This window comes from Curtobacterium sp. MCPF17_001, from assembly GCF_003234615.1.
GTDB lineage: Bacteria > Actinomycetota > Actinomycetes > Actinomycetales > Microbacteriaceae > Curtobacterium.
Genome location: NZ_QKSL01000007.1, coordinates 57042 through 169097, shown reverse-complemented (window position 1 = coordinate 169097; position 112056 = coordinate 57042). Strand labels below are relative to the sequence as shown.

The following is a 112056-nucleotide window of genomic DNA, read 5'->3' as shown; positions in this document are numbered from 1 at the left end:
CGGGGTCCAGGTCGCCGTCGGCGCGGACGACCTCGTAGCCGCTGTCGGCGACGATCGTCCGGGCCTCGGCCAGGGTGACGCGGGGGAACGGCGTCGACGGGACCTGCAGCTCGAAGCCGAAGACCTCCTGGATGGCGTCGCCGTACTTCTCCTTGACGGCGGTGATGCCGGCCACCAGGACCTCTTCGTGCATCGCCATGACGTCCTCGTGGGACTCGATCCACGAGAACTCGGCGTCGACGCTGGTGAACTCGGTCGCGTGCCGGGAGGTGAAGGACGGGTCCGCGCGGAAGGCGTCCGCGATCTCGAACACGGCACCGAAGCCGGCGGGCTGTGCCATCTGCTTGAAGTTCTGCGGCGACTGCGCCAGGTACGCGGTGGTCTCGAAGTACTCGAGCTGGAAGAGCTCGGCACGGGACTCCGACGCCGACGCCATCAGCTTCGGCGTGTGGATCTCGATGTAGTCGCGCTCGACCCAGTACGTGCGGAACGCGTGCTCCAGCGTGGTCTGGATGCGGAAGATCAGGTTCTGCTTGCGGTTGCGCAGGTCGAGGAAGCGCCAGTCGAGGCGCTTGTCGAGCGAGGAGTCGTCGGCGATCGGCGTCTCCGGGATCGCGGCGCTCACCACGGTCAGGGTGCCGACCTTGACCTCGAGCCCGCCGAGCTTGACGCGCTCGTCGTGCTTGAGGGTGCCGGTCACGTAGATGAACGACCCGTGCGCCAGGCCCGAGACGGACTCGGTGGTGGCGAGGGCCGCGGCGGAGGTGTCGTCCCCCTCGACGGCTTCACGGGTGGCGGGGTTGACCAGCTGGACGGCGCCGCTCTCGTCGCGGAGGACGACGAACTGCACCTTCTTCTGATCGCGGACGGTCTCGACCCATCCGGCCACGGAGACGGGGCCGTCGGGGAGGCTTGCGAGGTCGGCGATGCGGGTGCGTTCGATCACGGTCGTCGAGTCTACCGGCCGGGCGCGCCCGTGGGGTGACGGGGAGTGCTGCGGTTCGTCGGTGCCCTCTCCTGCACGGCAGGACGGGTCGCAGCACTCATCCACAAGGACGGACGGGAGGCCCGTCCCGGCTCTGCCAGCCTCCTACCGTCGTCGTCGTGGCCAGGTCGCGGAACGACACGGGGAGGGACCCATGACGGAGGGTCCCGGGTGCTGCGGCCTGGCCACCTCGCACCGGCAGCGGTCGCCGACGGGACGGATCAGCCCGAGGAGCGCTGGCCAGCCCGAGGAGCGCAGGTCAGACCGAGGAGCGCAGGTCAGACCGAGGAGCGCAGTCGTCCGAGGGTGCCGATGAACTCCTCGGCCATCGCGGCCCGCTCCAGCAACCTGGCGTGCCGGGCTCGGGCGTCGGCCAGGAACTCGTCGAGCCGTGCTGCCAGTGCCGGTGCCTCGGTGGGGTCCGCCGTGGCCAGTCCGTCGACGACCCTGAGCAGTCCGGCCATCTCCTCGAGCGTGAACCCGAGGGGCTTCATGCGGCGGATGACGAGCAGGCGCTCGAGGTCCCCGGCGGTGTACACCCGGAACCCGCCGGACGTCCGACCGCTCGGCACCAGGAGCCCGACCTCGTCGTAGTGCCGGATCGACCGGAGCGACATCCCGGTGCGTTCGGCGAGTTCGCCGATGTGCATGGTGGCGGGGGCGTCGGGGGCGGTCATGTCGACATCGTGGCAGAGCCGGTGGAGTGCGTGCCCGGGTCGCGGCAACCCTCACGTGGCGGTAGAGTCGCCGCCGATGTCGATGACCAGCACCGTCCCCGGCGCGACGAGCGTCCTGTCCGCCCTGCGTTCGCCGCGCCTCCTGACCCGCGAGGTCCTGGCCGGGATCGTCACCGCGCTCGCCCTCATCCCCGAGGCGATCTCGTTCTCGGTCGTCGCGGGTGTCGATCCGGCCGTCGGGCTCTTCTCGAGCGTGGTCTTCGCGATCGTCATCTCGATCGTGGGTGGGCGTCCGGCGATGATCTCCGCCGCCGCGGGGTCCGTCGCGCTGGTCATCGCCCCGCTCGTGCGCGACCACGGCGTCGCCTACCTGGTCCCGACGATCGTGCTCGGCGGCGTCTTCCAGCTCGTGCTCGGGTTCCTCGGGGTCGCCCGGCTGATGCGCTTCATCCCGCGGAGCGTGAACGTCGCCTTCGTGAACGCGCTCGCGATCCTGATCTTCACCGCGCAGCTGCCCAACCTGTTCGGTGACGACGTCCCGTTCGTCGTCTGGCCGCTGACCGCGCTCGGCATCGGGCTCATCATCGGTGTCCCGTTCCTCACCAGGGCGGTCCCGGCACCGCTCATCGCCGTGATCGTGATCACCGGCATCACGATCCTGTTCGGTGTCGCGGTCCCGACCGTCGGTGACGAGGGCGCGCTGCCGACCGCGCTGCCCGGGTTCAACGGTGTGACGGTGCCGTTCACGCTCGACACCCTGCGGCTCATCGCGCCGTACGCGTTCGGCGTCGCGATCGTCGGGCTCATCGAGACCCTGCTCACCGCCCAGCTCGTCGACGCCGTCACCGAGACCCGGTCGAGCGCCTGGCGGGAGTCGTGGGGCCAGGGCATCGCGAACATCGCCTCGGCCTTCTTCGGCGGCACCGGCGGGTGCGCGATGATCGGCCAGACCGTCGTCAACGTGAAGACCGCCGGCGCCCGGACGCGGGTGTCGACCTTCACCGCGGGGGCCGCGATCCTGGTGCTCACGATCGTGCTGCACGACGTGGTCGCCGAGATCCCGATGGCCGCGCTGACCGCCGTCATGCTCATGGTCTGCGTCGCGACCTTCGACTGGCACAGCGTCCGCCCCCGCACGCTCCGCCGGATGCCCCTGGGGGAGACCGCCGTGATGGTCATCACCGTGCTGGTGGTCCTGGCGACGAACAACCTGGCGACCGGGGTCCTGGCCGGTGTGGTCGTCGCGGCGCTCGTCTTCGCACGCCGGGTCGCGCACGTGGTCGAGGTCGTCCGCGAGCCGGTCGACGAGCACACGGTCCGCTACCGGGTCCGCGGTGCCCTGTTCTTCGCGTCGTCGAACGACCTGGTCACGCGGTTCTCGTACGCCGAGGACCCGGAACACGTGGTCATCGACATGACCGACGCGCACGTCTTCGACGCCAGCACCGTGGCCGCCCTCGACGGGGTCGAGCAGCGGTTCGCCAAGCACGGTTCGAGCGTCGAGGTCGTCAACCTGGACACCGCGTCGATCGCCCTGCACGGACGGCTCTCCGGCCACCTCGGGTGACGGCCCGCTGAACGGTCGTGCAGCCGTGGATCTGCTGTGCGGCGGGTGGGTGAGCCGGACCGACCTACACTGGAACCCATGCCCGCGAACACGATCCACCTCGTGCGCCACGGCGAGGTCCACAACCCCGACCGTGTGCTCTACGGGCGGCTCCCGGGCTTCGGTCTGAGCGAGCTCGGCACCCGGATGGCCGGGGCGTCCGCCGCCGCCTGGAAGGACGCCGGGGTCGACGTCCGCGCGATCGTCGCCTCGCCGCTGCAGCGCACGCAGGAGTCCGCCGCTCCCTGGGCAGCCGCGTACGGACTGGACGTCCGTCTCGACGAACGCCTGATCGAGCCGACGAACCGGTACGAGGGTCAGCCCCCCGGGTTCACCAAGCGCTCCGTCCGCCGCCCGGCGGAGTGGCCGTGGATCGCGAACCCCTGGCGACCGAGCTGGGGGGAGGCGTACGAGTCGATCGCGAACCGCATGCTCGCCGCCGTCGCCACCGCGTGGGAGAGCGTCGACGGCGGGGACGTCGTCCTCGTCAGCCACCAACTGCCGATCTGGATGGTGCACCGACGCCTGGCGGGGGAGCCGCTCTGGCACGACCCGCGCAAGCGCCGCTGCGACCTGTCCAGCATCACGAGCCTCCAGCGGGTACCCGACACCGCCGCCGGTCGCTTCACCGAGGTCGGGTACGCGGACCCGGCGGCCGACCTCCGCGGGTCAGCCGTCGACGAAGGAGCAGTGTGACCCGCACAACCCGATCGAGCCGTGTCCGCACCACACGTCTCCGGACCACCGGGGCCGCCGCGATCGCCCTCGCCGCCGCACTCGTGCTGGTCGGGTGCACCTCGGCCGACGGTTCACTCGCCCAGCAGTACGGCAAGGGCAGCACCCAGAACTACATCTCCGGCACCGGAGCGGTGACCGAGGTCGCGGTCGACAAGCGGACCGACCCGATCGACTTCACCGCGAAGTCGATGGACGGTGACGAACTCTCGGCGAAGGCCATGCGCGGCGACGTCGTGGTCATCAACTTCTGGTACGCCGGCTGCCCGCCCTGCCGCGCCGAAGCCGGGCACCTCAACACGGTCCAGGACGAGTTCGCCGACGACGACGTCCACTTCATCGGCGTCAACGTCCGCGACGAGGCCGGCACCGCGAAGGCGTTCGAGCGGAAGTTCGGCGTCCACTACCCGACCGTGCTCGACGCCCGCACCGGCACCATGCAGCTCGCGCTCTCCGGCGAGATCGCCCCGAACGCCGTGCCGACCACGATCGTCCTCGACAAGCGGGGCCGGGTCGCGGCCCGCGTGCTCGGAGCCGTCGACGGGCCGAGCATCCTGAAGACCCTGGTGGACGACGAGCTCACCGGCAAGGCGTCCTGACCCGTGTCCAGCGGGAACCCCTTCGCCGACGCGATCTTCAGCGGGCAGCTCCTCGTCGGCCTGCCGGTGGCGGCGCTCGCCGGGCTGGTGTCCTTCCTGTCGCCGTGCGTCCTTCCCCTCGTGCCGGGCTACCTCGGTTACGTCAGCGGCATCGCGGACGGCAGCCGCCACTCCCGCGGACGGGTGCTGCTCGGTGTGCTCCTCTTCGTGCTCGGCTTCACGGTCATCTTCGTCCTCGGGTCCGCGGCCGCCGGCGCCGTCGGCTTCTGGCTGGTGCGCTGGCGTGACCTCATCGTCCAGCTCATGGGCATCGTCGTGATCGCGATGGGGCTGGTGTTCATCGGCCGGTTCACGTTCCTGCAGCGGACCGTCAAGACGAACTTCACCCCCCGCACCGGTCTGCTCGGCGCACCGCTGCTCGGCATCGTCTTCGCACTCGGGTGGACGCCCTGCATCGGTCCGACCCTGGCGGCCATCAACCTCATCAGCTTCCAGTCCGGCAGCGCGTGGCAGGGCGTCGTGCTCGGCATCGCGTACTGCATCGGACTCGGCGTCCCGTTCCTGCTCGTCGCCCTCGGCGCCGGCTGGGCCTCGGGCGCGATCGGTGTCGTCAAGCGGCACATGCGCACCGTCAACATCATCGGAGGAGCGATCCTGATCGTCATCGGTCTGCTCATGGTCACCGGCATCTGGTCGGCCGTCATGTCGAGCGTCGGGGCGGTGATCCAGAGCTATGTCCCCGCGGTCTGACATCGACGAAGACGGCCGGACGGACGCCGGCACCACCGGCGCCGACAGCTCGTCCGACCCGCAGCGCCCGTCCGACCACGTCGACGGCACGCCCGTCGTGGTCGACGAGTCCGACGGCGTCACGCAGCCGAAGCTCGGTCTGGTCGGCTCCCTCCGGTTCGCCTGGCGGCAGCTGACGAGCATGCGGACGGCGCTCTTCCTGCTCATGCTCCTCGCCCTCGCGGCGATCCCGGGTTCCCTCGTGCCGCAGACCCAGGCGGACCCCAACGGCGTCGTGCAGTACAAGAACAGCCACCCGCAACTGTCCCCGGTGCTCGAGAAACTGCAGGTCTTCGACACCTACACCTCGGTGTGGTTCTCGGCGATCTACCTGCTCCTCTTCATCTCGCTCATCGGCTGCATCGTGCCGCGCACCCGGCACCACTGGCAGGCGCTCCGCACCCGGCCGCCGAGGACCCCGGCGCGACTCGGCCGCCTGGCCGGCTACCGGTCCGTGACGATCAGTCCCGAGACCGTCGACGGCGATGCGGGCGCGACCACGGGCCTCCCGACCGTCGACCACGCGGTCACGACGGCCATGACGCAGCTGCGGAAGTCGGGCTACCGCGTCGAGCGGTTCGGTGACTCGGTCAGCGCCGAACGCGGGTACCTGCGCGAGACCGGCAACCTGGTGTTCCACGCGGCGCTCGTCGGCGTGCTGCTCGCGGTCGGCCTGGGCGGCGGGTTCAGCTACACCGGGCAGCGGCTGCTGGTCGAGGGGCAGACGTTCACCAACGTCCTCGGCTCGTACGACTCGTTCAACCCCGGACGCTGGTTCTCGCAGTCGGACCTCAAGGGCTACAACCTGACCCTCGACCGGTTCACGACGAAGTACGAGGAGACGAACCTCGACGCCCTCGGCCAGGCGACCGACTACTCGGCCACCGTCACGGCACGCACGAAGGACGGCACCGCGAAGACGAGCCGCCTCGGCGTGAACGAGCCGCTGGCGATCGGCGGGACGAACGTCTACCTGCTCGGCAACGGGTACGCGATGCAGGTCACCGTCCGCGACGGCAAGGGCAACGTGGCGTTCCAGGACGTCGTGCCGTTCCTGCCCGAGGACGGGAACTACACCTCCACCGGTGTCATCAAGGTGCCGGACGCGTCGCCCGACCAGCTCGGCATGATCGGGTTCTTCTACCCGACCGCCGTGCAGCAGACCAGCGGCACCAACGCCGGCGCCTTCACCTCGAACTACCCGGACGTCAAGAACCCGATGCTGTCGTTGCAGGTGTACACCGGCGACCTCGGCCTCGACGACGGCGTGCCGCAGAGCGTCTACCAGCTCTCGACCAAGGGCCTGCAGCAGATCGCGGGCCGGCAGTCCGACACGGCGAGCATCGCGATGAAGCCCGGTCAGACGAAGCAGCTGCCGGACGGCGCCGGTTCGATCACGTTCGACGGGGTCAAGCGGTACGTGTCCCTCGACGTGCACCACGACCCGTCACAGCTCTGGGTCGCCTTCTTCGCGATCCTGTCGGTCCTCGGCCTGCTCACCTCGCTGTTCGTCCCGCGCCGTCGCGTGTGGGTCAAGGCGGTGCGCCGGACCGGGGCCGAGGACGGCGGGTTCGACCTCGAGTACGCCGGGCTCGCCCGCGGCGAGGACCCCAACCTCGAACGCGCGGTCGCGGACATCGCCCAGAAGCACATGTCGGACCTCGGCGTTAGGATCAGCAAGTGAACACGACGACCCTTGCGACCTACTCGGTCGTGCTGACGTACTCCGCGATGGCGGTCTACGTCATCGCGTTCATCTCCTTCGCGCTCGACATGGCGAAGCGTGCCGGCGACGTCGGGCTCGAGACCACCCGCGGTGGTTCGTCCTCGGACCGTGACGACGCGACCGCCACCACGGTCGCGACCGTCCAGGGCGGCACCGTCGTCCTCGAACGTGTCCAGCAGAAGCGTGACGGTGACGACGTCGGCGGCGGTGGCCAGCGTGGCTCGAAGTTCGAGCGCGTCGGCATGGCGATGACGATCCTGGCCCTCGTCGTCCACATCGGCGCGATCGTGCTCCGCGGCATCGCGGCCGACCGTGTGCCGTGGGGCAACATGTTCGAGTTCTCGCTGACGGGCACGGGCCTGATCATCGCCGTGTTCCTGCTCGTGCAGTTCTGGCAGGACCTCAAGTTCCTCGGGGTGTTCATCACCGGCCTGGTGATCATCCTGCTCGGCATCGCGACCGTGAACTACTACGTGCCGGTGCGCCCGCTGGTGCCCGCGCTCGAGTCCTACTGGCTCGTCATCCACGTCTTCGTCGCCATCGCCGGCACCGGGTTCTTCGCCCTCGGCGCCGGCCTGGCGGTGTCCCAGCTGGTCCAGACGTATCGCCAGGGCCGTCCGGTCTCGCGCGGTCTCCGTTTCATGGAGACGCTGCCCGACGCCGACCGGCTCGAGGTGCTCAGCTACCGCGTGATCCTCGTCGGCTTCGTGCTCTGGACCTTCACGCTCATCGCCGGTGCCATCTGGGCCGAGCGGGCCTGGGGTCGCTACTGGGGGTGGGACACGAAGGAGGTCTGGACGTTCATCATCTGGGTCCTCTACGCCGGCTACATCCACGCGCGGGCGACCCGCGGCTGGCGTGGCGCCCGGTCGTCGTGGCTCGCGCTCATCGGCTTCGCCGCTGTGATGTTCAACTTCTCGGTCGTCAACGTCTTCTTCAAGGGGCTGCACAGCTACTCCGGTCTGTGACCGGACGGCCCGGCTCCCCAGACGGGTCGCAGGCGGACGGGAGGCCCGACACCAGCTGGTGTCGGGCCTCCCGTCCGTCCGTGCGGCGGGCCTACGGACGAGCCACGAGCAGCGCGTGCACGCGCCGGAGCCGCGCCAGCCACCACCCGGTCCGCTCGGGGGAGGCTGCCCACTGGTCGAGGAGGTCGGGATCCGGCTCGACCCGACGCACGGCGACGCGGCCCCCGACCGGCAGCAGCGGCTCGGCGGTGAGGTCTCCCGTGAACATCGCCGCGGTGCCCAGTCCGGCCGCGTAGCCGGGGGCCATCGCCCGCGACGCCAGGAACGCCCCCATGCCCAGGCCGACCGAGGTGTCGATCGCGCTGGAGACCACGCAGGGCAGTCCGGCCTCGGCCATCACGGCCTGCGCCGCGGTGATCCCGCCGAGGGGCTGCGCCTTGACGATCAGTACGTCCGCGGCGCCGGCACGGGCGACGGCGAGCGGGTCGGACGCCTTCCGGACGCTCTCGTCCGCGGCGATCCGGACTCCGAGACCGGCGACCCGGGTGCGCAGCGCGGCGAGGTCCGCGACGGCGGCGACGGGCTGCTCGGCGTACTGCAGTCGGAACGGTGCCAGCTGCTCGAGGGCGGTGGTCGCCTGGTCGAGGGACCACAGGCCGTTCGCGTCGATCCGCACGTCGGCGTCGTCGCCCATCACGCGGCGGACCGCGGCGACCCGGGCGACGTCGTCCTCGATCGTCGTGCCGGGTTCGGCGACCTTCACCTTCGCGGTGGTGCAGCCGGGGTAGCGACGGAGCAGGTCCGCGACGTCCGCGGCGGCGATCGCGGGCACCGTGGCGTTGACGGGGACGCTGTCGGCGCCGGGCTCGTGCCGGGTCCAACCGAAGTCGACCGCGGCGCGGAGCCAGGCGGCCGACTCGGTGTCGTCGTACTCGACGAAGGGGGAGAACTCGGTCCAGCCCTCGGGACCGCGGAACACGAGCGCCTCGCGGACGGTGATGCCGCGGAACCGGACCCGCATCGGCAGGGCGACGACCCGGGCGGTCGGAAGCAGGTCGCGGAGCTCGGGCACGTCGGCGGGGACGAACGGGTCCTGCGGGGTCACATCGGGCACCCGGCCATCTTCGCAGGGGCGTCCAGGGCGCCTCACGGTTCCTCCGAGGGGACCGCCAGGGCAGCGCACTAGCATCGCTGCGGTCGACCACCGGTCGGCGGTGCCGGTGCCGATCAGGATCGCCGGCCAGGACGGACGAGGAGGCTCGGTGGCGACGGACGAGTTCGCGCGACTGATGCGTCAGGGCACCGTCGACGTCACCCGGCAGCCTGCAGCTCGTCGTCGGAAGAACCCGATCACCGGCAAGATCGCCCTCGGCCTCGCGGTGGTCGCCGCCGCGGTGGACGCCAGCGCCTTCGCGGTGTTCGTGGGCGGTGACACGACCTTCGCGTTCGGCATCTGCTTCGTCGTGGTGTTCCTCACCCTGGTCGCCGCGGTCCTGGGCTTCATCGCCGCGGTCGGGTCGTTCGGCCGCTGGTACGGCGTCATCGGCGTGGTCCTGGCGTTCTTCGCCAACCCGGTGATCCTCATCGTCCTGCTCGTCATCGTCGCTCCCGAGATGCTCTCCGGCATGGGCGGCGACTAGACAGCCGGCACGCGACGGCCCGGGCAGGAGCCCAGCGGTAGGTTCGGAGCATGCCCTCTGCCGTCTCCGACCTGTTCGACCCCGACGTCTGGACCACCGCTCCGATCGCCGAGCGGTTCACCGACATCACGTACCACAAGCACGTCTCCGGCGGCATGGTGCGCGTCGCCTTCGACCGCCCCGAGGTGCGCAACGCCTTCCGCCCGCGGACCGTCGACGAGCTGTACCGCGCCCTCGACGACGCCCGCCAGGACCCGCGCGTCGGGGTCGTGCTGCTGACCGGCAACGGACCGAGCCCGAAGGACGGCGGGTGGGCGTTCTGCTCCGGGGGCGACCAGCGCATCCGGGGACGGAGCGGCTACCAGTACGTCGGCGACGAGGGTGCTCCGCCCGAGGGCGTCGATCCCGCTGCCGCGCAGGCCTCGATGGGCCGCTTGCACATCCTCGAGGTCCAGCGGCTGATCCGGATGATGCCGAAGGTCGTCATCGCGGTCGTGCCCGGGTGGGCCGCCGGCGGTGGACACTCCCTCCACGCGATCTGCGACCTGACGATCGCCAGCGCCGAGCACGGCAGGTTCAAGCAGACGGACGCCGACGTCGGGTCGTTCGACGGCGGCTACGGCAGCGCCTACTACGCGAAGCAGATCGGCCAGAAGCTCGCGCGCGAGGTCTTCTTCCTCGCCGAGGAGTACTCCGCCCAGCGTGCGTACGAGATGGGTGCCGTCAACAGGGTGGTGCCGCACGAGGACCTGGAGCGCGAGGCGATCCGCTGGGGCGACACGATCCTCGGCAAGTCCCCGACGGCGATCCGGATGCTCAAGTACGCCTTCAACGCGGTGGACGACGGCATGGTCGGCCAGCAGGTCTTCGCCGGTGAGGCCACACGCCTCGCCTACGGCACCGACGAGGCCGTCGAGGGCCGCGACTCGTTCCTCGAGAAGCGCTCGCCCGACTGGACCGCGTTCCCCTGGCACTACTGATGGCCCGTCCGCTCGTCGCGCTGGGTGCGTCCGACCCGATGGCGGTGCTGCGCGGACTGGAGGCGGCACTCGCCGGCGGCCCCGCGCTGGCCCCGGTCGCCGAGGGGGCTCCGGCGCTGCCGACACCGCCACCGGCCGCCGTCCCGCAGCGGGTCGCCCTGGTCGTCGAGACGAGCGGCTCCACCGGGACCGGCAAGCGTGTCGCCCTCTCCGCGGACGCGCTGCTCGCCGGGGCCGCTGCCGCGGACGCCGCCCTCGGCGGACCGGGCGTCTGGGTCCTCGCGCTGCCGACGCACTACATCGCCGGGCTCAACGTCCTGACGCGGTCGATCGCCGCGGGGACGACCCCCGTCGTGCTGCCGTCCGGGCACTTCGACGCGGGCGCGTTCACGGACGCGGCCGACCGGCTCGTGGTCGGACCCGCGGCACCTCGGCGGTACACGTCGCTGGTGCCGGTGCAGCTCGCCCGGGTCCTCGACGACCCGCGGGCGACGGCGGCGCTCGGCCGGTTCGACGCGGTCCTGGTGGGCGGTCAGGCGACGCCGACGGCCCTGCGGGAGCGTGCCCGTGCCGCCGGTATCCGCGTGGTGACGACCTACGGCGCGAGCGAGACCAGCGGCGGCTGTGTGTACGACGGTGCGCCGCTGGGCACGGTCCACGCCGAGCTCGTCGACGGGGAACTGCAGCTGACCGGTCCGATGCTCGCCGAGGGGTACCTCGACGACCCGGCGCGGACGGCAGCGACCTTCACCGAACGCGACGGGCACCGCTGGTACCGCACCGGTGACGCCGCGACGATCGTCGACGGTCGGGTCCGGGTCACCGGCCGTCTCGACGACGTCGTCATCTCCGGGGGCGAGAAGGTGCCGCTCGGCGCGGTCGAGCGGATCGTGCGGGAGCTCCCCGGGCAGCACGGTGCCGTCGTCACCAGGCGGACGTCGGGGGAGTGGGGCGAAGTGCCGGTCGTCGTGACCGAGCAGCCCGTCGACCTCCAGCTCGTCCGCTCCCGCGTCGGAGACACCCTCGGACGGGCGGCCCGACCGGTCGAGGTGATCCTCGTGGACCGGATGCCGATGCTGGCGTCCGGCAAACCCGACCGGCGCGCGGTGCGGACGCTGGCCGACCCGCGAGGCTGAACCGGGCCTCCCGGCCCTGACACCCACCCGGCGGCCGGTCCGCACGGGCGGCACGTCACTCGCCGGTACGATTGGCGGTCGTGGCACGAGCGAAGAACACGACACGTCCGAAGGGCCGGTCCGGCAACCCGGCGAAGGCCGCTGCCCCGCAGCGCACCGTCCGGCGGGCGACCGCACGCGACTGGATCGGCGGGGCGCGTCTGCGGACCCTGACCCTCGGCGTCGTGCCCGTGGTGCTCGGCACCGCAGTGGCCTACGTCGACAGCAAGGCGACCGGTGACTTCGGCGCCTTCCTCGGTACGGACGCACACCTGGCGATCGCCCTGCTCGCGCTCGCCGTCGCGCTGTTCCTGCAGATCGGTGTGAACTACAGCAACGACTACTCCGACGGGGTGCGCGGCACGGACGAGTTCCGCGTCGGCCCCGCCCGGCTGACCGGAGCGGGCCTCGCGAAGCCCCGCACCGTGCTCACCGTCGCGCTGACGTTCTTCGGGCTGGCCGCCGTCGCCGGCATCATCATCGTGGCGCTCACCCAGCTCTGGTGGCTCCTGCTCGTGGGCGCGGCCGCGATCGTCGCCGCCTGGTTCTACACCGGCGGCAAGAAGCCCTACGGGTACAACGCCCTGGGCGAGGTCTTCGTCTTCGTGTTCTTCGGACTCGTCGCGGTCCTCGGCACCCAGCACGTGCTGATCGGGCAGGCGACCCTCAGCGGGTGGGCAGCGGCCGTGGCTGCCGGCCTGTTCGCGTGCGCGGTGCTCATGGTGAACAACATCCGCGACATCGACGAGGACACCGCGGCTGGCAAGCGCACGCTCGCCGTCGTGGTCGGCGGGCCGGTGGCGCGGGTGCTCTTCGCGCTCTTCCTGCTGCTGCCCTACGTCGTGCTGGTCTGGTTCGTGCTGCTGTACTTCCGGTCCGGCTTCACGTACTTCTCGCTGCTGCTCGCGCTGCCGGCGCTGCTGATCGGGGTGACGTCGCGGAAGCCGCGCGAGCTCATCACGGCCCTGCAGCTGTCGTCGTTCTCGGCGCTGGCGTACGGCGTGGTGCTCGGCGTCACGCTCGCCGTCCAGCCGTAGCTGCGGGCGGGCGCCGTCCGACGGGAACCGTCGGCCGGGTGCTGTCGGCCGGTCGCTGTCGGTCAGGCCTCGTCGGGGTGCTTCCGGAGCGTGACGTCGGTGTCGGTCGCGTCGGCGGTGTCGACGAAATCGTCCTCGAAGTCGCTGTCCGCATCGCGCTCGGGACGGGCACGGCGCTCGGCGATGGTGGTCGTCACGGCGCCGCGCAACCCCGGGAGTGCGATGTACGAGACGAGCAGGCCGATGAGTGCCGCCCCGATCGCCGCCCAGTACCAGGGCAGCCCGATCACGAGCAGCACGACGAGTGCGACGACGAAGATGCCGAGCCGAGCCAGGGTGTAGACGAGCCACGCTTTCACCCTGCAAGTGTACGGACGCCGGTCTCCACGGCGACCGGACGAAGGCCAGGGCGGTCACAGCCTCCCGACCTAGACTTCGAGGATGGTCAGGTTGTGGCTCGTCATCGTCGTCGCCGCCGTGGCGTTCACGGTGTTCGCCCTGATCGACTGCGCCACCATGCCGCGGACCCGCGTCCGCTCCCTGCGCAAGGGCATCTGGGTCCTGTTGGTCGTCGTCCTGCCCGTCCTCGGCGGCGTGCTGTGGTTCCTGCTCGGCCGGACCCCCGCCGCGGGACAGCGAGGCAACGGTGGCGGTGGTGCCGGGTACCGTGGTCCCGAAGACGACCCTGACTTCCTCGGTGGCACGACGCCTCCCGGGCGGAAGAGCGATGACAAGGACCAGGACGACGCGACCCTCCGATCCCTCGAAGAACAGTTCCACGACGGCGACGACGACGGCCGCCCCGATCGCTGACGGCGCTGCCGCTGATGGCGCTGTCGCTGACGGCGCTGCCGCTGACGGCGCTGCCGCTGACGGGCAGCCGGGCTCGGGCAGTTCCGGCAGCCCCGCGACGGACTTCGCCCTCGCCTTCCTGCAGGAACTCGCCCGCGCCGGTGTGACCGACGTCGTGGTCAGTCCGGGGTCGCGGTCGCAGGCCCTGGCCCTCGCCGCGGTCGCCCTCGAGCGCGCCGGTGGCATCACGGTGCACGTGCGCCTCGACGAGCGGACCGCCGGGTTCTTCGCGCTCGGTCTGGCCGTCGAGTCCGGTCGCCCCGCCGCGGTCGTCACGACCTCGGGGACAGCGGTCGTGAACCTCCACCCCGCCGTGCTCGAGGCGCACCACTCGGGTGTGCCGATGATCGTCGTCTCCGCCGACCGCCCGGCCGAACTGCGCGGCATCGGCAGCAACCAGACCACCGTGCAGCCCGGGGTCTTCGGGCCGGCCGTGTCGTTCGTCCGCGACGTCCAGGCACCGAGCGCGCACGGTGTCGACGACGACGTCCGCGCCACCGTCCGCGGTCTGGTGCGCGAAGCCGTCGCCGCCGCTGCGGGGCACACCGGGCAACCCGGTCCGGTGCAGCTCGACCTCGCCTTCCGCGAGCCCCTCAGCGCCGGTCTCGACCGGGTCGACGGCGTGCCCGACGACCAGGTGGACCGCGCGTACGCGACCCGGCGGACGACCACCCCGCTGCCGGTCGCGGAGCTCGCCCCCGACGACGACCCCGCGACCGTGGTGATCGCCGGACACGACGCCGGCGCAGACGCCGAGCGGATCGCGTGGGAACTCGGTGCGCCGCTCCTGGCCGAGGTGTCGAGCGGTGCCCGGTTCGGCCGGAACCTGGCGGCCGCCTACCGCGAGTTGCTCCGGGACGACGACTTCGGCGGCCGGGTGCGGCGCGCGGTCGTCCTCGGCCACCCGACCCTCAGTCGCGAGGTCCCGGCGCTCCTGCAGCGCGCCGACGTCGAGACGGTCGTGGTCCGCGGTGCCGGAGCCGACGTGTACGACCCGGCACGGGCCTCCCGGCCGGACGCCGCGACGCAGGTCGTCTCGGACGTCCGCGTCACCGGGCGGACCGGGCCGGCGCACCGGGCGTGGGTCGGCCGCTGGGTCGCGGCGAGCCGCTCGCTGCTCGGCGAGGGCGACGCCGGACCGGACCTCGACGCGAAGCGGTCCGAGGACCGCGCCGAGCGGAACCGGTTCCTGAAGGACGAGGTCGCGCTCCGCCGTCGGCCCGTCGACCGTGCGATGCTCGCCGAGGCGGTGTGGGGTGCCACCTGGCCGCACGACCGTCTGGTGTTCGGTGCCTCGCAGATCATCCGGGTCGCGGACACGACCGTCGCGGGCAAGAAGATCCGCGTGCACGCCAACCGCGGGCTGGCGGGCATCGACGGCACGATCTCGACCGCCCTCGGCATCGCGACGGCGCTCGAGGCCGGGTCCGGCGCCGTCGGTACGACCCGGGTGGTGGTGGGGGACCTCACCTTCCTGCACGACCTCGGCGGACTCGTCACCGGGACCGAGGAGGCGCGCCCGCGGCTGCAGGTCGTCGTCGGCAACGACGGTGGCGGTGCGATCTTCCGCGGACTCGAGGTGGCGGCGACGACCGCACCCGAGGACATGCGGCGGATGATGACGACGCCGCAGCACGTCGACGTCGAACGCGTCGTGACCGGCCTCGGCTGGGAGTACCGCCGCGCCGAGACCTGGGGCGACCTGGAACGGGTCCTCACCGACCCCGCCGAGCGCGTGGTCATCGAGGTGCCGCTGGCCGATTGACCGGCGACGGCTCCGGCCGGTGCCGGTACCGGTGCCGCTGTCAGGCCAGGGCGTCGACGATCGGTCGGAACTTCAGCCGCGTCTCCGCGACCTCCCGAGCCGGCTCAGAGCCCGCGACGATCCCGGCGCCGGCCCACGCGCGGACCGTGCCGTCGTCCTCGATCTGTGCGCTGCGGAGTGCGAGCATCCACTCACCGTCCCCGGAGGCGCCGAGCCAGCCGACGGGACCGGCGTAGCGTCCGCGGTCCACACCCTCCAGCTCGGCGACGAGCCGCACCGCGACGTCGGTGGGGGTCCCGGCGACGGCCGCGGTCGGGTGCAGCACGTCGGCGACGTCGAGTGCGGTCACACCGGCGGGCAGGACGGCCTCGACGTCGCTGGCGAGGTGCCAGACGTTCGGCAGCTGCAGGCGGAACGGCTCGGGGTCCACCCGGAGGTCGGCTGCGATCGGCCGCAGCGAGGCGACCAGGCTCGAGATCGCGAACGCGTGCTCCTCGAGGTCCTTCGTGCTCGCGGCGAGGGTCTCGGCGGCGACCCGGTCGCTCTCGGCGTCCGTCCCCCGGGCGGCACTGCCGGCGAGGACCCGGGCGGTGAGGGTGCGTCCCTCGGTGCGGGCGAGTGTCTCCGGGGTCGCCCCGATGAGCCCGTCGACGGCGAAGGTCACGCACGTCGGGTAGGCGGCGGCCAGGTCGAGCAGCAGGGCACGGCGGTCGGCGCCGGGCGGCAGGGTGCCGACCAGGTCGCGGGCCAGGACGACCTTCTGCGCGCGTCCGGCCGTGATCGCGGTGACCGCGGCGGCGACCGACGCGGCGTAGGCGTCCTCGTCGACCGCACCGGGCCGGAGTGCGACGGAGACGTGCGGGCCGACGCGGGGGACCGGGACCGAGGTGCTCGTGAACGGCAGGGGAGCCGGGGCGTCGGTGGTGTCGACCGCGGTGATCCACGCCCGACCACGCCGCCGGCCGACCACGACCCGCGGCACGATGAGGACACTCGTCGCGCTCGAGTCGTCGGCGAACGCGAACGTCCCGAACGCCACCAGTCCGCTGCCACGGAGCCGCACCGGGTCGTCGACCACCGCGGCGGCGACGATCTGCCGCCACCGGGCGGAGGCGTCGCGCATCCGGGTCGGGCCGGAGAACTCGAAGCGCATGGCCTCGCCGATCCCGACGATCCCGTCACCGCCCCGCACGAAGGCCAACGGCGCTCCGGCGAGGGTGTGGCGGAGCACGGCGCCCGGGTCGTCGAGGATGCGGGTCGAGACCGTGAGCGGCCGGACCGCTGTGGTGGGACGGGTCACGGACCGATGTTACGCGTCAGGGCGCGCCCGGGGTGTCGCGCTCCTGCACGCCTACCGGGAAGCGTCGGGCCGCGGCCTCTAGGATGACCGGGTGAGCAGAGCGGACATGCAGAAGCGGCCGGACGAAGTGGCGGCCATGTTCGACGACGTCGCAGCGAAGTACGACCTGACCAACGACATCCTGTCGGCGGGCAACGCACCGCTGTGGCGCGTCGCGACGGTCAAGGCCGTCGACCCCCAGCCGGGCGAGCGTGTGCTCGACCTCGCTGCCGGCACCGGGACCAGTTCCGCGGCCCTGGCGAAGAAGGGCGCGGAGGTCACCGCCCTCGACCTGTCGTCCGGCATGATCGCGGTCGGCCGCGAACGCCACCCCGAGATCACCTTCGTCGAGGGCGACGCCGAGCACCTGCCCTTCTCGGACGAGTCGTTCGACGCGGTCACGATCTCGTTCGGACTGCGCAACGTCAACGACCCGATGCAGGCCCTGACCGAGATGCTGCGGGTCCTCAAGCCCGGCGGTCGTCTGGTCATCTGCGAGTTCTCCACGCCGCCGTTCGCCGCACTGCGCTTCGGCTACAACACGTACCTCAAGCGCGTCCTGCCGGGCATCGCCAGGCTCTCGAGCAGCAACCCGGCCGCCTACCGCTACCTCGCCGAGTCCATCGAGGCCTGGCCGGACCAGCAGGTCCTCAGCCAGTGGCTCCGCGGCGTCGGCTTCACGATGGTCGCGCACCGCAACCTGACCGCCGGCATCGTCGCCCTGCACCGCGGTCGCAAGCCCGTCGAGGGCAGCGTGCGCGAGTCCGCCGCCCGCCGTGCGAAGGCACGCCGCGAGCACCAGCCCACGGGTGAGCAGCCCCGCGTGGAGCCCGAGGCCTAGGCCCGCGGCCCAGGTCCCCACCGCCACCCCGCGAGTACGGAGCAGCAGTTGAACCCGAGTGTCCCGGTCGCCCGACGCGCACCGAGTCTCCGAGCGTCCCTGGGCATCGGCGAGCGTCTGTTCGCCACCCCGGCCGACCGTCGTTTCATCGCCGCCGTCGACGACGGGCTCGAACACGTCGAGCAGGGGCTCGAGGACGCCATGCGCTCCGCCGACACCCTGGCCGACACCACCAGCCGGTACCTGCTCGCCGCGGGTGGCAAGCGCATCCGTCCGACCCTGACGCTGCTCATCGCGCAGCTCGGCGACGGCGTGACCGACCACGTGGTCAAGGCCGCGGTCAGCGTCGAGATGACGCACCTGGCGTCGCTGTACCACGACGACGTGATGGACGAGGCGCCGGTTCGCCGCGGTGTCCCGGCCGCCCACGTCACCTACGGCAACAACCTCGCGATCCTCACGGGGGACCTGCTCTTCGCCCGTGCCTCGCTCATCACCGCGGACCTGGGGCCCGAGGGCATCCGGATGCAGGCGGAGACCTTCCAGCGCCTCTGCATGGGCCAGCTCCACGAGACGACCGGCCCGCAGCCGGAGGACGACCCGGTCGAGCACTACATCCAGGTGCTCAGCGACAAGACCGGGTCCCTCATCGCGACCGCCGCCCGCGCCGGCGTCTTGTTCTCCGGCGCCGACCGGTCCCTGCTCGAGGCCGTCGGCACCTTCGGTGAGAAGGTCGGCGTCGCCTTCCAGCTCGTCGACGACGTCATCGACCTGGCACCGGCGAAGGACAAGACCGGCAAGATCGCCGGCAACGACCTCCGTGCCGGCGTGGACACGCTGCCCCTGCTGCAGCTCCGTCGTCGTGCCGCCACCGACGAGGGTGCCGCGGCCCTCCTCGCCCGCATCGAGCGCAACGTCCGGGACGCACCCGACGACGCCGTCCACTCGGACGCGTACCAGAGCGCCGTCGCCGAGCTCCGCGCGCACGATGCGACCCTGGCGACCCGTGCCCTCGCCGCGAGCTGGGCCGACGAAGCGGTCGCCGCCCTGGCGCCCCTGCCGGACGGCACCGTCAAACGAGCCCTCACCCGGTTCGCGGAGACGGTCGTCGACCGCAGCCGCTGACCCGAACGAAACTGGAGACCGATCAGTGCCCACCCTCCGACTCGCCATCGTCGGCGCCGGTCCGGCCGGCATCTACGCCGCGGACATCCTCCTGCGGGAGGCGCGCGGCTTCGACGTCTCGATCGACCTGTTCGAGCAGCTCCCGGCCCCGTACGGTCTGGTGCGCTACGGCGTCGCGCCCGACCACCCCCGCATCAAGGGGATCATCAACGCCCTCCGCGACGTCCTGGACCGCGGCGACATCCGGATCTTCGGCAACGTCCGCTTCGGCGAGGACATCACGCTCGAGGACCTGAAGCGTCACTACAACGCGGTCGTCTTCTCGACCGGCGCGATCAAGGACGCCGACCTGGACATCCCCGGCATCGACCTCGACGGGTCCTACGGCGCCGCCGACTTCGTCAGCTGGTTCGACGGGCACCCCGACGTCCCCCGCACCTGGCCGCTCACGGCCGAGAGCGTCGCGGTCATCGGCAACGGCAACGTCGCGCTCGACGTGTCCCGCATCCTGGCGAAGCACGCCGACGACCTGCTGCCGACCGAGATCCCGGCCAACGTGTACGAGGGCCTCAAGGCTTCGCCGGTCACCGACGTCCACGTCTTCGGACGTCGTGGACCGGCGCAGGTGAAGTTCACGCCGCTGGAGCTGCGTGAACTCGGCGAACTGCGCGACGTCGACATGGTCGTGTACGACGAGGACTTCGACCACGACGAGGCCTCGAAGCTCGCGATCGCGACGAACAAGCAGGTCACCGTCATCGACCGCGTGCTGCAGCAGTGGCGCACGCGCGAGGTCGGCACCGCCAGCCGTCGCCTGCACCTGCACTTCTACGCCAAGCCGCTCGAACTGCTCGGCGACGACGACGGTGCGCTCCGCGCCATCCGGTACGAGCGCACCCGTCCGGACGGCCAGGGCGGCGTCGAGGGAACGGGCGAGATCCGCGAGATCCCGATCCAGGCCCTCTACCGCGCGGTCGGTTACGTCGGGTCACCCCTGCCCGGCGTGCCGTTCGACGAGCGCTACGGGGTCATCCCGAACCACGAGGGTCAGGTCCTCGACACCGACGGCAACCGCCTCCCGGGCGTCTACGCCACCGGGTGGATCAAGCGCGGACCGGTCGGCCTGATCGGGCACACCAAGTCCGACGCGATGGAGACCGTGCAGCACGTGGTCACCGACCAGGGCACCTGGTGGAGCCCGGAGGACCCCTCGGAAGAGGCGATCCCGGCACTGCTCCGCGAACGCGGCGTCGACTTCACCGACCTGGACGGGTGGCATGCCCTCGACCAGCACGAGATCGCACTCGGCGAGCCCGAGGGCCGTGCGCGCGTCAAGGTCGTGCCCCGCGACGAGATGATCGACGTCTCGCTGCGCCGCTCCCGCGCCGACTCGCAAGCCTGAGCGCCTCGCAGGTCCGAGCATGACGACGCTGCGCCCGGTACCCCGACGTGGGGTGCCGGGCGTTGCGTCGTCCGGCCGGCTCGTCGGGGTCGACGTGGCCCGGTCCCTCGCCCTCTTCGGGATGATGGCCGCGCACGTCGGTGACGTCGCCGAGAACGTCGACTGGGCGGACCCGACGAGCTTCGGCGCCGTCGTGAACGGCCGGTCCGCCGCGCTCTTCGCGGTGCTCGCCGGGGTGTCGATCGGACTCGTCAGCGGCCGGGACCGACCGCCCGGGCCGCCCGACATCGGTCGGGTCCGGGCCCGCCTGGCACTCCGCGCGGTCGTGGTGGTCGTCGTCGGGCTGCTGCTGATGGCCCTGCAGACGCCGGTCTACGTGGTGCTGCCCACCTACGGCGCCCTGTTCCTGTTGGCCCTGCCCGTGCTCCGCTGGCGGCCGTGGGCACTGTTCCTGCTCGCCGTGGCCTGCGCGGTCGCAGCGGCACCGGTCGCGCTGGCGATCCTGCCGCTCTACGCCGAGGCGGGCATGTTCGGCGTCCAGCTCGGGCTGGTCTACCCCGTCGTCACCTTCGCCGCGTACGTGCTGGTCGGGCTCGCCGTCGCGCGGTCCCGACCCGGGTCCACACCGCCGGCTCCCGGGCGACACGCCGGCGGCGCCTGGGTTGTGCTGGTGGGGGGAGGCTCGATGCGGCAGGTCCTGCTCCTCGTGTCCGGCATCGTGGTCGCGGCCGCTGCGTACGTCGTCGGGAACGCCGCTGCGCCGATCCCGTTCGACACGACGTACGCCTTCCCCGGCGTGCCGTTCGTGCCGTCCGGCTCCGACGCCGGTCAGACGTTCGCGCAGGTGTTCCTCTCACCGCGTGACCATTCGTCGTCGATCGTGGACGTGGCCGGCACCGCTGCCGTCGCCGTCGCCGTGATCGCCCTGTGCCGGCTGCTCGTCGACGGACACGGGCCGCTCGTCACCCGGATCGCGTTCCCCCTGGCGGCGGTGGGGTCGATGCCGCTGACCGTCTACGCGCTGCACCTGGTCGTCATCGCCCTGTGGCCCGACATGCCGCAGGGACCCTCCACCTGGTGGGGGTTCGTGGTCGGCGCGGTGCTGTTCGCGATGGTGTGGCGACGGTTCCTCGGACGCGGGCCGCTCGAACGACTGACCGCGAGGATCGCCGCGGCGGTGCCCGCGCCCACCACCTGACCCGTGGCGACGGGGCGAGCGTGGGGCGGGCCTCCCGGCCGACCGCTACTGCAACGCTGCCGTCAACCGCGCCACGTTGTCGAACACCCGCGACCGACGCGGTCGGGTGAGCCACTCGTCGAGCGTCAGCTCGCGGCTGGCGGCGCGGTAGTCGTCCTGGACGTCCCGCAGCGCGTCCACGAAGGACTTCCCGCGCACCATCACCGAGATCTCGAGGTTCAGGGTGAACGAGCGCATGTCCATGTTGCTCGACCCGATCACCGCGACGTCGTCGTCGATCGTGAAGTGCTTGGCGTGCAGCACGGTCGGCGCACGGTACAGCCAGATCCGCACGCCCGCCCGGAGCAGCCCCTCGTAGTAGGAGCGCTGGGCGTGCCACGTCATCGCGTGGTCGCCGATCTCGCCGACGAACAGCTCGACCTCGACCCCGCGCTGCGCGGTCGTCGTGATCGCGTAGAGCATCGAGTCGTCGGGAACGAAGTACGGCGACGTGATCGACACCCGCTTCTGCGCCGAGTACAGCAGGGCGTTGAACAGCCGCAGGTTGTTCTCACCGTCGAAGCCCGGCCCGGACGGCACGACCTGGCAGTCCAGGGAGTCCTGCCGGTCCGCCCGGTGCACGGGGTCGCTCTCGCGGAGCAGCAGCTCGTCGGTCTCGCTGTACCAGTCGGTGACGAACAGGGCGTTGATGCCCGCGACGACGGGGCCCTCGAACCGGGCGAACAGGTCGCGCCACCGCAGCCCGCGCTCGATGTTGGCCTTGGTGTCGTACGAACGGTCGATGAGGTTCTGCGACCCCGTGAACGCCACCGACCCGTCGACCACCAGGATCTTCCGGTGGTTCCGGAGGTCCGGACGCTGGAACTTCCCCTCCAGCGGCAGCAGCGGCAGCATCAGGTGCCACTCGATGCCCGCCGCGTCGAGGAACGCCAGGGTGTCCTTGAAGTACGGGTAGCTCTTGCTCGCCCAGTGGTCCATGAGGAACCGGACCGTCACGCCACGTGCCTGCGCACGTGCCAGCGACTCGAAGAACGGCCGTGTGGTGTCGTCGAGGGACGCGATGTAGAACTCCACGTGCACGAACCGGCGCGCGGCGTCGACGGCGTGCGTCATCTCCGCGAAGGCGTCGTCGTAGTGGGGGTACAGCTCGGCCTGGTTGCCGCCGACCAGCGGCATCGACCCGAGCTGCCGGTTCAACTTCGTGATGCTCTCGAGCCACGTCGGCCACGGGTGGTCGCGGCGCACCCGCTCGATGCCCTCGGTCTGCTCGAGGATGTAACGGTTGATCTCGGTCTGCTTCTCGCGGCGGGCCCGGGGGAGCTTCGTGGACCCGAGCAGGAGGAACAGGACGAACCCGATGTAGGGGATGAGGAAGATCGCCAGCAACCAGCCCGTCGCCGTCTGCGGCTTCCGGTTGATCGGGACGATGACGAGTGAGAAGGCGCGGATCGCCAGGTCCAACAGGACCAGGACGATGATCAGCGCAACGACGAGCCAGTGCTCCACGGTGTCGGGCCTGTCTCTGCGCGGGGGAGCGCGGTCAGCGGAAGTTGATGAACTGCAGGGGGACGTCGAACTCCTGGCCCTTGAGCAGCTGGATGGTCTGTTGCAGGTCGTCGCGGCTCTTCGAGGAGACGCGCAGCTCGTCGCCCTGCACCTGGCTCTTCACGGTCTTCGGCGCCTCGGCACGGATCACCGCACCGATCTTCTTCGCGATGTCCTGCTCGATGCCGTTCTTGAACTTCACCTCGATGCGGAACTCCTTGCCCGAGGGGAACGGCTCGCCGGCGTCCAGGCTCTTCAGGCTGATGCCGCGCTTGATTGCCTTCGTCTGCAGCACGTCGAGGACGGCCAGGGCACGCTCCTCGGTCGAGGCCTTGATGAGGACGTCCTCGCCACTGAACGCGACGGACGCACCGACACCCTTGAAGTCGTACCGCTGCTCGATCTCCTTCGCCGCCTGGTTGAGGGCGTTCTCCGCCTCCATCTTGTCGACCTTGCTGACCACGTCGAAGGAGCTGTCTGCCATACCGGCCAGCCTATCGGGCGCCACGCCGCCCCGTACCGGAGGCCCGACCCGGCCCGGTGCGAGGACCTCCCGTCCGGCCGTGGTCGCGACCACCTCCGAACATCGGCTATGCTCTTCACCGCGCCTTCGGTCGGTGACGACACGGGCCGGGTGCGCACATGGCGAGTTACCCAAGCGGCCAAAGGGATCTGACTGTAAATCAGCCGGCGTATGCCTCCGGGGGTTCGAATCCCTCACTCGCCACGTGTCAGCCGCAGTCCTCTGTCGGCTCGTCGGAATGGCCCCGTCTCCGGACGGGGCCATTCGCGTTGCTGCCGGTGCTCCCGCGGAGCCGGGGCTGCGGCAGAGCTGCGGTGGGGCAGGATCGGGGTATGTCGAACCCCTCGGTCGTGTCCGCTGCTCCTGATGCCCTCGCCGACCTGGCGGAGGCGATCGCCCGCGAAGCCGCCACGCTCGCCGCGCAGCGCCGCGCCGAAGGGGTCGAGGTCGCGGACCGCAAGTCGAGCATCGCGGACGTCGTGACCGCTGCCGACCGCGAGGTCGAGGCGCTGATCCGCCGACGCATCGTCGAAGCACGCCCCGACGACGCCTTCTTCGGCGAGGAGTCCGGCGCCGCCTCCGGCACCTCCGGCCTCACCTGGGTGGTCGACCCCATCGACGGCACCGTCAACTACCTCTACGGCAGCCCCGTCTACGCGGTGAGCATCGGCGTCGTCCGCGGCGTGCCCGACCCGGCGATGTGGGAGCCCGTCGCCGGTGTCGTCATCGCCCCGGCCACCGGGCAGGTGTACCGCGCGGTCGCCGGGGGAGCGGCGAGCCTGGACGGGCGGCCGATCGCGGTCGCCACGCCGGAGTCCCTGGCCGAGACGCTCGTCGCCACGGGCTTCGGCTACACGGCCGAGCGTCGGTGGGAGCAGGCGGCCGTCCTCGCCGGACTCATCACCGAGGTGCGGGACGTGCGCCGCGCCGGAGCAGCCGCGCTGGACTGCTGCGCCGTGGCGTCCGGCACGGTCGACGCCTACTACGAGCGGGGCATCAACCCGTGGGACATGGCAGCCGGTTCGATCGTGGCGGCCGCTGCCGGGGCGGACGTCCGAACGTGGGAGGTCGGCGACACGCGGTCCTTCCTCTTCGCCGCGCCGAGCATCGTCGAGGACCTCGCCACCCTCGTCCGCACGCTCGAGGACGACGTCCTGGGGTCCTGAGTCCGGCCACGCGCTGACGCTCCCGCGGACGTCCCCGTGCTCGACACCCGCTCTGGGGGGCGTGCACAGGCGTGCAGGCGACTGGCGAGGACCGGGGTCCTTTGCTAGCGTTCATGAGTCCCGTTACCTGCTCGTTACCGACGAGCGCCCGTGCCTCGAACTCAGGATCATCACCGAACGCATGCTCGACTCCTCGCAGACGCCCACGACCATCGACCGCACCGCCCCCGGGGCGGTGCCGTCCGTGCACCTGACGAGACGAGCTCGGATCGAAGCCGAACGTGCCGCCGCGAAGACGTCCCGCCGTCGGTCCGCCGTGGACCGCTCGGCTGCCGGGACCTCCCGTGACGCGGCTCGTCCGGCGCCCGTCGGCTCCGGCCCCGCGACGCCGCCGGCCCCCTCGTCGCCGGTCCTCCCCGCCTCGAGCGCCGCACCGCTGACGCCGCCGGCACCGTCGTCGCCGGTCGTCGCGCCGCTCGCCGAGACCACTCCGGCGCCGGCTGCCACTCGTCCCGCCGCTGCACGACGGGCCCCTTCGACGAAGCGGGCCACACGCACCGCGACCCCGAAGGCCGCCCGCGCCGCCGCCCCGACCGTTCCGATGATCGCCGACGGCCCTCGGGTGGACCGTGCCACGCGGCACATCGCGCGCACCGTTCCCGCTCCCGGTCGTGCGACCCGGGCCTCCGGGGCGTCCTTCCGTCGGACGGCGTCCCGCGTCACGGTCGTCGGCGCGCTGCTCTTCACCGCTGGTCTCGTGGTCTCGACCTCGCTGCCGGCACAGGCCCTCTACGTCCCACAGCCGGGCGCCGCGACCGTCCGTGCCTCGGTGCAGGACGCGCAGTCGCTGTCCGTCGGTGACGCCGTCGAGGGTCCCGTGGACCGCGACGCGTACACCGTGTCCGAAGCACAGCGGAGCGTCACCCCGGCCGCCGGTACGGCGACCGATTCCTCGACGTTCACGAATGACGCGAACGGCACGATCCAGTGGCCGTTCCCGGTCGGCGTGCCGATCTCCTCGGGCTTCGGTGGACGGCAGGTCGCCGGGTGCTCGTTCTGCTCGACGTTCCACCAGGGCGTCGACTTCGCCCCCGGCGCCGGCACCGCGATCGGAGCCGTGGCCGACGGGACCGTCATCAAGGTGCAGGCGAACGACGGCGGCTTCGGCAACGACGTCTGGATCGAGCACGACGTCGACGGCAAGCAGTTCGTCAGCGTCTACGGGCACATGCTCGACAACTCGTTCCAGGTCGTGCAGGGCGAGCAGGTGAAGGTCGGCCAGACCCTCGGCCTGGTCGGCAGCACTGGCAACTCGACCGGCCCGCACCTGCACCTCGAGATCCGCATCGACGGCGTCCCGGTGGACCCGCTGGCGTGGCTCCAGGCCAACGCGAACTAGCCCGCACGGACGGCACGCCCGGGCGTCACGGTCGGTTCCGGACCACCGTCGCGGGTCTGCTATCCTCGTGTGGTGCCGCTCGCGGTACTCGCCCCGATAGCTCAGTGGTAGAGCACTTCCATGGTAAGGAAGGGGTCGTCAGTTCAATCCTGACTCGGGGCTCTGACTCGCAGTGTCGTCACTTCGCGGTGATCACTGCGGATCCATGGCGGGGTAGCTCAGTTGGTTAGAGCACACGGCTCATAATCGTGGTGTCGCGGGTTCAAGTCCCGCCCTCGCTACCGTGCTGGTCGAACAGTTTCGCCAGCGGGAACGACGTGAAGACGGCAAGGCCCGGCGCATCAGCGCCGGGCCTTCGTCGTTCCCGGCCGGTCCTGCGGGGTCGGTCGCTCCCCGAACACCCGTCCCGCGCCTCCCGTCCGGCCGCTGTCTGCTGAGCCGACGCCGAACCCGGGCCGGCGCCGGGGGCGACCGGGACCGGCGCCGGGGAACGACCGTAACCGGGACGCGAAACCGACAGGTACGCGCCGTCCGGCCCCGCACATCTGTCGCTCTTGCGCCCGCGTCCGCGTGCGCGTCTGGGCGGCGCCGCCACCGGCCATCGGCGGGGAGCCCGGCCACGGTCGGGTGGGATCGGGGCGCCAAACCGACAGATCTGCCCCGGACGACCGCGCACATCTGTCGCTTTCGCGTCTGCGCACAGCGCCGAGCGGCTCCGTACGGCTCGGCGCGGCTCGAGGCGCGGCTCGCCTCAGCGCAGCGAGGTGCCCGGCACGTCGACGCGGTCCGTCCGGTGCAGCAGGACCCCTCCGCCGTGCAGGGTCGTCTCGACGAGGGCCGTGACGTGGTGCCAGGCCTCCCGACGCCGCTTCGCGCCGATCATGCCGCCCGCGACGGCGGCTCCGTGGCCCGCGTGGCGCAGCGTGAGCACCGCGTGGCCCGGCGTCGCGGACAGGGCGACCTCGTACCGCCGGTACTGCCGTGCGGGACGGACGAACGCGCCGAACAACGCCGTCGCGATCCGGTCGCCGGCGACGACGACGAGGCGTCCGCTCTCGGTGACGACGTGGTGCCCGTGCGCGCGCAGGGCGGCGTCGACCAGTTCCACCGCGGTGCACCGGTGGTGTTCGAGCACCGTGTACTCGGTCGTCGTCTCCATCGCCACTCCCCGCGGGCCCGCTCGGTCGTCCCCCGACCAACGCCTCGTCAGCCTAACCGATGCAAACTCATGTATGTCCGGGCGTCCGAGGGCCTCGGTAGACTGCTGCGGTGTCAGTGAACCCCGAGCTCGTCGGCAGGACGTTCCCGCCGGCCCCGCCGTACCTGGTCGGTCGCGAGAAGGTGCGCGAGTTCTCCCGCGCCGTGTTCGCGACGAACCCGATCCACTCCGACCCCGCGGCCGCCCGAGCCGCCGGGCACGCCGACGTCGTCGCACCGGCGACCTTCGCGGTCGTCGTGCAGGAAGCCACGCTCGCGCAGCTCCTCGCCGAGCCGGACGCCGGCATCGACTTCTCCCGCGTCGTGCACGGCGAGCAGCGGTTCGCCTACGCGCGCCCGATCGTCGCCGGTGACGAGCTGATCGCCACCCTGGCCGTGACGAGCGTCAAGACCCTCGGCGGCAACGCGATGGTCACCGCCGAGTCGACGGTCGTCGACGCCGACGGTGAGCACGTCGTCACCGCCACGTCCACCCTCGTCGTCCGAGGAGATGACGCATGACCGACACCGCCTCCGACCTGCAGGTCGGCACCGTCGTCGCGGAGCGACAGGTGCACCTCACGCGCGACTCGCTCGTCCGGTACGCCGGCGCCTCCGGCGACTTCAACCCGATCCACTACCGAGACGACGTCGCCGCGTCGGTCGGCCTGCCCGGTGTCCTGGCGCACGGCATGCTCACGATGGGTCTGGCTGTCCAGCCGGTCGCCGAGTGGCTCGGCGACCGCGGCTGGGTCGCATCGTACGGCGTCCGCTTCACCCGTCCCGTCGTCGTCGACCCGATCGACGGGGCCGACGTCGGTGTCGTCGCCAAGGTCGGCACACTCGACGAGCAGGGCCGACCGCTGCGCATCGACCTCACCGTGACCGCCGCCGGGCAGACCGTGCTCGGCAAGGCACAGGTCACGGTGGCGTTCCACTGACCGTGACGGACACGACGCTCGCCGAGCTCACCACCCTCCGCGTCGGCGGCCCGGCCGGCCGCCTCCTGGTCGCGGACACGACCGACGACCTCGTCGCCCACGTCGTCGAGGCGTGGTCGGACGAGGACGACTGGCTGGTCCTCGGCGGCGGCAGCAACCTGCTGGTCGCCGACCAGGGCTTCCCCGGCACCGTCGTCGTGGTCCGCACCCGCGGGGTCAGCGCCGAGTCCGACGACGACGGGGTCACCGTCCGCGTCGCGGCGGGAGAGCCGTGGGACGCGTTCATCGCGACGACCGTCGAGCGCGGGTGGACCGGCCTGGAGGCCCTCAGCGGCATCCCGGGCACGGTCGGCGCCGCCCCCGTGCAGAACATCGGCGCCTACGGGGTCGAGCTGTCCGACGTGCTCACCGCGGTCGACTTCCTGGACGCCGAGACCGGGGAGCGTTCCTGGGTCCCTGCGTCCGAGCTGGCGCTCGGCTACCGCACGAGCACGTTGAAGCACGGGCGCCGCGGCGTCGTCCTGACGGTCGAGTTCCGGCTCGGCACGGCGACCGACGACGGCGTGCCCGTGCGGTACGCCCAGCTCGCCGGGTCCCTGGGCGTCGAGCTCGGCACCCGCGTCGCCCCCGCCGAGGTCCGCGCCGAGGTGTTGCGGCTCCGCGGGTCGAAGGGCATGGTGCTCGACGACGCCGACCCGGACACCTGGAGCGCCGGGTCCTTCTTCACCAACCCGATCGTGTCGGCCGGGTTCGCCGAGACGATGCCCGCCGACGCACCGCGCTGGCCGGCCGGCGACGACGTGAAGCTCAGCGCAGCGTGGCTCATCGAGCACGCCGGGATCCACCGTGGGTACGGCGTGCCGGGGTCACGAGCGGCGATCTCCTCGAAGCACACCCTGGCGCTGACGAACCGTGGGGGAGCGACGGCCGCCCAGGTCGCCGAGCTCGCGCGGTACGTGCAGCTGACCGTGGCGAACCGCTTCGGGGTGACGCTCGTCCCGGAGCCGGTCGTGGTCGGCGACCTGTCCGGCTGACGTCCGGCGCGCCGAGGTCGCACCGCGTCCGGTGATCGCGCCCCGTCGTACCCGACGACCGCGCACCACGCTCGGTGGTCTCGTTCCGTGGACGACACCGCGCCCCGCTCCGTGCATCGCGCCCCGTCTCGACGGGGAGCGATGCGCGGAGCGGGGCGCGGTGTGCGGGGTGTGATCGCGCCGAGGTCAGCCGAAGAAGCGACCCAGCCGCGCGACGCCCTCGGCGATGTCGTCGTCGCCCAGTGCGTAGGACAGCCGCAGGTAGCCGGAGGGTCCGAACGCCTCACCGGGGACGACCGCGACCTCGGCGTGCTCGAGGATCAGGTCGGCGAGTTCGAGGGTCGTGGTCGGCGTGCTGCCGGCCCACTCGCGACCGAGGAGCGCGGTGACGTCGGGGTAGACGTAGAAGGCGCCCTGCGGTTCCGGCGTCACGAAGCCCGGGATCGCGTTGAGACCCGCGACGATCGCCTTCCGCCGTCGGTCGAAGGCGTCGCGCATCGCGATGACGGGCTCCTGCGGGCCGTTCAACGCCGCGATCGCGGCCCGCTGCGAGACGTTCGAGACGTTCGACGACAGGTGGGACTGGAGGTTCGACGCGGCCTTGATCGCGTCAGCCGGGCCGATCATCCACCCGACCCGCCAGCCGGTCATGGCGTACGTCTTGGCGACGCCGTTGACCAGGATGGTCGTGTCCGCGAGGGCCGGGACCTCCTCGAGCACCCCGGAGAACGTGATGCCGTCGTAGACGAGGTCCTGGTAGATCTCGTCGCTGATCACCCAGATGCCGTGCTCCAGCGCCCACTCGCCGATGGCGCGGGTCTGCTCGGCCGAGTAGACGGCGCCGGTCGGGTTCGAGGGGGAGCAGAAGAGCAGCGCCTTGGTGCGCGGGGTCCGCGCCGCCTCGAGCTGCTCGACGGTCACCAGGTAGCCCTGCTCGCTGCCGGCGAAGACGTCGACCGGGACACCGCCGGCGAGCCGCACGGCCTCGGGGTAGGTGGTCCAGTACGGCGCCGGCAGCAGGACCTCGTCGCCGGCGTCGACCACGGTCTGGAACGCCTGGTAGACGGCCTGCTTGCCGCCGTTCGTCACGATGACCTGCGACGGTTCGACGGCGATGCCGGACTCCCGCGCGGTCTTGTCGGCGACGGCGCGCTTGAGGTCCGGGAGGCCCGTGGCCGGCGTGTACCGGTGGTTCGCCGGGTCCTGCGCCGCCACGACGGCCGCGTCGACGACGTGTGCCGGGGTGGCGAAGTCGGGCTCGCCGGCGGCGAAGGAGATCACCGGACGACCGGAGGCCTTCAGTGCCTTGGCCTTGGCATCGACCTTGAGGGTGGCGGACTCGGCGATGGCGGCGATCCGGGAGGCGATGCGGGGCCGTGTACTGGTGTCGGGGCTGTCGGTGGGCTGAGGGCTGGCGGCGTCGGTGCTCACGGGGTCAGCCTACCGACGCGCCGCGCCGGAGCATCCGTCAAGTGGACACCGCCGTCGGGACTCCCGTACACTGTTCTGCGGCGGTTGAAGTCTGTCGGAATCAGACTTCTTCTCCCTGGAACGACCGGATCCCGTACGGGTGGACGTTCCGAAGGGCGGTGGCTCAATTGGTAGAGCAGCGGTCTCCAAAACCGCAGGTTGCAGGTTCAAGTCCTGTCCGCCCTGCACATCGGGAAGGGTTGAAGTGGCGAGCAAAGACGTGGAGACGACTGACGACGTCGTCGCCCAGGCAAAGGTCGACCGCGCACAGCGCCGCGGCCCGTTCGCCGCGATCGCACTGTTCATCCGCCAGGTCTTCGGCGAACTGCGCAAGGTCGTCACACCGACCCGCAAGGAACTCTTCAGCTACACGGGCGTCGTGCTCGTGTTCGTCGTCGTGATGATGATCCTCGTGTCGGTCCTCGACTTCGTGTTCGGTCTCGGCGTCGGCTACGTGTTCGGCAACGGCCCCACGGCCTGACCCAGCCGGCATGAACCCCGGCGCGCTGCACTCCTGGCGCGCCCGGCCTGACCGCAGGTCCGACCGCTCCGGTCCTCCTCGGGGTACGGTCTCCCGGAGACGGCGACCCGTTCCCCGCCCGGGACGCGAGCGCCAACCCGATCCGCACCATCGAACGGAAAGAACCGACTGTGTCTGACTACTCCCGCGACGACATCGACCTCGCGACCGCTGCCGAGCAGTCTTCCGAGGTCGAGGAGAACCAGGAAGGCGACGTCGAGACGAGCGAACTCCGTTCGACCGACTCCGCCGAGGAGCGCGCGATCTCCGTCGAGGACGAGGACGACGAGTCCCTCGGTCTGAGTGACGAGCCGGACGACGGCACGGTAGCCGCCGAGCTCGACGAGACGCTCGCCGCCCTCGCCGAGTCGCGTGACCCCGAGGCCGACGCGGTCGTCGACGACGCGCTCGAGATCGACACCGCCGACGAGGCCGAAGCCGCCGTCGAGGCCGTCGAGGACGAAGAAGAGTCCGAGCTCGAGGACGAGACCGCCGCCGAGGCGAACGAGACCATCGCTGCCGAGGAGTCCGCGGACGCCCTCGGAGCGATCGCCCCGGAGTCCGAGGTCGACCTCGCCCCCGACACCGAGGTCACGATCACGGCCGAGGACGACGAAGAAGAGTCCGAGGTCGACCCGTACGAGGCGTTCAAGGCCGAACTGCGGATGAAGCCGGGCAAGTGGTACGTCATCCACTCCTACGCGGGCTTCGAGCGCCGCGTGAAGGCGAACATCGAGAACCGCATGGTCTCGATGTCCATGGAGGACTACATCTACCAGGCCGAGGTCCCGATGGAGGACGTCGTCGAGATCAAGAACGGGCAGCGCAAGCTGGTCACCCGCGTCCGGATCCCCGGCTACGTGCTGGTCCGCATGGACCTCGACGAGGACTCGTGGTCGGTCGTCCGTCACACCCCCGGTGTGACCGGCTTCGTGGGCAACGCGCACAACCCGACCCCGCTCCGCTTCGACGAGGCCTTCGGCATGCTGAAGTCCCTCGTCCAGGTCGCGGAGACCGCCCCGACCAAGGGTGGCGCGAAGGGTGGCGGCGCCGCACAGGCGCAGCCCCAGGCCGAGGTCGACTTCGAGGTCGGCGAGACGATCACCATCAAGGAGGGCTCGTTCGCGGGTCTGCCGGGGTCGATCTCCGAGATCAAGCCGGAGAGCGGCAAGCTCACCGTGCTCGTCTCGCTCTTCGAGCGCGAGACGCCGGTCGAGCTCAGCTTCGACCAGGTGACCAAGCTCTAGAGCTGGACGCCATCCACTAGACTGTTCGAGTTTGGGTCCGCGCGCCTCGTGCGCTGCGGGTCCGTCACCGCGATCCGGAACCGCCGGAGACGCGGGAGAGTGCACGGATCCCCGTGCGTTCGATCCCAGGAGGAAAGCGAAACATGGCACCGAAGAAGAAGGTCACGGGCCTGATCAAGCTGCAGATCAACGCGGGCGCCGCCAACCCGGCACCGCCGATCGGTCCGGCGCTCGGTCAGCACGGCGTGAACATCATGGAGTTCTGCAAGGCGTACAACGCCCAGACCGAGTCGCAGCGCGGCAACGTCATCCCGGTGGAGATCACCGTCTACGAGGACCGTTCGTTCACGTTCATCCTCAAGACCCCGCCGGCCGCCGAGCTCATCAAGAAGGCTGCGGGTGTGAACAAGGGTTCCGCGACGCCGCACACGGTGAAGGCCGGACGCATCACGGCGGACCAGATCCGTCAGATCGCCGAGACCAAGCAGGCCGACCTGAACGCCAACGACATCGAGCAGGCGACGAAGATCATCGCCGGTACCGCTCGTTCGATGGGCATCACGGTCGAGGCCTGAGCCTCACCCTCCACACCCCAGTACTCACCGTGGGAGAGCCGCGCCGGCTCGCCAACCACGTATCTCGCAAGGAGACCACCATGGCGAAGAAGTCCAAGGCGTACCGCGCCGCGGCCGCGAAGATCGAGGCCGACAAGTTCTACACCCCGACCGAGGCAGTCGCCCTGGCGAAGGAGACCGGCTCTGCGAAGACCGACTCCACCGTCGAGGTCGCACTGAAGCTCGGCGTGGACCCCCGCAAGGCGGACCAGATGGTGCGTGGCACCGTCATCCTCCCGCACGGCACCGGCAAGACCGCCCGCGTCATCGTCTTCGCGACGGGTGCAGCCGCTGAGGCTGCCATCGCCGCCGGCGCCGACGAGGTCGGTGGCGACGAGCTCATCGCGAAGGTCGCCGAGGGCTACACCTCGTTCGACTCCGCGGTCTCCACCCCGGAGCTCATGGGCAAGGTCGGTCGTCTCGGCAAGGTGCTCGGCCCGCGTGGTCTCATGCCGAACCCGAAGACCGGTACCGTGACGCCGAACGTGGCCCAGGCCGTGAACGACATCAAGGGCGGCAAGATCGAGTTCCGCGTCGACAAGCACTCCAACGTGCACTTCGTCGTCGGCAAGGCCTCGTTCACGCCGGAGCAGCTCGACGAGAACATCAGCACCGCGCTCGACGAGATCGTCCGTCTCAAGCCGAGCGCCGCGAAGGGCCGTTACATCATGAAGGGCGCCGTCTCGACGACCTTCGGCCCGGGCATCCCGCTGGACGTCAACGTCTTCTGATCCTGATCAGCGGCGGATCGTCCTGATCCGCAGCAGAACAGCAGAACAGCACCACACGAACGGCCCGCACTCCGGTGCGGGCCGTTCCTCGTTCCCGGACGAGTCGGCGGACCAGTACCGTGGGCCCGTGCGGATCCTCGTGAACACCCTGCGGCTCGCTGCGGCGATCGCCATCGTCGCCGCCGTCGTGGACGACCTGCAGCGGGCGCTCCAGAACGGGTTCGTGTTCTGGAACTTCTTCGGGTACTTCACGAACCAGTCGAACATCCTGGTCGCCGTCGTCCTGGTCCTCACCGTCGTCGCAGCGTTGCGCCGCCGCGAGTCAGGCCGCCGCCTGGACCTCTTCCGGGGTGCGGCCACGGTGTACATCGCGACGACGGGCCTGGTCTACAACACCCTGCTGGTGCAGGTCGGACAGGCCGTGGGGGAGTCCTGGTCGAACGACGTCCTGCACCGGTGGATCCCGCTGTACGTCGTGCTGGACTGGCTGCTGTTCTCCGACCGCAGCCGCCTGGCCTTCCGCGACGTCTGGTGGTTCCTGGTCTACCCGGCGGTCTGGCTGGTCGTGGTCGTCGTCCGCGGTGCGACCGACGGCTGGGTGCCGTACCCGTTCCTCGACCCGGAGTCCGGCTACGGCGTGGTCGCGCTGTACTGCCTGGGTGTCGCGGTGTTCATCGGCCTGATGGGACTGATCGTCGTCGCGCTGTCCCGACTGCGGCTGATCCCGGTCAGCGAGCGTCCCGCAGTCGGTCGAGCACCAGGTCCGCGAGGGCGATGAGACCCCGGATCGCGTCGTCGTCGCGGTCGATCCACCGGCACTCGGGCTCGTCGGCGACGGGCACGAAGTCGTCGTGCTTCTCCCACACGAACAGCGTCCGGTCCGCGCCGAGCACGTACTGCTGCCACCAGACCTGCCGCATGTAGTGCCGGGGGACCCGGGTGAACCCGTTCGCGGTCGTCTTGATCTCGGCGAGGAGCAGGCGTCCGTCGCGGTCCAGACCGACGCCGTCCGGCGTCGCCAGGTGTGCTCGGTTCGTCGCCGCGTGGAACAGGTGTGCGGAGGGCTGGATGCCGTGCGTCGCGGCCACCCACGAGGCGATCACGGGTTCGCGTTCCTTGCCGTGCTCGGTGTAGACGTTGCCGGCGAACCGGGAGCCGTACCGCTTGTCGGCGACGACCGCGTCGACGGCACGGAGCGAGGCGAGGCGGGCGACGTCGGTCGCCGTGATGCCCATCGCGCGGGCGCGGAGCCAGGCGACCCGGTCCGAGGAGTGCGCGACGATCCGCTCGGTGTGTCCGCGGAGGGCCGTGAAGGTGTCGTGCGCGCGGGCGGCTCGAACAGCGCCGGTGGACCGCCCGCCGGTCGACGTGCCGGGGCCGGACGACGTGCCGGACGCTGCCGACGTGCCGGACGCTGCCGACGTGCCGGAGCCGGGCTGGGCCTCCCACCCGTCATCCAGGTCGCCCCAGAGAGTGGGCTGCACGATCGTCACCCCACGATTGTCCACCCGACCACCGGCAGGGACGAAACCGGCACGCGGCCGGACGGTGCCGGTCAGGAGACCAGCTGCCGCCCCTCGGTGAGGTGCCGACCTTCGGTCAGTTGCTGTCGCCCCTCGGCCAGGGTGACCAACTCGTCGACGCCCGCGGGGGAGAGCGCGTACGCGATGGCGAGGGCGGCGGCGCCCTGCAGCGCGGCGATCGACCCGGCGCGGGACTGTGCGATCACGAGGTGTTCGGTGGCGAGCGGCATCGAGCGGGAGTAGACGACCTCCCGGACGCCGGCGAGCAGGTGCTCCCCGGCCTGGGTGATCGAGCCGCCGAGGGCGATGACGGACGGGTTGATCAGCGAGACGCAGGTGGCGAGGACCTCGCCGATGTCACGGCCGGCCTGGCGGACCGCCCCGATCGCGTCGAGGTCGGACCGCGCGACGAGGTCGACGACGTCCGCGCTGGTGTGGACGTCGTGCCCCTTCGCGCGGAGTGACCGGGCGATCGCCGGGCCGGAGGCGACGGCCTCCAGGCAACCGGTGTTGCCGCAGTGGCACGGGACGTCACCCGCACGGGAGACACGGACGTGCCCGATGTCACCTGCGGTGCCCTGTGCGCCACGCTGGAGCCGACCCTCCGACACGATGCCGGAGCCGATGCCGGTGGCGACCTTGACGAAGAGCAGGTGGTCGAGGTCCGGCCAGCCGTGCGCGCGTTCCCCGAGCGCGGCGATGTTCACGTCGTTGTCGACGAGCACGTGGGCACGGACGTGCTGACGGAGCCATCCGGGGACGTCGAACCCGTCCCAGCCGGGCATGATCGGCGGGTTCGCGGGACGTCCGGTGGAGAACTCGACGGGGCCGGGCAGGCCGATGCCGAACGCGATGACGTCGTCGCGGACGCGGCCGACCGAGTCGAGGAGCTCGTCCACGACGCCGACCAGCCACTCGAGGGTGGGGACGGGACCGGCGGCGATGTCGATCCGAGCGTCACGGCTGGCGAGCTGCGTGCCGACGAGGTCGGTCACGGCGACGCGACCGTGCGAGGCGCCGAGGTCCGCGGCCACGACGAGCCGGGCGGCGGGGCGCAGGGCGATCTGTGCGGGGGGACGTCCGCCGGTGGAGGCGGCGGTGTCGACGGCGCCGACGAGTCCGACGTCGACGAGGGCGTCGATGCGCACGCCGATGGTCGAGCGCGCCATCCCGGTGAGGGCAGCGAGTTCACCGCGGGTCCGCGGGACGCCGTCTCGCAGGATCTGGAAGAGCTCACTGGCCCCGACCGGCGGCGTCGTTGCCGTCCGAGTCAAGTCGACCATGCTCGGAGTGAACCACACATCCTCCGAGCCACGCAACGAAGGTCGTCGAACTTCTCCGAACTTTTGCTTGACCGCCGACAAAAGCGCCCATAGTGTGACGAGCGGTCAGCGAAGACCACATCTCGATGAGGAGAACACCTGGTGCCCCAACCGCTCTCGGTCCAGCTCTACACGGTGCGCGACGCACTGACGACGGACCTCCCCGGAACCCTGGCGACGATCGCCGACATCGGTTTCACGAACGTCGAACTCTTCGGCTTCGTCGACCGTGCCGACGAGTACGCGGCCGCTCTGCAGCAGGCCGGTCTGACCGCGCCCAGCGGGCACGCACGTCTGGTGGACGCAGACGAGCAGGAACTCGAGCGCATCCTCGGCGCGAGTGTCACCGTCGGGCTCGGCACCCTGATCGACCCGCACGTCGACGAAGCCCGCTGGACCACCCGCGAGGACGTCGAAGCCATCGCTCGACAGTTCAACGACCTCGCCCCGCGCGCCGCCGACCACGGCCTGGCGCTCGGGTACCACAACCACGCGTTCGAGTTCTCGAACCGCATCGACGGCACGAGCGCCTTCGAGGTATTCGCCGGGGCACTCTCCGACGCCGTCGTCCTCGAGCTCGACACCTACTGGGCGAAGGTCGGCGGTGACGACCCCGTGGCCGTCCTCGGCCGGCTCGGCGACCAGGTCCGCTTCCTGCACGTCAAGGACGGCGACGGCTCGCACGACGACAAGCAGCAGGTGGCGGTCGGCAAGGGGATCATGCCGGTGCGCGACATCGTCGCCGCCGCACCCGACGCCCAGCAGGTCATCGAGCTCGACGACCACGACGGCGACGTCGTGCAGGCCGTCCGCGACTCGTACGCCTTCCTCGCCGGAGCACACGCATGAGCGCCGCGGGACGCGTCGGCGTCGGCGTGATCGGTGCCGGCGTCATCTCGGACCAGTACCTGTCCAACCTGACGGTCTTCCCCGACGTCGAGGTCCTCTTCATCGCCGACATCGACTTGCCCCGCGCAGCGTCGCAGGCCGAGAAGTGGGGCGTGGCGGGCTCCGGCACGGTCGACGAGTTGCTGGCGATCGACGACATCGAGATCGTCGTGAACCTCACGATCCCGGCCGCGCACGTCGAGGTCGCCCTGCAGGCCCTGGCAGCCGGCAAGCACGTGTGGGGCGAGAAGCCCTACGCGCTCGACCGACAGAGCGCGGCGCAGCTCCGCGACGCCGCGGTCGCCGCCGGCAAGACGGTGAGCGTCGCCCCCGACACGTTCCTCGGTGCCGGACTGCAGACCGCGCTCCGGACCATCCGGGACGGTCGCATCGGGAAGCCGCTGAACGGGCTCACCCTCTTCCAGAGCCCCGGCCCGGAGTCCTGGCACCCGAGCCCCGAGTTCCTCTTCGCCTACGGCGCCGGCCCGCTGTTCGACATCGGCCCGTACTACATCACGACCCTCGTGCAGGCGTTCGGACCCGTCGCGAAGGTCACCGCCACCGCGTCGAAATCCCGCGCGACCCGCACGATCGGCTCGGGCCCGAAGGCCGGCACCGAGTTCCCGGTCGACGTCCCGACGAACCACTCGGCACTGATCCAGTTCGAGAACGGCGGCAGCGCCCAGAGCGTCTTCTCGTTCGAGTCCGACCGCGGCCGCACCGGCTTCGTCGAGATCGCGGGCGAGACCGGCACGGTCGTGTTCCCCGACCCGAACAACTTCGACGGCGACACCGAGCTGTACGCGCTCGGCGCCGACGAGCCCGAGACGATCCCCGCCGTCGGGTCCACCTACTCGCGGGGGACGGGCGTGGTCGACCTGGCCCGCTCCCTCCGCGCGGGTGAGGAGAACCGGGTCCCCGGTGCCCTCGCCTTCCACGTCCTCGACGTGATGGTCTCCATCGCCGAGGCCGCCGAACGTGGTGAGACCGTGCTCGTCGAGAGCACGGTCGCACCCTCCCCGACCCTCCCCGAGGGTTGGGACCCCGCGGAGCAGACCCTGGCCTGACCAGGTCCAGCCGACCGGACCCTGGTCCGACCCGGCCCTGCCCCGTCCCACACAGCAGCACCCAGCACCACCACCGAGCACCACCCTCCTGCACCATCTCAACGACGAGAAAGTAGAGAGTCATGCGCACTGCCATCCGCGCACTGGCCATCACCGCGGCCGCGGCACTCACCGTGTCCGGCCTCGCAGCCTGCTCCTCCGGGTCGTCCGGTTCCGCCGGCGACTCGAAGACGCTCACCTACTGGGCGTCGAACCAGGGCACCTCCCTGCAGAACGACAAGGAGGTGCTGACCCCCGTCCTGAAGAAGTTCACCAAGGAGACCGGGATCAAGGTCGACCTCCAGGTCATCGGCTGGAACGACCTCCAGACGAAGATCCAGACCGCCGTCACCTCGGGCCAGGGCCCGGACGTGGTGAACATCGGCAACACCTGGGCGACCTCGCTCCAGGCCACCGGCGCCTTCCAGGAGTTCGGTGACTCGGAGATGAAGTCGATCGGCGGTGCCGACAAGTTCGGCAAGGTCGCGCTCTCCACGGGTGGTGCCCCCGGCAAGACCGTCACGAGCGTCCCGCTCTACGGCCTCGCCTACGGCCTGTTCTACAACAAGCAGATGCTCGCCGACGCCGGCGTCGAAGCCCCCACCACCTGGGAGGAGCTGACCGCCGCGGCGAAGAAGCTCACCACCGGTGGCAAGTACGGCTTCAGCCTCGCCGGTGGCTCCTACACCGAGAACGCGCACTTCGCGTTCATCAACTCGGCGCAGAACGGCGGCGAGTGGTTCGACAAGGACGGCAAGCCGACCTTCGCGTCGGCCGAGAACGTCGACGGCATCAAGCGCTACATCGACCTGATGCAGGAGACCAAGGCGGCGAACCCGTCGAACGCGCAGTACGACAACGCGAACCAGTCGGTCGCGGACTTCGCGAACAAGAAGGCCGCGATGATCCTCAACCAGAACAACGCGAACACCACGATCGAATCGCTCGGCATGAAGTCCGACGAGTTCGGTGTGGTGCCGCTGCCGGCACCGAGCGGCGGCGAGCAGATCGCCAGCTTCCCGGCCGGCATCAACCTCTCGATCTTCAAGAACACGAAGAACAAGGAGGGCGCGCTGAAGTTTGTCAAGTACATGACGAGCCCCGACACGCAGACCACGCTCGACAAGCCGTACGCGGCGCTGCCGGTGCTCGCTGCCGCGGCCGACTCCGTCACGGACGAGCAGACGAAGACGTTCCTCGACATCTACAACAACAAGGCGAAGCCGCTCCCGCTGGTGCCCGCCGAGGACCAGTTCGAGTCCACGGTCGGCAAGGCGATGAACGACATGTTCGCCAAGATCGCAACGGGTTCGAAGGTGTCCGACAAGGACATCAAGGAAGCGCTGCAGACGGCCCAGGACCAGGTCTCCCAGGCCGCAGGTTGATCTGACGGGAGGCCCGGATCGCGTCCGCAAGGTCGCCTTCCGGGCCTCCCGCCCCACCTCTCGAACCACCTCCACCCCAGCCGGAAGGCCTGCCCATGTCCACGACGGTCCTGCCAGACTCCGAGGCCATCGACCTGACGCACACGAAGGCGCCGACCCTGTCGGGTCCGCCCCGTGGGAAGCGCCGCGTCCCGTGGCTCCCGTACGCGCTCGTCGGTCCCGCGATCCTCTTCGAACTGCTCATCCACATCGTGCCGATGCTCGTCGGCATCTGGATCAGCTTCGTCCAGCTCACCAAGTACTTCATCGCGAACTGGGGCGCCGCCCCGTTCGCCGGGCTGCGCAACTACTCCGTCGCGGTTGACTTCGACCAGGCCATCGGTCGTGGGTTGCTCAACTCGTTCCTCATCACCTGCGCGTTCACGATCCTCGTGGTCGGGCTCTCCTGGGGCTTCGGCATGGCCGCCGCCGTCGCGCTGCAGAAGCCGTTCCTCGGCCGAGGCCTGTTCCGCACGCTCTTCCTGATCCCCTACGCGCTGCCGATGTACGCCGGTGTCATCACCTGGAAGTTCATGTTCCAGCGTGACTCCGGAGCCCTGAACCACATCCTCGTGGACCAGTTGCACCTGTTCGGTGCCAACCCGCCGTTCTGGCTGATCGGCAACAACGCCTTCGTGGCCGTCGTGGTCGTCGCCATCTGGAAGACCTGGCCGTTCGCGTTCCTCATGCTCATGGCGGGTCTGCAGTCCGTGCCGGCCGACGTGTACGAGGCGGCGTCGGTCGACGGCGCCAAGCCCTTCCGCCAGTGGCGCTCCATCACCCTGCCGATGGTCCGCCCGGTGAACGTCACCCTGGTGCTCGTGATGTTCCTCTGGACGTTCAACGACTTCAACACACCGTTCGTGTTGTTCGGTTCGACCGCACAGCCCCCGGCCGCCGACCTGTTGAGCTTCCACATCTACAACGCGTCGTTCATCACCTGGAACTTCGGCTCCGGGGCCGCGATGAGCGTGCTGCTCCTCCTCTTCCTGCTCGTCGTCACCGGCATCTACCTGGCCGTCACCAACCGGAGGTCCGTCCGTGCGTGAAACAGTGGGCGCAAAGTCCTTCAAGGTCATCGTCCTCGTCCTGCTCACCGTCTTCACAGTGGTACCGCTCTACGTGATGGTCACCACGGCGATCAAGCCGCTCGGTGACGTGCAGAACGACTTCACGTGGATCCCGTCGAACATCACCTTCCAGCCGTTCATCGACATGTGGTCGACGGTCCCGCTGGCGCGGTACTTCGTCAACTCGCTCGTGGTCTGCACGGTCGCGACGGTGTTCTCGCTGATCATCGCCACGTTCGCCGCCTACGCGGTGTCGCGGTGGAACTTCAAGGGCAAGAGCGCCTTCACCACGACGGTGCTCTCGACCCAGATGTTCCCCGGCGTGCTGTTCCTGCTGCCGCTCTTCCTGATCTTCACGAACCTCGGCAACTCGCTCGGCATCCAGCTCGTCGGCAGCTGGCTCGGTCTGATCATCACGTACCTGACGTTCACGCTGCCGTTCTCGATCTGGATGCTCGCGGGCTACTTCGAGACGATCCCGCGGGAGCTCGACGAGGCCGCGATGGTCGACGGGTCCGGCCCGATGGGCGCGCTGTTCCGCATCATCCTGCCGTCGGCCCGCCCGGGTCTCGTGGCGGTCGGCATCTACTCGTTCATGACGGCCTGGGGTGAGGTGCTCTTCGCCTCCGTCATGACGAACGGTCTCGGCTCCACGCTCGCGGTCGGTCTGCAGCAGTACTCGACGCAGACGAACGTGTACTGGAACCAGATCATGGCCGCGTCGCTGGTCGTGTCGATCCCGGTCGTCATCGCGTTCCTCGTGGTGCAGCGCCAGTTCGTCGCCGGTCTGACCGCCGGTGCGGTGAAGTAGCCGTACCCCACTGACGGGAGGCGCGGTGCGGGTCCGTCCCACACCGCGCCTCCCGTCCGTCATGCGGCCCCAGCCGCCGCTCGACCGACGACGCACGACAGGATGGACCCATGACCGAGACCCGTGGGCGGCAGCTGCTGCCCGGCCAGACCAGCCGCGTGCACGTGTACGACGTCGAGACGCGGACCGCGCGGCTGGTGTTCGCCTCGGACACGGTGCTCGTCGAGGCGCCGAACGTCCTGGACGCCGACACGCTCGTCCTGAACGGCGACGGGGACCTCTGGCTGCTGCCGCTGCCGGAGGCCGGGATCGTCCTCGACGAGACCGCCCTCGTGCCGGTGCCGATGGACGGCGTGCCCGAGATCAACAACGACCACGTGCTCGACCCGTCGGGGGAGTCCGTCGTCGTGAGCGCCCGCGACGGCGAGCTGTACCGTGTGCCGATGCCCGCCGGGGGAGCGGGCGTCCGGATCACGGACACCGCGCGCGCCCTGCCCGTGGTGCGGAAGTACTACCTGCACGGCATCGCCCCGGACGGATCGGCGCTGGCCGCCATCGTCGGCGACCTGTCCGAGGACGGCGTCTGGACGACCGACGTCGCGCTCGTCGACCCCGTCACCGGGGAGCCGACGTTCCTCACCCGGGACGAGCACCCGACGGACGGATGCTCGTACGCCGGGAACGTGCTGCTGTTCAACACCGAGCGGTTCACCCCCGGCACCGCACAGCTCGCCGCGCTGCGGGACGGGTCGACCGAGCCCGTGCAGATCACCGGCGACGAGCGGGTGAACTGGTTCCCGCACGTCTCCCCGGACGGCACACACCTGCTGTACCTGTCGTACGAGCCGGGCGTGCAGGGGCACCCGGCCGACCAGCGCGTGGAGCTCCGGCTGCTGCCCGGGGTCCTGGCACGCGGTGCGCGGATCGCGGTGGTGCCCGAGACCCTGGTCACCCTCGACGGCGGGCAGGGGACCGTGAACGTCCCGCCGTGGGCGCCGGACTCGTCGTGGTTCGCGTACTGCGACTACCCGGTCGCGACGGCGGGCTGACTCGGGAGCGCCGGCGTTCGTGCGCCGCGCCGCGGCATTCCGCGGTGTGACGCACGAACGCCGGTGTCCCGCCGCTGATCGGTCCTCCCCGGCCGATCAGCCGTGATCACACGTCGCGCACCTGCCCCTGCTTGATGTGCAGCCGGCGCTCCGCCCGCCGCGCAACCCACGAGTCGTGCGTCACGATGACGACCGTCAGCCCGCGGTCCTGCCACTGCCGTTCGATGAGGCCCATGATCTCGTCACGGGTGCCCTCGTCCAGCGCACCGGTCGGCTCGTCCGCCAGCAGGACGGTCGGGTCCTTCACCAGTGCGCGGGCGATCGCGACGCGCTGCTGCTGGCCGCCGGAGAGCTCGGCGGGCAGGTGGTCGAGGCGTTCCTCGAGGCCGACCTCACGCAGCGCGGTCGTGGCACGTCCCCGGACCTCGGCACGGGACCGGTTGGCCAGGCTGCCCGCGAACGCCGTCTCGACGTTCTCCAGCGCGGTCAGGGTCGGGATGAGGTTGAAGCTCTGGAACACGAAGCCGATCTCGGTGGCCCGGACGTCGGTGAGGGCACGGTCGCCGAGGGAGGCGACGTCCCGGTCGCCCAGGTGCACCGAGCCACTGCTCGGCCGGTCGAGCGCACCGAGCATCTGCAGCAGCGTCGACTTGCCGCCGCCGGTCGGCCCCTGGACGGCGACGAGCTGCCCCTGCGGGATCTCGAGGTCCACCCCGGCCAGCGCGGTGACGGTGCGGTTCTTCTGCCGGTACGTCTTCGTCACGCCCGACAGTCGGTACGCGGGCCGGGAGGCGGTGGGCACGCCACCGGTTACGGCTGCGGTCTCGGTGGTGGTCACGATGGCTCCTGGATCGGTCGTCTGGGTGGTGGGTACTGTCGGGTGTTCGCGGTTCGTCGCCCGCATCACGCCACGCTCCGCAGCGCTTCCGCGGGGCGGAGACGGGAGGCCCGCCACCCGCCGAGCGCACCGGCGAGCAGTCCGCCGAGGACCGCGAGCCCGATCGCGAGCAGGATCACCTCGACCGTGACCGGGGCGTGCAGGACGACGTCCGTGGTCGCCGCCGTCTGCCCGCCGCCGCCGAAGCCGCCAGCGGGGGCGCCGCCGGTCGTGCCGCTGCCGGCCGCTGCCGTCGCGGCCGCTCCGGGCACGGCACCGCCCGCGCCGGGCCCGGTCCGGGTGCTGGTGGCGGCGCTCGCCGAGACCGTGGGGGCGATCACGTTCACGACGAGGATGCCGACGAGTCCGGCCGCGGCGCCGATCACGCCGCCGATCAGGCCCTGCACGAGTGACTCGCCCGCGACCTGCCGGGTGATGCGGCCGTTCGACCAGCCGATGGCCTTCAGCGTGCCGAACTCACGGGTCCGTCGGGTGACGCCCGAGATGGTGAACAGGATCGCGATGAGGAACGCCGCCGCCAGGACGACGATCGACAGCCACCGGCCGAGGTTCGACACGAGCGTCGAGGCCGTCGCGAGGGAGCCGGACACGCTCGAGGCGAGGTCGGACTCGGTGGAGACGGTCGCGCTCGACAACGCCTTCTGCAGCGCGGTCTTGATCGTCGCGACGTCCGAGGACGACTCCGCGGACACGTAGATCGAGGTCACCTTCCCGGACAGGTCGGCGAGCGTCTGCGCGGTGTCGAGCGGGATGTACGTGTTCGATCCGGTGGTGGACGCGGACCCGGTCGAGGCGACGATCCCGATCACGTCGAACGTCTTCCCGCCGACCGAGACGGTGTCGCCGACGGCCTTCGACTCGCTCTTCGCGTACGCGGAGTCGAGCACGACGACGTCCTTGCCGGCGTCCGCCGTGGTGAAGGTCCGGCCCTTCGTGGTCTCGGTGCTGGTGAGCGGGCCGACCGTGTCGCCGGACACCGGGATGCCGGTCACGGTGAACGAGTCGACGCTGAACGAGCCGCCGCCGAAGCCGCCGCCGCCCTGGTCGGTGCCGCTCGGCGGCCCGCCCTGTGCTGCGCTGTCGCTGCTGCTGCTGCTGCTGCCGTCGCTCTGCTCGACCTGCCCCGAGAACGTGCTGTTCTCGAGCGTCAGGACCCCGGTCGCGGCCTTGACCCCGTCCGTGCCGGTGACCGTCGCCACGTCCGCCGCGCTCAGGGTGCTCGACCCGCGGGACACCGCGAGGCGGGACTGGGACAGGTCCGTCGACCCGCTGCTGCTGTCCGACGAGCCCTGGTCGCCGAAGTCGAACGACGGACGACCGGTGCTGCTCGACGACGGGGTCTCGGTCTTCGTGACCGTGATGTCGGTGCCGACGCCGTACACGGACTGCAGGACGCTGGACTGGGCGGACTGCACGCCGCTCGCGATCGACGACACGATGACGACGAGCGCGATGGCCAGTGCCATCCCGACGGCGATGATCACCGTCTGCTTCTTGCGGTTCGTCAGTTCGCGCCTGAGGTAGGTCAGGAACATGGTTCTCCTCGGTGGGGGCCGGCTCGGGGAGCACCGGTCGCGCGGATCGCGCGGCGGGGGCCGACGAGGAGAACCTAGGAAGCGCCGCCAAGGGCACCCCTTCGGTCCGCTATGAGGACGCCATGGAGGTCAGGACGCGTCGCCGTAGGTCCGCCGGAGGTGCTCCGCGTACCCGCCGGGCGTCCGGCCGTCGAACCGACCGCTCGTGCTCGCGCCGTGCGCTGGCTGATCACGACCCCTCTCACTGCGAGTTCGATGCACAGGGCGCACTGGGGCCGGCCACAGACCGCTCATAGGAATCTTTCGATACTCGAAGACGTGACCATCTCCCAGCCCTCCGCACCCCCGCGTCTCACGCGTGCCGACGGTTCCCCGTTGCGCATCCTGGTCGTCGACGACGAAGCCAGCCTGACCGACCTGCTCTCGATGGCGCTCCGCTACGAGGGCTGGGACGTCCGCAGTGCGAACGGTGGTCAGGACGCCCTCGCCAAGGCCCGGGAGTTCCACCCCGACGCGATGGTGCTCGACGTGATGATGCCGGACCTCGACGGGCTGCAGGTCCTCAGCCGACTCCGGCAGAACAACGACGACACCCCGGTGCTGTTCCTCACCGCCAAGGACTCCGTCGAGGACCGCGTCACCGGGCTCACCGCCGGCGGCGACGACTACGTCACCAAGCCCTTCTCCCTCGAAGAGGTCGTCGCGCGCCTCCGAGGGCTCATCCGTCGCTCGCAGATCTCCGTCAGCGAGGCCGGGGACTCGCGTATCGTCGTCGGCGACCTGGTGCTCGACGAGGAGTCGTACGAGGTGACCCGCGCCGGCCGCGCCGTCGAGCTGACCGCCACCGAGTTCGAGCTGCTCCGCTTCCTCATGCGGAACCCTCGCCGCGTCCTGTCGAAGGCGCAGATCCTCGACCGGGTGTGGTCGTACGACTTCGGTGGCAAGTCCTCCGTCGTCGAGATCTACATCTCGTACCTGCGCAAGAAGATCGACGTCGGCGAGGAGCCGATGATCCACACCGTGCGTGGCGTCGGCTACGTCATCAAGCCCACCGCCTGACGCCGGGCGCCCTCATGACCCTCCGTCGCCGGCTCGTCCTGAGCATCGTCGCCCTGGTCGTCGCCGTCAGTGCGGTGATCGGGGGCGGCAGCATCGTCGCGCTGTTCTCCATCCAACGCTCGGCGATCGACGAGCAGCTGCAGTACGCGACGAACCGAGCGCAGCGGTCGGTCGAGCAGCAGGGGCCGAACGGGCCGGAGTTCGGCCGTCCGTCCGCGCAGTCGGCCGGCACCCTGACCGTGTACGTCCTCGACGGGAACGCCGTCGTCGGCAGCCTGCTCGACAACTCGGGGCAGGCCGAACGCCTGTCGTCCGCCGTGGTGCGGCCCCTCAGCGGACTGGCCGTGGACGGTGCGCCGCACACCGTCGACCTCGGTTCCGACCTCGGGCGCTACCGGGTCACGGCCGCGAACGTCGGACCCGCGGTGCTCGTCGTCGGGTTGCCGCTCGCCCCGGTCTACGAGAGCGTGTGGAAGCTGCTCGGAGTCGTGCTCGTGGTCACCGTCCTCGCACTCCTCGTCGCCTCGGCAGTCGCCACCGCCGCCGTCCGACGCGCCCTGCGGCCACTCGACCGCGTCGCCGAGACCGCCTCGACCGTCGCTCGGATGCCGCTCGACCGCAGCGACGCCCTGGACGGCGTCCGTGTCCCCGACGCCGACCCCGCGACCGAGGTCGGCCGGGTCGGCACCGCGTTCAACCGGATGCTCGGGCACATCGGCAACGCCATGCAGGCCCGGGAGCGCTCCGAGCAGAAGGTCCGGCAGTTCGTCGCGGATGCCTCCCACGAGCTCCGGACGCCCCTGGCATCGATCCGCGGGTACGCCGAACTCACCCGACGGATGGGTGCCGACCTGCCGCCGGACGTCGTCTACGCGATGAGCCGGGTCGAGTCGGAGTCCGTGCGGATGACCTCGATGGTCGAGGACCTGCTGCTGCTCGCCCGCCTCGACGAGGGTCGCGAGATCCAGTTCGCGGACGTCGACCTGACCGGTCTCGTGCTCGACGCCGTGAACGACGCGCACGCTGCCTCACCGGACCACCCGATCGAGGTCGACCTGCCGTCCGAGCCCGTCGAGGTCGTCGGCGACGCCGCACGCCTGCACCAGGTGATCGTCAACCTCGTCACCAACGCCCGGACCCACACGCCCGACGGCACGCGCATCACGGTGGGCATCGCGGCGGCGCCGGACGGCGGTGTCGACCTCACCGTCCGCGACGACGGGCAGGGGATCGACCCCGGGTTCCTGCCGAAGCTCTTCGAGCGGTTCGCCCGCGCCGACAGTTCGCGCTCGCGGACCGCGGGGTCGACGGGACTCGGACTCGCGATCGTCGACGCCGTCGTGCAGGCGCACGGCGGGCGGGTCAGTGTGGCGAGCGAGCCGGGGGAGACGGTGTTCACGGTGCACCTGCCGGAGCGCGGCGGGGAGACGGCTGGTGCTGGTGCTGGTGCTGGCGCGGGTGTGGCCGATGCGGGTACGGCCGGTGCAGCGGTCGACTCCGCGACGTCGGACGGATCGGACTCCGCGGCGTCGGGGGCGCCGGGCGCGTCGGACGCGTCGGGCGCGTCGGACGCGTGGGCCGAGGTGCCGGGGCGTTCCTGACCGGACCGGCGGGGCGGAGGGGGGTCGGGCCTCCAGGCCGGATCCGAGGTTCCGGAACGCGCCCGGGCTGTGGTACCGTTCTGTTCAGCCAAAGACCGCTGGTCGTCGCTGCCGTGTTCACGCATGGACAGTGACCGAAGGTCCTCGTCACGAGGCAACCCGCGCAGGTGTTCAGAACCACTCCCACACATCGTGTTGGAGCAGCTCCGAGCCTCTGCGCCGGAGCTTTTTTCGTGTGCGGGTTGTGTTCACCACAGCCATGGGACCCGGGGCTGCCAGCAAGAACCCCAAGGAGAACCATGGCGAACAAGGAAGCTGCGGTCGCCGAGCTCACGGAGTCCTTCCGTAGCTCGAACGCCGTTCTGCTCACCGAGTACCGCGGTCTCACGGTCGCGCAGCTCAAGGAGCTCCGCAACTCGATCCGTGAGCACGCCACGTACGCCGTGGTGAAGAACACGCTGACCAAGATCGCGGCCAACGAGGCAGGCATCACGTCGTTCGACGACGAGCTCGCCGGTCCGTCCGCTCTCGCCTTCGTCCACGGTGACACCGTCGCCGTCGCGAAGTCGCTGCGTGCATTCGCCAAGGCGAACCCCGAGCTCGTGGTGAAGGGTGGTTACTTCGACGGTAACCCGCTCTCCGCGACCGAGGTGGACAAGCTCGCCGACCTCGAGTCCCGCGAAGTGCTGCTCGGCAAGCTCGCCGGCGCCTTCAAGGCCTCGCTGTTCGGTGCTGCGTACCTGTTCAACGCACCCCTCTCGCAGGCCGTCCGCACGGTGGACGCCCTCCGCGAGAAGCAGGAGTCCGCGGCCTGACCAGGCACGCGTTCCACAACCACATCACGTACTGAGTAGTAGGAGAAAATCATGGCGAAGCTTTCGCAGGACGAGCTCATCGAGGCCTTCAAGGAGCTCACGCTCATCGAGCTCTCGGACTTCGTGAAGAAGTTCGAAGAGGTCTTCGAGGTCACCGCTGCTGCCCCCGTCGCGGTCGCCGCGGCCGGTGGCGCTGCTGCCCCCGCCGAGGAGGTCGAGGAGAAGACCGAGTTCGACGTCGTGCTCAAGTCGGCCGGTGACAAGAAGATCCAGGTCATCAAGGAGGTCCGTGGCCTCACGTCGCTCGGCCTGGGCGAGGCCAAGGCGCTCGTCGAGACCGCTGACGCGAAGATCCTCGAAGGTGCGAACAAGGAAGCTGCCGACAAGGCGAAGGCTGCCCTCGAGGCCGTCGGCGCCACCGTCGAGCTCGTCTGAGTCTGACCTTCTGGTCACGAAGGCCGCTGCCCCTCGGGGCGGCGGCCTTCGTCGTGTGCGGGCGCGGTGCGGCCGGGGGCGGCGGCTTTTCGCGCTGAGCGACACGATTCGCGGCCGGACCCGCGAACCGTGTCGCTGAGCGCGAAACGTCCCACCGCTCACAGCCGGACACCGTGCGCCCGGAAGAGTGCTCGCAGGCGGTCTGGCTCGACGAGATGCCACCAGGTCACGCGGATGACCGCTCGGACCTCCGGCCGAGACCGGATCCGGTCTTCCCGGACTTTCTCGCGCCAGAGCACCTCCGCCGGGTCCGACGTGCCGATCATCGTCGGATCGCGGTACTTCTGCTTCCCGTCGAACTCGACCACGACTCCCCGGCTCGGGAGCCAGAAGTCAACGCGATCACGTCGCCCGTCAGGCAGGACGAACTCGTGCTGCGGGATCGTCTCCGGCGCTCCGATCTCGACCAGACGGATCGCCGTGAACGACTCCCCGGGTGACTCGTGTCGCTCGTCGAGCGCGGACAGGACGAGCTGAGCACGGGCTGAGCCGCGGGCCGGACCGAGGGGGAGCTCCTCGGCGAGACGGGATGGCTCGATCAGCCGTGCTCGGACCGCGGCGTCGACGGCGACTGCTGCGACGTGCACCGGCGCACTGACGATGAGCGCGACAGCCGTGGGGACCGGAGCCGTCACCGGCACGCCGTCGAGTCGCACGGGGTCCACTGCGGGGAGCGGACCCGCGTGCCGCACCAGGCCGGCTCGGTGCACGGTCGTGGTGCGGCGGTCATCGATGACGTGCACGCGTTCTGGCGCTGGCCCGATCAACGGCCAGCCAAGAGCGAGGGCAGCCGTGACGTGCGAGAAACCCGTTCCCTCCTCCAGCTCGGGAGCCACCGCACGAGCCCGGGCGAGGTGCCGTCCGGTCTCCTCGAGCGCCTCCCACTCTCCGCGAGGCATGTACACGCCCTGCCGGATCAGGACGAGGTCGCCAGACCGGTGCGCGCTCGCTGCGTTGCTCTCGCGGCACTGCGATCGGCCATGTCGGTTCGGAGGAGGTGCGGTCGCTTCCGGTGGTGCTCCATGGCCCATCGTGTGGCTCCGGATCGCTCCGTCGGTCTCGCCATGCTCGCGCTGTGGACGGCGGCCCGTGGTGACGCCACTGTGGAGGACGAGTACGTTTCGCGCCCAGCGACACCGTTCGGGCTCCTGAGCGCGAGTGGTGTCGCTGGGCGCGAAACTCGGGCCAGGGCGGCCGCGGGCCAGGGCCGGCCTACGCGAGCGTGCTGTGGCGGCGGCCGTAGGCCAGGTAGAGCACGGCGCCGGCGACCATCCAGATGCCGAACGCGATCCACGTCCCCGCGCCGAGCGTCACCGCCAGGAACAGGCAGAACAGGACGCCGAGCACCGGCACCACGGGGAAGAACGGCACGCGGTACGACCGTTCCAGATCCGGTTGGGTCCCGCGGAGCACGATCACCGAGACGTTCACGAGGGCGAACGCGACGAGGGTGCCGATGCTCGTCGCGTCGGCGAGCTCCCCGAGGGGGACGAGTGCCGACACGATCGTCACCACGATGCCGACGATGAGCGTGTTCGCGATCGGGGTCCCGGTGCGCGGGGACACCCGGCCGAACACCTTCGGCACGAGACCGTCACGCGCCATCGTGAGCAGGATGCGGGTCTGGCCGTAGAGCACGGTGAGGACGACACTGGCGATCGCGATGACGGCACCGACCGAGAACACGAGCGCGACGACAGGCAGCCCGGTGACGTCGACGACGATGCGGACGAGCGAGGCCTCGTCGGCCGAGAACGACGTCCACGACCGCGCGCCGATCGCCGCGACGGCCACCAGGATGTACAGCGTGGTGATGAGCGCGATCGACCCGATGATGGCGCGCGGCAGGTCGCGGCGGGGGTCCTTCGCCTCTTCGCCGGCGGTCGAGGCGGCGTCGAACCCGATGTACGAGAAGAACAGCCGAGAGGCCGCCGCGCTCACGCCCGCCGCGCCCATCGGGGCGAGCGGTTCGAAGTTCCCGACCCGGAACGCCGAGAACGCCACGATGACGAAGAACACCAGCAGCGCGATCTTCACGAGCACCATCAGCGTGTTCACCCAGGCGCTCTCCTTCGCCCCGGGCAGCAGGATCAGCATCGCGACGAGAACGAGCGCGGCCGCCGGCAGGTTGACCACCCCACCGTCACCCGGAGGCGCGGACAGCGCGGTCGGCAGGTGCAGGCCGAAGACGCGCAGGGTCTCGTCGACGTACTCGCTGGCACCGACGGCGACGGCGGCGACGGACACCGCGTACTCGAGGACCAGGCACCACCCGCAGACCCAGGCGATGCCCTCGCCCATCGTCGCGTACGTGTAGGAGTAGCTCGACCCGGAGGTGGGGACGGCACCGGCCATCTCCGCGTAGGACAGTGCCGAGAGCAGCGCAGCGACGCCGGCGAGGACGAAGGAGATCCAGACGGCGGGCCCGGCGAGTGGCACGGCGGTGCCGAGGACGACCAGGATGCCGGTGCCGAGGGTCGCACCGACGCTGATCATGGTCAGGTGCCACACCCCCAGGGTCCGGCGGAGTGGCTGTCCGTCGACCCCCTCTGCCGCCTCTGCGCGGAGCTGGTCCACGGGCTTCCGCCGGAGGAGCTGACGGGCGAGTGACGGCGCGGACGACATGGGACCTCACGGGAGCGCTGGCGGGGGACGGGTCATCGTCCCACGGCCCCCGGACGGGGTCCAAACCGGACGCGTCCGGTCCTCCACACGGGAGGCCCGGATCACCTCCGTCCACAGCCCTCGGCGAACGCGTCGGGCCGGGTCGGTGCGCGGGCGTACATTCATGCGAGGACGACGCCGCGAGGCGTGGAGAGGGTGTCGATGAGTCAGATGGGCTCCGTCGCCGGTGGCGGCGGGATGCGTGGTGGTGGGCCGGGCGGCGGGCACGGTCGCAGCCGGATCTCCAGTGGGGACCCGGACGCGCAGCGTGCCGCGAACGCGGAAGCGCCCCAGATCCCGCACCTGCTTCGACGCATCGCGGGGCTCTTCGTCCCGCACCGTCGCTCGATCAGCCTGACCGTCGTCCTCGTCCTCGTCGGGGCCGCGGTCTCGGTGATCCCGCCCCTCCTGACCCAGCAGGCCTTCGACCGGGGGCTGTTCCCGCCCGGCGGACGTCCGGACGTGCCGGTCCTCGCCGAACTGGTCGGCGGCATGATCGGGCTGTGGATCCTCAGCGCCGGCATCGGCGTCTGGCAGACCTACCTGACCGCGACGGTCGGCAACAAGGTCATGGGCGCCATGCGGATGCGGCTGTTCGGGCACCTGCAGCGTATGGAGCTGGCGTTCTTCACCCGGACCAAGACCGGCGTGATCCAGAGCCGGTTGCAGAACGACGTCGGCGGCGTCGCGAGCGTGCTGAACAACACGATCTCGTCGGTGCTCGGCAACACCGTCACGGTCATCGCGGCCGTCGTCGCGATGCTGCTTCTGAGCTGGCAGATGACCCTCGTGGCCGTCGTGCTCCTCCCGCTGCTCGTGATCGCGCAGCGCAAGGTGGGCAAGGTCCGTGCACGCATCGCCGCGCAGACCCAGGAGTCGCTGTCGGACATGACGGCGATCACGCAGGAGACCCTGAGCGTGTCGGGGATGCTGCTCGCGAAGAGCTTCAACCAGCAGCGCAGCGAGATCCACCGCTACGGCGACGAGAACCGCAACCAGATCGGGCTGCAGGTCCGCCAGCAGATGTCCGGTCAGTGGTTCTTCGCGATCGTGCAGATCTTCCTGTCCATCATCCCCGCGGTGATCTACCTCGTGGCCGCGTACCTCATCGAGGGCGGCATCCCGATCACCGCCGGCACGATCGTGGCGTTCACGACCGTGCAGTCCCGGCTGCTGTTCCCGACGGTCGGCCTGCTCCGGGTCGTCCTCGACCTGCAGACATCCGGCGCGCTGTTCGCCCGCATCTTCGAGTACTTCGACCTCGAGCCCGCGATCACGGACGCCCCCACGGCGAAGCCCGTCGACGAGCGTCGGGTCGGGCACGTGGCCTTCGACGACGTCTCGTTCGCCTACCCGGACGGCGAGCCGGACAAGCCGACCCTGCGCGGCGTCTCGTTCGAGTTGCAGCCGGGCCAGTTCGCGGCCTTCGTCGGACCCTCAGGCGCGGGCAAGACCACGATCTCGTACCTGGTCCCGCGGCTGTACGAGGCGACGGCGGGCTCCGTCCGGTTCGCCGGGCAGGACGTGCGGGACATCGTGCACGAGGACCTCATGGCGCACATCGGCATCGTCAGCCAGGAGACCTACCTGTTCCACTCCTCGATCGGCGACAACCTGCGGTACGCCAAGCCCGACGCGACGGACGCCGAGCTGGAGCGTGCGGCACGGGCGGCGAACATCCACGAGACGATCGCGTCGTTCCCGGACGGCTACGACACGATCGTCGGGGAGCGGGGGTACCGGCTCTCCGGCGGCGAGAAGCAGCGGATCGCGATCGCCCGTGTGCTGCTCAAGGACCCGCCGGTCCTCGTGCTCGACGAGGCGACGAGTGCGCTCGACTCGATCTCGGAGCGTGTCGTACAGGCGGCGCTGGACACCGCGGCCCGCGGGCGGACGACCATCTCGATCGCGCACCGGCTGTCGACCATCCGTGACGCCGACGTCGTCTTCGTCCTCGACCACGGCCAGATCATCGAGCAGGGGACGCACGACGAACTCCTCGCGCTCGGCGGCACGTACTCCACGCTGCACGAGCAGCAGAGCGACCCGGTCGTGACCGCCCGGAGCTGACGCGGCGGCCGACCGGCGACGGACCTGGCGTGCAGACCGCGTGCAGCCCGCGGGCAGACCTCGGGCGGACCGCCGGCAGACCACCGGTGCCCGGTCGAAGCGGCACCAGGTGTGCCCTGGCTGAGCATCCGTCGCCGGAGGACGCACAGCGGAACCGGCCGCCTAGACTCGTCGGGTGCGTTACGCGAACTCCGTCGTCGACCTCGTCGGCGACACCCCGCTGGTCAAGCTGAACCGGGTCACCGCCGGGCTCCGGGCGACCGTCCTGGTCAAGGTCGAGTACTTCAACCCGGGCGGCTCCGCGAAGGACCGCATCGCGACGCGGATCATCGACGCTGCCGAAGCGTCGGGTGACCTGCGCCCCGGCGGCACGATCGTCGAACCGACCTCGGGCAACACCGGTGTCGGCCTCGCCCTGGTCGCCCAGCAGCGCGGGTACCGCTGCGTGTTCGTGCTCCCCGACAAGGTCGGCGAGGACAAGCGGAACGTCCTGACCGCCTACGGCGCCGAGATCGTCGTCACCCCGACCGCCGTCGCTCCCGAGGACCCGGAGTCCTACTACTCCGTGTCCGATCGCCTGGTGCGTGAGATCCCCGGCGCCTACAAGCCGAACCAGTACGCCAACCCGAACGGCCCCCGCAGCCACTACGAGACCACGGGTCCGGAGATCTGGCGCGACACCGAGGGGCAGCTCACCCACTTCGTCGCGGGTGTCGGTACCGGTGGCACGATCTCCGGCACCGGTCGGTTCCTCAAGGAAGCCTCCGACGGTCGGGTCCGGATCGTCGGCGCCGACCCCGAGGGCTCCGTCTACTCCGGGGGCACCGGCCGTCCGTACCTCGTCGAGGGCGTCGGCGAGGACTTCTGGCCGCCCGCGTACGACGCCGGTGTGCCGGACGAGATCATCGCCGTCTCGGACGCAGACTCGTTCGCCATGACGCGGCGCCTCGCCCGTGAAGAGGGCCTGCTCGTCGGCGGGTCGAGCGGCATGGCCGTGGTCGCCGCGCTCCGTGCCGCCGAGTCGCTGTCCGAGGACGACGTGGTCGTGGTCCTGCTGCCCGACGGGGGACGCGGCTACCTCGGCAAGATCTTCAACGACCGGTGGATGCGCTCCTACGGCTTCGCCGAGACCGACGACGAACGCTCCGTCGGGGACCTCATCGCCGGCAAGGACGGCCGCCTGCCCGACCTGGTGCACGCGCACCCGTCAGACACCATCCGCGACGTGGTCGACATCATGACGAAGTACGGCGTCTCGCAGATGCCGGTCCTCAACGCCGAACCGCCCGTCGTGATGGGCGAGGTCGTCGGCGCGATCGAGGAGAAGGCCCTGCTCGAGCAGGTCTTCACCGGAGCCGCGGCCATGGCCGACGCCCTGTCCCCGTTCGTCGGCGACCCGCTGCCCCTGATCGGCATCGGCGAGTCCTTGTCCGCAGCCCGTCGCGCCCTCGAAGGGGCCGACGCCCTGCTCGTCGTCGGCGACGGCAAGCCGGTCACGGTCCTCACCCGCCACGACCTCCTCACCTACCTGTCCGAGTGACGGCCGCCGCCGCGAACGCCGCCCAGACGGCGACGGCATGACGGCAGCAAGGACGACGGCAGCCCGCGCGACAGCAGCAAGCACGACCGCAGCAAGCACGACCGCAGCCCGCACGACAGCCGCCCGCAGGGCCGCAGCACCGCACCACGCTGCCCACCCGCACCGCCCCACCCAGACCGCACCGAGCCTCCAGGAAGGGGCACCCACGACATGACCGAGTTCAGCACCCGCGCCATCCACGCCGGCCAGGAGCCCGACGGCCCCACCGGCGCCGTCATCCCGCCCCTGTACCTGACGTCGACCTACGTGCAGGACGGCATCGGCGGGCTGCGGGGCGGCTACGAGTACTCCCGCTCCGGCAACCCGACGCGGGACTCGCTGCAGACCCTGCTCGCCGACCTGGACGGCGGCGTCGCGGCGTACTCGTTCTCGTCCGGCCTGGCGGGGGAGGACGCCCTGCTCCGCGCCTACCTGGAGCCGGGCGCCCGGATCGTGATGGGCAACGACGTCTACGGCGGCACCCACCGTCTGGCGAACCGCCTGCACGTGCCGTGGGGCATCGACCTCGTCACGGTGGAGATGAGCGAGCCGGGCCGTGTCCGTGCCGCGCTCGCCGACAGCCCGGCGAAGACCGTGCTGTGGGTGGAGACCCCGACGAACCCGCTGATGAAGATCGCGGACATCGAGGTCCTCGCCGCCATCGGACACGAGGCCGGTGCACTCGTCGTCGTCGACAACACCTTCGCGTCGCCGGCCCTGCAGCAGCCGCTGTCGCTCGGCGCCGACGTCGTCGTGTACTCGACGACGAAGTACCTCGGCGGGCACTCCGACGTCGTCGGCGGGGCTGTCGTGCTGCGTGACCAGGAGCTCGCGGACAAGGTGCAGTTCGTGCAGTTCGGCGGCGGCGCGATCTCGTCCCCGTTCGACGCCTGGCTGACGATCCGGGGCATCAAGACCCTCAGCGTCCGCATGGACCGGCACTCCCAGAACGCCCAGACCGTGGCCGAGGCGCTGCTCGCCCACCCGGCCGTCGAGCACGTCTACTACCCGGGCCTGCCGGAGCACCCGGGACACGACGTCGCGGCCAAGCAGATGCGCGGCTTCGGCGGCATGCTGTCGGTGGCACTCGCCGGCGGTCCCGAGGCGGCGAAGCGGTTCGCCGAGTCGACCGAGCTGTTCGCGCTGGCGGAGTCGCTCGGCGGCGTGGAGTCGCTCATCGGGTACCCGAGCGAGATGACGCACGCCTCGGTCAAGGGCACCGAGCTCGCCGTCCCGGAGAACGTCGTCCGCCTGTCGGTCGGCATCGAGGACGCCGGCGACCTGGTCGCCGACGTGCAGCAGGCACTCGAGCGCTGACCCCGTCCTACGATGAACGGGTGACCTCCACGACGGCGACGCGGCCGAGCCTCTTCGAGCGCCGGCACCTCGTCGCCACCGTGGGCATGGTCGCGATCGTGGCGGTCTCGGCGTTCCAGAACCTGGCGATGACGACGATCATGCCGGTGATCGCCGCCGACCTGGACGGCGAGGCGCTGTACTCGCTGAGCTTCGCCGCACCGCTCGCGGCCGGCGTGCCGGGCATGGTCCTGGCGGGCAACTGGACCGACCGGGCCGGCGGCCGGGTCGTCGCATGGGTGTCCGCCGCGCTGTTCGCGCTCGGCACCGCGATCGTGATGCTCGCCCCGACGATGCCGGTGTTCCTCGCCGGACGTCTGGTCGAGGGCTTCGGTGCAGGCGCGATCGACGTCGTCCTCTACGTGCTGGTCGCGCGGGTCTTCCCCGCGGAACTGCACGGGGCGGTGTTCGCCGGGTTCGCGGCAGCGTGGGTCGTGCCGGCACTGATCGGTCCGGCGCTCGCGGGCATCGTCACCGACGCGTTCGGCTGGCACTGGGTCTTCGCGGGTGCCCTCGGCATCGCGGTGGTCGCGTTCGCGTGCCTGGTCCCGACGCTCCGGCGCCTGCACCCACCCGTCCTGGAGGCCCGCCCTCCTCGGCACCGCGGGCGCATCGGGTGGTCGGTCGCCGCCGCTGCCGCGGTGCTGCTGCTCAACCTGGCCCCGGACCTGCCCGTCCCGGTCCGGGTCGCGGCGGTGCTGGTCGGGCTCGTCGGCGCCTGGTCGGCGCTCCGCCCGCTGCTGCCCAGGGGCACCTTCACCGGTGGGCCCGGCCTGCCGTCGGTGGTCCTGCTCCGCGGGGTCCTGGCCGCCGGGTTCTTCGGCAGCGAGGCGTACGTCCCGTTCCTGCTCCAGGCGCAGCACGGGCTGCGCGCCTCGGCCGCCGGACTCGCCCTCACCGTGGCGGCACTGAGCTGGGCGTCGGCGAGTTGGGCGCACGGCCGTCTCGGCGAGGGCCGGCTGCCCGCCGCCCGTGCATTCGGCGCCGGTCTCGGGCTGGTCCTGGTCAGCCTGCTGTCGGCGCTCGCGGTGGCGCTGTTCGACCTGCCCACATGGGTGCTCGTCGCCGGGTGGTTCGTCGGCGGCGCGGGGATGGGCGTCGCCTATCCGCGGACCTCGATGCTCACGCTCCGGTTCTCGCGCGAGGGCGATGACGGTTTCGCGAGTTCCGCCCTGACGATCGCGGATGCCTCGGGGAGTGTCGTCGGACTCGCGGTGGCCGGGCTGCTGTTCACGGGCGCCGGCGGTCGGGACGAGCCCCTCGCGTTCACGCTGGTGTTCGTGGCGATGACCCTGATCGCCCTCGTGGGGCTCGTCGCCGTCCGACGACTCGGAGCGGTCCCGCCGCCGCCGGGGTCGGGCGGGTAGCGTGGCAGACCCGGAACGAGGAGGAACCGTGCGCCGCACCGCCGCTGCCGTCCTGACCGCCGCACTCGCGGCGACGACGGTCGTGCTCGCCGGCTGCACGGGCACGACCACTGCTGCACCGACCCCGGTCCGGAGCACCGACCTGACGAGTTCCGACGGCGGTTTCGCGAAGAACGCGGTGATCGGTGTGGTGCTGACCGCCGACGCGGCGACGCCCGGTGACTCGGAGGACGGTCGCTCGCTCGCGACCCGCTTCCGCGAGGAACTGACCGAGGCCGGGTTCCGGCCGGACGTCCGCGTCGCGGGAGCTGACCAGGCGGCGCGCCAACGTTCGGCCGTCCGTGACCTGGTGCGGACCGGGGCGAAGGCGCTGCTCGTCCGCGCCGCGGACCCGTCCTCGCTCCGGACCGAGCTCCGCACCGCGCACGACGCGGGCGTGGTCGTGGTCGCGCTGGACGGAGCGCTGCCGTCCTCCGGTGGCGGCAACGACGGACTGTCCTCGGACTACCGCGTCGACGGCGGCGACTCGGACGCGCAGCTGGTCAGCCGGACAGTGGACATGGTGACGTCACTGCAGCGCGGCGAGGAACCGACGACGAAGTAGGGGTCGTCAGCTCCACCAGGCCGGGAACGACCGGGTGATCGTCTCGACCAGCGCCTTCCGGGACCGCCGCGGGCCGCCGAGCCACGCTTCGATGGCGCCGACGAAGCCCTGCGCCACGAAGCCAGCGGCGACCTCGTCGATGATCTCCGGCTTCGCACGCGGGTCGAGCTCTCGGATGTGCATCGTGCTCGACACCGTGAAGTGGTCGACGAGCAGGCGGTGCAGCGAGGCGTCCGCGGGGTCGGGGAGCGCGAGCGCGTAGATGTCGCGATGTGCCGTCACGTGGTCGACGACGGCGTCGATGCCGCGACGGGTGATGGCGGCGAGGTCGTCCGGTCCGGCACCGTGCTCGACGGCGGCCCGACGGGCGGCGGCGTCGTCCGCGCGGATCCGGTCGAGTTCCGGGGTCAGGACGTCGGCGAGCAACGAGCCGGGGGAGACGGCGTGCGAGTAGAACGTCGCGCGGTTGATGCCGGCGGCGCGGGTGACGTCGGCGACCGTGATCTGCGAGACCGGACGGTCGGCGGCGAGGCGCAGGACGGCTTCGCGGAGCGCGGCCGTGGTGTGCAGGATCCGAGCGTCGACCATGACGCTCCTCCCATCTCGATCTGTCCCGCGACGGTGCGCGGTCGGGAGTCCGACGGTACCGCACCGTCCGGCCCGAGCACGCGTCCGCCGCACCGGCGTCGGGACGGAGGGCGGGCCTCCCGGCGGTGTCGGTGGGACCACGCGGAGCCGGTACGAGGAGCGCGGAGTGTCCGGCCGACGGTTGTCCGCCCTCCGCACCAACCCGTACCATGGTGGAACGGACCGAATCGATTCGAGCGGCCGATCCCACTCTCTCGTCCCCCTCGGAGGATCCCCTCGTGTCCGCGCCCGCGACCACCGGTTCCCACAAGACCATCCTGCATCCCGGCGATTCCCTGACCCGTGCCCAGCGCCTGGTCTACGTCTTCGTGCTCGGCGCGCTCACCGCGCTCGGGCCGTTCACCATCGACCTGTACCTGCCGGCGTTCCCGTCGCTCGAGCGTGACCTCGGCATCTCCGAGGGGGCCGTCCAACTCACCCTGACGGCGACGACCATCGGCTTCGCGATCGGGCAGCTGCTCGTCGGGCCCTGGAGTGACAAGGTCGGCCGCCGACTGCCGCTCATCATCGCGACCAGCGTGCACGTCGCCGCCTCGATCTGCGCCGCCCTCGCGCCGAACGTCGAGGTCCTCGCCGTGTTCCGCGTCCTGCAGGGCATGGGGGCCGCGGCCGGCGGTGTCGTCGCGATGGCGACCGTCCGCGACCTGTTCGGCGGCAAGCCGCTCGTCCGGATGCTCTCGCGCCTGGCGATGGTGAACGGTCTGGCCCCGATCCTGGCGCCGCTCATCGGGTCGCAGATGCTGCGGTTCGTCTCCTGGCGTGGCATCTTCGTGTTCCTCGCCTGCTACGGCACCGCCGTCGTGATCGCGTCGATCCTGCTCATCGTCGAGACCCTGCCGAAGGAGCGTCGCCAGGAGGCCGGGCACTCCACCATCGGGCAGCGGTACCGAGCGCTCTTCTCGGACCGGATCTTCGTCGGCGTCGCCCTGATCGGCGCCATGGTGTTCAGCGGGTTGTTCTCGTACCTCAGTGCGTCCCCGTTCCTGTTCCAGGGGGTGTTCGGGCTCGATCCGCAGCAGTACGGGCTGCTGTTCGCGGTGAACTCGGTCGGCGTCGTCTTGGGCGTGCAGATCTCGTCGCGGTTGGCGCAGCGGGTCGGCCCGCAGTGGATCCTGGCCTGCTCGACGGCGACGCTGTTCCTGGCTGCCGTGGCCATCGTCGTCCTGGACCAGCTCGGGGCCGGGCTCATCGGCGTCCTCATCCCGCTGTGGTTCTACATCGCCGCCTGCGGGTTCTCGTTCCCGCTCGTGCAGGTGATCGGTCTCGCGTCCCACGGGAAGGAGGCGGGGACCGCCGCCTCGCTGCTCGGCGCCCTGAACTTCGGCGTGGCCGGCATCATCTCCCCGGTCGTGGGGCTGCTCGGCATCGCGACCGCCACGCCGATGGCGCTGGTGATGGGGTGCACCGCGGCCGTCGCGATCCTGGTGCTGTGGTTCGTGGTGCGGCCGAGGACCGTGCCGGCGCTGACGCACTGACCCGGTCGTCCGCCGGGTCCGCGGTGGGTGGCGCGGAGACGCGGGCGCTCACGGCAGTGCTTCGCCCGGACGGGAGGCTCCGCCCGCCTCCGACGCGCCGCGTGCGGTCTCCGACAACCGTTCGTCCGACACCGGTTCGTCCGACACCGGTTCGTCCGACACCGGTTCTTCTGACGCCGTGCTGTTCAGCGGCGCGCGAGGCCCACGGCTTCGGCCACCAGCAGACCGCCGACCGCGAGCGCGGTCACACCCCCGACGAACACGTACGCGCGGGGCTGCTCGTACCAGGCGCGGATGCCGGGCCAGCGCCGGGTGAACTCCCGCGTCGACATCGGTCGGGCGAGCTGGGTCGTGCGGACGTCGAGGGTGTCGACCAGGCGGTCGATGCCGTCGTCGCCCCAGACCTCACCGCGCATCCGGAAGAGGGTGTCGCCGTTCGCGTCGAAGGCGACGAGTTCCCGGCTGGTGCGGTCGACCGCGGGTCCGTGGGTGGCGGCCAGCACCACCTCGTGCACCTGCGAGCGGAACCAGGAGCGCCGCGGGCTGAGGACGCCCCGGATCGCGACCCGCTCCGGGTCGACGGCCACGAACGACGACCGGAGGCGCAGGAACACGGTGAGGACGGCGACGGTGAAGATGCCGACCACCGCGCTGACGACGAGCCAGGGACCGTTCGGCACGGCCACCCAGACGACGGCGACGGCGATCGGGACGGCCGAGAACCCCATGCTCAGCGCCGTCGAGCGCACCAGCGCGGCGCGCGGTCGTATGACCACGTCTGCGGTGCTGGTGCCGAGCGGTGTCGCTCGCGCCGTCGTTGCCCCCACGGCAGGCCTCCTCGTCCCCGAACTGCGCCGGATCGCCCGGCGGCCGACCCCGGATGCCGGGGCTCGACTGCGCGAGCGACGATCGCGCCGGGCACGACTGGTCGCCGGTCCCGTGACGGCGCCTGTGCCGTCCGATGCTGGTGAGCCGACCGGGTCCCTCCGGCGTGCTCGGTCCGGTCAGCATAGGGGAGAGGCGGCCCTCGGAACAGGCCGGATGCCGCTTTGCGGACGGTGCCCAGCGGACGGGGTGCGTGGCGGTCCGTCGCCTGGGGGACCGGCGGTGGGCGCGCCTCCCGGCCGGACGGACGCGAGCGGATCAACGACGCGAGCGGATCGGTGCCGCGGCCCGGACGACGGCACTGCCCGGACGACAACACGGCCCGGACGACGGCACTGCCGGACGACGGCACGGCCCGGACGACGGAACCCCCACAGCTGATGCTGCGGGGGTTCCGGTATCGCTCTGCGGAGGATGGGGGATTCGAACCCCCGAGGGCTTGCACCCAACACGCTTTCCAAGCGTGCGCCATAGGCCACTAGGCGAATCCTCCGTGCCACCACCTCGCGGTGACGACACCCCATGGTACAGGTCCGAGGGGGTGCTCACGACCACCCGTCCGACCGCCCGTCGAGATCACGCGCCCGACCACTCGTCCGACCGCCCGTCCGACCACCCGCCGCGAGCGCCGCCGCTCACGGGCGCCCCGGAGGTCCGAGTCGACGCGAGGTCTACCCTGGGGAGGGTGTCGACCCGCATCTACATCACGTCAGCAGAAGGACACACCGGGAAGAGCACCGTCGCCCTCGGGGTGCTCGAGACGCTCGCCCGCACCGTCGGACGCGTCGGCGTCTTCCGACCGGTCGCGCGGTCCGTCGCCGAACCCGACTACGTCCTCGAGCTCCTGCTCCAGCACACCGCCGTCGAGATCCCGTACGACGACGCCGTCGGGGTGACCTACGACGACGTGCACGCCGACCCGGACGCGGCCCTGGCGACCATCATCACGCGCTTCGGCCAGGTCGAGCGACGCTGCGACGCTGTCGTCGTCCTCGGCTCGGACTACACCGACGTCGGCAGCCCGACCGAGCTGTCCTTCAACGCGAAGGTCGCCGCGAACCTCGGGGCCCCGGTGCTCCTGGTGCTCGGCGGCCGTGACTCGGCCGAGCGCGCGCCCCGCACCGCGGACGACATGGCCCAGGTCGCCGACGTCACCACGAGCGAACTCCGCGCCGAGCACGCCCAGCTCCTCGGTGTCGTGGTGAACCGAGCCGACCCGGATGCGCTCGGCCCGATCGTCGCGAGCGTCACCGCAGCGGTGCACGACCACCACCCCGACGCCCCGGTCTGGGCGATCCCGGAGGACGCGGTCCTCGTCGCCCCGACCGTCCGAGCACTCCTCGCGGCGACCGGGGCCACCCTGGTCCGCGGTGACGACGCGCTGTTGGACCGGGAGGCCCTGGGCACCGTGGTCGCCGGCATGAGCATGGAGAACGTCCTGCCGCGCCTCATCGAGGGCGGCATCGTCGTCGTCCCCGGCGACCGCAACGACGTCCTCATCGCCACGCTGCTCGCCAACGAGTCGGAGACGTTCCCGAGCATCGCCGGTGTCATCCTCAACGGCGGTTTCGAGACGGCGCCGCAGATCTCCCGCCTGCTCGAGGGGCTGTCGAGTTCCCTGCCGATCGCGCAGAGCGACCTCGGCACGTACGACACGGCGCTCCGCATCACCCAGACGCGCGGCCGCCTCGCCGCGGACTCGCCACGGAAGGCCGAGCTGGCGCTGGCACTGTTCGAACGGAACGTGGACGCCGAGGCGCTGCTCGCCCGACTCCAGCTGACGCCGTCCGGAGTGGTGACGCCGCTGATGTTCGAGCACGGCCTGATCGACCGGGCGCGTGAGCACCGGAAGCACATCGTCCTGCCCGAAGGTGACGACGACCGCATCCTCCGGGCAGCCGCCACGCTGCTGCAGCGGCAGGTGTGCGACCTGACGATCCTCGGGGACCCGGCCGCCATCCGGGCACGGGCGACCGAGCTCGGGCTCGACCTCGACGCGGCGCAGCTGCTCTCCCCGTTCGACCCCGACCTCCGGGAGCGCTTCGCGCAGGAGTACACGGCCCTCCGTGCCCACAAGGGCATGAGCGTCGAGCTCGCCCGCGACACCGTGACCGACGTGTCGTACTTCGGCACGCTCATGGTGCAGCTCGGCCTGGCCGACGGCATGGTGTCCGGGGCGAAGCACACCACCGCGCACACCATCCGGCCGTCGTTCGAGATCATCAAGACGCGGCCGGACACCTCCATCGTGTCGAGCGTGTTCTTGATGGCACTGGCCGACCGGGTCCTGGTCTACGGCGACTGCGCCGTGATCCCGGACCCCACCAGTGAGCAGCTCGCCGACATCGCGATCTCGTCCGCCGAGACCGCGACGCAGTTCGGCATCGAACCGCGGGTCGCGATGCTCAGTTACTCGACCGGCGACAGCGGCTCGGGTGCGGACGTCGAGAAGGTCCGCGCCGGCACCGCGTTCGTCCGCGAGCGCCGGCCGGACCTGCCCGTCGAGGGGCCGATCCAGTACGACGCCGCCGCCGACCCGACGGTCGCGAGCACGAAGATGCCGGGGTCCCCGGTGGCCGGGCAGGCGACCGTGTTCATTTTCCCCGACCTCAACACCGGCAACAACACGTACAAGGCCGTGCAGCGATCGGCGGGTGCGGTCGCGATCGGGCCGGTCCTGCAGGGGCTGCGCAAGCCGATCAACGACCTGTCCCGCGGTGCCCTGGTCAGCGACATCGTGAACACCGTCGCCATCACCGCGATCCAGGCGGGCACGGCAGCGCCGACCGCCGCAGCGCCGACCGCTGCCGCCCCGACCGCCCGAACAGAAAGCGACCCCTCGTGAGTGCAGCACTCGTCGTCAACTCCGGCTCGAGCTCGTTCAAGTACCAGCTCATCGAACTCGACGACGAGAGCACCCTCGCGTCCGGGCTCGTCGAACGGATCGGCGAGTCCAAGGGGTCCTGGAAGCACACGAACGCGCTGACGGGGGAGACGTCGTCGAACGACAGCGCCGAGGTCCCGGACCACGCCGCGGGTTTCCAGGCGATGATCGACGCGTTCGGCAAGGTCGGGCCGTCCTTCGACGAGCACCCCCCGGCGGTCGTCGGACACCGCGTCGTGCACGGCGGCACCCGCTTCGACGCCGCCACGGTCGTCACCGACGAGGTCGAGCAGCAGATCGACGACCTGTCCAGCCTGGCCCCGCTGCACAACCCGGCCAACCTCGAGGGCATCCGGGCCGCGAAGCAGGTGTTCTCGGACGTCCCGCACGTCGCCGTCTTCGACACTGCCTTCCACCAGACGATGCCGCCGCACGCGTACACGTACGCGATCCCCGCCGACCTGGCCGAGCGGTACCAGATCCGCCGGTACGGCATGCACGGCACGAGCCACAAGTACGTGTCCGAGCAGGCCGCGGTCTTCCTCGACCGTCCGCTGTCCGAGCTGAAGACGATCGTCCTGCACCTCGGCAACGGCGCGTCCGCCGCAGCCGTCGACGGCGGGAGGTCGATCGAGACGTCGATGGGGCTCACGCCGCTCGAGGGGCTCGTGATGGGCACCCGCTCCGGCGACCTCGACCCGGCCGTCCTCATCCACCTGCACCGCGAGGCCGGCCTGTCCTTCGAGGACCTCGACACCATGCTCAACAAGCAGTCCGGCCTGCTCGGCCTCACCGGCAGCGGCGACATGCGGGACGTGCAGGACGCCGCCACGAAGGGTGACGAGACGGCAGAGGCGGCGCTCGCCGTGTACCGCCACCGGATCCGCCGCTACGTGGGCGCGTACACCGCGCAGCTCGGCGGGCTCGACGCCGTCGTGTTCACGGCGGGCGTGGGGGAGAACAACGCGCTGCTCCGCCGTCGCGTGCTCGCCGGGCTCGAGCACCTGGGCATCGAGATCGACCCGGACCGCAACGAGCTGCACTCGAAGGAAGCCCGTCGCATCTCGACGGACGCCTCCCGCGTCGCGGTCCTCGTGATCCCGACGGACGAGGAGCTCGAGATCGCACGGCAGTCGGCAGCCGTCGCGCTCTGACCAGCGTCGCGTCCAGGGTGACGCCCTGACGGACGGGAGGCCCGCCACCGGTCCGGTGGTGGGCCTCCCGTCCGTCAGCGGCCAGGCCCGACAGGGCGGCCCGTCGGTCAGCTGAGCGCGTGCAGCGCTGCCGGGATCGGCGTGTCGCCGCTGGTGACCTCGAACTGTCGACCCACGGCCGAGTCGTCCAGCAGCGCGTGCAGGACCACGGCCGCCACGTCCGCGCGGGGGACCGACCCACGGGGGACCGTGCTGCCGACCGTCACCGTGCCCTGCGGCGGCGTGTCGAGGAGGCCGCCCGGCCGGACGATCGTCCACCGGAACCGGCGCATCCGGACGTTCGCGTCCGCCTCGGCCTTCGCCCGCAGGTAGACCTGGAACACGTCGTCCTCGTTCTGCGCGGGCAGCTTCGCGCGTTCGGGATCGTAGGCGTCGGCACCCATCGCCGAGATCATCACGTAGCGATCGATGTCCAGCCGGACCGCGGCCTCGGCGAGCAGCACGGCGGCGTCGCGGTCCACCGAGAGCTTCCGCTCGGCGCCGCTGTTCGGCCCGGCACCCGCGGCGAACACCACTGCGTCCACCCCGCGGAGCCGGAGCGCCAGCTCCTCTTCACTGAGCTGCTCCAGATCGGCGACGAGCGCTTGCGCACCCGTCTGCTCGACGTCGGAGACGTGCGCGGGGTTCCGGACGATGCCGATGGCGTCGTGACCGGCGTCGGTGATGAGGCGTTCGAGGATCAGGGCGATCTGGCCGTGTCCCCCTGCGATGGCGATCTTCATGGGTTCGATGCTGCTCCTTCCGTCCGGTAGAGTGTTCAGCGGCTCCTCACGTGACGCCATCCAGGCCAACTCCCCCAGGGCGGAAACGCAGCAAGGGTAACCGGGCTCTGGCGGGTGCGTGAGGGGTCTTCTTTCGTTTCCGGGGGAGATGAGCGCAGGGCAACCGGGGCTGTGTGGGTTGCGTGCGTGAGGGGTCTTCTTCGTTTCTGGGAGGCGCGAGCGTCGGCGCTCCCCATGTCGGCTCGTCGGGCTGTGGAGAGCGGTGTCGAGGTGTCGGCGGTCCCGACTACCCTGGTCGCGTGGTCACCGCCCTGTATCGCCGTTACCGGCCCGAGAACTTCGCCGAGCTGATCGGGCAGTCGCAGGTGACGGACCCGCTCCGCACCGCACTCCGGACCAACCGCGTCAACCACGCGTACCTGTTCAGCGGACCGCGCGGCTGCGGCAAGACGACCTCCGCCCGGATCCTCGCGCGCTGCCTGAACTGCGCCGAGGGCCCGACCGACACCCCGTGCGGTGTCTGCCCCAGCTGTGTCGAACTCGCCCGCGGTGGCAGCGGATCCCTCGACGTGATCGAGATCGACGCCGCCAGCCACAACGGCGTCGACGATGCGCGTGACCTCCGCGACCGCGCGGTCTTCGCCCCCGCGCGCGACCGCTACAAGATCTTCATCCTCGACGAGGCCCACATGGTCACGCCGCAGGGCTTCAACGCCCTGCTCAAGCTCGTCGAAGAGCCGCCGGAGCACGTCAAGTTCATCTTCGCGACCACCGAGCCCGAGAAGGTCATCGGCACCATCCGGTCACGGACCCACCACTACCCCTTCCGCCTGGTCCCGCCGGCCACGATGCTCGAGTACATCGAGCAGCTCTGCGCGCAGGAGTCCGTCTCGGTGGCGCCGGGCGTGCTGCCGCTCGTGGTCCGGGCCGGTGGCGGCTCCGTGCGCGACACCCTCTCGCTGCTCGACCAGCTGATGGCCGGCAGCGAGGACGGCGCGATCGCGTACGAGCGAGCCGTCGCCCTGCTCGGGTACACCGACGCCGCCCTGCTGGACGACGTGGTCGACGCGCTCGCCGTGGCCGACCCGGCGTCGGCGTTCTCGGCGATCGACCGTGTGGTGCAGACCGGGCAAGACCCGCGGCGCTTCGTCGAGGACCTGCTCGAACGACTGCGCGACCTGATCGTCGTCGCCGCCACGAACGAGAGCGCCGGAGCAGTGCTGCGCGGTGTCTCGCCCGAAGAGCTCGACACGATGTCACGGCAGGCCGGCGTGTTCGGTGCCACCGCGCTGTCCCGTGGTGCGGACATCGCGAACCGTGCCCTGACCGAGATGACCGGCGCGACCTCGCCACGTCTGCACCTCGAACTCATGGTCGCCCGCATGCTCGTGCCCGAGGCGGACGACACCCAGCGCGGTGCCCTCGCCCGCGTCGAGCGGCTCGAGCGGCGCGTCGGTGTCGGCGATGCCGGGGGACACCAGGCGCCGCCGGAGACGCTGCCGACGGCTGCGCCGTCCGCTGCTCGGTCGGACGCTGCACCGGCCCCTGTGCCGACCGCTGCGCCGCCTGTCCGGACGGCTCCGTCGAGTGCCGCCCCGGTCGGCACCGCACCGACTGCCGCGCCCGCTGCCTCCACGGCGTCTGCTGCTCCCGAGACCCCGGTCGCGCACACCGACGAGGGTCCCGGCGAAGCCGCGCGGGACGCCGCAGCTTCCTGGGCAGCAGCTGTCCCGTCGAACGCCTCCGCAGCCCGGACCGAGCCCGCAGCGCCGGCTGGGCCCGCTGCGGGCGCCGAGCCCGCTGCCGGCGCCGAGCCGGAGGGGCAGGCCTCGCCGTCCTCCACGGGCGTCGGCACCGTCATCGGCGCCGAGCCCGCGGTCCGCTCCGTCACCCCGGTCGGCCTGCAGCAGATGCGGGACACCTGGCCGCAGATCGTCGAGCACGTCCAGCGCGCCAAGCGGTCGGCGTGGGCGGTCGTCGCGACGGCGCAGGTCACCGCGCTCAAGGACGACGTCCTGACCCTGACGTTCCCGAGCCAACAGGACGTCGCCTCGTTCAAGGAGATGAGCGGGCCGGACACCAGCGTCAGCGAACACCTCCGGAGTGCGATCACGGACCTGCTCGGCTTCCGGGTGAAGTTCGTGGCGCGTGGGCCGGGCGCCGCCGGTGCCCGCCCGACGCAGCAAGCCCCGACGCAGCAAGCCCCGACGCAGCAAGCCCCGCAGCAGCAAAACCCGCAGCAGGCACCCGTTCAGCAGGCAGCTCCACCGGCGCCGTCGACGGGGAGCGCCTCGACCCAGCAGCAGGTCGAGCAGCCGGAGCAGGACCGGCCGCAGGCTCCGACGCCGCAGGAGGCAGCGGAGCAGACGAGGACGGTGTCCGACGCAACGGCGCGGCCGCGCTCTGTCCGCGCGCCTTCGTCGCAGCCGTCCGCATCGGACGGTCCGTCGTCCGAGCGGACCGCGCCGCCGACGGCTGCTCCGTCGCAGGCGGCGGCCGAGCGATCCGCGTCCGAGCGACAGGCCCCGGAGCGACCGGCAGCCGAGCGACCGGCGGCAGAGCGACCGGCGGCCGAGCGACCGGCAGCAGAGCGACCGGCGGCCGAGCGACCGGCAGCAGAGCAGCCTGCGGCCCAGGACTCCGGCCCGGTGACCGAGTGGGCTGTTGCGACGATCCCGGCCTCGGACCCGACCACCGGTGCCGTGCCCGAGGACGTCGTCCCCGCCTGGGGCGCCCCCTTCGGCGTCGTGCCGTCGGACGCCACGGTCGCGCCGGCCGAACCGGTCGGGCCTGCCGCGTCCACTTCGCCTGCCGCGTCCACTTCGCCTACCGCGTCCACCGCGCCTGCCGGGACCACCTCGCCGCCCGAGCCGTCCCAGCCGACGACCGGGGCGACATCCGGTGGCCGCGATCGGGCTGCAGCGACGACGGCTCCGTCCACCGCGCCTCCCGGGCCGGCCGACGGCATCCCGGTGGACGACTACCCGCTGGACGACGAGCCGTTCGACGACGGCGCTCCGTTCCCGGACCCGGGTCACGGCCGGTCCGCACCGGCGACCCGCGCCCCGTCGCAGCCGACGACCCCGCAGCAGAGCGCTCCGAAGCTGAGCGCCCCGGCGCAGCAGGCACCGGCGCAGCAGCCTCGCCAGGCGCAGCAGGCGCAGCAGGCGCAGCAGGAGCAGACGCAGCAGGCACCTGGGCAGTCCGGCGCCCGCCGTGCTCCGGTCCCCGGGCGCTACGGCGAGGCGGTGGTGCGTGAGATCCTCGGCGCCCAGTTCATCGAGGAGACGTCACTGACCGAGGGGACGATCTGATGTACGACGGCATCGTGCAGGACCTCATCGACGAGTTCGGACGCCTGCCCGGCATCGGTCCGAAGTCGGCGCAGCGGATCGCGTTCCACATCCTCCAGACGGAGTCGTTCGACCCGAGCCGGCTGTCCGAGCTCCTGGCGGACGTCAAGGAGCGGGTCCGCTTCTGCGAGATCTGCGGCAACGTCACCGAGAACGTGCAGTGCAGCATCTGCCGTGACCCCCGTCGCTCCCCGGCGACGATCTGCGTGGTCGAGGAGGCGAAGGACGTCGCCGCCATCGAGCGGACCCGCGAGTTCCGCGGGCTGTACCACGTGCTCGGCGGCGCGATCAGCCCGATCGACGGCATCGGACCGGACGACCTCCGGATCCAGCAACTCATGGTGCGGCTCGCCGACGGCACGGTGGACGAGGTCATCATCGCCACGGACCCGAACCTGGAGGGTGAAGCGACCGCGACCTACCTCAGCCGCTTGCTCGTGCCGATGGGCATCCGCACGACCCGTCTGGCGTCGGGCCTGCCGGTCGGCGGCGACCTGGAGTACGCCGACGAGGTCACGCTCGGCCGGGCCTTCGAAGGCCGACGGGTCGTCGGCGGCTGAGCGGACCGCAGCCGGGCCGTCCGGGGACGGGGCGACGCGCTCGTCCACGCGGGATCGTTGCGTCGCGACCCGCTCGGACGCAACATCCGTGGAACACCGTCTACGATTGTCGAGCCGCGTGACGTCGCGGTGAACCGTCCCCAGGAGTGCGTGCCCGTGGCCTTGATCGTGCAGAAGTTCGGTGGTTCGTCCGTCGCGGATGCCGAGAGCATCAAGCGCGTCGCGAAGCGCATCGTCGAGACGAAGAAGGCCGGCAACGACGTCGTCGTGGCGGTGTCCGCGATGGGCGACACGACCGACGAACTCGTCGACCTGGCGCACGAGGTCACGCCGATCCCGGCGGGCCGCGAACTCGACATGCTCCTCACCGCGGGCGAGCGGATCTCGATGGCCCTCCTCGCGATGGCGATCAAGAGCCTCGGCGTCGAAGCCTCGTCGTACACGGGCAGCCAGGCGGGCATGCTGACCGACGCCCAGCACGGCAAGGCCCGGATCGTCGACGTCACCCCGAAGCGCGTCCGCGAGGCGCTCGACGCCGGCCACGTCGCGATCGTCGCCGGCTTCCAGGGCTTCAACCGCACCACGGGGGAGATCACCACCCTCGGCCGCGGTGGCTCCGACACGACCGCCGTCGCCCTCGCGGCAGCGCTCGACGCCGACGTCTGCGAGATCTACACGGACGTCGACGGCATCTTCACCGCCGACCCCCGCATCGTGCCGAAGGCCCGCAAGATCGACCGGGTCACCACCGAGGAGATGCTCGAGCTCGCAGCGTCCGGTGCGAAGGTCCTCTACATCCGTGCCGTCGAGTACGCCCGTCGGCACGGTGTCACCCTGCACGTCCGTTCCTCGTTCAGCAACGCCGAGGGCACCATCGTCTACAACCCTGCCGAGGGGGAAACCGTGGAAGAACCGATCATCACCGGCATCGCCGGCGACCTCTCCGAGGGCAAGATCACCGTCGTCGGTGTGCCCGACCAGCCCGGGAAGGCGGCCGAGATCTTCACGATCGTGGCGCGTGCCGGCGCGAACATCGACATGATCGTGCAGAACGTCTCGGCGGCCTCGACCGGCCGGACCGACATCTCGTTCACGCTGCCGAAGGACCAGGGCCAGAGCGTCCTGACGGCGCTCGAGGTCTCGAAGTCCGACATCGGCTACGAGGGCATCCAGTACGACGACCAGATCGGCAAGCTCGCCCTGGTCGGTGCCGGCATGCGGACGAACGCCGGTGTCTCGGCCCAGCTGTTCCGCGCGCTGCACGACGCGTCGATCAACATCGAGATGATCTCGACGTCGGAGATCCGGATCTCGGTCGTCACCCGCGCAGACACCCTCAACGAGGCGATGCGGGTCGTGCACGAAGCATTCGGCCTGGACGCCGACAACGAAGCCGTCGTCTACGCCGGCACCGGCCGCTGAACCCGAGCAGGAGCACCATGACCGACACCCAGCTGACCGTCGCCGTCGTCGGCGCCACCGGCCAGGTCGGCGCCGTGATGCGCCGTCTGCTCGAGGAGCGCGACTTCCCGGCGGACACCGTCCGCTTCTTCGCGAGTGCCCGTTCCGCGGGGACGAGCCTGCCGTTCCGCGGTCAGCAGATCGTGGTCGAGGACTCCGAGACCGCTGACCCGTCCGGCATCGACATCGCGCTGTTCTCTGCCGGTGCGACCGCTTCCCGCTCGCTGGCGCCCCGGTTCGCCGCCGCCGGCGCGCTCGTCATCGACAACTCGAGCGCCTGGCGACTCGACCCGCAGGTCCCGCTCGTGGTCAGCGAGGTGAACCCGGATGCGATCGACGCCGCCGAGAAGGGCATCATCGCGAACCCGAACTGCACGACGATGGCGATCATGCCGGTCCTCAAGGCGCTCGACACCGAGTCCGGACTGCGCCGCCTGGTCGCGACCACCTACCAGGCGGTCTCCGGCAGCGGGCTCGCTGGGGTCGAGGAACTCCTCGGTCAGGCCCGCGCCGCGCTCGAGCAGGACACCGCGGCGCTCACCCACGACGGGTCGGCCGTGACGTTCCCGGAGCCGGTCAAGTACGTCCGTCCGATCGCCTTCGACGTCATCCCGCTCGCGGGCAGCATCGTCGAGGACGGCTCGGGCGAGACCGACGAGGAGCAGAAGCTCCGCAACGAGAGCCGCAAGATCCTCGCCCTCCCGGACCTGCTCGTCGCGGGCACCTGCGTCCGTGTGCCCGTCTTCACCGGTCACTCGATCTCGGTGCACGCGGAGTTCGACCGTCCGCTCTCGCCCGAGCGCGCCACCGAGCTGCTCGCGGCGGCCCCGGGCGTCGAGCTGTCCGACGTCCCGACCCCGCTGCAGGCGGCCGGGCAGGACCCGACGTTCGTCGGTCGCATCCGCGCCGACCAGTCCGCTCCGGCCGGCCACGGCCTCGTCCTCTTCGTCAGCAACGACAACCTGCGGAAGGGTGCGGCGCTGAACGCCGTGCAGATCGCCGAGGTCGTCGTCGCACGGCGCGCAGTCCGCGCCTGACGCATCGCGGAACCGCACTGACGGCGGCACGTCCGCCGGACGGGAGGCCCGTCACCAGCTGGTGACGGGCCTCCCGTCCGTCTTCGGGCACGGCGGGCCCGTCGTCAGCGGTCGGAGGTAGGCTCGACGGGTGGCAGTGAAGCAGGTGGACCCGATCGATGTCGTCCTCGTCGGGGGAGGGATCATGAGCGCCACGCTCGCCGCGATCATCCACCGACTCGAGCCGGACTGGAAGATCCGCGTCTACGAGCGCCTCGGCTCGGCCGCCCAGGAATCGTCGAACCCGTGGAACAACGCCGGGACGGGCCACTCCGCGCTCTGTGAACTGAACTACACGCCGGAGCTGCCCGACGGTCGCGTCGAGATCGCGAAGGCCGTGACGGTGAACGAGCAGTTCCAGGTGTCGCGCCAGTTCTGGTCGCACCTGGTCGAGGACGGCACGCTGCCCGACCCGAAGAGCTTCATCAACCCGACGCCGCACATCTCGTTCGTCTGGGGTGCGGACAACGTCGCCTACATGCGCGCTCGCTACGAGGCGATGAAGGACCACCCGCTGTTCGCCGGCCTCGAGTACAGCGAGGACGCTGAGCAGATCCGCAAGTGGGCGCCGGCGCTCATCCCCGGCCGCAAGAAGGACCAGCCGATCGCGGCGACGTACTCCGCAGCCGGTTCCGACGTCGACTTCGGTTCGCTCACCCGGCAGCTCTTCGACCAGCTCGAGATCGCCGGGCTCGAGTTCGAGCCGTCCCACCGCGTCACGAAGATCGTCCGCTCGAAGGTGTCCGACGGGTGGGTGCTCGACGTCCGCAACGAGGTCGGTCGCACCAAGCAGCGCATCGCCGCGGACTTCGTCTTCGTCGGGGCCGGCGGCGGGGCCCTGCAACTCCTGCAGAAGTCCGGCATCCCGGAGATCCGCGGGTACGGCGGGTTCCCGGTGTCCGGTGAGTTCCTGCGCACCGACGACCCGGAAGTCGTGCAGAAGCACTCGGCGAAGGTGTACGGCAAGGCGAGCGTCGGCGCTCCGCCGATGTCCGTGCCGCACCTGGACACCCGCATCGTCGACGGCAGCGCCTCGCTGATGTTCGGCCCGTACGCGGGCTTCAGCCCGAAGTTCCTCAAGCAGGGCTCGGTCCTCGACCTGTTCACCTCGATCCGCCCGCACAACCTGCTGCCGATGCTCGCGGTGGCGTTCTCGAACTTCGACCTGGTCAAGTACCTGATCGGGCAACTCCTCGCCTCGAAGCAGACGAAGTTCGACGCGCTCCGCGACTTCATGCCCGCTGCCGAGCCGGAGCACTGGCACCGGATCACGGCCGGGCAGCGCGTGCAGGTCATCAAGCCTGACGAGGACAAGGGTGGCGTCCTGCAGTTCGGGACCGAGGTGATCACGTCGGCGGACGGATCGATCGCCGGGTTGCTCGGGGCCTCGCCGGGTGCCTCGACGGCCGTGCCGATCATGCTGAGCCTGCTCCGCAAGTGCTTCCCGGACCGATGGGACGGCTGGCAGGGCGCGGTGCACGAGATGGTCCCGACCTACGGGCAGGACCTGGGTGACGACGCGGCGCTCGCTGCCGCCACGCTCGACCGCACGGCGGCGGTCCTCGGCCTGCACCGCTGACCTCCGCGGTGTTGCGCCGCGTTCGAACGTGTGTTCGAATGGAGGCATGCGGTGGGACGGACAGGCGATCACGGCCGAGCGGAGCGACATGCTCCCCGGGCTCGAATCGAACAGCGGATTCGTCCGCAGTGTGACGACGCCGGAGTTCGCCGGAGTGACCTTCCACGAGGTCCTGGCCAAGTCCGCGTTGAACAAGGTCGGCGGAGCGGACGGTGGCACCTGGGGGATGACCATCAACCCCTACCGGGGGTGCAGTCACGCGTGCGTGTACTGCTTCGCCCGTCCGACCCACACCTACCTGGAGTTCGACGGCGGCGCGGACTTCGACCAGCAGATCGTCGTCAAGACGAACGTGGCGGACGTCCTGACGCGCGAGCTGGCGAAGCCGAGCTGGGACCGGCACCCGGTCGCACTCGGGACGAACACCGACCCGTACCAGCGCGCGGAGGGCCGGTACCGACTCATGCCCGGCATCATCCGGGCGCTCGCGGACTCGGGGACGCCGTTCAGCATCCTCACGAAGGGCAGTCTGCTCCGCCGGGACATCCCGCTCCTCGTCGAGGCGGCGAAGTCGGTGCCCGTCGACATCGCCATGTCCATCGCGGTGTACGACGACGACCTGCAGCAGTCGGTCGAGCCGGGCACCCCCACGACCTCGGCACGACTGGCGACCGTCCGCGCCGTCCGTGACGCCGGGCTCGACTGCTCGGTCTTCCTCATGCCGGTCCTGCCGTACATCACGGACACCCGGGTTCACCTGCAGGACGCCGTCGGGCGCGCGGCGGCATCCGGTGCCACGAGCCTGATGTACTCGGCGCTGCACCTCAAGCCGGGCATCAAGCCGTGGTGGTACGAGTGGCTCGGCCGCACGCATCCGGACCTGGTCGGCCGGTACCGGGCGATGTACCTCGACAACACGTACGCGCCGAAGGACTACCGGCGCTGGTTGGCGGAGCGAGTTCGACCGATCCTCCGCGAGCACGGGCTGTCGCTCGGACAGGTCGACCCCGCGACGGGCTCGATGGGCTTCTCGGACGACGCCGTCCCGCGCACGTCCGACCAGTCGCCGCTGAAGCGCGCGGACCCCGGGTACGCCCACCGGGCCGAGTACCGGCCGACGAACGGGCAGCGTCCGGTCGTGGTGTCGTCACCGCCGTCGATCCCGCTCCGGCCGGAGCCCTCCGTTCCGGGCGCGACACGGTTGTTCTGAGTCGCTGCCGGTCCAGGATCCCGTGTCCGGGGGACAGCGGAGGGTCGGTGGTCGCCGCTACCATGGTCCGGTCTGCCGCCTGAGGATCTGATCGGGGTACACCACCTCGTGCATCGTGGTTGGATCGGAAGTGGCGCCCCCGCAGCTGAACGGCCTCCCCAACGGTCGTCCGATGCGGAGAGCACTCGCTGGTCGGGTGCTCCGTGACCCATCGACAGCACGGAAGGACAGCCCGGTGCTCGGCATCCCCACGCATCTCGCCCCTCGGGTGAACGCGTGGTCGACCGTGCGCGCCTTCCACGCGGCAGCCATCGGGTCCCTCGCGGCCGCGGCGCTCCTGCTGCTGCTCTACCGACTCGACGCCCCGGACGACCACGTCCTCGGTGCGGTCCTGGCCGTCGTGCCGATGCTCGTGATGATCGGCTTGCACACCCACGTCGGCACCTGGCGCTCCGGTGCGGCGTTCCTCGTCGTCGGCGGGATCTGCGCGTGGTGGTTCGCAACCGTCGTGCAACGCGAACTCACCGACGTGCCCTGGGTGAGCTCGTACCTGCTGTCCCTGGTCGTGGTCCCGCTCGTCCTCATCGGCGGCGCCGGGAGCGGGACCCTCCGGGTCGTCCTCTGGTCGGTCTCCGGGTTCGTCGTCGGACGAGTCGTCACCGCGATCGCGGCCGTGCAGTCCGGTGGGCCGGACCACCCCCTCGTCCTCGCCTGGGTCACGCTCGGTTTCGTGATCGCGCTCGTCGGCGCCGTCAGCCGGTCGACCGCGCGCTCGGAGCGCGTCCAACCCGAACTGCTGCGATCGGCGCGCGAAGAGCACGTCACCGCGTACCGAGCCGGCATCGAAGCCGAGGCCGCCGCGATCCTGCACGACACCGTCCTCAACCACCTCAACGCCATCGCCCTCGCTCCCGCCGGTCCGATGGACGAACACCTCGCCCGCACGATGGAGTCCGACGTCGCGATGCTCACCGGGCGGGCCTGGCTGGCGGGCGACACCACCGCGGCGGACGGTGCCGGTCCGGCCGACGCGACGTCGGACGGAGTGGCGGCGTTCGAGCGCATGCTCGACGAGCAGCGGGCCTCGGGCCTCCAGATCACCGTGACGGGCGACCCCACGTCGGTCGGACGGTTGGACGCGCACGCGATGACCGCGGTCGTCCGTGCCGTCGGACAGTGTCTGGCGAACGTGCTGAAGCACGCCGGCACCGACGCCGCCGAGGTCAGCGTCTTCGACGACGGTGTCGCCTGCACGGTGATGGTCGTCGACGACGGCCGCGGGTTCGACGAGCAGGCGACCGGGGCGGACCGGATGGGGCTCCGCAACTCCGTCCGTGAACGCATCGGGCGCGTCGGCGGTGACGTCCAGGTGTGGTCGTCGCCCGGGTCCGGCACGAGCGTCATGATGAGCGTGCCGTACGCTGCGCCGGTCGGTTCGGCGACGATCCTGCACCTCGCCGGGGACGACGACGTGGAGCGTGCATCGTGAGCGGCGGCCGGAAGGTCGACGGACGCACCGGCGGGAGCCGGACCGCGCAGCAGTACGACCCGCTCGGTGCGATGGGGTCGCGGCCCCTCGCGGTCGTGATCGGCGCCGGCGGGGTGCTCTGGGCGACGCTGGTGTCGCTGTTCGACCGTGACGTCGTCGGCGCCCCGACCGTCAGCGCCCTGACGGTCCTGCTGCTGGCCGCCTCCGCGGTCGTGGTGATCAGTGCCTCCAGCCCGTTCCGTGCGCCGTTCACCCGCTGGGCGTTCGTCGCACACGTCGCCCTGCTCTCCGCCGCGACCGTGACAAGTGCGGCGGCGCAGTGGGGGCCGGACCGCTCCCTGGTCAACGACTTCATGGTGCTGCTCTCCGCGATCGGTATCGTCGCGGTCGCGCCGTACCGACCGTGGACCGATCTCGTGGTCGGTGGGGCCGTGCTGGCGGCGGTCGACGCGGCGACCGCCGGCACGGTCGCGGCCGTGTACCCGGCGGGCGTGCCGGTCAGCGTGGGTGCGTTCCTCGCCGCAGCGCCGACCCTCGTCCTGACCGCCGCGTCGGCCGTGTTCGCGCGGACCTTCGCCGGGTTGGCCGAACGCGTGCAGATCCGCGCCGGTTCCTACTCCGTCGAGCGGGCGGAACGTGACGGCATCACCGCGAGCGTGCAGCAGGACCGGTCCACGATCCTGGCGCGCGACGTCGCGCCGTTCTTCGCCGAACTCCGGACGCGTGCGTCGATCTCCGACGCCGACCGGGAACGGGCCCGTGCGATCGCCGACGGCATCCGCCAGGTGATGGTCGCGGAAGCGGACCGTACCTGGCTCGAGTACGCGGTACGGGTTTCCGGGGACGCCGCGGCGACCGTCCACGACCCCGACGGGCTGGCTGCCGCGATGGACGCTGACCAGCGGACCGTCGTCCGCACGTTCGTGCGGGCCCTGCTCCATGCCGCCACGGTGGACCCGGCCGGCGTGCGCGTCACCGTCGCTCCCGTCGGCGGTCTCGCTCCCGGTCTGGGCGCGGACGGCCCCGCGCTGAGGGCGACGACGAGACCGCGGGTGGCGATGACGTTCGACGTCGCGGTCGCCGACTCGGACGTCGGCATCCACCGGACCTTCGACCCCTACTTCGCCGTCCTCCGCGTGACGTTCCCCGACACCGACGTCGCCGTCCGGCCATCGTCACTGACATTAAGGTTCTCGTATGACCAGCACTGACCCGAACCGGCTCGTGGAGGGCGGTCCGTCGTTGCCGACCCCGGGTGCGCGCCGGGTGCGTCTGGCCATCCTCGACGACCACGAGGTCCTGCTCGACAGCCTCTCCAGCTGGATCGCGGTGAACGCCTTCGACTTCGACCTGGCCCTCACCGCGCACACCTGGCTCGAGATGGTGCACAGCGACAGCTTCCCGACCGACCTGGTGTTCCTCGACTTCCAGCTGAAGGAGCCCGTCTCGATCGAGGCCCGCGTCCGCACCTGCCGTGCCGCCGGCGCGAAGGTCATCGTGCTCTCGAGCGTCGACGCCCGCGAGTCCCGCGACCGGTCCCTGGCCGCCGGTGCAGCTGCCTTCCTGTCGAAGTCGCTGCCGATGCGCGAGGTCATGGACATCGCGCGCGAGGTCATGGGTGTCGCCCGTGAGACTCCCGCACAGCGCGAATGGCGGCCGCTGCCGACCGGGGCGAGCGCTCACCAGCGGCCGAAGCTCAGCCACGGCGAAGAGGAAGCACTCCGCCTCTACGTCTCCGGGTACTCCACGAACGAGGTCGCCGCGCAGATGAACGTGCAGTACGAGACCGCGAAGACCTACCTGCGCCGCGTCCGGGAGAAGTACGCGAAGGTCGGTCGTCCGGCGTCCAAGAAGTCCGACCTGATCCGTCGTGCGGCGGAGGACGGCTTCCTCGCGTAGTGGCGAAGCTCTACTTCCGTTTCGGCGCGATGAACAGCGGCAAGAGCACCGGACTCCTGCAGGCCGCCTACAACTACGAGGAGCGCGGCCAGCGCGTCCTGCTCGCGAAGCCCGCGGTCGACACGAAGGGTGACCGCGAGATCGTCTCACGGCTCGGTGTGACGCGGACCGTCGACGTCGTCCTGCCGGCGGACGCCGACGTCCGGGCTGCCGTCGCCGATGCCGGTGCGACCGACCCGGAGTCGGCGCGCCTGGACGGCATGGTCCGACCGGTCAGCTGCGTGCTCGTCGACGAGGCGCAGTTCCTCACCCCGCGTCAGGTCGACGACCTGCTGCGCATCGCCGTCCTCGACCAGATCCCGGTCCTGGCGTACGGCATCCGCACCGACTTCCGCACTGAGGCGTTCCCGGGCAGCCGACGTCTGCTCGAGGTCGCGCACTCCCTCGAGGAGCTGAAGACGATCTGCCGCTGCGGACGGAAGGCCGTCTTCAACGCGCGGAAGATCGACGGGCAGTTCGTGTTCGACGGGTCGCAGGTCGCCATCGACGGCGCCGACGTCGAGTACGAGTCCCTCTGCGCCAACTGCTACCTCACGGAGTCCGGCGGGCGACTGGACGGCGAGACCGGGCACTGACAGCGGGGCCGGACGGGAGGCGCGGAATGGTCGCGGGTCGTCCCACGTTGGCTTCGTCATGAGCGACGCACCCCTGCACCTTTCCGTCCTCGACCTCGCCACGCGCGAGTACGGCCAGTCGAACACCGAGGCCCTGCAGGGCTCGATCGACATGGCCGTCCGGGCCGAGCAGCTCGGCTACGAACGCTTCTGGGTCGCCGAACACCACGGCATGCCCGGGATCACCTCGTCGGCACCCGCCGTCCTGCTCAGCGCCGTGGGAGCTGCCACCTCCACCATCCGCATCGGCTCCGGTGGCGTGATGCTGCCGAACCACGCACCCCTCGTCATCGCCGAGCAGTTCGGCACCCTGCGCGCGCTGTACGGCGACCGCGTCGACCTCGGCATCGGCCGCGCACCCGGGACGGACGGTGCGACGGCGATGGCCCTGCGTCGCACGGACCGACTGGACGTCGACGACTTCCCGCAGCAGCTCGCCGACCTGGTCGGGTTCTTCACCGGCATGGAGGAGTCGAACCCGCTCTCCAGGATCCGCGCCGTCCCCGGCTACGGCGACGTTCCCGAGTTCTGGCTGCTCGGTTCCTCCGGCTACAGCGCACAGGTCGCCGGTGCGCTCGGGATCGCCTTCGCGTTCGCGCACCACTTCGCCTCGGACAACACCGAAGCAGCCCTCGCGCTCTACCACCAGTCGTTCCGACCCTCCCGCTTCCGGTCCGAGCCGCTCGCCCTGATCGGCGTGCAGGTCGTCACTGACGAGGACCCGGGCGTGGTCGATGAGCAGAGTGCCCCGGGCATGATCTCGTTCATCCGGATGCGTCAGGGGACGAAGCCCGAGCCGGTGTCGATGGACGAGGCCCGCGCCTACCAGTTCTCGGACCTCGAGCGTCGGTTCATCGCCGCGCGCACCGAGCGTCAGGCGTACGGCACGCGGGACGAGGTCGCGGCGAAGATCAACGACCTGGTCGAGTCCACCGGTGCGGACGGCGTGATCGTCGCTCCGGGAGCGGCGCAGTCGCGTTACCGGCACCAGGCGCTCGAGGTCGTCGCCGGACTGCACGCCGAGGGGCGGCTGGTCCGCGCGGGCGTCGCGGTCGGCTAGGGAGCGGGTTCGCCGGGTGCGGGCAGCCTCCGCGCGGATCCGTCGTGTTGCAACCGGTTCGCGCCGCGGGAGACCGTGGTGCGGACCGGTTCTCGTTGTGCGGCGGCGGAGGCCGAGGCGGTGCCGGGGCGATGGCTCCGGCGGGAGGTCCGGACCGACCCCTGGGATGCAGAACGGCCCTGGAACGCAGAACGGCCCTGAAACGCAGAACAGCCCGGGGATACAGAACGGCCCTGGTTCCGAGTGGAACCAGGGCCGTGGCTGTCGGGGTGACAGGATTTGAACCTGCGACCTCGTCGTCCCGAACGACGCGCGCTACCAAGCTGCGCCACACCCCGCGGTGTGGTCACTCCGTTCCCGGAGCAACCCCAGAAGTCTACCCGATGTTCGGGGGTGCTCACGACCACGCTGTACCGGCCGGGCGCGTCGCGGTCCAGCTGCGACGAGGCGGGTCGAGCCGCGCCTCCAGTCCGTGCCGCGCGGCCGGTCGCGGTCCCCGCGGACCGGTGCGGGGATCCCGGACGCGAAAGCGACAGAACGGCGCCGCCGTACCGCGCACATCTGTCGCTTTCGGCCAGTGGACTACAACGCGCACGACTCCGCGGAGGCGCCGACGGGTGCCGGAACGTGTGCGCGGGAACGCCGAGGCACAGCGCGACGTGTCGGCGCGGCGTCAGCCTCGGGCGGTGAGGGTGACGACGACGGCCTCGGGCCGCACCGCGAACCGGATCGGGGCGTAAATCGAGGTCCCGAGACCGGCCGAGACGTTGAGCCATGACCAGTGCGTGCGGTTCTGCCACTGGTGCAGACCGCTGGCGTACCGACGGGGGAGGTCCGAGTTCGTGACCAGTGCCCCGATCCCGGGGACCGCGACCTGGCCGCCGTGGGTGTGTCCGGCGAACACGACGTCCGCACCCTGTGTGACGAAGGCGTCCAGCACGCGGCGGTACGGCGCGTGCGTGACCCCGATGGAGACGGGGGAGGGGCCGGATTCGTCCTCGGACCAGGGGACCTCGGAGCGCATCTCGTCGACGTTCGCCGGCAGCAGGTCCAGGCGGTCCCAGTCCCGGTGCGCGTCGGAGGTGCCGAAGAGCTCGAAGCGTGAACCGCGGACCTCGATCGCGCGGGCTTGGTCATTGAGGTCGAGCCACCCGAGCGACTCGAAGAACGCCGTCTGCCGGTCGACGTCGAGCCGGACCGGCTGGGTCTCCGGCCGCATCGAACTCGGGCCGGAGAGGTACTTCACGGGGTTGCGCGGCGACGGCGCGAAGAAGTCGTTCGAGCCGTACACGAAGGCACCGGGGACACCCCGGAACGGCTCGAGGGCGTACTCGACGGCAGCGTTGGCGGTCTCGTGCCCGAGGTTGTCGCCGGTGTTCACGATGAAGTCCGGCTCGACCAGGCTGAGATCGCGGATCCACTGCTGCTTGTCGGCCTGCCACGGCGCCATGTGGATGTCGGAGAGGTGCAGCACCGTCACGTCCCGAGAACCCGCGGGTAGGACGGGGACGGTCTCCCACCGGATACCGAACCGTCGACGCTCGACCAGTGACCCCCACGCAGCAGAGGCGACGCCAACCGCGGCACCCGCGGCCAGGACGCCGAGGGCGCCGCGGCCGCGCGTCATCGGCAGGCCTTCGGAGCCTTGCCGTCCTTGTTGCCGAACAGCTTCAGGGTCACGCCGCTGCCCTTGGCGACAGCGGTCCCGGCGCCCGGGGCGATCGCCGCCACGGTGCACTCGTTCTTGCCGTCGCCACGCTCGTAGTCGCCGGCTATCGCAACGTTCGTGAACCCGGCCCCCGACAGTTCGGAACGAGCGTCGTCGACCTTCTCGCCCCCGACGTCGGGCACCGAGGCCTGCGAGCCGTCCGTGGTGAAGACGGTCACGCTCGAGCCCTTGGAGAGCTGCAGACCCGCCGCGGGGCTCGTGGTGGAGACCGTCCCCGCGGTCCCGCCGCCTGCCTGGACGCCACCGTCGACGTAGGTCAGTCCTGCGTTGGCCAGCGCCGCTCGTGCTGCGTCGGGTGTCTGACCGGCGACGTTCGGGACGGTGATGCTGTTGCCGCGGATCGCCGCTGCGGACGGGGTCTCGAACTGACCGCCCGGGTACTGGGTGTTCGCGACGGTCTGGGCCTGTCGCCAAAGTGCCGTACGGGAGCCGGCGTAGGCGCCGTTCGGGCCGTAGACGAACCGGAGGTTCTGCTTGCCGACCGTGTTGCCCAGCCAAGCAGCGGTCGCGACCTTCGTCGACGCACCGACGATCCAGATCTGGTCGGCGTCGTCGGTCGTGCCGGTCTTCGCGAACTCGTCGTAGCCGTCGGGGGTGCGACCGCCGGGGGCCGTACCGATCGTGAGGACCTTCTTGAGCGCGAAGATCGCGGTCGCGGTGACCTGTGGGTCGACGGCCTGCGTGCATTCCTTCGGCTGGCCGCCGAGCGACTTGCCGTCCGCGTTCGTCACGTTGTCGATCGCGATGGGCCGGCAGAAGTTGCCCTTGTTGGCCAAGCCGGCGTAGGCAGCCGCCATGGTCAGCGGAGCGATGTAGTTCGTGCCGAGGACGAACGAGGCGTTCGTCTTGACTGCGGAGGTCGTGGGCTTGGACATGTCGTCGGCGTACTCGGTGGAGGTCGCACGCGGCTTCGCGAGGTGGACACCGAGGCTCTCCGCGGTCTTGCGGATGTCACAGAAGTCGAGTTTCTGGGCCATCTGGACGTAGGAGTTGTTGATCGACCGGTAGGTGGCGTTCTCGACGGTCATGTTGCCGCCTTCGCCGGGGGCGTCGTTCCGCACCGGGTAGTTGACGTTCAGCGGAGCATCGCACTGGGTGAAACTCGAGAAGGTGCGCGGCGTGCCGTTCACGATCTCCTGCAGGCCGTGCCCGTTCTGCAGCCAGTTCAACAGGGTGAACGGCTTGAACGTCGACCCCGTCTGGAAGCCCTCGCCACCGCCGTACTTCTGGTCGACGCTGAAGTTGATGCCGGTGTCGGTGGCCGGCGCGCAGGCGTTGGGGTCAGCACCCTCCGTGCCGCAGGCGGCGAGCTGGTTGTAGTTCTTGTTCTGCACCATCGTCAGCACGCGACCGGTGTCGGCCTCGACCGAGTTGAGGACGCCGCCCAGGGCGAACCGGGACTCGGTGTTCGGGGCGTACGCGTTGATCAGGTCCTTCTGCGCGTTGTTCAGGTCCAGGTTCAGCGTGGTCTGGATCGTGTAGCCACCGTTGCGCCAGGCGGCGTCGCGCTGCTTCTGCGTCGCGCCGAGCTGCGACATCTCCTTGACTACCTGCACCGCGTAATCGCAGAAGAACTGCGCGCCGTTGCCCGCCGCGGCCTTGCAGCCCTGCGTCGGGTCGGTCAGGTGCACGTAGTCAGCCGGCTTGGACTTGATGGCCTCGTCGAACTGCTTCTCGTCGATGTGCTTCTGCGCGTACATCGACTTGAGGATGACGTCACGTCGGGCGACGTTGGCGTCGTAGAACTTGGGGTCGGACAGGTTGCGGGTGTTCGGGGACTGCACGATCGCCAGGATCGACGCGCCCTCGGCCGGCGTGAGGTCGGTGGCGTTCTTGCCGAAGTAGTGCTGGGCTGCCGCCTGGACGCCGTACGTCTGGTCGCCGAAGAAGGCGATGTTGAGGTACCCGGTGAGGATGTCCTTCTTCGAGTACTTCTTCGCGAGCCCGATCGCGAGCTTCATCTCCTCGAGCTTGCGGGAGACCGAGACCTTCGTCGCCTCGTTGTAGGCCTTGAGGCGCTCCTCCGGGGTCGGGAGCTCGAGGGCCTGCTGCATCTTGATGTTGCGGACCAGCTGCATGGTCAGCGTCGAGCCACCGCCCGAATCGCCGAGGCCACCGCCGGCGACCGTGCCCACACCGGCGCGGACCAGCGAGGTCATGTCGACACCGCCGTGGTCCCAGAAGCGCTTGTCCTCGCCGTCGATGGCTGCGTTCTTCAGGTTGTCGCTGATCTGGTCGAACTTGAGCTCCTGGCGGTTCTGGTCGTAGACCGTCGCCAGGTGCACGGGCTTGCCGCCCTGGTAGGCCAGGACCTCGTTGCGCTGGGGGAGGTCACCGAGCTCGATGTACTCGGGCAGGGACTCGAACACACCGATCGTCGAGGTCGTCGTGACACCGGCGACGGCGATGGCCGGCGTGACACCGATGGTGACGAGCAGACCGGCGAGCGCGCTGAAGCCGACGAAACCGATGAAGGCGCCGACTGCGGAGACGGGCTTGGTCCGACGGGCAGACGTCTTCTGGGCAGACATAGGATGCAGCCTAAACGACACCTCGGACTGAAAGGCTGGCAAGGAACCGCATGCGCCGCTGGGAATACCTCACGACTCCGTTGATCATCCACAACACCACTGCCATCCTCAACAACTTCGGTGACGAGGGCTGGGAGCTGGTCCAGGTCGTCACCGGCCCCGAGGGCGGCCTGGTCGCCTACCTGAAGCGTCCGAAGGCCGACGCGTGAGCATCGCGGACCGCCTGCGCGAGCTCGGCCTCACGATCCCGGCCGTCGCGGCCCCGGTCGCCGCCTACGTCCCGGCGGTCGTCTCTGGCCGTCACGTCTTCACGGCGGGGCAGCTGCCCTTCGTCGACGGCGCCCTCCCGGTCACCGGCAAGGTCGGCTCGGAGGTCGACGCCGCGACCGCGACCGCGCAGGCACGTCAGGCCGCGCTGAACGGCCTCGCCGCCGTGCAGAGCGTCGCCGGGTCGCTCGACCGGGTGGCGAAGGTCGTCAAGGTGACGGTCTTCGTCGCCTCGGACCCGTCGTTCACCGGTCAGCCCGGGGTCGCGAACGGTGCCTCGCAGCTCGTCGGCGACGTCTTCGGTGCAGCGGGCGTCCACGCCCGGAGTGCTGTCGGCGTCGCGGTGCTGCCGCTCGACGCACCCGTCGAGGTGGAACTGATCGTCGAGTTGACGGACTGAACCACCGGCGGACGGAAGCCGTCCGCGGACAGCAGGAGAGCCTCCAGACCGACCGGCCTGGAGGCTCTTCCTGCGTCAGCTACATCAGTTCCGCGATGGTCGCCATGATCGTCGGGTCGGCCAGCGTCGTCGTGTCACCGATGCGGCGGCCCTCGGCCGCGTCGCGGAGGAGGCGCCGCATGATCTTGCCGGAGCGCGTCTTCGGCAGCTCGGGGACGATGACGACCTGGCGTGGCTTCGCGATCGGGCCGATCCGTTTGCCGACCCAGTTGCGGAGTTCCGTCGCTGCGGAGTCGCGGTCGACGTCGGCGGCTGCTTCGGCTGTGAGGATCACGAACGCGACCACGGCCTGCCCGGTCGTCTCGTCGGCGGCACCGACGACGGCCGCCTCGGCGACACCCTCGTGTCCGACCAGCGCCGACTCGATCTCGGCGGTGGACAGACGGTGCCCGGAGACGTTCATGACGTCGTCGACGCGCCCCTGCACCCAGATGTCGCCCTGTCCGTCGAGTCGGGCCCCGTCGCCGGCGAAGTACTTGCCGGGGAACCGGGACCAGTAGGTCTCGACGAACCGGTCCGGGTCGCCCCAGATGCCGCGTGCCATCGACGGCCACGGTTCGGTGATGGTGAGGTAACCGCTGCCACCGGGGTCGACGCGGTGTCCGTCGTCGTCGACGATCTCGGCGACGATGCCCGGCAGCGGCGTCTGGGCCGCACCGGGCTTGAGCTTCGTGACGCCGGGCAGGGCGGAGATCATGATCCCGCCGGTCTCGGTCTGCCACCACGTGTCCACGATCGGCGTCCGGTCGTGGCCGATGACCTGCCGGTACCACTGCCACGCCTCGGGGTTGATCGGTTCGCCGACGCTGCCGAGCAGGCGCAGGGTCTCGAGGCTGCGTGCCTCCGGGATCTGACGGCCGGCCTTCATCGCCGCGCGCACGGCCGTCGGAGCCGTGTAGAGGACGGTGACGCCGTACGCGTCGACCAGGTCCCACCAGCGGCCGGGCTTCGGCTCGTCCGGCGTGCCCTCGTAGAGGACCTGCGTCACGCCGTTCGCCAGCGGGCCGTAGACGACGTAGGTGTGCCCGGTGATCCAGCCGATGTCGGCGGTGCACCAGTACACGTCCTTCTCCGGGTGCATGTCGAACACGTTCTTGTGCGTGTACGCCGCCTGCGTCAGGTAGCCGCCCGAGGTGTGCACGATGCCCTTGGGCTTCCCGGTCGTGCCCGAGGTGTACAGGATGAAGAGGGGGTTCTCGGCGGGGAAGGCCTGGGCCTCGTGCTCCGGAGCGGCGGCGGCGAACTCGTCGTGCCACCAGCGGTCCCGGTCGGTCCAGTCGACGTCGTTGCCGCCGCGCTGCACCACCAGGACGTGCTCCACGCTGGCGCTTCCCTCGCCCTGCAGGGCCTCGTCGACCGCCGGCTTGAGGGGTGAGACGGCGCCACGTCGCCAGCCGCCGTCCGCCGTCACGACGACCTTGGCGCCCGCGTCCTCGATGCGGGCGCGCAGGCTCTCGGCGCTGAACCCACCGAAGACGACGGAGTGGATCGCGCCGAGGCGTGCGATGGCCAGCATGGTGACCACGGCCTCCGGGATGAGCGGCAGGTAGACGACGACGCGGTCGCCCTGACCCACGCCGAGCCCTTCGAGCATGTTCGCGGCCCGCTGGACGTCCGCGGTCAGCTGCGCGTACGTGATGGTGCGGGTGTCGCCGTTCGCCCCCTCGAAGTTGATGGCGACGCGGTCACCGTTGCCGGCGCGGACGTGACGGTCGAGGCAGTTCTCGGCGACGTTCAACTCGCCGTCGGCGAACCAGCGGGCGAACGGTGCTGCCGACCAGTCGAGCGCGCTCGTGAACGGCGTCCGCCAGTCCAGCAGTGCTCGGGACTGCTCGGCCCAGAAGGCCACACGGTCGGCGCTGGCCGCGTCGTGCAGGCCGCTGTCGGCGACCGCGTCGGCCACGAACTCCGGGGACGGCGGGAAGGTCGTCTGGTCGTCGTGGATCTGGTCCTGCTGCGGCATCGTCATCGATGTCCTCTCGTCTCGTCCGCCCGGGGCGCGGTCGGACCCACCGAGGCAGTCGACGACCGGGCGCCTACGGAGACTACTCCGGGCGTCACCGCCGCCGAGGCGCCGGTGGACAACTCGGTCACCGGGAATGCTCGGGTGCAGCCTCGCGCAACCGGGAGGCCGATCCACGCGCAGGATCGCGTTCTCCGGTCAGCGGTGTCATCGCATCCCGTTCCTGGGGTACAGTTGTTCCCGCCGGGCTCGTTCCCGGTGGCGCCGGTCAAGATTCCCCCCAATCCGCCGGTGTCCTGGCGGCACCCGTTCCCCCCAACAGGTGCCGCCTCTTCTTTTTCCCGTGGTTCCCTCATGTGTGACGGTGCCCACGCGGCGGGTCCGACCCCGCTCGATCCGCGGCGGGACGCGGAACGGTGAACAGAACGGTCCATCGACGCAGGTGCTCGCCGCGTCCTGGTGAACCTGCGGACAGCGCGGTCCGTGCCCGTCGTGTCCCCCTCTTGGCCGACCGTCGGAGGCTCCGCAGCGTGCTGCATGCGACGGGGTACGGCCGACGAGATCGGGGTACAAGTCCGGCACGATCGGGCCCGCCGGATGCGTTCTCCACCGACCCGGTCTGGAGGCCCGCCCGCCGTCGACCACGCCCGTACCGTCCTCGACATGCACCGGCATCGCGCACCGTTCCTGCCCGGCACACCACGACCGGACCACCAGCGGCAGGCTGCGTCACTCGTCGACTTCGAGGAGCTCGCGCCCCTCGTCGCCGACGACCGTGTCACCGACGTCCTGGTGCTCGGGGGACGCGGGGTGTGGACCGACCGCGGGACGGGCCTCACCGCGGTCGGCGGACTCGTCCTGTCGGAGACTCGGGCTCGCGACCTCGCCCGTTCCCTCGTGGCCCGCGGCGGTCGGCACATCGACGAGACCACGCCGTGTGCGGACGTCCGACACGGCGACGGCATCCGCGTCCACGCGGTCCTCGCTCCGGTGAGCGTCCGCGGCACGGCGATCTCGATCCGGCTGCCACAGGACGCGCTGCCGAGCATCGACCGGCTCGTCGGCGGCGGGTTCTTCGAGCGGGTCCCGCGGACCGTGGTCGACCGCGCCGTGCAGGAACGACGGAACGTCCTGGTCACCGGAGCGACCGGCAGTGGCAAGACGACCCTGCTCGCGGCGATGCTCGGCCTGGTCCCGACCGACGAGCGGATCGTCACGGTGGAGGACGTCGCCGAACTCCGGATCGACCACCCCCACGTCGTCGCGCTCGAAGCACGACAGGCCAACGCCGAGGGTGCCGGCGCGCTCGGCACCGAACGACTCCTCCGGGAAGCGCTGCGGATGCGGCCCGACCGGATCGTCGTGGGGGAGTGTCGGGGCGCCGAGATCCGGGAACTCACGTCGGCACTCAACACCGGGCACGACGGGGGAGCGGGGACGGTCCACGCGAACGGGGTCGGCGACGTCCCGGCGCGGCTCGAGGCGCTCGGGGCGCTCGCCGGTCTCACCCCGGAGTCGCTCGCGCGGCAGGCGGCGAGTGCGTTCGACCTCGTCCTGCACGTGGAGCGTCGGAACGGCGTGCGGCGGCTCGCCGAGGTGGGGCGCTTGGGGGTGGACCGGCAGGGACGGCTCGAGGTCATGCCGTTCTCGATCGGGGCATCCGGGGGACTGGGGATGCCCGGCCGGGAACGGGCGCGACGGGCTCGCGCGGTGCCGGCGGGTCCCCCGGGGGCAGCTGGTGCGGGTGGCGACGGCGACAGCGAGCGGGGAGACAGCGTGATCGCGGGTGGCCCCGGTCCGGTCGGCTCGGCGATCCGCGGTCCCCGTGCCGCCGGCGGAGCACATCGACGGACCCGCGGAGCGTGACGCGGACGGACGACGCGCTCGCCGCGGCGCGGGCGTTGGACCGGGTCGCCGTGCTCGTGTCCGCCGGCGTCCCGCCGTCCCGGGCCGTGGCACTCGTGGCCGGATCCGGGCAGGGAGCGCGCACGGTGTCGTCCGGAGGTCGTCCGGAGATCGACGGAGTGCTCGCCGTGGCGGCACGGACAGGAGCGCCCGTCGTGCCCGCACTGCGGGCGCTCGCGGGGTCGTTGCGGGACCGGGCTGCGGCGGAACGAGCGATCCGTACGGCGACGGCCGGGCCACGGGCGAGCGCCAGGGTGGTCCTGGCGCTCCCGGCGTTCGGCGTGCTGCTCGGTTCGGCATGGGGCGTCGACACCGTCGGGGTGCTCACCGGGACGTCGGTCGGGTGGTGCTGCATCCTCGTCGCTGTGGCCCTCGTGGTCGTGGCCGCGCGGTGGAGCCGCCACCTGCTTGCCGAGGCCTCCGACAGCGGACCGGCACCCGGCCTCCTGCTCGAGGTCTGGGCCGTCGCGCTGTCCGGAGGCGGCGCGTGGACCGACGCGGCGCACACCGTCGAAGCGGTCTACGGCGACCGGGCCTGGCCCGACGCGGACCGGGAGTGCCTGGTCGAGACCCTCGCCCTGGCCGACCACGCGGGGGTCCCGGCGGCCGGTCTCCTGCGTGCCGGCGCCGTCGACCGTCGTGCCGATGCAGCCGCCGAGGGCCTGGTGCGTGCCGAACGACTCGGGGTGCGACTGGTGCTGCCGCTCGGCGTCTGCGTGCTGCCGGCGTTCGTGTCGGTCGGGGTGGTGCCCGTCGTGCTCGGCATCCTCTCCTCCACATCCACAGGCCTCCGTTGAACTCTGCACGGACCCGTCGGCTGGCGCCTGCCGAAGGGCGCGTCCGCCGAAGGTGGATGCACGTCCCCGCGCGAACGCACGTCGCGCGGGGCCGATCACGAGCACCGGATCGACCGGTGCCAGGAGAGAGAGGAACGACGCCATGCAGGAAGGACACCCCGACGCTGCCCCGGACACACCGTCGGCTGGACGAGCACAGCGGCTCGGACGGCATCCGTCGCCGAGCCCACGGCCGCCGGGCCGGTGGTCCGATGACCGGGGATCCGCCACCGCCGAGTACGCCGTCGTCATCCTGGCGGCGGTGGCCTTCGCCGGCGTCCTCGTCGCGGTCATGCGGTCCGGTGAGGTGCAGGCGATCCTCACGGACCTCGTCCGGACGGCGCTCACACCATGAACCAGACGGCGCTCACACCATGCAAGGGGAACGACGCGTCAGCCACGACCGGGACGAGCACCAGGACCACCGCCGGAACCAGCACCAGGACGACGGCCGTGACCGCGGATCGGTGACGGTCGAGTTCGCCCTCGCCCTGCCGGTCTTCGCCGTGGTCTTGGCTGCGGCGATCGCCGGGGTGATGGCCGTCGACGGGCAGGGGCGGCTGCAGACCGCCGCCGCCGTCGCTGCCCGGGCCCTCGCGCGCGGTGACGACCCGGCTGCACGGCAGGCCCTCGAGCGCGCCGACGCCGGCACGGTCCGTGTCGAACGAGCGGGGGGCCTGGTCTGCGTCCGTGCCGGACGACCGGCCGGCACGGGGCCGTTCTCGGATGTCGTGCTGCAGGGGAGCGGCTGCGCCGTGGACGAGGCCGACACCGGTGACCGGTCCTGACGCGACCGGACCGATCCGGACCGCGACGGGGGGCCACCGCGGCGGCCTGCGGTCCAGGAACGCGCGGTCCAGCACGCTGCGGGCCAGCACCCTGCGGGCTGGTGAGCAGGGATCCGCCACGGTGGCGCTCGCGGCCGTCCTCGCGGTGGTCGTCCTCGTGACGGGCTCGCTCCTCGGCGCGGCCGGTCACCGGGTCGGGGCCGCTCGTGCCCGGGGAGCGGCGGACGCGGCGGCGCTCGCCGCGGCGGCGTCGGCCATCGGGCTGGTGTCGGACCCGCCCTGCCGTGCTGCTGGACGCCTCGCTCGGGCCAACGGAGCCGTCCTCGTCGCCTGCGGTGTGGACGGGGTGGTCGCCCGGGTCGAGGTGGCTGCCGGCGGTGGCCTGCTGTCCGCCCACGCCGTCGCCGTGGCCGGCCCACGGCCTGCTGCGGCGACGGCCAGCCGACGCGCCGTGGGCCGCCCGCGCGGTCCAGCCACGTGCGGCGGACTCGCTCCGGCTCCACCGGCCATCCCCACCGGAGTGTGTATGGTGTGCCTGTCGGCCCGCCGGTCACCGAATTCCCGGTCGACCCGGACGCTTCCACGACGTCCGTCGGCCGATCAGCACCATCGATCAAGGAGTCACGTGCCAGGCACGAAGAAGCTCGTGATCGTCGAGAGCCCCGCGAAGGCGAAGACGATCGCGCAATACCTCGGTGACGGATACGACGTCCAGGCGTCTGTCGGACACATCCGTGACCTCGTCGAGCCCAAGAACCTGCCGGCCGAGCTCAAGAAGGGCTCCCTCGGCAAGTTCTCGGTGGACGTCGACAACGGGTTCGAGCCGTACTACGTCGTCTCCGATGCGAAGAAGAAGACCGTCGCGGACCTCAAGCGTGCGCTGAAGGACGCCGACGAGCTCTACCTCGCAACAGATGAGGACCGCGAGGGCGAGGCCATCGCGTGGCACCTGCTCCAGGTGCTGAAGCCCAAGGTGCCCGTCAAGCGCATGGTGTTCCACGAGATCACCAAGGAAGCCATCCAGCGCGCCCAGGAAGCCACGCGGGAACTCGACACCGCGTTGGTCGACGCCCAGGAGACCCGTCGCATCCTCGACCGGCTCTACGGGTACGAGGTCTCGCCGGTGCTCTGGCGCAAGGTCGGGCCGGGCCTCTCCGCCGGTCGTGTCCAGTCCGCGGCGACCCGCCTCGTCGTCGACCGTGAGCGCGAGCGTCTCGCCTTCGTCTCGGCGAACTACTGGGACCTGACGGCGCGCTTCGAGAAGTCCGACGAGGGGGCCTTCACGGCTCGCCTCGCCCGGATCCAGGGCAAGCGCGTGGCCTCCGGTCGTGACTTCGACGACCGTGGTCAGACCACGGCGGACGTCGTCCGTCTCGACGAGGGGTCGGCGAGCTCGCTCTCCGCGGTCCTCGACCGCGCCGGCGACGCCGTCGTCCGCAGCGTCGAGTCGAAGCCGTACACACGCCGACCGGCAGCTCCGTTCACCACGTCGACGCTGCAGCAGGAAGCCGCGCGCAAGCTCCGCTTCTCGGCCCGTCAGACGATGAGCGTCGCGCAGTCGCTGTACGAGAACGGCCACATCACCTACATGCGTACCGACTCCGCGTCGCTGTCGCAGCAGGCGATCACCGCGGCACGCAAGCAGGCGACCGCGCTCTACGGCGCGGACTCGATCCCCGCGAAGCCCCGTTCCTACGCAGGCAAGAGCAAGAACGCGCAGGAGGCCCACGAGGCGATCCGCCCCGCCGGCGACACGTTCAAGACGCCGTCGCAGATGGAGGGTGTCCTCCGCGGCAACGACCTCCGTCTCTACGACCTCATCTGGAAGCGCACGGTCGCGTCGCAGATGGCCGATGCCAAGGGCTCCACCGCGTCCGTGGTGCTCGGGATCGCGTCGACCGAGTCGATCGAGGGCCTGGCGTCCACGGCGAGCGGCACCGACGTCGAGTTCACGGCGTCCGGCACGGTCATCACCTTCCGTGGTTTCCTCAACGCCTACGAAGAAGGCCGCGACGAAGAGCGCTCCTCGGGCGACACCGCGGACGACGCGAAGCTGCCGCAGATGGCCGAAGGCGACCACCTCGGCGTCTCCGACGTGGCGGCCAAGGGGCACGACACCTCCGCACCTCCGCGCTACACCGAGGCCAGCCTGGTCAAGACGCTCGAAGAGCTCGGGATCGGGCGCCCGTCGACCTACGCCGCGATCCTCTCCACGATCATGGACCGCGGGTACGTGACGCAGCGCGGGACCGCCCTCGTGCCGAACTGGATCGCGTTCAGCGTCGTGCGTCTGCTCGAGGACTACTTCGGGGACCTCGTGCAGTACGACTTCACGGCCGAGATGGAGAACGACCTCGACCGCATCGCCAGCGGCGAGGAAGACCGTGTCGACTGGCTCAAGGAGTTCTACTTCGGTGGCGGTGACCAGCGCGGACTCCGCACGGTCATCGACAACCTCGGCGAGATCGACGCCCGCGAGATCAACTCGGTCGAGCTCGCGCCGGGCCTGACCCTGCGCATCGGTCGGTACGGCCCCTACATCGAGACCCCGAGCGACGACCCGGAGAAGCCGCGCCGCGTCAACGTGCCGGAGGACATCGCGCCGGACGAGCTCACCCTCGACAAGGCCCGCGAACTCGTCGAGGCGCCGGTCGTCAGCGACCGCGTGGTGGGCATCAACCCGCAGACGGGCAAGGAGGTCCTGGCGAAGGACGGCCGCTTCGGTCCGTACGTGACCGAGCGCACGCCGGAGCCCGAGCCGTCGGTCGACCCGGCGACGGGCGAGGTCCTGGCGGCTGAACCAGAACCGGCTGCAGAGGCGGCAGCGAGCACGGCGACGGGCGCGAAGACCGCGACGAAGACCGGCACGAAGACCGCCGGCACGAAGACCGCCGCCGCGAAGAAGGCGCCCGCGAAGAAGGCCACGGCCAAGAAGGCAGCGGCCCCGAAGGAGCGTACGGCCTCCCTCTTCAAGTCGATGGACCCGGGGTCGGTCGACCTCGAGACCGCGCTGAAGCTCCTCGACCTCCCGCGCACGGTCGGGACGGACCCGGAGTCCGGCGACGAGATCACCGCGCAGAACGGTCGCTACGGGCCCTACCTCAAGAAGGGCACGGACACCCGGACCCTGCCGAGCGAGGACGCGATCTTCGACGTCGACCTGCCCGGTGCCCTCGAGCTCTTCGCGCAGCCGAAGTACGGCGCCAAGCGTGCCGCGAGCGCGGCGCTCAAGGAGTTCGACGCCGACCCGGTGTCTGGCAAGGCGATCAAGGTGAAGGACGGCCGCTTCGGCCCGTACGTCACCGACGGCGAGACGAACGCCACGATCCCGCGCGGCGAAGAGGTCGAGACGGTGGACTTCGAGCGTGCGGTCCAGCTCCTCGCGGACAAGCGCGCCAAGGGCCCGGTCAAGAAGAAGGCACCGGCCCGACGCGCCCCCGCGAAGAAGAAGTGAGCACGGACGGAGCAGTGCGCACGGACGACTCCCGCGGCTGGTTCATCACCCTCGAGGGCGGTGACGGCGCGGGCAAGACCACGCAGGCCGAGCGCCTCGAGCAGTGGCTCGGGGCGCACGGCCGGCAGGTCGTCCGGACCCGGGAACCCGGTGGCACGGACCTCGGCCAGCGCATCCGCGAGATCGTCCTGCACGACCGCGGCCACGTGACGCCCCGGGCCGAGGCGCTGCTCTACGCCGCCGACCGTGCACACCACGTCGAGACGGTCGTCCGGCCCGCCGTCGCCCGCGGTGACGTCGTGCTGCAGGACCGGTACATCGACTCCTCGGTCGCGTACCAGGGCGTGGCCCGCGGCCTGGGCGCCGAGCAGATCCGGTCGGTGTCGAACTGGGCAGCGGACGGCATGACGCCGGACCTCACGGTGCTGCTCGACCTCGACGTGAGCCTCGGGCGGGCGCGTGTCGCGGCCGCCCGCGGTGACGTGTTCGACCGCCTCGAGTCCGAAGCGGCAACGTTCCACGAGTCCGTCCGGCAGGCCTTCCTCGAGATGGCCCGCGCCGAACCGGAGCGGTTCCTCGTCGTCGACGCCTCCGAGTCGGCCGACGTCGTGCAGGAGCGGATCCGTTCGGCCGTGGCACGCCTGGTCGGGGTCGGTTGATGCTGCGGATCGAGACGACGCGCGGGAGCGCCGACGACCGGCCGGTCCCGTCGGTGGCTCCTGGCAGGATCCTCCCGTGAGCGTGTGGGAGGGCCTGACCGGACAGGAAGAGTCCGTGGCTGCGCTGCGGAGTGCAGCCGAGTCGACCGACGGCACGGGTGGCATGACGCATTCGTGGCTGATCACCGGGCCTCCCGGCTCCGGACGCTCGAACGTCGCCGCAGCCTTCGCCGCCGCCCTGGTCGGCAACGGCCCCGACGACGACCACACGCTGCGTCTGATCACCGCCGGCACCCACCCTGACGTCGCCCGGCTCACCACCCAGCGCGTCATCATCACGATCGACGAGATCCGGCAGCTGGTGACCTCGTCACACTTCTCGCCCTCGGTCGGCCGGTACCGCGTGATGATCGTCGAGGACGCCGACCGGATGACGGAGCGGACCTCGAACCTGCTGCTGAAGGCACTCGAGGAACCGCCGGAGCGCACGGTGTGGATCCTCTGCGCTCCGAGCGAGGCCGACCTGCTGCCGACGATCCGCTCGCGCGTGCGCTCGGTCCGCCTGCGTGTCCCGGGCATCGAGTCGGTCGCCGACCTCATCGTGGCCCGGACCGGCGTGGACCGTGTCCTCGCCACCGATGCGGCGCGTCAGGCGCAGAGCCACATCGGCATGGCGCAACGCCTCGCGACGAGCGAGGACGCCCGTGACCGTCGTCGACGGACCCTGACCACGGTCCTCGCGATCCGCAGCGTCGGCGACGCCGTGAACGCCGCGGCCGCGCTCCTGGCCGTGGCGGACGAGGACGCCAAGGCGATCACGCTCGAGCGTGACGCCGAGGAACGCGATGCAGCACTCCGGTCCCTGGGTGTCCAACCGGGCGGTACCGTCCCGCCGGCGCTCCGGTCCCAGCTCCGGGTGCTCGAAGAGGACCAGAAGCGTCGGGCGACCCGGAGCCTCCGCGACGGCCTGGACCGCATCCTCGTCGACGTCTCCTCGCTGTACCGCGACCTGCTGCTGCTCGGACTCGGCGCTCCCACCGAGCCGGTGAACCTGGCGATCCGTCACGAGCTCGAGCGGGCGTTGCCGTCCGTCCCGCCCGCGGCCGCACTCGAGGTCCTCGACGCGATCGCGACCGCGCGGCAGCGCATCGGTGCGAACGTCGCAGCGCTCCTGGCGCTCGAAGCGCTGCTCGTCACGGTCGCCCGCGCCGTCCGCTGACCGGCTGGCCGGGGTGGCTCGGCCTGGCGATCCCGACAGGCTTCTCAGGCCGTCCGCGATGCTCGGCGTGGGAGGATCGGCGCATGACCGACGCTGCACCGGGCCTCCGCGAACGGAAGCGGCGCGCCACTCGCCTGGCGATCCAGCAGGCCGCGCTGCGCATCGCGATCGAGCACGGTCTGTCCGCGGTCACCGTCGACGAGGTCTCCCGCCGTGCGGACGTCTCGCCGCGGACGTTCTTCAACTACTTCCCGAGCAAGGAGCAGGCGATCCTGGGCGACGACCCGACCCTGCCGCAGGGCGAGGACGTCGAGACCTTCGTCGCCGGTGGCCCGACGGGTGAACTGCTCGCGGACCTCGGCACGCTGCTGGTGCACTCGGCGCACGAACTCGTCGACGAACGCGGGTTGATCGGGGAGCGACAGCAGGTCCTCCGCGCGAACCCCGAGCTCTTCAGCCAGCGGATGGCGTCGATGAAGGAGTTCCAGGCCGGCATCCAGACGGTCGTCGAGCAGCGGTTGCGGCTCGAGGACGGTCTGCCCGAGACCGGTGACCCGACGGGGGACGGCGGTCCGCCTCGGTCGGACGAGGACGACGCGGTGCGCCGCCGCGCCCGCCTGGCGTCACTCGTCGGCATGGCAGCGCTCCGTCACGCCTGGTGGGAGTGGTCCGAGTCGGACGCGGACGCACACCTCGTCGATGAACTCGAGCGGTCCTTCGCCGACCTCGGCGCGCTCGTTTCGCGCTCGCTCGTCTGATCCTGTACAGTGATTTCTCGTGCCGCTCCGGATTCCCGGGGCGTCCGCCGCCTTAGCTCAGTCGGTAGAGCGATTCACTCGTAATGAATAGGTCGTCGGTTCGATTCCGACAGGCGGCTCCGACACCCCCTCGTTCCTCCCGGAGCGAGGGGGTTCTGCGTTGCCCGGGCCGCCAGGCAGGCGAGCGGCCGGGCAGGCGAGCGGCCGGGCAGGCGAGCGGCCGGGCAGGCGCACGGGCGTGCAGGCAATCGAACGAGGCCAGGCAACCCACCAGCCCCACCCGGGAGGCCCGTCACCGGCACTCGTGCACGCGCGCCTCCCACGGACGCAGCGTCCCGGCGACCGGCGGCTCCCCGAGGTTCCCCAGGACGAACGCCCCCACGAGCCTCCCGACCGACTCCGGTAGCTCCAGATCCACCTCGGACAGGTTCGCGACCACGACGAGTGGCGGCTCGCCCGTGTCCGCCGAGGCCCGCGTGAACGCCCACAGTGTCGGGTGTTCCGCCTCGAGCAGTGTGAACGTCCCCAGTCGCACGGTGCGGGAGCGGTGTCGGAGATCGATGAGTCGACGGTGGTGCTCGTACACCGAGCGCAGCCCGGCTGCCCGGTCGCCCGCGACGGTGACGCGCGGCCATCCCTGCCCCATGCCGATCCACGGTCCGGCGGTGGAGAACCCGCCGGCGGGTGTGCTGTCGTCCCACGGGATCGGCGTGCGTGCGTTGTCGCGGCTGCGGAAGGCGAGGGCCTCGAGCGCCTCGGACTCCGGCATGCCGCGGCCGACGGCGCCGCGGAACCAGTTGTGCGACTCGATGTCCCGGTACTGGTCGATGGTGGTGAAGGCCGCGTTCACCATGCCGATCTCGTCGCCCTGGTACACGTACGGGGTCCCGCGGTGCAGGTGCAGCACGGTGGCGAGCAGCGTGGCCGACTCGTACCGGAACGCGAAGGGGTCGCCGCCGGAGGCCGCCGCCCCGAACCGCGACACCGGCCGCGGCTGGTCGTGGTTCGACAGGTACAGCGAGTTCCACCCGCGGTCCTCGAGCCCGGTCTGCCAGCGCGCCAGTGAGCGCTTCAACTCCGGCAGGTCGGTCTCGTTCCGGGTGAACTTCGACGACGGTGCGTGGTCGAGGCCGACGTGTTCGAACTGGAACACCATGTCGAGCTCGTGGCGTTCCGGGTCGGTGAAGAGTGCCGCGTCCTCCACGGTGACACCGGGCATCTCGCCGACGGTGAGCAGGGCCTCCCGACCGGCGAAGACGCGCTCGTGCATCTCCTGCAGGTGCTCGTGGATGCGCGGCTGCATGACGTACGCGTCGCTGTCACCGGAGAGGGCGTCGTCGTCCTTGGCGATGTGGTTGATGACGTCCATCCGGAAGCCGTCGACACCGCGGTCCAGCCAGCGGTTCATCATGTCGTAGACCGCGGCGCGGAGGTCCGGGTTCTCCCAGTTCAGGTCCGGCTGCTGCGGCGTGAACATGTGCAGGTAGTACTGACCGGTGCCGGGGTCCCACGACCAGGCGGGTCCGCCGAAGGCGGCACGCCACCCGTTCGGCTCGTGGCCGTCGACGGGGTCGCGCCAGATGTACCAGTCGTGCTTCGGGCAGGTGCGGGACTGCAGGGCTGCGCGGAACCAGGGGTGTTGGTCGCTGGAGTGGTTGACGACGAGGTCCATGACGAGCTTCATGCCGCGCCGGTGCACCTCGACCAGCAGCGCGTCGAACTCGTCGATGGTGCCGAACAACGGGTCGATGTCCTCGTAGTCGGCGATGTCGTACCCGTTGTCGGCCTGGGGCGACCGGTAGACCGGCGACAGCCAGACGACGTCCACGCCGAGGTCGGCGATGTGGTCCAGGTGCTGCCGCAGCCCGGCGAGGTCGCCGACGCCGTCGCCGTTGCCGTCGGCGAAGCTCCGCGGGTACACCTGGTAGACGACGGCTCCCGTCCACCACGGTTCCGGTCCGGTCACGGCGCCTCCTCGCGTCGGTGCGCGCCCCTACGCGCATGCCCACCAGTGCGTCTGACTGGAGGCCCGTCCTGCGTTCCGGTGTCGGGCCTCCAGTCGGTCGGCTGGTGACCCGCACGGTACTCCGGCGGTCCTGACACCGCTGCACGAGCCCTGTGGACAGCTGGCCTGTCCACAGGGGACGATCTCGCGACGACCTGCGCGGGAGCGGTGGTAGACACGACGCATGGCCATCCGATGGGGAGTACTCGGGACCGGCGGCATCGCCCGGTCCTTCGTCCGCGACTGCAGTGCCGCGGGGGTGGTGTTCACCGCGATCGGCTCACGGACCGACGAGTCCGCGCGGGCCTTCGCGGACGAACACGACATCCCGCACGCGCACGGTGACTACGCCGCACTGGTGGCGGACGACGAGGTCGACGCGGTCTACGTGGCGACGCCGCACTCCCGCCACGCCGAGGACGCCCTGCTCGCGATCGCCGCCGGCAAGCACGTCCTGGTCGAGAAGGCCTTCACGATCACCGCGGAGGAGGCCCGACGGGTCCGCGACGCCGCGCACGACCGCGGTGTGCTCGTGATGGAGGCGATGTGGACCCGCTTCCTTCCGCAGACCGCGATGATGCGGCGGGTGCTCGCCGAGGGACGCATCGGCACTCCCCGACTGGTGCAGGCGACGCACCACCAGGCGCTGCCGACCGATCCGCGGCACCGGCTCAACGACCCGGCTCTCGGCGGTGGCGCGCTGCTCGACCTCGGCGTCTACCCCGTGTCGTTCGCGGTCGACGTGCTCGGCGTCCCGACCGCGGTCGCAGCGTCCGGCACCCTCAGCGACCAGGGAGTCGACACGCAGATGGGCATCGTGATGACCCATCCGGGTGGGGCGCAGTCGACGGTGCACTTCGCCCTGGACCTGCGCAGCCCGAACAGTGCGTCGATCGTCGGCACCGAGGGGCGTATCGACCTCGACCCGACGTGGTGCACGCCGACCACCTGGCGCATCCGGGACGCCGACGGTGCGATCGTGGAGGAGTTCGACGGGCGCGAGGAACTCGCCGGCTACAACCACGAGGCCCGTGGCTTCGAGGCCGCGATCACGGCCGGGGTGCCGGCAGACAGCACCACGCACATCGACCACACGGTCGCGATCATGGCCGTGATGGACGAGGCCCGCCGGCAGGTCGGCGTCGAGTACCCGGCCGATCCCGCGCTCTGAACACCCCCGCAGCCCGTCGACTGACGACGGTGGGCCTGGAGGCACGGACCCGCGTCTCGTAGGATCGCCTGGATGTCCGAGCAGTCACCCCAGCCGCCCACCGGCGGCCCCGTCCACCGTTCCGTCGCAGCCCTGCGCGCCTCCGTCCGCCGGAAGCCGGTGCCGTGGGGAGTCGGTGGGCTCGTCGTCGTCCTCGCGGTCGCCTCCGGCGGTGTGGTCGCGGTGAACGCGGCGACGGCGGACCAGCCCAGCGCGACCGGGTCGGCCAGCGCCTCCCGGACGCCGTTCGCCACCCGGACACCGACGGCAGCCCGGACGGCGACGCCGACTGCGGGACCGACTGCGACCCCGACACCGACCGCGTCGGCGAAGGCCGCCGCCCGCACCTGCTCGGTCGCTGGCGCAGCCTCCGCGAGTGGGCTCGGTCGCTTCGAGGGCTACGTCATGAACGCGGCCACCGGGGAAGAGCTGTTCTCGCGCGACGGTGGGACGCCGGCGCAGACCGGCAGCGTGATGAAGACCCTGACGAGCGCGACCGCGCTGGCGGTCCTCGGTGCCGGGCACACCATCCCGACGACCGTCACCGACGAGGGTGGTGGCACGATCGCCCTCGTCGGACACGGCGACGCGACCCTGACGGCAGGCAACGGCACGGTCTACCCGGGGGCGCCGAGCCTCGCGCAACTCGCCCAGCAGGTGAAGGCGCGGCTCGGCGGCACGCCGGTGACGACGATCGTCGCCGACGGCACCTGGTGGAGCGCATCCGACGCCTGGGACCCGACCTGGCCCGTCAGCGAGCGGACCATCGGGTACCAGCCGAACGTCACCGCGCTGATGGTCGACGGCGACCGCGCGAACCCGGCGGCCGCGACCTCGCCCCGCTCCGAGGACCCGATCGGCCGGGCCGGTGTGGCCTTCCGGACGGCCCTCGCGAACGCCGGCGTCGTCGGAGCGTCGACCGCCCAGGTGACGCAGCGGGCGACGACCTCGCAGAACACGATCGCGCAGGTGCAGTCCCAGCCGGTGTCGACGCTGATCGGGCAGATGATCCCGAACTCGGACAACACCCTCGCCGAGATGCTCGCGCGGGTGTCGTCGAAGCAGGCCGGCGCCGGTGGCACCGCGGCGTCACTGACCGGTGTCTACAGCAGTGCCCTCCGCGGGTACGGCGTGGACCCGTCCGGCATCCGCATCGTCGACGGCTCCGGCGAGAGTGCGTCGAACGCGGTCTCGCCCTCGTTCGTCGCGCACCTCATGGTCCCGGTGACCCGGGGTGACAAGGGGCTCGGGACACTCGCGCAGGTCCTGCCGGTGGCCGGCGTGTCCGGCACGCTCTCGAGTCGGTTCACCGGCGCGAACGCCGTGGCGCGTGGCAAGGTGCACGCGAAGACCGGGTGGATCGACAGCGCGAACACCCTCGGCGGCTACATCGACGCTGCCGACGGCACGAAGTTGACGTTCGCGTTCTACGCCATCGGGTCGCCTCGGGCCGCCGCGCTCCCGGCACTCGACGCGGTCACGGCCGCGGTCTACCGATGCGGAGGCTCGCTCACCGGGTCCTGACCCGACGGGTGTTGGATGGGTGCATGGCCAGGGCACTGCTCATCACCGACGTCCAGAACGACTTCACCGAGGGCGGCGCGCTCGCGGTCGACGGAGGGGCGGCACTCGCCGAGCGGATCACCGCGTTCCTCCGTCGGCATGCGGACGAGTACGACCTCGTCGTCGCCTCCCGGGACTGGCACGACGCCACGGGGGACAACGGCGGACACTTCGCCGTGACCGACAGCGCGGACAGCGCGGACGGACCGGACTTCCGGACGACGTGGCCGCCGCACTGCGTCGCCGACACGCCGGGTGCCGAGTACCACCCGGCCCTCGACCTGTCCTTCGTCGACGTCCACGTCCGCAAGGGGCAGGGTGAGCCGGCCTACTCGGCGTTCGAGGGCACGACCGAAGCCGGGGCCGACCTCGTCGACGTCTTCTTCGACCGCGAGGTCCACGCCGTCGACATCGTCGGCATCGCGACCGACCACTGCGTCCGGGCGTCCGCGCTCGACGGGGTGCACGCGGGCCTCGACGTCTTCGTCTACGAGGACCTCGTCGTGGGCATCGACCCGGCCAGCAGCGACGCCGCGCTCGAGGAGGTCCGCGACGAGGGCGGGCACACCGGGCACAGCGACATGGACGAGGGGCGTCAGCGCCCGGGAGGAGCGGTCCTGTGACCGACGAGCAGACGACCAGCACCACGACCGCCACCAGCACCACGGTCGGTGACGAGCACGTCAGCGTCCCCGACGTGCCCACCGGCCTCTTCATCGGCGGCTCCTGGCGTCCCGCGAGCGGCGGTGCGACCTTCAACGTCCGCGACCCCTCCACCGGCGCGGTCCTCGCGAGCGTCGCGGACGCCACCCCGGAGGACGGCGTCGCCGCACTCGACTCCGCCGTCGCCGCACAGGCCGAGTGGGCGGCGACCGCACCCCGGCGCCGCTCCGACCTGCTCCGACGCACGTTCGACCTCGTGCACGAGCACGCCGACGACATCGCCGCGATCATGACGCTCGAGATGGGCAAGCCGCTCGCAGAGTCCCGCGGCGAGGTGGTCTACGGCGCCGAGTTCCTCCGCTGGTTCTCGGAGGAAGCCGTGCGCATCGGTGGCGACTACCGCACGAACCCGGAGGGCACCGGTCGCGGCATCGTCCTCAAGCGTCCGGTCGGCCCCGTCTACGCGATCACGCCGTGGAACTTCCCGCTGGCGATGGCCACCCGGAAGATCGCACCGGCGCTGGCCGCCGGGTGCACGGTGGTGCTGAAGCCCGCCGACCTCACCCCGCTGACCACGCTGTACCTGGTCGAGCTGTTCCGTCGTGCCGGGCTGCCGGACGGTGTCCTCAACGTGGTGCCGGCCTCGGACGCGAAGGCCCTGTCCGCGCCGGTCATCGCCGACCGCCGGCTGCGGAAGCTCACCTTCACCGGCTCGACCCCGGTTGGTTCGGCGCTGCTCAAGCAGGCGGCCGACAACGTCCTGAAGACGAGCATGGAGCTCGGGGGCAACGCTCCGCTCCTGGTGTTCGACGACGCCGACCTCGACCGGGCGGTGGACGCCGCGATGCAGGCGAAGTTCCGCAACGTCGGCGAGGCCTGCACCGCGGCCAACCGCTTCTTCGTGCAGGAGGGCATCGCGGACGCGTTCACCGCGGCACTCACCGAGCGGATCGACACGCTGCGCATCGGTCGGGGCACCGAGGACGGTACGGACATCGGTCCGCTCATCGACTCTCGCGCGGTCGACAAGGCCGCGGGGCTCGTGGACGACGCGGTCGATCGCGGCGCACGTCTCGTCACCGGTGGGGTGCGGGTCGAGCGCGAGGGCACGTTCTACGCTCCGACGCTCCTGGACGACGTCCAGCCCGGCTCGGACATCCTGACCACCGAGATCTTCGGACCGGTCGTGTCGATCACGCGCTTCGCGACGGAGGAGGACGGCATCCGCCTCGCCAACGACACGGAGTACGGCCTCGTCGCCTACGCGTTCACCGAGGACATGCGCCGTGGGCAGCGCCTGGCCGAACGGCTCGAGACGGGGATGCTCGGATGGAACACGGGGGTCGTGTCCAACGCGGCGTTCCCGTTCGGCGGTGTGAAGGCCTCCGGTCTCGGCCGCGAGGGCTCGCACGAGGGCCTCGAGGAGTACCTGGAGACGGTCTACGTCCTGACGCCGGACCCCTTCGCCGTCTGAGGCCCCGGCGGGAGGGCCTCAGACGAGGAGCTGGTGCTTCGCCAGGTCGCGGTAGAGCGGGGTGCTCTGCACGAGTTCGGAGTGGGTGCCGACACCGACGACGCGGCCGTGCTCGAGCACGACGATGACGTCGGAGTCCACCACGGTGGACAGTCGGTGGGCGATGACGAGCAGGGTGCGGTCCTCGGCGACGGCGTCGATCGCCAGGCGCATCTTCTGCTCGTTCACGCCGTCGAGTGAGGACGTCGACTCGTCGAGCAGGAGGATCGGGGGAGCGGCGAGCAGGGCCCGCGCGATGGCCAGGCGCTGCCGTTCCCCGCCGGAGAGCATCACGCCGTCCTCACCGACCTGTGCGTCGAGGCCGCGGGGGTCGCGGTGCAGCACGTCGCCGAGGTTCACGGCCTCGAGCACCCGGACGCACTCGGACTCGGACGCGTCCGGCGACCCGAGCAGCAGGTTCGCGCGGATCGTGCCGGCCAGCACGGGGGCGTCCTGTTCGACGTACCCGATCTGCGCCCGGAGTTCGCCGCGGTCGAGGCCGCGGACGTCCAGGCCACCAAGACGGATGACGCCGTCGGTCGGGTCGTAGAACCGCTCGATGAGCGCCAGCGTCGTCGACTTGCCGGCACCGGACGGACCGACCAGCGCGACACGGGAGCCGCGTGGGACGCTGAACGACACGTCGCGCAGCACCACCTGGTCGTCCTCGGCGCTCGGCGGCGCGGCACTGACGTCGCCCGCTCCTTCGGCCCCGTCCGTGCCGACCGCGTCCGGGGACACCGCGTACCGGAAGGTGACGTGCTCGAACGTGATCGCGTCGTCCGTGGCGATCGCGGCGGCCGGCCGGACCGCGGCGTCGTCCTGGTCCTCGGTCGGCAGGTGCAGGACCTCCTCGATGCGGCCGAGGGCGCCGAGCGCCTGCGCCACGGCGACGACCGCGCCGAGGGCCTGACCGAGCGGCATGATCATCATGAAGAGCAGCAGGATGAACGTGATGAGCGTCGCGATCGTGATCGTCCCCGCCGCGACCTGCGCGCCGCCGATGCCGAGCACGGCGATGAACGCGACCTGCATGACGATGCTCGCGACCGGCACCACGAACGCCGACATCCGGGCGATGACGAGCCCGCGCTGGTAGGCCTCCGTCGCGTGCTGGTCGACCTCGCTGACCTCGCGCGCCGTGGCACCCGCGGCACGGATGGTGCGGACGGCGCCGATGCCGCGCTCGACCGCGGCGGTGAGGTCGCCGACCTTCTCCTGCGCGGCCTTCGAGGCGACCCGGATGCGCCGGCTGAGGCCACCGACGACGACCACCGCGACGATGACGATGACGATCACCACGACGAGGAGCAGCGGGTCGATGATCGCCATCGCGATGACCGCGCCGGCGAAGGTGAGCGCGCCGCCGATGGACTCGATGAGCCCCTGCGTCAGGACGGCCCGGAGCAGCGTGGTGTCGCTGCCGACGCGGGACACCAGGTCACCGGTGCGTCGGACGTCGAACTCCGAGATCGGCAGGTTGAGGATCCGTGCGATGAGCTTGCGTCGGGTGGAGAGCACGACGCCTTCGCCGGCACGCTGCAGCAGGAAGTGCTGGACACCGTTCAGGACGCCGGCGACGAGCACCAGGACGACGAGCGCCCACACCAGCGCCGACATGCCGGTGCCCTGTTGGACGGCGGTCACGACCTGGTTCACGAGCAGCGGCTGCGCCAGGGACGCACCTGCCCCGAGGATGCTCAGCACGATGATGACGACCATCGCCGGCTTGTTCTCGAACAGGTAGGACAGCAGGCGACCGAAGGTGGCGCGGGGCCCGTCGGTCTTCTTCGGGCGTGCGAACGGGTTGCTCATCGTGCGTCGATTCTCTCACCGCGGGACCGACAGACGGACGGGAGGCTCCCCACCGGTGTGGTGGGGAGCCTCCCGTCCGTCAGGTGCTCGCGGAGGTGCACTCGCGCTACGGGGCGACGCGCTCCACGGCCCGCTGGTCGTCGACCGTGTCCGCGAGGTCGCTCCCGCGGGTCTCGCGGACGAGGAACAGCGCGACCAGCGTCACGACCGCCGCGATGGTCAGGTAGAGGCCGACGAGGAAGATGTTCCCGTCCGGCTGCCACAGCTTGAGGGCGATGGTCGGCGCGAGCGAGGCACCGAGGATCGACGCGACGTTGTACGCCAGTGCGGAGCCGGTGTACCGGACGTTGGTCGGGAACAGCTCCGGCAGCAGCGCGCCCATCGGACCGAACGTGAGCCCCATCAGCGACAGGCCGACGATCAGGAACGTGACCACGGTGATCGGTCCGTGAGCCGCCGCGAACCAGAACTGGAACGTCAGGCCGAAGAGCGCGATGCCGATGGTTGTCGGGATGAGCGTGCGGCGACGTCCGAACCGGTCGGCGAGCAGCCCCGCGATCGGCGTGCAGATGCCGAAGAAGACGACGCCGATCATGAGCAGTGACAGGAACTCGCCGCGCGAGTACCCGAGCCCGATCTTCGGGACGAGCTTCGACGCGGTGTCGCCCGCGGTGCCGTAGTTCAGCGTGAAGGTCGTCATGAAGTAGAAGAGCACGTAGGTCGCGACCATGCCGAAGGTGCCGACGACGACCGCGCGCCACGAGGTGCGGAACACCCGGCCGAGCGGGACCTTCGCGACCGAGCCGGACTCCTGGACGCCGCGGAACACGGTGGACTCGACCAGACGGAAGCGCACGTAGAGCCCGATGAGGACGAGCACGGAGGACACCAGGAACGGGATGCGCCATCCCCACGCCTGGAAGTCGGCGTTCGGGGTGCCGTCGGCGCCGGCAGGCAGCGCCGCGTTGATGATGATGAACAGGCCGTTGGCGAGCAGGAAGCCGATCGGGGCGCCGAGCTGCGGCATCGAGCCGAACACGCCGCGCTTGCCCTCGGGGGCGTTCTCGGTCGCGAGCAGTGCCGCGCCGGACCACTCGCCGCCGAGACCGACGCCCTGGGCGAAGCGGAGGACGGCCAGGAGCACGGGCGCCAGGACCCCGACCGAGCCGAAGGTCGGCAGGCAGCCGATGAGGAACGTCGCGGTGCCCATCACGAGCAGGGAGGCGACGAGGGTGGTCTTCCGGCCGACGCGGTCGCCGAAGTGACCGAACAGGATCGACCCGACCGGTCGGGCGAAGAACGCCAGCGCGAACGTCACGAACGAGGACAGCTGCGACGCCGTCGGGTCCTCGTTCGGGAAGAACAGGGTGGGGAAGACGAGGACGGCGGCGGTCGCGTAGACGTAGAAGTCGTAGAACTCGATGGAGGTGCCGACGAGGCTCGCGATGACGACGCGCGAGCGCGGGTTCGTCTTCGTGGCGGGCGTCGGGGTGGCCGGGGCGGCGGACATGCGTGTGAGGACCTTCGAGGTGCGCGCGCGTTCGAGGAGCGCTGCGGTGACCGGACGGCGGACTGGCGACACGGTTCGCGCGGGGTGGCGCGGGCACCGGGTCGGGTGCGTTCGGAGGTGGTGGTCCCGCTCGTGACGGGGCCCTCAGTGTACGACGGATGTCGGGCAGCTGCGAATCGACCCTGAGCTGGCCGTCAGTTCGCCCGGTCGGACGGTTGCCGGGCCGGTCAGTTGCTCGCGTCGGTCAGTTGCTCGCGCCGGTACCGAGGTGCGAGGGCAGCGTGTGGCCCATGCGGTCGCGCTTGGTGTCCAGGTACCCGGCGTTCTGCGCGGAGATCCCGACGACCAGCGGCACGAGGGAGTCCACCGTGATGCCGTGCTCCACCAGCTGTCGGCGCTTCTCGGGGTTGTTCGAGAGCAGCCGCACGCGGGTGATGCCGAGGTCGGCGAGGATCCCGGCGGCGCCGCCGTACTCCCGGGAGTCGGCGGGCAGGCCGAGCGCGAGGTTCGCGTCGAGCGTGTCGAGCCCGTCCTCCTGGAGGCGGTAGGCCTTGAGCTTGTTGATGAGGCCGATGCCGCGACCCTCGTGGCCCCGAAGGTAGACGACGACCCCGCCCTCGGCGGCGATGGTGTCGAGCGCGGCGTCGAGCTGCGGGCCGCACTCGCACTTCAGCGAACCGAAGGCCTCACCGGTCAGGCACTCGGAGTGCACCCGCACGAGTGCGCCGTCCGAGGGGGCCTGGCCGTCCGGGGTCTTCGCGATCACGGCGACGTGTTCCGCGCTCGTCACGAGGTCGCGGTAGGCGCGCATCTCGAAGAGGCCGTGCGTGGTCGGGACGTTCGTGGAGACCTCGAACGACACCGGGCTCCCGGGAGTGGCGGAGGTCAGTGCGTCGGTCATGTGGTGCTCCGGTCGGTGGGGGCCCCGTCGACCGCGCCGTCGGGCTCCGTGCCGTCAGGCTGTCGGGGGACCGTGCGGGCGCGGACCAGCAGGTCGGGGCCGAGGCTGGACGTTGACAGTACACGCAACATCCGCGCAGCGTGGATACTTCCCACGCCGATGTCCCCGAGTGCGACGCGGGGTCCGCCGAGGAGCACCGGGGCCAGGTACACGAGCAGTTCGTCGGCCAGTCCGGCGGCGATGAACGCGGACGCCACGGTGGGTCCGCCCTCGACGAGGACACTGTGGACGCCCCGCTGACGGAGCGAGCGGAGCGCGGCGTCGAGGTCGTGTCCGGGGATCGTGACGACCCCGCGGGGGTGGCGGTGCAGGGCGGCGTCCGCGGGCAGGGCCCGGTCGCCGAGGACGACGGGCAGCGGCTGGTCGGCGAGGAACTCCCCGGCGTCCCCGCGTGCGGTCAGGCTGGGGTCGTCGGCCAGGGCGGTGCCGGTGCCGACCAGGACGGCGTCGTGTGCGGCGCGCTGCTCGTGCACGTGCTGGCGGGCGGCGGCGCCGGTGATCCACCGGCTGGTGCCGTCGGCCGCGGCGGCGCGACCGTCCAGGCTGGCGGCCCACTTCACGGTCACCCAGGGGCGTCCGAGCCGGACCGAGAGCAGCCAGCGCTCGAGGAACGCCTCGGCCTGGTCGGCGAGGACGTCCGGCACCACGTCGACGCCGGCGGCTCGCAGCCGATCCGCGCCACCGTGGGCGGCGGGACCGGGATCGTCGACGGCGTACACGACCCGCGCGACGCCGGCTTCGATGAGGGCGACGGAGCACGGCCCGGTCCGGCCGACGTGGTCGCACGGTTCGAGGGTGACCACCGCGGTCGCGCCACGGAGCCGCGCCGGGTCGACCTTCCGCATCGCGTCGACCTCGGCGTGCGGGGTGCCCGCACCGCGGTGCCAGCCCTCGCCGAGGACGTCGCCGTCGGGGGAGAGCACGACGGCACCGACCCGGGCGTGGTCGCCGACGGCCGGTCCGCGGGCCGCGAGTTCGAGGGCCCGGCGCATCGCGCGGACCTCGGCGTCGCTGGCGGGCAGGCCGTTCGGCTCCGGGGCCGTGTCGGGTGCGGTGTGGCTCACGGAGCGAGACTACCGGCGGTCCCCGACGTCGATCCGGGAGGCCAGGGCAGGTCGGACGCGGGCGTCCCGTCCGCGCGCCGCAGCGCCTTCCACGCGGGGGCCGGCGAGCCGTCGCGATTCGGCACGAGGGCGTCACCGCTGCCGGTGTAGGTGAAGCCGGCACGACGGGCGACCGCGGCCGACGCGGTGTTGCCGACGTAGCACTCCCAGTACACGTCCGGGGCGCCCTGCGCGAACGCCCAGTCGACGACGAGCTCGACGGCCTCGGAGACGAGCCCCGTCCCACGGGCGCCCGGTGCCAGCCAGAACCCGAGGTCCCGGCGGGCCGTCCGGTAGCTGATGACACCGTCGAGCCAGGTCGACCCCTGCCGTCGGATCGCCCAGGTGTACTCGCGGTCGGACGCCCATCCGGGTCCGACGAGCGCGTCGACGAAGGACTGCGCGTCCTGCGCCCGGTACGGCTGCGGGATCGTCGTCCAGCGGACGATCTCCGGGTCCTGACAGGCCTCGGTGATGGCGGCCGTGTCGGCACGGGTCGGCATGTCGAGCCGGACCCGTGCCGACTCGAGCGTGACGGGGAGCACGGTCGATCAGTGGGCGCGGGGCACGAAGCCGATCGCGTCGTACACGCGGGCGAGCGTGGCCTCGGCGATCGACTCGGCCCGCTCGGCGCCGACCTCGAGCAGGCGGTCCAGCTCGGCCGGGTCGTCGAGGAGTTCGAGCGTCCGGGTGCGGACCGGCTCGAGCTCGGCGACGACCGCGTCGGCCACCTCGCCCTTCAGGTCGCCGTAGCCCTTGCCGACGAACGAGGCCTCGAGCTCGGCGACCGGGGTGTGGGTGAACGCGGAGAGGATCGCCAGCAGGTTCGTGACACCGGGCTTCCCGGCCCGGTCGGCGCGGATCTCCCGCTCGGTGTCGGTGACCGCCGACCGGATCTTCTTCGCGGTGCGCTTCGGCTCGTCGAGCAGCAGCACCAGGCCGCTGTCCGACGCCGCCGACTTGCTCATCTTGCTCGTTGGCTCCTGCAGGTCGTAGATCCGGGCGGTGTCGCCGAGGATCCGCGCTTCCGGCACGACGAACGTGTCACCGAAGCGGGAGTTGAAGCGGCCGGCGAGGTCCCGGGTCAGCTCGACGTGCTGCCGCTGGTCGTCGCCGACCGGCACCACCTGGGCGTCGTAGAGCAGGATGTCGGCGGCCATCAGCATCGGGTAGGTGAACAGCCCGACCGAGGCCGCCTCGGCACCCTGTCGCGCCGACTTGTCCTTGAACTGGGTCATCCGGCTCGCCTCGCCGAAGCCCGTGATGGTGTTGAGCACCCAGGCGAGCTGGGCGTGTGCGGGCACGTGCGACTGGATGAAGAGCGTCGACTTCGTCGGGTCGATGCCGGCGGCGATGTACTGCGCCGCGGTCCGTCGGGTGTTCTCGCGGAGCGCTGCCGGGTCCTGCGGCGACGTGATGGCGTGCATGTCGACCACGCAGTACACGGCGTCGTGGTCGTCCTGCAGGTCGCGCCACTGCATGAGGGCGCCGATGTAGTTGCCGAGGTGGAGGGACCCGGCCGAGGGCTGGATGCCGGAGAAGATGCGGGTGCTGGTCATGCGGGAGTCCTGGTGCTCGGGAGCGAGTGGGGGATCAGAGTTCGTAGTCGACGACCACGGGGGCGTGGTCGGACCATCGCTGGTCGTACGCGGCGGCCCGGTCGACGGTGTACGAGGTCACCGTCGCGGCGAGTTCGGGCGTCGCGACCTGGTAGTCGATGCGCCAGCCGGAGTCGTTGTCGAAGGCCTGCCCGCGCCAGGACCACCACGTGTACGGCCCGTCGACGTCACCGGCCTGGGCACGGCCGACGTCGACCCAGCCGAGGCCGGGTGCGGTGCTGCCGTCGGCACCCTCGACCGGTTCGCCGTCGGCGCCGAAGAACCGGCTGAAGTA

At 71.1% G+C, this 112056-nt stretch carries 97 protein-coding genes, 7 tRNA genes, 1 other RNA gene and 1 pseudogene (1 of these 106 cut by a window edge); 75 read left to right on the top strand and 31 right to left on the bottom strand.

What is annotated here, in order from left to right:
* On the bottom strand, nt 1-946 hold a 946-nt coding region (locus DEJ24_RS08945; RefSeq protein WP_111078316.1), incomplete at its 3' end, for an amino acid--tRNA ligase-related protein.
* 317 nt (nt 947-1263) lie between these two features.
* Nucleotides 1264-1662 (bottom strand): MerR family transcriptional regulator, encoded by a 399-nt coding sequence (locus DEJ24_RS08940; RefSeq protein ID WP_111078315.1) that lies wholly within the window; start codon nt 1660-1662, stop codon nt 1264-1266.
* Nucleotides 1663-1744: 82 nt separating this feature from the next.
* Here DEJ24_RS08940 and DEJ24_RS08935 point away from each other — a divergent pair, with 82 nt between their 5' ends.
* From DEJ24_RS08935 to ccsB, 6 genes are all read left to right on the top strand, one after another.
* On the top strand, nt 1745-3229 hold the full coding sequence (locus DEJ24_RS08935) for a SulP family inorganic anion transporter (protein WP_375334702.1): 1485 nt from the start codon (nt 1745-1747) through the stop codon (nt 3227-3229).
* A 78-nt stretch (nt 3230-3307) separates the two neighbouring features.
* Complete coding sequence (locus DEJ24_RS08930) at nt 3308-3964, top strand: histidine phosphatase family protein (protein WP_111078313.1); 657 nt, start codon at nt 3308-3310, stop codon at nt 3962-3964.
* A complete protein-coding gene (locus DEJ24_RS08925) occupies nt 3961-4602 on the top strand; it encodes a TlpA disulfide reductase family protein (protein ID WP_111078312.1) in 642 nt (213 codons plus the stop codon). Before DEJ24_RS08930 ends, DEJ24_RS08925 begins: the two co-directional genes overlap by 4 nt.
* 3 nt (nt 4603-4605) lie before the next feature.
* On the top strand, nt 4606-5352 hold the full coding sequence (locus DEJ24_RS08920) for a cytochrome c biogenesis CcdA family protein (protein WP_111078311.1): 747 nt from the start codon (nt 4606-4608) through the stop codon (nt 5350-5352).
* Complete coding sequence (locus tag DEJ24_RS08915) at nt 5336-7075, top strand: cytochrome c biogenesis protein ResB (RefSeq protein WP_111078310.1); 1740 nt, start codon at nt 5336-5338, stop codon at nt 7073-7075. The genes DEJ24_RS08920 and DEJ24_RS08915 overlap by 17 nt, the downstream gene beginning before the upstream one ends.
* Entirely contained in the window at nt 7072-8085 is a 1014-nt protein-coding gene (gene ccsB / locus DEJ24_RS08910) for a c-type cytochrome biogenesis protein CcsB (protein WP_375334701.1), read from the top strand. The genes DEJ24_RS08915 and ccsB overlap by 4 nt, the downstream gene beginning before the upstream one ends.
* 91 nt (nt 8086-8176) lie before the next feature.
* On the opposite strand, the gene DEJ24_RS08905 is transcribed toward ccsB, so the two are convergent.
* Entirely contained in the window at nt 8177-9199 is a 1023-nt protein-coding gene (locus DEJ24_RS08905) for an o-succinylbenzoate synthase (protein WP_258374624.1), read from the bottom strand.
* A gap of 148 nt (nt 9200-9347) precedes the next feature.
* Between DEJ24_RS08905 and DEJ24_RS08900 the strand changes: the two genes are divergently transcribed.
* From DEJ24_RS08900 to DEJ24_RS08885, 4 genes are all read left to right on the top strand, one after another.
* Nucleotides 9348-9725: a hypothetical protein gene (locus DEJ24_RS08900; protein WP_111237751.1), complete on the top strand. Its 378-nt coding sequence runs from the start codon at nt 9348-9350 to the stop codon at nt 9723-9725.
* A 50-nt stretch (nt 9726-9775) separates the two neighbouring features.
* Entirely contained in the window at nt 9776-10705 is a 930-nt protein-coding gene (locus DEJ24_RS08895; protein WP_111078307.1) for a 1,4-dihydroxy-2-naphthoyl-CoA synthase, read from the top strand.
* Nucleotides 10705-11841, top strand: coding sequence for an AMP-binding protein (locus DEJ24_RS08890; protein ID WP_111078306.1), 1137 nt, complete (start codon nt 10705-10707; stop codon nt 11839-11841). The genes DEJ24_RS08895 and DEJ24_RS08890 overlap by 1 nt, the downstream gene beginning before the upstream one ends.
* 71 nt (nt 11842-11912) lie before the next feature.
* Entirely contained in the window at nt 11913-12917 is a 1005-nt protein-coding gene (locus DEJ24_RS08885) for a 1,4-dihydroxy-2-naphthoate polyprenyltransferase (RefSeq protein ID WP_111078305.1), read from the top strand.
* A 62-nt stretch (nt 12918-12979) separates the two neighbouring features.
* Here DEJ24_RS08885 and DEJ24_RS08880 read toward each other — a convergent pair whose 3' ends face one another.
* A complete protein-coding gene (locus DEJ24_RS08880) occupies nt 12980-13276 on the bottom strand; it encodes a DUF4229 domain-containing protein (protein ID WP_111078304.1) in 297 nt (98 codons plus the stop codon).
* 82 nt (nt 13277-13358) lie between these two features.
* On the opposite strand from DEJ24_RS08880, the gene DEJ24_RS08875 reads away from it, so the two are divergent.
* Nucleotides 13359-13730 (top strand): PLDc N-terminal domain-containing protein, encoded by a 372-nt coding sequence (locus DEJ24_RS08875; RefSeq protein WP_111078303.1) that lies wholly within the window; start codon nt 13359-13361, stop codon nt 13728-13730.
* Nucleotides 13645-15534, top strand: coding sequence for a 2-succinyl-5-enolpyruvyl-6-hydroxy-3-cyclohexene-1-carboxylic-acid synthase (gene menD / locus DEJ24_RS08870; RefSeq protein WP_111078302.1), 1890 nt, complete (start codon nt 13645-13647; stop codon nt 15532-15534). Before DEJ24_RS08875 ends, menD begins: the two co-directional genes overlap by 86 nt.
* Nucleotides 15535-15574: 40 nt before the next feature.
* Here the strand turns inward: menD and DEJ24_RS08865 are convergent, their stop codons facing one another.
* The gene (locus DEJ24_RS08865; protein ID WP_111078301.1) at nt 15575-16834 is read right to left on the bottom strand and encodes an isochorismate synthase MenF; all 1260 of its coding nucleotides are present in this window, start codon (nt 16832-16834) and stop codon (nt 15575-15577) included.
* Nucleotides 16835-16925: 91 nt separating this feature from the next.
* Here DEJ24_RS08865 and DEJ24_RS08860 point away from each other — a divergent pair, with 91 nt between their 5' ends.
* The 4 genes from DEJ24_RS08860 to DEJ24_RS08845 are packed head-to-tail and all read left to right on the top strand — an operon-like array spanning nt 16926 to nt 21439.
* Nucleotides 16926-17714: a demethylmenaquinone methyltransferase gene (locus DEJ24_RS08860; protein WP_111078300.1), complete on the top strand. Its 789-nt coding sequence runs from the start codon at nt 16926-16928 to the stop codon at nt 17712-17714.
* Nucleotides 17715-17762: 48 nt separating this feature from the next.
* A complete protein-coding gene (locus DEJ24_RS08855) occupies nt 17763-18839 on the top strand; it encodes a polyprenyl synthetase family protein (RefSeq protein ID WP_111078299.1) in 1077 nt (358 codons plus the stop codon).
* 25 nt (nt 18840-18864) lie between these two features.
* Nucleotides 18865-20241, top strand: coding sequence for an FAD-dependent oxidoreductase (locus DEJ24_RS08850; protein WP_111078298.1), 1377 nt, complete (start codon nt 18865-18867; stop codon nt 20239-20241).
* A 19-nt stretch (nt 20242-20260) separates the two neighbouring features.
* Nucleotides 20261-21439 carry a heparan-alpha-glucosaminide N-acetyltransferase domain-containing protein gene (locus DEJ24_RS08845; RefSeq protein ID WP_111078297.1) on the top strand — a complete coding sequence of 393 codons (1179 nt, stop codon included), beginning with the start codon at nt 20261-20263 and terminating at the stop codon, nt 21437-21439.
* 45 nt (nt 21440-21484) lie between these two features.
* On the opposite strand, the gene cls is transcribed toward DEJ24_RS08845, so the two are convergent.
* Both cls and DEJ24_RS08835 read right to left on the bottom strand, forming a co-directional pair.
* Complete coding sequence (gene cls, locus DEJ24_RS08840; protein WP_111078296.1) at nt 21485-22945, bottom strand: cardiolipin synthase; 1461 nt, start codon at nt 22943-22945, stop codon at nt 21485-21487.
* 34 nt (nt 22946-22979) lie between these two features.
* Complete coding sequence (locus tag DEJ24_RS08835; protein ID WP_110902629.1) at nt 22980-23468, bottom strand: YajQ family cyclic di-GMP-binding protein; 489 nt, start codon at nt 23466-23468, stop codon at nt 22980-22982.
* A gap of 160 nt (nt 23469-23628) precedes the next feature.
* Here DEJ24_RS08835 and DEJ24_RS08830 point away from each other — a divergent pair.
* The 5 genes from DEJ24_RS08830 to DEJ24_RS08810 all read left to right on the top strand — a co-directional run bounded on the left by DEJ24_RS08830 (nt 23629) and on the right by DEJ24_RS08810 (nt 26353).
* Nucleotides 23629-23711: transfer RNA gene (locus tag DEJ24_RS08830), tRNA-Tyr, on the top strand.
* Nucleotides 23712-23839: 128 nt separating this feature from the next.
* Nucleotides 23840-24673 (top strand): inositol monophosphatase family protein, encoded by an 834-nt coding sequence (locus DEJ24_RS08825; RefSeq protein WP_111078295.1) that lies wholly within the window; start codon nt 23840-23842, stop codon nt 24671-24673.
* A 181-nt stretch (nt 24674-24854) separates the two neighbouring features.
* A complete protein-coding gene (locus DEJ24_RS08820) occupies nt 24855-26072 on the top strand; it encodes a M23 family metallopeptidase (protein ID WP_111078294.1) in 1218 nt (405 codons plus the stop codon).
* A gap of 90 nt (nt 26073-26162) precedes the next feature.
* A tRNA-Thr gene (locus DEJ24_RS08815) sits at nt 26163-26234 on the top strand.
* Between the two features lie 45 nt (nt 26235-26279).
* Nucleotides 26280-26353 (top strand) — tRNA-Met (locus DEJ24_RS08810).
* A gap of 470 nt (nt 26354-26823) precedes the next feature.
* On the opposite strand, the gene DEJ24_RS08805 is transcribed toward DEJ24_RS08810, so the two are convergent.
* Complete coding sequence (locus DEJ24_RS08805) at nt 26824-27231, bottom strand: hypothetical protein (RefSeq protein WP_111078293.1); 408 nt, start codon at nt 27229-27231, stop codon at nt 26824-26826.
* Nucleotides 27232-27341: 110 nt separating this feature from the next.
* Between DEJ24_RS08805 and DEJ24_RS08800 the strand changes: the two genes are divergently transcribed.
* Genes DEJ24_RS08800 through DEJ24_RS08790 form a run of 3 tightly spaced genes read left to right on the top strand, consistent with a single transcriptional unit; the run spans nt 27342 to nt 29244 of the window.
* Nucleotides 27342-27791: a MaoC family dehydratase N-terminal domain-containing protein gene (locus DEJ24_RS08800; RefSeq protein WP_111078292.1), complete on the top strand. Its 450-nt coding sequence runs from the start codon at nt 27342-27344 to the stop codon at nt 27789-27791.
* Nucleotides 27788-28210 (top strand): MaoC/PaaZ C-terminal domain-containing protein, encoded by a 423-nt coding sequence (locus tag DEJ24_RS08795; RefSeq protein WP_111078291.1) that lies wholly within the window; start codon nt 27788-27790, stop codon nt 28208-28210. Before DEJ24_RS08800 ends, DEJ24_RS08795 begins: the two co-directional genes overlap by 4 nt.
* A gap of 2 nt (nt 28211-28212) precedes the next feature.
* Nucleotides 28213-29244: a UDP-N-acetylmuramate dehydrogenase gene (locus DEJ24_RS08790; protein WP_111078290.1), complete on the top strand. Its 1032-nt coding sequence runs from the start codon at nt 28213-28215 to the stop codon at nt 29242-29244.
* A gap of 186 nt (nt 29245-29430) precedes the next feature.
* Here the strand turns inward: DEJ24_RS08790 and DEJ24_RS08785 are convergent, their stop codons facing one another.
* Entirely contained in the window at nt 29431-30675 is a 1245-nt protein-coding gene (locus DEJ24_RS08785; RefSeq protein ID WP_111078289.1) for a pyridoxal phosphate-dependent aminotransferase, read from the bottom strand.
* Between the two features lie 152 nt (nt 30676-30827).
* Here DEJ24_RS08785 and DEJ24_RS08780 point away from each other — a divergent pair.
* From DEJ24_RS08780 to DEJ24_RS08755, 6 genes are all read left to right on the top strand, one after another.
* Nucleotides 30828-30900: transfer RNA gene (locus DEJ24_RS08780), tRNA-Trp, on the top strand.
* A gap of 34 nt (nt 30901-30934) precedes the next feature.
* Nucleotides 30935-31195 (top strand): preprotein translocase subunit SecE, encoded by a 261-nt coding sequence (gene secE, locus DEJ24_RS08775; protein WP_375334700.1) that lies wholly within the window; start codon nt 30935-30937, stop codon nt 31193-31195.
* Between the two features lie 170 nt (nt 31196-31365).
* The gene (gene nusG, locus DEJ24_RS08770; protein ID WP_111078288.1) at nt 31366-32481 is read left to right on the top strand and encodes a transcription termination/antitermination protein NusG; all 1116 of its coding nucleotides are present in this window, start codon (nt 31366-31368) and stop codon (nt 32479-32481) included.
* Between the two features lie 143 nt (nt 32482-32624).
* Entirely contained in the window at nt 32625-33056 is a 432-nt protein-coding gene (gene rplK / locus DEJ24_RS08765) for a 50S ribosomal protein L11 (protein WP_110824626.1), read from the top strand.
* 80 nt (nt 33057-33136) lie between these two features.
* Nucleotides 33137-33826, top strand: a complete 690-nt coding sequence (gene rplA / locus DEJ24_RS08760) for a 50S ribosomal protein L1 (RefSeq protein ID WP_111078287.1) — start codon at nt 33137-33139, stop codon at nt 33824-33826.
* Nucleotides 33827-33953: 127 nt separating this feature from the next.
* Nucleotides 33954-34604: a Pr6Pr family membrane protein gene (locus tag DEJ24_RS08755; RefSeq protein ID WP_111078286.1), complete on the top strand. Its 651-nt coding sequence runs from the start codon at nt 33954-33956 to the stop codon at nt 34602-34604.
* On the opposite strand, the gene DEJ24_RS08750 is transcribed toward DEJ24_RS08755, so the two are convergent.
* Nucleotides 34555-35109, bottom strand: a complete 555-nt coding sequence (locus tag DEJ24_RS08750) for a YqaJ viral recombinase family protein (protein WP_110902760.1) — start codon at nt 35107-35109, stop codon at nt 34555-34557. The two genes, DEJ24_RS08755 and DEJ24_RS08750, sit on opposite strands and share 50 nt — an antisense overlap.
* 272 nt (nt 35110-35381) lie before the next feature.
* Nucleotides 35382-36632, bottom strand: coding sequence for an ROK family transcriptional regulator (locus DEJ24_RS08745; protein WP_111078330.1), 1251 nt, complete (start codon nt 36630-36632; stop codon nt 35382-35384).
* A 141-nt stretch (nt 36633-36773) separates the two neighbouring features.
* Here DEJ24_RS08745 and DEJ24_RS08740 point away from each other — a divergent pair, with 141 nt between their 5' ends.
* The 6 genes from DEJ24_RS08740 to DEJ24_RS08715 all read left to right on the top strand — a co-directional run bounded on the left by DEJ24_RS08740 (nt 36774) and on the right by DEJ24_RS08715 (nt 43019).
* Nucleotides 36774-37520, top strand: coding sequence for a sugar phosphate isomerase/epimerase (locus DEJ24_RS08740; RefSeq protein ID WP_111078285.1), 747 nt, complete (start codon nt 36774-36776; stop codon nt 37518-37520).
* Nucleotides 37517-38626 carry a Gfo/Idh/MocA family protein gene (locus DEJ24_RS08735; RefSeq protein WP_110902643.1) on the top strand — a complete coding sequence of 370 codons (1110 nt, stop codon included), beginning with the start codon at nt 37517-37519 and terminating at the stop codon, nt 38624-38626. Before DEJ24_RS08740 ends, DEJ24_RS08735 begins: the two co-directional genes overlap by 4 nt.
* A 122-nt stretch (nt 38627-38748) precedes the next feature.
* Entirely contained in the window at nt 38749-40050 is a 1302-nt protein-coding gene (locus DEJ24_RS08730) for an ABC transporter substrate-binding protein (protein WP_111078284.1), read from the top strand.
* Nucleotides 40051-40145: 95 nt separating this feature from the next.
* The gene (locus tag DEJ24_RS08725; protein ID WP_181421471.1) at nt 40146-41138 is read left to right on the top strand and encodes a carbohydrate ABC transporter permease; all 993 of its coding nucleotides are present in this window, start codon (nt 40146-40148) and stop codon (nt 41136-41138) included.
* Complete coding sequence (locus DEJ24_RS08720; RefSeq protein ID WP_110902645.1) at nt 41131-41970, top strand: carbohydrate ABC transporter permease; 840 nt, start codon at nt 41131-41133, stop codon at nt 41968-41970. The genes DEJ24_RS08725 and DEJ24_RS08720 overlap by 8 nt, the downstream gene beginning before the upstream one ends.
* 110 nt (nt 41971-42080) lie before the next feature.
* Entirely contained in the window at nt 42081-43019 is a 939-nt protein-coding gene (locus DEJ24_RS08715) for a hypothetical protein (protein ID WP_111078283.1), read from the top strand.
* 106 nt (nt 43020-43125) lie between these two features.
* Here DEJ24_RS08715 and DEJ24_RS08710 read toward each other — a convergent pair whose 3' ends face one another.
* Together DEJ24_RS08710 and DEJ24_RS08705 are read right to left on the bottom strand one after the other, a co-directional pair.
* A complete protein-coding gene (locus DEJ24_RS08710; RefSeq protein ID WP_258374768.1) occupies nt 43126-43857 on the bottom strand; it encodes an ABC transporter ATP-binding protein in 732 nt (243 codons plus the stop codon).
* Between the two features lie 65 nt (nt 43858-43922).
* Nucleotides 43923-45452 carry an ABC transporter permease gene (locus tag DEJ24_RS08705; protein WP_111078281.1) on the bottom strand — a complete coding sequence of 510 codons (1530 nt, stop codon included), beginning with the start codon at nt 45450-45452 and terminating at the stop codon, nt 43923-43925.
* Between the two features lie 318 nt (nt 45453-45770).
* Between DEJ24_RS08705 and DEJ24_RS08700 the strand changes: the two genes are divergently transcribed.
* The 4 genes from DEJ24_RS08700 (at nt 45771) to rplL (ending at nt 49362) form a co-directional block, all read left to right on the top strand.
* Nucleotides 45771-46511, top strand: a complete 741-nt coding sequence (locus DEJ24_RS08700) for a response regulator transcription factor (RefSeq protein WP_181432900.1) — start codon at nt 45771-45773, stop codon at nt 46509-46511.
* 14 nt (nt 46512-46525) lie between these two features.
* Nucleotides 46526-48112 carry a cell wall metabolism sensor histidine kinase WalK gene (locus tag DEJ24_RS08695; protein ID WP_111237746.1) on the top strand — a complete coding sequence of 529 codons (1587 nt, stop codon included), beginning with the start codon at nt 46526-46528 and terminating at the stop codon, nt 48110-48112.
* A 299-nt stretch (nt 48113-48411) separates the two neighbouring features.
* Nucleotides 48412-48927, top strand: a complete 516-nt coding sequence (gene rplJ / locus DEJ24_RS08690) for a 50S ribosomal protein L10 (protein ID WP_110902650.1) — start codon at nt 48412-48414, stop codon at nt 48925-48927.
* A 51-nt stretch (nt 48928-48978) separates the two neighbouring features.
* Nucleotides 48979-49362, top strand: a complete 384-nt coding sequence (gene rplL / locus DEJ24_RS08685; protein WP_110902651.1) for a 50S ribosomal protein L7/L12 — start codon at nt 48979-48981, stop codon at nt 49360-49362.
* Nucleotides 49363-49520: 158 nt separating this feature from the next.
* On the opposite strand, the gene DEJ24_RS08680 is transcribed toward rplL, so the two are convergent.
* Both DEJ24_RS08680 and DEJ24_RS08675 read right to left on the bottom strand, forming a co-directional pair.
* Nucleotides 49521-50321, bottom strand: a complete 801-nt coding sequence (locus DEJ24_RS08680) for a hypothetical protein (RefSeq protein WP_146242540.1) — start codon at nt 50319-50321, stop codon at nt 49521-49523.
* 313 nt (nt 50322-50634) lie between these two features.
* Complete coding sequence (locus tag DEJ24_RS08675) at nt 50635-52047, bottom strand: APC family permease (protein WP_111078279.1); 1413 nt, start codon at nt 52045-52047, stop codon at nt 50635-50637.
* A 210-nt stretch (nt 52048-52257) separates the two neighbouring features.
* On the opposite strand from DEJ24_RS08675, the gene DEJ24_RS08670 reads away from it, so the two are divergent.
* From DEJ24_RS08670 to DEJ24_RS08650, 5 genes are all read left to right on the top strand, one after another.
* Nucleotides 52258-54156, top strand: coding sequence for an ABC transporter ATP-binding protein (locus tag DEJ24_RS08670; protein WP_111078278.1), 1899 nt, complete (start codon nt 52258-52260; stop codon nt 54154-54156).
* Nucleotides 54157-54331: 175 nt separating this feature from the next.
* On the top strand, nt 54332-55696 hold the full coding sequence (locus DEJ24_RS08665; RefSeq protein ID WP_111078277.1) for a cystathionine beta-synthase: 1365 nt from the start codon (nt 54332-54334) through the stop codon (nt 55694-55696).
* A 210-nt stretch (nt 55697-55906) separates the two neighbouring features.
* Nucleotides 55907-57052 carry a cystathionine gamma-synthase gene (locus DEJ24_RS08660; RefSeq protein WP_111078276.1) on the top strand — a complete coding sequence of 382 codons (1146 nt, stop codon included), beginning with the start codon at nt 55907-55909 and terminating at the stop codon, nt 57050-57052.
* 20 nt (nt 57053-57072) lie between these two features.
* Nucleotides 57073-58458, top strand: a complete 1386-nt coding sequence (locus tag DEJ24_RS08655; protein WP_111078275.1) for an MFS transporter — start codon at nt 57073-57075, stop codon at nt 58456-58458.
* Nucleotides 58459-58486: 28 nt separating this feature from the next.
* Nucleotides 58487-59062, top strand: coding sequence for a substrate-binding domain-containing protein (locus DEJ24_RS08650; RefSeq protein ID WP_181436567.1), 576 nt, complete (start codon nt 58487-58489; stop codon nt 59060-59062).
* A gap of 6 nt (nt 59063-59068) precedes the next feature.
* Here the strand turns inward: DEJ24_RS08650 and DEJ24_RS08645 are convergent, their stop codons facing one another.
* Nucleotides 59069-59650: a TetR/AcrR family transcriptional regulator gene (locus DEJ24_RS08645; RefSeq protein ID WP_111078273.1), complete on the bottom strand. Its 582-nt coding sequence runs from the start codon at nt 59648-59650 to the stop codon at nt 59069-59071.
* 278 nt (nt 59651-59928) lie between these two features.
* On the opposite strand from DEJ24_RS08645, the gene DEJ24_RS08640 reads away from it, so the two are divergent.
* Nucleotides 59929-61185: a multidrug effflux MFS transporter gene (locus DEJ24_RS08640; RefSeq protein ID WP_258374619.1), complete on the top strand. Its 1257-nt coding sequence runs from the start codon at nt 59929-59931 to the stop codon at nt 61183-61185.
* A gap of 185 nt (nt 61186-61370) precedes the next feature.
* On the opposite strand, the gene DEJ24_RS08635 is transcribed toward DEJ24_RS08640, so the two are convergent.
* A complete protein-coding gene (locus DEJ24_RS08635; RefSeq protein WP_146242539.1) occupies nt 61371-62012 on the bottom strand; it encodes a hypothetical protein in 642 nt (213 codons plus the stop codon).
* Nucleotides 62013-62478: 466 nt separating this feature from the next.
* Nucleotides 62479-62563, bottom strand: a tRNA-Ser gene (locus DEJ24_RS08630).
* Between the two features lie 192 nt (nt 62564-62755).
* On the opposite strand from DEJ24_RS08630, the gene pta reads away from it, so the two are divergent.
* Both pta and DEJ24_RS08620 read left to right on the top strand, forming a co-directional pair.
* On the top strand, nt 62756-64915 hold the full coding sequence (pta, locus tag DEJ24_RS08625) for a phosphate acetyltransferase (RefSeq protein WP_111078270.1): 2160 nt from the start codon (nt 62756-62758) through the stop codon (nt 64913-64915).
* Complete coding sequence (locus DEJ24_RS08620; RefSeq protein WP_111078269.1) at nt 64912-66108, top strand: acetate/propionate family kinase; 1197 nt, start codon at nt 64912-64914, stop codon at nt 66106-66108. Before pta ends, DEJ24_RS08620 begins: the two co-directional genes overlap by 4 nt.
* Nucleotides 66109-66215: 107 nt before the next feature.
* Here the strand turns inward: DEJ24_RS08620 and DEJ24_RS08615 are convergent, their stop codons facing one another.
* Nucleotides 66216-66890, bottom strand: a complete 675-nt coding sequence (locus tag DEJ24_RS08615) for an SDR family oxidoreductase (protein ID WP_111078268.1) — start codon at nt 66888-66890, stop codon at nt 66216-66218.
* Nucleotides 66891-66927: 37 nt separating this feature from the next.
* On the opposite strand from DEJ24_RS08615, the gene ffs reads away from it, so the two are divergent.
* The 12 genes from ffs to DEJ24_RS08555 all read left to right on the top strand — a co-directional run bounded on the left by ffs (nt 66928) and on the right by DEJ24_RS08555 (nt 81251).
* An RNA gene (gene ffs / locus DEJ24_RS08610) (signal recognition particle sRNA small type) lies at nt 66928-67024 on the top strand.
* Nucleotides 67025-67189: 165 nt separating this feature from the next.
* Nucleotides 67190-70204: a DNA polymerase III subunit gamma and tau gene (locus DEJ24_RS08605; RefSeq protein ID WP_258374617.1), complete on the top strand. Its 3015-nt coding sequence runs from the start codon at nt 67190-67192 to the stop codon at nt 70202-70204.
* The gene (gene recR, locus DEJ24_RS08600; protein WP_110902665.1) at nt 70204-70803 is read left to right on the top strand and encodes a recombination mediator RecR; all 600 of its coding nucleotides are present in this window, start codon (nt 70204-70206) and stop codon (nt 70801-70803) included. Before DEJ24_RS08605 ends, recR begins: the two co-directional genes overlap by 1 nt.
* Nucleotides 70804-70959: 156 nt before the next feature.
* Complete coding sequence (locus DEJ24_RS08595; protein WP_111078267.1) at nt 70960-72225, top strand: aspartate kinase; 1266 nt, start codon at nt 70960-70962, stop codon at nt 72223-72225.
* A gap of 17 nt (nt 72226-72242) precedes the next feature.
* Nucleotides 72243-73301: an aspartate-semialdehyde dehydrogenase gene (locus DEJ24_RS08590; protein ID WP_111078266.1), complete on the top strand. Its 1059-nt coding sequence runs from the start codon at nt 72243-72245 to the stop codon at nt 73299-73301.
* A gap of 130 nt (nt 73302-73431) precedes the next feature.
* A complete protein-coding gene (locus DEJ24_RS08585) occupies nt 73432-74919 on the top strand; it encodes a malate:quinone oxidoreductase (RefSeq protein WP_111078265.1) in 1488 nt (495 codons plus the stop codon).
* Nucleotides 74920-74965: 46 nt separating this feature from the next.
* A complete protein-coding gene (locus tag DEJ24_RS08580) occupies nt 74966-76129 on the top strand; it encodes an Rv2578c family radical SAM protein (RefSeq protein ID WP_111078264.1) in 1164 nt (387 codons plus the stop codon).
* A 172-nt stretch (nt 76130-76301) separates the two neighbouring features.
* Nucleotides 76302-77618: a sensor histidine kinase gene (locus DEJ24_RS08575; RefSeq protein WP_146242538.1), complete on the top strand. Its 1317-nt coding sequence runs from the start codon at nt 76302-76304 to the stop codon at nt 77616-77618.
* Complete coding sequence (locus DEJ24_RS08570) at nt 77615-78829, top strand: hypothetical protein (RefSeq protein ID WP_111078262.1); 1215 nt, start codon at nt 77615-77617, stop codon at nt 78827-78829. Before DEJ24_RS08575 ends, DEJ24_RS08570 begins: the two co-directional genes overlap by 4 nt.
* Nucleotides 78816-79517 carry a response regulator gene (locus DEJ24_RS08565; RefSeq protein WP_258374615.1) on the top strand — a complete coding sequence of 234 codons (702 nt, stop codon included), beginning with the start codon at nt 78816-78818 and terminating at the stop codon, nt 79515-79517. The genes DEJ24_RS08570 and DEJ24_RS08565 overlap by 14 nt, the downstream gene beginning before the upstream one ends.
* Nucleotides 79517-80152 (top strand): thymidine kinase, encoded by a 636-nt coding sequence (locus DEJ24_RS08560; RefSeq protein ID WP_111078261.1) that lies wholly within the window; start codon nt 79517-79519, stop codon nt 80150-80152. Before DEJ24_RS08565 ends, DEJ24_RS08560 begins: the two co-directional genes overlap by 1 nt.
* A gap of 58 nt (nt 80153-80210) precedes the next feature.
* Complete coding sequence (locus tag DEJ24_RS08555; RefSeq protein ID WP_111078260.1) at nt 80211-81251, top strand: LLM class flavin-dependent oxidoreductase; 1041 nt, start codon at nt 80211-80213, stop codon at nt 81249-81251.
* A 264-nt stretch (nt 81252-81515) separates the two neighbouring features.
* Here the strand turns inward: DEJ24_RS08555 and DEJ24_RS08550 are convergent.
* The 3 genes from DEJ24_RS08550 to DEJ24_RS08540 form a co-directional block, all read right to left on the bottom strand.
* A tRNA-Pro gene (locus DEJ24_RS08550) sits at nt 81516-81589 on the bottom strand.
* Nucleotides 81590-81924: 335 nt separating this feature from the next.
* Nucleotides 81925-82878 carry a metallophosphoesterase gene (locus DEJ24_RS08545; protein WP_111078259.1) on the bottom strand — a complete coding sequence of 318 codons (954 nt, stop codon included), beginning with the start codon at nt 82876-82878 and terminating at the stop codon, nt 81925-81927.
* The gene (locus DEJ24_RS08540; RefSeq protein WP_111078258.1) at nt 82875-85511 is read right to left on the bottom strand and encodes a transglycosylase domain-containing protein; all 2637 of its coding nucleotides are present in this window, start codon (nt 85509-85511) and stop codon (nt 82875-82877) included. The genes DEJ24_RS08545 and DEJ24_RS08540 overlap by 4 nt, the downstream gene beginning before the upstream one ends.
* Before the next feature lie 50 nt (nt 85512-85561).
* On the opposite strand from DEJ24_RS08540, the gene DEJ24_RS16880 reads away from it, so the two are divergent.
* Together DEJ24_RS16880 and DEJ24_RS08535 are read left to right on the top strand one after the other, a co-directional pair.
* Nucleotides 85562-85720, top strand: coding sequence for a hypothetical protein (locus tag DEJ24_RS16880; RefSeq protein ID WP_166781082.1), 159 nt, complete (start codon nt 85562-85564; stop codon nt 85718-85720).
* Nucleotides 85717-86178 carry a RidA family protein gene (locus DEJ24_RS08535; RefSeq protein ID WP_111078257.1) on the top strand — a complete coding sequence of 154 codons (462 nt, stop codon included), beginning with the start codon at nt 85717-85719 and terminating at the stop codon, nt 86176-86178. The genes DEJ24_RS16880 and DEJ24_RS08535 overlap by 4 nt, the downstream gene beginning before the upstream one ends.
* A gap of 79 nt (nt 86179-86257) precedes the next feature.
* On the opposite strand, the gene acs is transcribed toward DEJ24_RS08535, so the two are convergent.
* Nucleotides 86258-88207 carry an acetate--CoA ligase gene (gene acs, locus DEJ24_RS08530; protein WP_181432897.1) on the bottom strand — a complete coding sequence of 650 codons (1950 nt, stop codon included), beginning with the start codon at nt 88205-88207 and terminating at the stop codon, nt 86258-86260.
* Nucleotides 88208-88864: 657 nt separating this feature from the next.
* On the opposite strand from acs, the gene DEJ24_RS08525 reads away from it, so the two are divergent.
* The 9 genes from DEJ24_RS08525 (at nt 88865) to DEJ24_RS08485 (ending at nt 97939) form a co-directional block, all read left to right on the top strand.
* Nucleotides 88865-90067 (top strand): TadA family conjugal transfer-associated ATPase, encoded by a 1203-nt coding sequence (locus tag DEJ24_RS08525; protein WP_111078256.1) that lies wholly within the window; start codon nt 88865-88867, stop codon nt 90065-90067.
* Entirely contained in the window at nt 90064-90903 is an 840-nt protein-coding gene (locus DEJ24_RS16875) for a type II secretion system F family protein (protein ID WP_181432896.1), read from the top strand. Before DEJ24_RS08525 ends, DEJ24_RS16875 begins: the two co-directional genes overlap by 4 nt.
* A gap of 142 nt (nt 90904-91045) precedes the next feature.
* Nucleotides 91046-91297 (top strand): DUF4244 domain-containing protein, encoded by a 252-nt coding sequence (locus tag DEJ24_RS08515; protein ID WP_111078255.1) that lies wholly within the window; start codon nt 91046-91048, stop codon nt 91295-91297.
* A gap of 19 nt (nt 91298-91316) precedes the next feature.
* On the top strand, nt 91317-91730 hold the full coding sequence (locus DEJ24_RS08510; protein WP_111078325.1) for a TadE family protein: 414 nt from the start codon (nt 91317-91319) through the stop codon (nt 91728-91730).
* A 625-nt stretch (nt 91731-92355) separates the two neighbouring features.
* Nucleotides 92356-95184 carry a type I DNA topoisomerase gene (topA, locus tag DEJ24_RS08505; protein ID WP_111078254.1) on the top strand — a complete coding sequence of 943 codons (2829 nt, stop codon included), beginning with the start codon at nt 92356-92358 and terminating at the stop codon, nt 95182-95184.
* Nucleotides 95185-95198: 14 nt separating this feature from the next.
* On the top strand, nt 95199-95843 hold the full coding sequence (tmk, locus tag DEJ24_RS08500) for a dTMP kinase (RefSeq protein ID WP_111078253.1): 645 nt from the start codon (nt 95199-95201) through the stop codon (nt 95841-95843).
* 76 nt (nt 95844-95919) lie between these two features.
* Nucleotides 95920-97062 carry a DNA polymerase III subunit delta' gene (locus DEJ24_RS08495; protein ID WP_111078252.1) on the top strand — a complete coding sequence of 381 codons (1143 nt, stop codon included), beginning with the start codon at nt 95920-95922 and terminating at the stop codon, nt 97060-97062.
* Nucleotides 97063-97145: 83 nt separating this feature from the next.
* Nucleotides 97146-97820, top strand: a complete 675-nt coding sequence (locus tag DEJ24_RS16585) for a TetR/AcrR family transcriptional regulator (RefSeq protein ID WP_146245964.1) — start codon at nt 97146-97148, stop codon at nt 97818-97820.
* A 46-nt stretch (nt 97821-97866) separates the two neighbouring features.
* Nucleotides 97867-97939: transfer RNA gene (locus tag DEJ24_RS08485), tRNA-Thr, on the top strand.
* Between the two features lie 173 nt (nt 97940-98112).
* Here DEJ24_RS08485 and DEJ24_RS08480 read toward each other — a convergent pair.
* Nucleotides 98113-99786 (bottom strand): alpha-glucosidase, encoded by a 1674-nt coding sequence (locus DEJ24_RS08480; protein ID WP_111078251.1) that lies wholly within the window; start codon nt 99784-99786, stop codon nt 98113-98115.
* Nucleotides 99787-100009: 223 nt separating this feature from the next.
* On the opposite strand from DEJ24_RS08480, the gene DEJ24_RS08475 reads away from it, so the two are divergent.
* From DEJ24_RS08475 to DEJ24_RS08460, 4 genes are all read left to right on the top strand, one after another.
* A complete protein-coding gene (locus tag DEJ24_RS08475) occupies nt 100010-100996 on the top strand; it encodes a Gfo/Idh/MocA family protein (RefSeq protein WP_111078250.1) in 987 nt (328 codons plus the stop codon).
* Between the two features lie 72 nt (nt 100997-101068).
* Nucleotides 101069-102559, top strand: coding sequence for a D-alanyl-D-alanine carboxypeptidase/D-alanyl-D-alanine-endopeptidase (gene dacB / locus DEJ24_RS08470; RefSeq protein WP_111078249.1), 1491 nt, complete (start codon nt 101069-101071; stop codon nt 102557-102559).
* A 23-nt stretch (nt 102560-102582) separates the two neighbouring features.
* Complete coding sequence (locus tag DEJ24_RS08465; protein WP_111078248.1) at nt 102583-103221, top strand: isochorismatase family protein; 639 nt, start codon at nt 102583-102585, stop codon at nt 103219-103221.
* A 74-nt stretch (nt 103222-103295) separates the two neighbouring features.
* Nucleotides 103296-104735: an NAD-dependent succinate-semialdehyde dehydrogenase gene (locus tag DEJ24_RS08460; RefSeq protein WP_111078324.1), complete on the top strand. Its 1440-nt coding sequence runs from the start codon at nt 103296-103298 to the stop codon at nt 104733-104735.
* 18 nt (nt 104736-104753) lie between these two features.
* Here the strand turns inward: DEJ24_RS08460 and DEJ24_RS08455 are convergent, their stop codons facing one another.
* The 7 genes and pseudogenes from DEJ24_RS08455 to DEJ24_RS08425 form a co-directional block, all read right to left on the bottom strand.
* Nucleotides 104754-106589, bottom strand: coding sequence for an ABC transporter ATP-binding protein (locus DEJ24_RS08455; protein WP_111078247.1), 1836 nt, complete (start codon nt 106587-106589; stop codon nt 104754-104756).
* Nucleotides 106590-106695: 106 nt separating this feature from the next.
* Nucleotides 106696-108099, bottom strand: coding sequence for an MFS transporter (locus DEJ24_RS08450; RefSeq protein WP_111078323.1), 1404 nt, complete (start codon nt 108097-108099; stop codon nt 106696-106698).
* A 244-nt stretch (nt 108100-108343) separates the two neighbouring features.
* A pseudogene (gene ribA / locus DEJ24_RS08445) lies at nt 108344-108967 on the bottom strand (GTP cyclohydrolase II); the annotation flags it as partial.
* Nucleotides 108968-108996: 29 nt separating this feature from the next.
* Nucleotides 108997-110052 carry a bifunctional diaminohydroxyphosphoribosylaminopyrimidine deaminase/5-amino-6-(5-phosphoribosylamino)uracil reductase RibD gene (gene ribD, locus DEJ24_RS08440; RefSeq protein ID WP_111078322.1) on the bottom strand — a complete coding sequence of 352 codons (1056 nt, stop codon included), beginning with the start codon at nt 110050-110052 and terminating at the stop codon, nt 108997-108999.
* 68 nt (nt 110053-110120) lie between these two features.
* Complete coding sequence (locus tag DEJ24_RS08435) at nt 110121-110708, bottom strand: GNAT family N-acetyltransferase (RefSeq protein ID WP_111078246.1); 588 nt, start codon at nt 110706-110708, stop codon at nt 110121-110123.
* A 6-nt stretch (nt 110709-110714) separates the two neighbouring features.
* The gene (gene trpS, locus DEJ24_RS08430; protein WP_111078245.1) at nt 110715-111722 is read right to left on the bottom strand and encodes a tryptophan--tRNA ligase; all 1008 of its coding nucleotides are present in this window, start codon (nt 111720-111722) and stop codon (nt 110715-110717) included.
* A 34-nt stretch (nt 111723-111756) separates the two neighbouring features.
* Nucleotides 111757-112056 carry the final stretch of an exodeoxyribonuclease III gene (locus DEJ24_RS08425; protein ID WP_111078244.1) on the bottom strand. Its footprint extends 543 nt past the window's final position, so the window shows 300 of its 843 coding nt (coding positions 544-843); its start codon lies off the right edge, out of view — the gene reads right to left on this strand; it ends in the stop codon at nt 111757-111759.

Coding starts and splice junctions, on each gene's coding strand:
- DEJ24_RS08940 (WP_111078315.1), bottom strand. CDS start 1,662: ATGACCGCCCCCGACGCCCCCGCCACCATGCACATCGGCGAACTCGCC.
- DEJ24_RS08935 (WP_375334702.1), top strand. CDS start 1,745: ATGACCAGCACCGTCCCCGGCGCGACGAGCGTCCTGTCCGCCCTGCGT.
- DEJ24_RS08930 (WP_111078313.1), top strand. CDS start 3,308: ATGCCCGCGAACACGATCCACCTCGTGCGCCACGGCGAGGTCCACAAC.
- DEJ24_RS08915 (WP_111078310.1), top strand. CDS start 5,336: ATGTCCCCGCGGTCTGACATCGACGAAGACGGCCGGACGGACGCCGGC.
- DEJ24_RS08895 (WP_111078307.1), top strand. CDS start 9,776: ATGCCCTCTGCCGTCTCCGACCTGTTCGACCCCGACGTCTGGACCACC.
- DEJ24_RS08890 (WP_111078306.1), top strand. CDS start 10,705: ATGGCCCGTCCGCTCGTCGCGCTGGGTGCGTCCGACCCGATGGCGGTG.
- DEJ24_RS08875 (WP_111078303.1), top strand. CDS start 13,359: ATGGTCAGGTTGTGGCTCGTCATCGTCGTCGCCGCCGTGGCGTTCACG.
- menD (WP_111078302.1), top strand. CDS start 13,645: ATGACAAGGACCAGGACGACGCGACCCTCCGATCCCTCGAAGAACAGT.
- DEJ24_RS08845 (WP_111078297.1), top strand. CDS start 20,261: ATGACGACGCTGCGCCCGGTACCCCGACGTGGGGTGCCGGGCGTTGCG.
- DEJ24_RS08835 (WP_110902629.1), bottom strand. CDS start 23,468: ATGGCAGACAGCTCCTTCGACGTGGTCAGCAAGGTCGACAAGATGGAG.
- DEJ24_RS08825 (WP_111078295.1), top strand. CDS start 23,840: ATGTCGAACCCCTCGGTCGTGTCCGCTGCTCCTGATGCCCTCGCCGAC.
- DEJ24_RS08820 (WP_111078294.1), top strand. CDS start 24,855: ATGCTCGACTCCTCGCAGACGCCCACGACCATCGACCGCACCGCCCCC.
- DEJ24_RS08805 (WP_111078293.1), bottom strand. CDS start 27,231: ATGGAGACGACGACCGAGTACACGGTGCTCGAACACCACCGGTGCACC.
- DEJ24_RS08795 (WP_111078291.1), top strand. CDS start 27,788: ATGACCGACACCGCCTCCGACCTGCAGGTCGGCACCGTCGTCGCGGAG.
- rplK (WP_110824626.1), top strand. CDS start 32,625: ATGGCACCGAAGAAGAAGGTCACGGGCCTGATCAAGCTGCAGATCAAC.
- rplA (WP_111078287.1), top strand. CDS start 33,137: ATGGCGAAGAAGTCCAAGGCGTACCGCGCCGCGGCCGCGAAGATCGAG.
- DEJ24_RS08745 (WP_111078330.1), bottom strand. CDS start 36,632: ATGGTCGACTTGACTCGGACGGCAACGACGCCGCCGGTCGGGGCCAGT.
- DEJ24_RS08735 (WP_110902643.1), top strand. CDS start 37,517: ATGAGCGCCGCGGGACGCGTCGGCGTCGGCGTGATCGGTGCCGGCGTC.
- DEJ24_RS08730 (WP_111078284.1), top strand. CDS start 38,749: ATGCGCACTGCCATCCGCGCACTGGCCATCACCGCGGCCGCGGCACTC.
- DEJ24_RS08725 (WP_181421471.1), top strand. CDS start 40,146: ATGTCCACGACGGTCCTGCCAGACTCCGAGGCCATCGACCTGACGCAC.
- DEJ24_RS08715 (WP_111078283.1), top strand. CDS start 42,081: ATGACCGAGACCCGTGGGCGGCAGCTGCTGCCCGGCCAGACCAGCCGC.
- DEJ24_RS08705 (WP_111078281.1), bottom strand. CDS start 45,452: ATGTTCCTGACCTACCTCAGGCGCGAACTGACGAACCGCAAGAAGCAG.
- DEJ24_RS08695 (WP_111237746.1), top strand. CDS start 46,526: ATGACCCTCCGTCGCCGGCTCGTCCTGAGCATCGTCGCCCTGGTCGTC.
- rplJ (WP_110902650.1), top strand. CDS start 48,412: ATGGCGAACAAGGAAGCTGCGGTCGCCGAGCTCACGGAGTCCTTCCGT.
- rplL (WP_110902651.1), top strand. CDS start 48,979: ATGGCGAAGCTTTCGCAGGACGAGCTCATCGAGGCCTTCAAGGAGCTC.
- DEJ24_RS08680 (WP_146242540.1), bottom strand. CDS start 50,321: ATGCCTCGCGGAGAGTGGGAGGCGCTCGAGGAGACCGGACGGCACCTC.
- DEJ24_RS08675 (WP_111078279.1), bottom strand. CDS start 52,047: ATGTCGTCCGCGCCGTCACTCGCCCGTCAGCTCCTCCGGCGGAAGCCC.
- DEJ24_RS08670 (WP_111078278.1), top strand. CDS start 52,258: ATGGGCTCCGTCGCCGGTGGCGGCGGGATGCGTGGTGGTGGGCCGGGC.
- DEJ24_RS08660 (WP_111078276.1), top strand. CDS start 55,907: ATGACCGAGTTCAGCACCCGCGCCATCCACGCCGGCCAGGAGCCCGAC.
- DEJ24_RS08645 (WP_111078273.1), bottom strand. CDS start 59,650: ATGGTCGACGCTCGGATCCTGCACACCACGGCCGCGCTCCGCGAAGCC.
- DEJ24_RS08615 (WP_111078268.1), bottom strand. CDS start 66,890: ATGAAGATCGCCATCGCAGGGGGACACGGCCAGATCGCCCTGATCCTC.
- recR (WP_110902665.1), top strand. CDS start 70,204: ATGTACGACGGCATCGTGCAGGACCTCATCGACGAGTTCGGACGCCTG.
- DEJ24_RS08590 (WP_111078266.1), top strand. CDS start 72,243: ATGACCGACACCCAGCTGACCGTCGCCGTCGTCGGCGCCACCGGCCAG.
- DEJ24_RS08580 (WP_111078264.1), top strand. CDS start 74,966: ATGCGGTGGGACGGACAGGCGATCACGGCCGAGCGGAGCGACATGCTC.
- DEJ24_RS08575 (WP_146242538.1), top strand. CDS start 76,302: ATGCGGAGAGCACTCGCTGGTCGGGTGCTCCGTGACCCATCGACAGCA.
- DEJ24_RS08565 (WP_258374615.1), top strand. CDS start 78,816: ATGACCAGCACTGACCCGAACCGGCTCGTGGAGGGCGGTCCGTCGTTG.
- DEJ24_RS08555 (WP_111078260.1), top strand. CDS start 80,211: ATGAGCGACGCACCCCTGCACCTTTCCGTCCTCGACCTCGCCACGCGC.
- DEJ24_RS08545 (WP_111078259.1), bottom strand. CDS start 82,878: ATGACGCGCGGCCGCGGCGCCCTCGGCGTCCTGGCCGCGGGTGCCGCG.
- DEJ24_RS08540 (WP_111078258.1), bottom strand. CDS start 85,511: ATGTCTGCCCAGAAGACGTCTGCCCGTCGGACCAAGCCCGTCTCCGCA.
- DEJ24_RS16880 (WP_166781082.1), top strand. CDS start 85,562: ATGCGCCGCTGGGAATACCTCACGACTCCGTTGATCATCCACAACACC.
- acs (WP_181432897.1), bottom strand. CDS start 88,207: ATGACGATGCCGCAGCAGGACCAGATCCACGACGACCAGACGACCTTC.
- DEJ24_RS08525 (WP_111078256.1), top strand. CDS start 88,865: ATGCACCGGCATCGCGCACCGTTCCTGCCCGGCACACCACGACCGGAC.
- DEJ24_RS08515 (WP_111078255.1), top strand. CDS start 91,046: ATGCAGGAAGGACACCCCGACGCTGCCCCGGACACACCGTCGGCTGGA.
- DEJ24_RS08510 (WP_111078325.1), top strand. CDS start 91,317: ATGCAAGGGGAACGACGCGTCAGCCACGACCGGGACGAGCACCAGGAC.
- DEJ24_RS16585 (WP_146245964.1), top strand. CDS start 97,146: ATGACCGACGCTGCACCGGGCCTCCGCGAACGGAAGCGGCGCGCCACT.
- DEJ24_RS08475 (WP_111078250.1), top strand. CDS start 100,010: ATGGCCATCCGATGGGGAGTACTCGGGACCGGCGGCATCGCCCGGTCC.
- dacB (WP_111078249.1), top strand. CDS start 101,069: ATGTCCGAGCAGTCACCCCAGCCGCCCACCGGCGGCCCCGTCCACCGT.
- DEJ24_RS08465 (WP_111078248.1), top strand. CDS start 102,583: ATGGCCAGGGCACTGCTCATCACCGACGTCCAGAACGACTTCACCGAG.
- DEJ24_RS08455 (WP_111078247.1), bottom strand. CDS start 106,589: ATGAGCAACCCGTTCGCACGCCCGAAGAAGACCGACGGGCCCCGCGCC.
- DEJ24_RS08450 (WP_111078323.1), bottom strand. CDS start 108,099: ATGTCCGCCGCCCCGGCCACCCCGACGCCCGCCACGAAGACGAACCCG.
- ribD (WP_111078322.1), bottom strand. CDS start 110,052: ATGCGCCGGGCCCTCGAACTCGCGGCCCGCGGACCGGCCGTCGGCGAC.
- trpS (WP_111078245.1), bottom strand. CDS start 111,722: ATGACCAGCACCCGCATCTTCTCCGGCATCCAGCCCTCGGCCGGGTCC.